Source organism: Viridibacillus soli (assembly GCF_016612995.1).
Lineage (GTDB): Bacteria > Bacillota > Bacilli > Bacillales_A > Planococcaceae > Viridibacillus > Viridibacillus soli.
The window spans coordinates 230,687-346,029 of sequence record NZ_JAEOAH010000001.1 but is presented as its reverse complement, the minus strand read 5'-3'; the positions used below and the strand labels follow the sequence as shown (position 1 = coordinate 346,029).

Annotated in this window: 105 protein-coding genes, 3 pseudogenes, 1 riboswitch and 2 other annotated features (2 of these 111 running past the window's edge); of the genes and pseudogenes, 89 read left to right on the top strand and 19 right to left on the bottom strand. The window is 36.7% G+C overall.

The window, feature by feature from the left end; all coding sequences use genetic code 11:
* From thiI to JFL43_RS01635, 8 genes are all read left to right on the top strand, one after another.
* Positions 1-653: the 3' portion of a tRNA uracil 4-sulfurtransferase ThiI gene (gene thiI / locus JFL43_RS01670; protein ID WP_100794527.1), read on the top strand. 550 nt of this gene lie to the left of the window's left edge; only the last 653 of its 1,203 coding nucleotides appear in the window; its start codon lies off the left edge, out of view; it ends in the stop codon at positions 651-653.
* Positions 654-733: 80 nt separating this feature from the next.
* Positions 734-934, top strand: a complete 201-nt coding sequence (locus tag JFL43_RS01665) for an alpha/beta-type small acid-soluble spore protein (RefSeq protein WP_200747638.1) — start codon at positions 734-736, stop codon at positions 932-934.
* 176 nt (positions 935-1,110) lie between these two features.
* On the top strand, positions 1,111-2,688 hold the full coding sequence (mbcS, locus tag JFL43_RS01660) for an acyl-CoA synthetase MbcS (RefSeq protein ID WP_200747637.1): 1,578 nt from the start codon (positions 1,111-1,113) through the stop codon (positions 2,686-2,688).
* Positions 2,689-2,817: 129 nt separating this feature from the next.
* Positions 2,818-3,714: an EamA family transporter RarD gene (gene rarD / locus JFL43_RS01655; RefSeq protein WP_200747636.1), complete on the top strand. Its 897-nt coding sequence runs from the start codon at positions 2,818-2,820 to the stop codon at positions 3,712-3,714.
* Positions 3,715-3,787: 73 nt separating this feature from the next.
* Positions 3,788-4,807, top strand: coding sequence for a signal peptide peptidase SppA (gene sppA / locus JFL43_RS01650; protein ID WP_200747635.1), 1,020 nt, complete (start codon positions 3,788-3,790; stop codon positions 4,805-4,807).
* A gap of 13 nt (positions 4,808-4,820) precedes the next feature.
* The gene (locus tag JFL43_RS01645; RefSeq protein WP_234447533.1) at positions 4,821-5,444 is read left to right on the top strand and encodes an RDD family protein; all 624 of its coding nucleotides are present in this window, start codon (positions 4,821-4,823) and stop codon (positions 5,442-5,444) included.
* Between the two features lie 28 nt (positions 5,445-5,472).
* On the top strand, positions 5,473-5,979 hold the full coding sequence (gene tpx, locus JFL43_RS01640; RefSeq protein ID WP_100794521.1) for a thiol peroxidase: 507 nt from the start codon (positions 5,473-5,475) through the stop codon (positions 5,977-5,979).
* 73 nt (positions 5,980-6,052) lie between these two features.
* Positions 6,053-6,988, top strand: coding sequence for a class I SAM-dependent methyltransferase (locus JFL43_RS01635; RefSeq protein ID WP_200747634.1), 936 nt, complete (start codon positions 6,053-6,055; stop codon positions 6,986-6,988).
* Between the two features lie 55 nt (positions 6,989-7,043).
* On the opposite strand, the gene JFL43_RS01630 is transcribed toward JFL43_RS01635, so the two are convergent.
* Positions 7,044-7,499 (bottom strand): universal stress protein, encoded by a 456-nt coding sequence (locus JFL43_RS01630; protein WP_200747633.1) that lies wholly within the window; start codon positions 7,497-7,499, stop codon positions 7,044-7,046.
* Positions 7,500-7,803: 304 nt separating this feature from the next.
* Between JFL43_RS01630 and ald the strand changes: the two genes are divergently transcribed.
* Entirely contained in the window at positions 7,804-8,919 is a 1,116-nt protein-coding gene (ald, locus tag JFL43_RS01625; RefSeq protein WP_200747632.1) for an alanine dehydrogenase, read from the top strand.
* 48 nt (positions 8,920-8,967) lie between these two features.
* Here ald and JFL43_RS01620 read toward each other — a convergent pair whose 3' ends face one another.
* Positions 8,968-10,056, bottom strand: coding sequence for a M24 family metallopeptidase (locus tag JFL43_RS01620; RefSeq protein ID WP_200747631.1), 1,089 nt, complete (start codon positions 10,054-10,056; stop codon positions 8,968-8,970).
* A 356-nt stretch (positions 10,057-10,412) separates the two neighbouring features.
* Here JFL43_RS01620 and JFL43_RS01615 point away from each other — a divergent pair, with 356 nt between their 5' ends.
* Both JFL43_RS01615 and JFL43_RS01610 read left to right on the top strand, forming a co-directional pair.
* Entirely contained in the window at positions 10,413-11,093 is a 681-nt protein-coding gene (locus JFL43_RS01615; RefSeq protein WP_200747630.1) for a metal-dependent hydrolase, read from the top strand.
* A 104-nt stretch (positions 11,094-11,197) separates the two neighbouring features.
* Positions 11,198-12,508, top strand: coding sequence for a DRTGG domain-containing protein (locus JFL43_RS01610; protein ID WP_100794515.1), 1,311 nt, complete (start codon positions 11,198-11,200; stop codon positions 12,506-12,508).
* Between the two features lie 40 nt (positions 12,509-12,548).
* Here the strand turns inward: JFL43_RS01610 and JFL43_RS01605 are convergent, their stop codons facing one another.
* Entirely contained in the window at positions 12,549-12,866 is a 318-nt protein-coding gene (locus tag JFL43_RS01605; protein WP_100794514.1) for a YtpI family protein, read from the bottom strand.
* Positions 12,867-13,065: 199 nt separating this feature from the next.
* On the opposite strand from JFL43_RS01605, the gene JFL43_RS01600 reads away from it, so the two are divergent.
* The 8 genes from JFL43_RS01600 (at position 13,066) to JFL43_RS01565 (ending at position 23,239) form a co-directional block, all read left to right on the top strand.
* Positions 13,066-14,007 carry a DHH family phosphoesterase gene (locus JFL43_RS01600; RefSeq protein ID WP_200747629.1) on the top strand — a complete coding sequence of 314 codons (942 nt, stop codon included), beginning with the start codon at positions 13,066-13,068 and terminating at the stop codon, positions 14,005-14,007.
* Positions 14,008-14,023: 16 nt separating this feature from the next.
* Positions 14,024-17,122, top strand: coding sequence for a DNA polymerase III subunit alpha (gene dnaE / locus JFL43_RS01595; RefSeq protein ID WP_234447532.1), 3,099 nt, complete (start codon positions 14,024-14,026; stop codon positions 17,120-17,122).
* Positions 17,123-17,257: 135 nt separating this feature from the next.
* Positions 17,258-17,911: a FadR/GntR family transcriptional regulator gene (locus tag JFL43_RS01590; protein ID WP_200747628.1), complete on the top strand. Its 654-nt coding sequence runs from the start codon at positions 17,258-17,260 to the stop codon at positions 17,909-17,911.
* Entirely contained in the window at positions 17,908-18,771 is an 864-nt protein-coding gene (accD, locus tag JFL43_RS01585) for an acetyl-CoA carboxylase, carboxyltransferase subunit beta (protein ID WP_100794510.1), read from the top strand. The genes JFL43_RS01590 and accD overlap by 4 nt, the downstream gene beginning before the upstream one ends.
* Positions 18,772-18,773: 2 nt before the next feature.
* Positions 18,774-19,727: an acetyl-CoA carboxylase carboxyl transferase subunit alpha gene (accA, locus tag JFL43_RS01580; RefSeq protein WP_200747627.1), complete on the top strand. Its 954-nt coding sequence runs from the start codon at positions 18,774-18,776 to the stop codon at positions 19,725-19,727.
* A gap of 143 nt (positions 19,728-19,870) precedes the next feature.
* Entirely contained in the window at positions 19,871-20,827 is a 957-nt protein-coding gene (gene pfkA / locus JFL43_RS01575; RefSeq protein WP_100794508.1) for a 6-phosphofructokinase, read from the top strand.
* A 22-nt stretch (positions 20,828-20,849) separates the two neighbouring features.
* Complete coding sequence (pyk, locus tag JFL43_RS01570; protein ID WP_200747626.1) at positions 20,850-22,610, top strand: pyruvate kinase; 1,761 nt, start codon at positions 20,850-20,852, stop codon at positions 22,608-22,610.
* Positions 22,611-22,849: 239 nt separating this feature from the next.
* The gene (locus tag JFL43_RS01565) at positions 22,850-23,239 is read left to right on the top strand and encodes an FxsA family protein (protein ID WP_200747625.1); all 390 of its coding nucleotides are present in this window, start codon (positions 22,850-22,852) and stop codon (positions 23,237-23,239) included.
* Here the strand turns inward: JFL43_RS01565 and JFL43_RS01560 are convergent.
* Complete coding sequence (locus JFL43_RS01560; RefSeq protein ID WP_100794505.1) at positions 23,220-24,194, bottom strand: AI-2E family transporter; 975 nt, start codon at positions 24,192-24,194, stop codon at positions 23,220-23,222. The two genes, JFL43_RS01565 and JFL43_RS01560, sit on opposite strands and share 20 nt — an antisense overlap.
* 248 nt (positions 24,195-24,442) lie before the next feature.
* Between JFL43_RS01560 and citZ the strand changes: the two genes are divergently transcribed.
* The 17 genes from citZ to rplT all read left to right on the top strand — a co-directional run bounded on the left by citZ (position 24,443) and on the right by rplT (position 43,713).
* Entirely contained in the window at positions 24,443-25,558 is a 1,116-nt protein-coding gene (gene citZ / locus JFL43_RS01555) for a citrate synthase (protein ID WP_100794504.1), read from the top strand.
* A gap of 81 nt (positions 25,559-25,639) precedes the next feature.
* Entirely contained in the window at positions 25,640-26,905 is a 1,266-nt protein-coding gene (gene icd / locus JFL43_RS01550; protein WP_100794503.1) for an NADP-dependent isocitrate dehydrogenase, read from the top strand.
* Between the two features lie 79 nt (positions 26,906-26,984).
* Positions 26,985-27,923 (top strand): malate dehydrogenase, encoded by a 939-nt coding sequence (mdh, locus tag JFL43_RS01545; RefSeq protein WP_100794502.1) that lies wholly within the window; start codon positions 26,985-26,987, stop codon positions 27,921-27,923.
* Positions 27,924-28,069: 146 nt separating this feature from the next.
* Positions 28,070-28,546, top strand: a complete 477-nt coding sequence (locus tag JFL43_RS01540; protein WP_100794501.1) for a MaoC/PaaZ C-terminal domain-containing protein — start codon at positions 28,070-28,072, stop codon at positions 28,544-28,546.
* 50 nt (positions 28,547-28,596) lie between these two features.
* On the top strand, positions 28,597-29,310 hold the full coding sequence (locus JFL43_RS01535) for a response regulator transcription factor (RefSeq protein WP_200747624.1): 714 nt from the start codon (positions 28,597-28,599) through the stop codon (positions 29,308-29,310).
* Positions 29,310-30,854, top strand: a complete 1,545-nt coding sequence (gene pnpS / locus JFL43_RS01530; protein WP_100798010.1) for a two-component system histidine kinase PnpS — start codon at positions 29,310-29,312, stop codon at positions 30,852-30,854. Before JFL43_RS01535 ends, pnpS begins: the two co-directional genes overlap by 1 nt.
* A 329-nt stretch (positions 30,855-31,183) precedes the next feature.
* Positions 31,184-33,811: a DNA polymerase I gene (gene polA / locus JFL43_RS01525; protein ID WP_200747623.1), complete on the top strand. Its 2,628-nt coding sequence runs from the start codon at positions 31,184-31,186 to the stop codon at positions 33,809-33,811.
* Positions 33,812-33,822: 11 nt separating this feature from the next.
* Positions 33,823-34,695 (top strand): bifunctional DNA-formamidopyrimidine glycosylase/DNA-(apurinic or apyrimidinic site) lyase, encoded by an 873-nt coding sequence (gene mutM / locus JFL43_RS01520; RefSeq protein WP_200747622.1) that lies wholly within the window; start codon positions 33,823-33,825, stop codon positions 34,693-34,695.
* 13 nt (positions 34,696-34,708) lie between these two features.
* On the top strand, positions 34,709-35,305 hold the full coding sequence (coaE, locus tag JFL43_RS01515; RefSeq protein WP_200747621.1) for a dephospho-CoA kinase: 597 nt from the start codon (positions 34,709-34,711) through the stop codon (positions 35,303-35,305).
* A gap of 133 nt (positions 35,306-35,438) precedes the next feature.
* Positions 35,439-36,461, top strand: a complete 1,023-nt coding sequence (locus tag JFL43_RS01510; RefSeq protein WP_100794496.1) for a glyceraldehyde-3-phosphate dehydrogenase — start codon at positions 35,439-35,441, stop codon at positions 36,459-36,461.
* A gap of 244 nt (positions 36,462-36,705) precedes the next feature.
* On the top strand, positions 36,706-37,173 hold the full coding sequence (gene nrdR, locus JFL43_RS01505) for a transcriptional regulator NrdR (RefSeq protein WP_100794495.1): 468 nt from the start codon (positions 36,706-36,708) through the stop codon (positions 37,171-37,173).
* A 17-nt stretch (positions 37,174-37,190) separates the two neighbouring features.
* Entirely contained in the window at positions 37,191-38,624 is a 1,434-nt protein-coding gene (locus tag JFL43_RS01500) for a replication initiation and membrane attachment family protein (RefSeq protein ID WP_234447552.1), read from the top strand.
* Positions 38,611-39,555: a primosomal protein DnaI gene (gene dnaI, locus JFL43_RS01495; RefSeq protein ID WP_200747619.1), complete on the top strand. Its 945-nt coding sequence runs from the start codon at positions 38,611-38,613 to the stop codon at positions 39,553-39,555. The genes JFL43_RS01500 and dnaI overlap by 14 nt, the downstream gene beginning before the upstream one ends.
* Positions 39,556-39,632: 77 nt before the next feature.
* Positions 39,633-39,874: a binding site (T-box leader), on the top strand.
* A gap of 401 nt (positions 39,875-40,275) precedes the next feature.
* A complete protein-coding gene (gene thrS / locus JFL43_RS01490; RefSeq protein ID WP_200747618.1) occupies positions 40,276-42,210 on the top strand; it encodes a threonine--tRNA ligase in 1,935 nt (644 codons plus the stop codon).
* Between the two features lie 345 nt (positions 42,211-42,555).
* Positions 42,556-43,062, top strand: coding sequence for a translation initiation factor IF-3 (gene infC / locus JFL43_RS01485; protein ID WP_157812836.1), 507 nt, complete (start codon positions 42,556-42,558; stop codon positions 43,060-43,062).
* Between the two features lie 37 nt (positions 43,063-43,099).
* Positions 43,100-43,300, top strand: a complete 201-nt coding sequence (rpmI, locus tag JFL43_RS01480; RefSeq protein WP_100794489.1) for a 50S ribosomal protein L35 — start codon at positions 43,100-43,102, stop codon at positions 43,298-43,300.
* 53 nt (positions 43,301-43,353) lie between these two features.
* On the top strand, positions 43,354-43,713 hold the full coding sequence (gene rplT / locus JFL43_RS01475; RefSeq protein ID WP_100794488.1) for a 50S ribosomal protein L20: 360 nt from the start codon (positions 43,354-43,356) through the stop codon (positions 43,711-43,713).
* A gap of 112 nt (positions 43,714-43,825) precedes the next feature.
* Here the strand turns inward: rplT and JFL43_RS01470 are convergent, their stop codons facing one another.
* The gene (locus tag JFL43_RS01470; RefSeq protein ID WP_100794487.1) at positions 43,826-44,269 is read right to left on the bottom strand and encodes an Rrf2 family transcriptional regulator; all 444 of its coding nucleotides are present in this window, start codon (positions 44,267-44,269) and stop codon (positions 43,826-43,828) included.
* A 177-nt stretch (positions 44,270-44,446) separates the two neighbouring features.
* Here JFL43_RS01470 and hmpA point away from each other — a divergent pair, with 177 nt between their 5' ends.
* From hmpA to JFL43_RS01445, 5 genes and pseudogenes are all read left to right on the top strand, one after another.
* Positions 44,447-45,637 (top strand): NO-inducible flavohemoprotein, encoded by a 1,191-nt coding sequence (hmpA, locus tag JFL43_RS01465; protein WP_200747617.1) that lies wholly within the window; start codon positions 44,447-44,449, stop codon positions 45,635-45,637.
* A gap of 429 nt (positions 45,638-46,066) precedes the next feature.
* A complete protein-coding gene (locus JFL43_RS01460) occupies positions 46,067-47,527 on the top strand; it encodes a DUF5776 domain-containing protein (RefSeq protein ID WP_200747616.1) in 1,461 nt (486 codons plus the stop codon).
* Positions 47,528-47,750: 223 nt separating this feature from the next.
* Complete coding sequence (locus JFL43_RS01455; protein WP_100798009.1) at positions 47,751-48,011, top strand: DUF1294 domain-containing protein; 261 nt, start codon at positions 47,751-47,753, stop codon at positions 48,009-48,011.
* Between the two features lie 166 nt (positions 48,012-48,177).
* Positions 48,178-48,499 (top strand): annotated as a pseudogene (locus JFL43_RS23285) (transposase); the annotation flags it as partial.
* 178 nt (positions 48,500-48,677) lie between these two features.
* Complete coding sequence (locus JFL43_RS01445; protein WP_200747686.1) at positions 48,678-48,965, top strand: lytic polysaccharide monooxygenase; 288 nt, start codon at positions 48,678-48,680, stop codon at positions 48,963-48,965.
* Positions 48,966-49,666: 701 nt separating this feature from the next.
* Here the strand turns inward: JFL43_RS01445 and JFL43_RS01440 are convergent.
* The 7 genes and pseudogenes from JFL43_RS01440 to JFL43_RS01410 form a co-directional block, all read right to left on the bottom strand.
* The gene (locus tag JFL43_RS01440; protein ID WP_200747614.1) at positions 49,667-50,407 is read right to left on the bottom strand and encodes a lipoprotein BA_5634 family protein; all 741 of its coding nucleotides are present in this window, start codon (positions 50,405-50,407) and stop codon (positions 49,667-49,669) included.
* Between the two features lie 77 nt (positions 50,408-50,484).
* Positions 50,485-51,468, bottom strand: a complete 984-nt coding sequence (locus JFL43_RS01435) for a DUF418 domain-containing protein (RefSeq protein WP_325166614.1) — start codon at positions 51,466-51,468, stop codon at positions 50,485-50,487.
* Positions 51,469-51,600: 132 nt separating this feature from the next.
* A complete protein-coding gene (locus JFL43_RS01430; RefSeq protein ID WP_200747613.1) occupies positions 51,601-53,571 on the bottom strand; it encodes an FtsX-like permease family protein in 1,971 nt (656 codons plus the stop codon).
* Positions 53,561-54,316 (bottom strand): ABC transporter ATP-binding protein, encoded by a 756-nt coding sequence (locus JFL43_RS01425; protein ID WP_325166613.1) that lies wholly within the window; start codon positions 54,314-54,316, stop codon positions 53,561-53,563. The genes JFL43_RS01430 and JFL43_RS01425 overlap by 11 nt, the downstream gene beginning before the upstream one ends.
* Positions 54,317-54,459: 143 nt before the next feature.
* Complete coding sequence (locus JFL43_RS01420; RefSeq protein WP_200747612.1) at positions 54,460-55,446, bottom strand: sensor histidine kinase; 987 nt, start codon at positions 55,444-55,446, stop codon at positions 54,460-54,462.
* Positions 55,447-55,448: 2 nt separating this feature from the next.
* Positions 55,449-56,150, bottom strand: coding sequence for a response regulator transcription factor (locus JFL43_RS01415; protein ID WP_200747611.1), 702 nt, complete (start codon positions 56,148-56,150; stop codon positions 55,449-55,451).
* 176 nt (positions 56,151-56,326) lie between these two features.
* A pseudogene (locus JFL43_RS01410) lies at positions 56,327-56,844 on the bottom strand (IS3 family transposase).
* 74 nt (positions 56,845-56,918) lie between these two features.
* On the opposite strand from JFL43_RS01410, the pseudogene JFL43_RS01405 reads away from it, so the two are divergent.
* A pseudogene (locus JFL43_RS01405) lies at positions 56,919-58,021 on the top strand (IS3 family transposase).
* A gap of 49 nt (positions 58,022-58,070) precedes the next feature.
* On the opposite strand, the gene JFL43_RS01400 reads toward JFL43_RS01405, so the two are convergent.
* A complete protein-coding gene (locus JFL43_RS01400; RefSeq protein ID WP_200747610.1) occupies positions 58,071-58,448 on the bottom strand; it encodes a sigma-w pathway protein ysdB in 378 nt (125 codons plus the stop codon).
* 84 nt (positions 58,449-58,532) lie between these two features.
* On the opposite strand from JFL43_RS01400, the gene JFL43_RS01395 reads away from it, so the two are divergent.
* The 11 genes from JFL43_RS01395 (at position 58,533) to JFL43_RS01345 (ending at position 70,117) form a co-directional block, all read left to right on the top strand.
* Positions 58,533-59,018, top strand: coding sequence for a dUTP diphosphatase (locus JFL43_RS01395; protein WP_100794483.1), 486 nt, complete (start codon positions 58,533-58,535; stop codon positions 59,016-59,018).
* Positions 59,019-59,089: 71 nt separating this feature from the next.
* Positions 59,090-60,178, top strand: coding sequence for a M42 family metallopeptidase (locus JFL43_RS01390; protein WP_200747609.1), 1,089 nt, complete (start codon positions 59,090-59,092; stop codon positions 60,176-60,178).
* 128 nt (positions 60,179-60,306) lie between these two features.
* Complete coding sequence (locus tag JFL43_RS01385; protein WP_200747608.1) at positions 60,307-60,594, top strand: hypothetical protein; 288 nt, start codon at positions 60,307-60,309, stop codon at positions 60,592-60,594.
* A 14-nt stretch (positions 60,595-60,608) separates the two neighbouring features.
* Complete coding sequence (locus JFL43_RS01380) at positions 60,609-60,851, top strand: hypothetical protein (protein WP_100794480.1); 243 nt, start codon at positions 60,609-60,611, stop codon at positions 60,849-60,851.
* A gap of 80 nt (positions 60,852-60,931) precedes the next feature.
* A complete protein-coding gene (gene satA, locus JFL43_RS01375) occupies positions 60,932-61,453 on the top strand; it encodes a streptothricin N-acetyltransferase SatA (RefSeq protein WP_200747607.1) in 522 nt (173 codons plus the stop codon).
* A gap of 225 nt (positions 61,454-61,678) precedes the next feature.
* Positions 61,679-62,587, top strand: coding sequence for a phosphotransferase family protein (locus JFL43_RS01370; RefSeq protein ID WP_200747606.1), 909 nt, complete (start codon positions 61,679-61,681; stop codon positions 62,585-62,587).
* 599 nt (positions 62,588-63,186) lie between these two features.
* On the top strand, positions 63,187-64,152 hold the full coding sequence (gene argF, locus JFL43_RS01365; RefSeq protein ID WP_200747605.1) for an ornithine carbamoyltransferase: 966 nt from the start codon (positions 63,187-63,189) through the stop codon (positions 64,150-64,152).
* A gap of 597 nt (positions 64,153-64,749) precedes the next feature.
* A complete protein-coding gene (locus tag JFL43_RS01360) occupies positions 64,750-65,586 on the top strand; it encodes a metallophosphoesterase (RefSeq protein WP_200747604.1) in 837 nt (278 codons plus the stop codon).
* A gap of 171 nt (positions 65,587-65,757) precedes the next feature.
* Complete coding sequence (locus JFL43_RS01355; RefSeq protein WP_200747603.1) at positions 65,758-66,405, top strand: response regulator transcription factor; 648 nt, start codon at positions 65,758-65,760, stop codon at positions 66,403-66,405.
* Positions 66,406-66,487: 82 nt separating this feature from the next.
* Entirely contained in the window at positions 66,488-67,768 is a 1,281-nt protein-coding gene (locus JFL43_RS01350) for a sensor histidine kinase (protein ID WP_200747602.1), read from the top strand.
* 36 nt (positions 67,769-67,804) lie between these two features.
* Complete coding sequence (locus JFL43_RS01345; protein ID WP_200747601.1) at positions 67,805-70,117, top strand: glycoside hydrolase; 2,313 nt, start codon at positions 67,805-67,807, stop codon at positions 70,115-70,117.
* 252 nt (positions 70,118-70,369) lie between these two features.
* Here the strand turns inward: JFL43_RS01345 and JFL43_RS01340 are convergent, their stop codons facing one another.
* Positions 70,370-71,344, bottom strand: a complete 975-nt coding sequence (locus tag JFL43_RS01340; RefSeq protein ID WP_200747600.1) for a bile acid:sodium symporter family protein — start codon at positions 71,342-71,344, stop codon at positions 70,370-70,372.
* 233 nt (positions 71,345-71,577) lie between these two features.
* Positions 71,578-72,963, bottom strand: coding sequence for an FAD-binding oxidoreductase (locus tag JFL43_RS01335; RefSeq protein WP_200747599.1), 1,386 nt, complete (start codon positions 72,961-72,963; stop codon positions 71,578-71,580).
* A gap of 525 nt (positions 72,964-73,488) precedes the next feature.
* Here JFL43_RS01335 and JFL43_RS01330 point away from each other — a divergent pair.
* The 4 genes from JFL43_RS01330 to JFL43_RS01315 all read left to right on the top strand — a co-directional run bounded on the left by JFL43_RS01330 (position 73,489) and on the right by JFL43_RS01315 (position 79,074).
* Positions 73,489-74,625, top strand: a complete 1,137-nt coding sequence (locus tag JFL43_RS01330; protein ID WP_200747598.1) for a C40 family peptidase — start codon at positions 73,489-73,491, stop codon at positions 74,623-74,625.
* 158 nt (positions 74,626-74,783) lie between these two features.
* A complete protein-coding gene (locus JFL43_RS01325; protein ID WP_200747597.1) occupies positions 74,784-75,554 on the top strand; it encodes a class I SAM-dependent DNA methyltransferase in 771 nt (256 codons plus the stop codon).
* A 953-nt stretch (positions 75,555-76,507) separates the two neighbouring features.
* Positions 76,508-77,989, top strand: coding sequence for a helix-turn-helix domain-containing protein (locus JFL43_RS01320; RefSeq protein ID WP_325166620.1), 1,482 nt, complete (start codon positions 76,508-76,510; stop codon positions 77,987-77,989).
* Between the two features lie 572 nt (positions 77,990-78,561).
* Positions 78,562-79,074, top strand: coding sequence for a hypothetical protein (locus JFL43_RS01315; RefSeq protein WP_200747595.1), 513 nt, complete (start codon positions 78,562-78,564; stop codon positions 79,072-79,074).
* 162 nt (positions 79,075-79,236) lie between these two features.
* Here the strand turns inward: JFL43_RS01315 and JFL43_RS01310 are convergent, their stop codons facing one another.
* Positions 79,237-79,668: a DUF3888 domain-containing protein gene (locus tag JFL43_RS01310; RefSeq protein ID WP_200747594.1), complete on the bottom strand. Its 432-nt coding sequence runs from the start codon at positions 79,666-79,668 to the stop codon at positions 79,237-79,239.
* Between the two features lie 671 nt (positions 79,669-80,339).
* On the opposite strand from JFL43_RS01310, the gene JFL43_RS01305 reads away from it, so the two are divergent.
* The gene (locus JFL43_RS01305; RefSeq protein WP_200747593.1) at positions 80,340-80,549 is read left to right on the top strand and encodes a helix-turn-helix transcriptional regulator; all 210 of its coding nucleotides are present in this window, start codon (positions 80,340-80,342) and stop codon (positions 80,547-80,549) included.
* Positions 80,546-81,061, top strand: a complete 516-nt coding sequence (locus JFL43_RS01300; RefSeq protein WP_100794467.1) for a hypothetical protein — start codon at positions 80,546-80,548, stop codon at positions 81,059-81,061. The genes JFL43_RS01305 and JFL43_RS01300 overlap by 4 nt, the downstream gene beginning before the upstream one ends.
* A gap of 49 nt (positions 81,062-81,110) precedes the next feature.
* On the opposite strand, the gene sspI is transcribed toward JFL43_RS01300, so the two are convergent.
* A complete protein-coding gene (sspI, locus tag JFL43_RS01295) occupies positions 81,111-81,317 on the bottom strand; it encodes a small acid-soluble spore protein SspI (protein WP_100794466.1) in 207 nt (68 codons plus the stop codon).
* 136 nt (positions 81,318-81,453) lie between these two features.
* On the opposite strand from sspI, the gene JFL43_RS01290 reads away from it, so the two are divergent.
* The 7 genes from JFL43_RS01290 (at position 81,454) to JFL43_RS01260 (ending at position 89,059) form a co-directional block, all read left to right on the top strand.
* Positions 81,454-82,431, top strand: coding sequence for a zinc-binding dehydrogenase (locus JFL43_RS01290; protein WP_200747683.1), 978 nt, complete (start codon positions 81,454-81,456; stop codon positions 82,429-82,431).
* Between the two features lie 23 nt (positions 82,432-82,454).
* Positions 82,455-83,225, top strand: a complete 771-nt coding sequence (locus tag JFL43_RS01285; protein ID WP_100794465.1) for a TrmH family RNA methyltransferase — start codon at positions 82,455-82,457, stop codon at positions 83,223-83,225.
* A gap of 53 nt (positions 83,226-83,278) precedes the next feature.
* Positions 83,279-83,509 (top strand) — a binding site (T-box leader).
* A 119-nt stretch (positions 83,510-83,628) separates the two neighbouring features.
* The gene (pheS, locus tag JFL43_RS01280; RefSeq protein WP_200747682.1) at positions 83,629-84,666 is read left to right on the top strand and encodes a phenylalanine--tRNA ligase subunit alpha; all 1,038 of its coding nucleotides are present in this window, start codon (positions 83,629-83,631) and stop codon (positions 84,664-84,666) included.
* A gap of 12 nt (positions 84,667-84,678) precedes the next feature.
* Complete coding sequence (gene pheT, locus JFL43_RS01275) at positions 84,679-87,084, top strand: phenylalanine--tRNA ligase subunit beta (protein ID WP_200747592.1); 2,406 nt, start codon at positions 84,679-84,681, stop codon at positions 87,082-87,084.
* Between the two features lie 126 nt (positions 87,085-87,210).
* Complete coding sequence (locus tag JFL43_RS01270; RefSeq protein WP_100794463.1) at positions 87,211-87,399, top strand: PLD nuclease N-terminal domain-containing protein; 189 nt, start codon at positions 87,211-87,213, stop codon at positions 87,397-87,399.
* Positions 87,396-88,280 carry an ABC transporter ATP-binding protein gene (locus tag JFL43_RS01265; RefSeq protein ID WP_200747591.1) on the top strand — a complete coding sequence of 295 codons (885 nt, stop codon included), beginning with the start codon at positions 87,396-87,398 and terminating at the stop codon, positions 88,278-88,280. The genes JFL43_RS01270 and JFL43_RS01265 overlap by 4 nt, the downstream gene beginning before the upstream one ends.
* Entirely contained in the window at positions 88,277-89,059 is a 783-nt protein-coding gene (locus JFL43_RS01260) for an ABC transporter permease (protein ID WP_200747590.1), read from the top strand. The genes JFL43_RS01265 and JFL43_RS01260 overlap by 4 nt, the downstream gene beginning before the upstream one ends.
* A gap of 49 nt (positions 89,060-89,108) precedes the next feature.
* On the opposite strand, the gene rnhC is transcribed toward JFL43_RS01260, so the two are convergent.
* Positions 89,109-90,041, bottom strand: coding sequence for a ribonuclease HIII (gene rnhC / locus JFL43_RS01255; RefSeq protein ID WP_200747589.1), 933 nt, complete (start codon positions 90,039-90,041; stop codon positions 89,109-89,111).
* Between the two features lie 86 nt (positions 90,042-90,127).
* Between rnhC and zapA the strand changes: the two genes are divergently transcribed.
* From zapA to JFL43_RS01185, 14 genes are all read left to right on the top strand, one after another.
* Positions 90,128-90,388, top strand: a complete 261-nt coding sequence (zapA, locus tag JFL43_RS01250; RefSeq protein ID WP_100794459.1) for a cell division protein ZapA — start codon at positions 90,128-90,130, stop codon at positions 90,386-90,388.
* A gap of 5 nt (positions 90,389-90,393) precedes the next feature.
* A complete protein-coding gene (locus tag JFL43_RS01245) occupies positions 90,394-90,933 on the top strand; it encodes a CvpA family protein (protein WP_100794458.1) in 540 nt (179 codons plus the stop codon).
* Positions 90,934-90,980: 47 nt separating this feature from the next.
* Entirely contained in the window at positions 90,981-92,687 is a 1,707-nt protein-coding gene (gene polX / locus JFL43_RS01240) for a DNA polymerase/3'-5' exonuclease PolX (protein WP_200747588.1), read from the top strand.
* A gap of 16 nt (positions 92,688-92,703) precedes the next feature.
* Positions 92,704-95,067 carry an endonuclease MutS2 gene (locus JFL43_RS01235; RefSeq protein ID WP_200747587.1) on the top strand — a complete coding sequence of 788 codons (2,364 nt, stop codon included), beginning with the start codon at positions 92,704-92,706 and terminating at the stop codon, positions 95,065-95,067.
* 57 nt (positions 95,068-95,124) lie between these two features.
* Entirely contained in the window at positions 95,125-95,538 is a 414-nt protein-coding gene (locus JFL43_RS01230; RefSeq protein WP_100794455.1) for a DUF350 domain-containing protein, read from the top strand.
* Between the two features lie 464 nt (positions 95,539-96,002).
* The gene (locus JFL43_RS01225; protein WP_200747586.1) at positions 96,003-98,285 is read left to right on the top strand and encodes an SH3 domain-containing protein; all 2,283 of its coding nucleotides are present in this window, start codon (positions 96,003-96,005) and stop codon (positions 98,283-98,285) included.
* A 260-nt stretch (positions 98,286-98,545) separates the two neighbouring features.
* A complete protein-coding gene (locus JFL43_RS01220; RefSeq protein ID WP_200747585.1) occupies positions 98,546-100,234 on the top strand; it encodes a long-chain-fatty-acid--CoA ligase in 1,689 nt (562 codons plus the stop codon).
* Between the two features lie 103 nt (positions 100,235-100,337).
* The gene (locus tag JFL43_RS01215) at positions 100,338-100,919 is read left to right on the top strand and encodes a TetR/AcrR family transcriptional regulator (protein ID WP_200747584.1); all 582 of its coding nucleotides are present in this window, start codon (positions 100,338-100,340) and stop codon (positions 100,917-100,919) included.
* Between the two features lie 99 nt (positions 100,920-101,018).
* Positions 101,019-101,792 carry an enoyl-CoA hydratase gene (locus JFL43_RS01210; RefSeq protein WP_200747583.1) on the top strand — a complete coding sequence of 258 codons (774 nt, stop codon included), beginning with the start codon at positions 101,019-101,021 and terminating at the stop codon, positions 101,790-101,792.
* 26 nt (positions 101,793-101,818) lie between these two features.
* On the top strand, positions 101,819-102,592 hold the full coding sequence (locus tag JFL43_RS01205; RefSeq protein ID WP_200747582.1) for an electron transfer flavoprotein subunit beta/FixA family protein: 774 nt from the start codon (positions 101,819-101,821) through the stop codon (positions 102,590-102,592).
* Positions 102,593-102,623: 31 nt separating this feature from the next.
* Positions 102,624-103,601 carry an electron transfer flavoprotein subunit alpha/FixB family protein gene (locus JFL43_RS01200; RefSeq protein ID WP_200747581.1) on the top strand — a complete coding sequence of 326 codons (978 nt, stop codon included), beginning with the start codon at positions 102,624-102,626 and terminating at the stop codon, positions 103,599-103,601.
* Positions 103,602-103,794: 193 nt separating this feature from the next.
* Positions 103,795-104,109, top strand: a complete 315-nt coding sequence (gene trxA, locus JFL43_RS01195) for a thioredoxin (RefSeq protein ID WP_100794448.1) — start codon at positions 103,795-103,797, stop codon at positions 104,107-104,109.
* Positions 104,110-104,331: 222 nt separating this feature from the next.
* Positions 104,332-106,107, top strand: coding sequence for an excinuclease ABC subunit UvrC (gene uvrC / locus JFL43_RS01190; RefSeq protein ID WP_200747580.1), 1,776 nt, complete (start codon positions 104,332-104,334; stop codon positions 106,105-106,107).
* Between the two features lie 58 nt (positions 106,108-106,165).
* Positions 106,166-106,346, top strand: a riboswitch (Lysine riboswitch).
* Between the two features lie 125 nt (positions 106,347-106,471).
* Positions 106,472-107,704 (top strand): aspartate kinase, encoded by a 1,233-nt coding sequence (locus tag JFL43_RS01185; protein WP_200747579.1) that lies wholly within the window; start codon positions 106,472-106,474, stop codon positions 107,702-107,704.
* A 61-nt stretch (positions 107,705-107,765) separates the two neighbouring features.
* On the opposite strand, the gene JFL43_RS01180 is transcribed toward JFL43_RS01185, so the two are convergent.
* The gene (locus tag JFL43_RS01180; RefSeq protein ID WP_100794445.1) at positions 107,766-108,179 is read right to left on the bottom strand and encodes a YslB family protein; all 414 of its coding nucleotides are present in this window, start codon (positions 108,177-108,179) and stop codon (positions 107,766-107,768) included.
* 272 nt (positions 108,180-108,451) lie between these two features.
* Between JFL43_RS01180 and JFL43_RS01175 the strand changes: the two genes are divergently transcribed.
* From JFL43_RS01175 to JFL43_RS01135, 9 genes are all read left to right on the top strand, one after another.
* The gene (locus tag JFL43_RS01175; protein ID WP_200747578.1) at positions 108,452-109,063 is read left to right on the top strand and encodes a succinate dehydrogenase cytochrome b558 subunit; all 612 of its coding nucleotides are present in this window, start codon (positions 108,452-108,454) and stop codon (positions 109,061-109,063) included.
* Between the two features lie 63 nt (positions 109,064-109,126).
* Complete coding sequence (gene sdhA, locus JFL43_RS01170; RefSeq protein WP_100794443.1) at positions 109,127-110,884, top strand: succinate dehydrogenase flavoprotein subunit; 1,758 nt, start codon at positions 109,127-109,129, stop codon at positions 110,882-110,884.
* Positions 110,885-110,886: 2 nt separating this feature from the next.
* On the top strand, positions 110,887-111,663 hold the full coding sequence (sdhB, locus tag JFL43_RS01165) for a succinate dehydrogenase iron-sulfur subunit (protein ID WP_200747577.1): 777 nt from the start codon (positions 110,887-110,889) through the stop codon (positions 111,661-111,663).
* Positions 111,664-111,830: 167 nt separating this feature from the next.
* Positions 111,831-112,274 carry an acyl-CoA thioesterase gene (locus JFL43_RS01160; RefSeq protein ID WP_200747576.1) on the top strand — a complete coding sequence of 148 codons (444 nt, stop codon included), beginning with the start codon at positions 111,831-111,833 and terminating at the stop codon, positions 112,272-112,274.
* A 75-nt stretch (positions 112,275-112,349) separates the two neighbouring features.
* Positions 112,350-112,571 (top strand): helix-turn-helix domain-containing protein, encoded by a 222-nt coding sequence (locus tag JFL43_RS01155; protein WP_100794441.1) that lies wholly within the window; start codon positions 112,350-112,352, stop codon positions 112,569-112,571.
* 75 nt (positions 112,572-112,646) lie between these two features.
* The gene (locus JFL43_RS01150; RefSeq protein WP_100794440.1) at positions 112,647-113,105 is read left to right on the top strand and encodes a MarR family winged helix-turn-helix transcriptional regulator; all 459 of its coding nucleotides are present in this window, start codon (positions 112,647-112,649) and stop codon (positions 113,103-113,105) included.
* A 10-nt stretch (positions 113,106-113,115) separates the two neighbouring features.
* The gene (gene racE / locus JFL43_RS01145) at positions 113,116-113,913 is read left to right on the top strand and encodes a glutamate racemase (protein WP_200747575.1); all 798 of its coding nucleotides are present in this window, start codon (positions 113,116-113,118) and stop codon (positions 113,911-113,913) included.
* Between the two features lie 94 nt (positions 113,914-114,007).
* Complete coding sequence (gene rph / locus JFL43_RS01140) at positions 114,008-114,769, top strand: ribonuclease PH (protein WP_200747574.1); 762 nt, start codon at positions 114,008-114,010, stop codon at positions 114,767-114,769.
* Positions 114,766-115,343, top strand: the 5' portion of a protein-coding gene (locus JFL43_RS01135; RefSeq protein ID WP_200747573.1) for an XTP/dITP diphosphatase. Its footprint extends 25 nt past the window's final position; 578 of the gene's 603 nt are visible here — the first part of the coding sequence; the start codon lies at positions 114,766-114,768; its stop codon lies off the right edge, out of view. Before rph ends, JFL43_RS01135 begins: the two co-directional genes overlap by 4 nt.

Below are 115,343 nucleotides of genomic sequence, written 5' to 3'. Positions count from 1 at the left end.
TATTATCTGGAGGTATCGACAGTCCAGTTGCAGGCTATTATATGATGAAACGCGGAGTGCGAATTGAAGCGATTCATTTCTTTAGTCCGCCGTTCACAAGTGATCGTTCACTTGAAAAAGTAAAAGACTTAGCTGAAAGAATGAGTCGTTTTGGTGCGAATGTGCGTCTGCATATCATACCATTCACTGAAATTCAGCAAATGATTCAACAACAAGTGCCAGAAAACGTAACAATGACTTCAACACGTCGTATGATGATGAAAATTTCAGATGCCGTGCGACAAGAAATTGGTGCAACTGCAATTGTAACTGGTGAAAACTTAGGACAAGTAGCAAGCCAAACATTAGAAAGTTTAGCTGCTATTAATGATGTTACATCAACGCCAATTTTACGACCGTTAATTACTTACGATAAATTAGAAATTATCGATGTAGCAAGAAAAATTGACACATATGATATCTCAATTCGACCGTATGAAGACTGCTGTACCGTATTTACGCCAGCAAGTCCGAAAACAAAACCGAAATTAGAGAAAGTTATGTACTATGAAAGCTTCACTGATTTTGATGAAATGATCAAAAAAGCAGTGGAAAACCGCGAAATTCATACGTTTCCTAAGAAGAAGCAAGATGAATTTGCAGATTTACTCTAAAAGATGCACAAATTTCCTGTAATTTGCCCGTATGAAATTCCTCCTTCAGCGCATTCTATATTCACAAGGAGGTGATACACATGGCAAATCAAAATTCAAACCAGCTTGAAGTAGCAGGAGCTAAACAAGCAATCGACCAAATGAAATACGAAATCGCACAAGAATTCGGCGTGCAACTTGGTCCAGATGCATCATCGCGTGCTAACGGTTCCGTTGGCGGAGAAATTACTAAGCGATTAGTGCAAATGGCTGAGCAACAATTAAAAGGTTACAACAAGTAATGAAGTAACTAAATAACAAAGGAAGAAACCGGTGGCAAATTTGTCATCGGTTTCTTTTTCTATAACTTTTAACACCTAGTGCTAAGACTAGGTGTTGTCTATTGGTTGTTAGAAGTTTGAATTTTCTGTATAATATAAAATGTTATCAATATAACCATTCTGAGGGGGAGTTTTTCATGAAACGTGAAGATTTACTTGCACCAGAAGATTACAATTTGGTTGAAGAATTTGAGAAGTATATACATGATGAGGCTAGAAAAGCCATTGTTTATGAAAACGAAAGTGGTAATACTGATGAAATCACATATGCAGGTTTGATCAAAAAAGCGAATAAAGTGGCAAACGTATTTACAAATAATGGTTTGAAAAAAGGTGATGTCGTCCTAATAATGGTGCCACGCTTAATCGATGCGTATATTACTTATATTGCTGCACTAAAAGCGGGTTTAGTTGTTATACCAAGTTCAGAAATGCTACGTGCAAAAGATATCGATTATCGTCTTGTACATAGTGAAGCAAAAGCCATCGTGTCTTATGAGCCATATATTGAACAATTTGATGAAGTGAAAAATTTAGACGGCTTAAAACTTTTTGTTATTGGTCAAGCACACAAACCTTGGATTGAAATTATTCAAGAAGCAGAAACGACTTCTGAGAAATTTGATATGGTTCAGACAAAAAATTCAGATATGGCTTTTTTATCATATACAAGTGGAACAACAGGAAATCCTAAAGGAGTCGTTCATACGCACGGATGGGCTTATGCGCATTTAAAAACAGCAGCAACTCACTGGCTTGGTATTGAAGATGGAGATCTTGTTTGGGCAACTGCAAGTCCAGGCTGGCAAAAATGGATTTGGAGTCCGTTCTTATCTGTTTTAGGGAGCGGAGCAACTGGCTTTGTTTATAATGGTAAATTTGATGCAATAAAATACCTTGAATTAATGGAACGTTATAAAGTAAATGCATTATGCTGTACGCCAACAGAATATCGTATAATGGCAAAAGTTGATTCTTTAGGAGAATATAATCTTTCTGCATTACATAGTGCAGTTTCGGCTGGCGAGCCATTAAATCGTGAAGTCATTGATGTTTTTGCAAGACATTTTGATTTAGAAGTGCGTGATGGCTATGGACAAACTGAAAATACGTTATTGGTTGGTACGATGAAAGGAATGGAGGCGCGCCCGGGTTCTATGGGTAAACCAACACCTGGTAATATTGTTGACATTGTAGATGAATTTGGCAAGCCATGTCGAGCTGGTGAAGTTGGAGATATTGCAGTTCATGTTACAACACCGGCACTTTTTAAAGAATATTTAAAAGACCCAGAAAGAACGACTATGCAATTCCGTGGTGATTATTATATTACGGGTGACCAAGCGAAAAAAGATGAGGACGGTTACTTCTGGTTTGAGGGTCGTTCAGATGACATTATTATTAGCTCTGGTTATACGATTGGACCATTCGAAGTAGAGGACGCTTTAGTAAAACATCCAGCTGTTCAGGAATGTGCCGTCATCGCAAGTCCTGATGATATTCGAGGGAATATCGTAAAAGCCTTCGTTATATTGAAAAATAGCGAAGATAGAAATTCAACTACTCTAGTACAAGAGTTGCAAGATCATGTCAAAGCGTTAACAGCACCATACAAATTTCCGAGAGCAATAGAATTTTTAGATGAATTACCGAAAACAACTTCTGGTAAAATTCGTCGTGTAGAGTTAAGAAATTTAGAATTAAATAAGGCATAGTCATAGAGAAAGAAGGTCTATTCATCAAGGTGAAATAGACCTTCTATTTGTGTTACATTTACTTTCACATACTAAAGCCATATAATTATAGCAGTCTACATATAACTGAATATAAAATGAGGTGTTGTTATGCAGGAAGAAAAGAAGGGTATACTTTCTGCTTTAGGAGCTTATATAATATGGGGTGTCTTTCCTCTTTATTGGAAGGAATTGAAGCATGTTTCAAGCGAAGAGATTTTAGCTGGGCGTGTAGTATGGTCTTTCGTTTTGACAATTTTATTTGTATTTATCGTGAAGCAAGGAAAGGTATTAACAAGTGACTTTAAAGCGCTTTGGCAACGTCCAAAATCATTTTGGTTACTCGTTTGTGCAGCGTATTTAATTTCTCTAAACTGGTTTTTATACATATGGGCCGTTAACAATAATCATATTGTCGAGTCGAGTTTAGGCTATTATATGAATCCATTAGTGTCGGTGCTGTTAGGAATTTTCTTTTTAAAAGAAACACTGACAAAAGCACAAGTGCTCTCTTTTATTATTGCGGCAATTGGTGTATTAATTTTAGTTGTTTCTTACGGCCAAATTCCATGGGTTTCAATAGGTTTGGCATTAACATTTGGTGTTTATGGGCTATTGAAAAAGAAAGTATTGGTGGATGCTACGAGAGGATTAGTAATGGAAACGTTCTTTATTTTACCAGTGGCGATAGCTTATTATGTCTACATTTATTTCCAAGGAAATATTTCATTTTTAAATATTGATATGAAAACAGATTTATTTATCATTGGAACAGGGATCGTAACTGCGGTACCACTAATATTGTTTGCGACAGGTGCACAGAAGATACCGCTCTATTTAATTGGATTTATTCAATATATATCGCCGACAATTATGCTTTTTTTAGGTGTAATTGTATACGGCGAAACGTTTAATGGCATTGATTTACTATCGTTTTCTTTCATTTGGGCGGCATTAATATTATTCTCTATTTCCAAAATTGTTGAAATGAGAAAAGCGAGATATTAGCTTTTTTAGAAAAAAATGAAACATTTAGCAATGTAAATCGTATGCAAATAGAAGGTAAAAAGGAGGAAAAATTATGAATGCAAAAAGATGGATCGCTTTAGGAGCAGCTGCATTTTTGCTCGTTGCTTCAATTGGATTAAATACTATTTTAACGATAACATCAAAAGATTTTACATCACAATTCGAAAATATGTTCGATATAAGTGGTAGTAAATACACTGAGACGCGCATTGAAACAGGCGATTTTAATAAACGTATTGCTGTATTAACAGTGAACGGTACAATTCAAGCTGGTGGGGGCTCTGGTTCTTTATTAGGTGGTGCTGCAAGCTACAACCACCAATTTTTTATGGAACAATTAGAGGCGATTTTACAAGATACTTCGATTAAAGGTGTCGTTTTAAAAGTGAACTCACCTGGTGGTACTGTAATTGAATCGAAACAAATTTACGACAAAATTAAAGAAATTAAAAAAGAACGTAAAATCCCTTTGTATGTATCAATGGGTTCAATGGCCGCTTCTGGTGGTTATTATATTTCAGCGCCTGCTGATAAAATTTTCTTAGATGAAGAAACGATAACAGGTTCAATCGGCGTAATTATGCAAGGCATGAATTATGGTAAATTAGCAGAGAAGTATGGCATTGAATTTGAAACAATTAAAACAGGTAAATACAAAGATATTATGAGCTCAACACGTGAAATGACTGCAGATGAGCGTGCGATGCTACAAGAAATGATTAACGATTCCTACGAACGATTTGTAGATGTTATTGAAGATGGTCGTGGCATGAGTGAAAAAGATGTAAAAAAAGTTGCTGATGGTCGCATATTAAATGGTAAACAGGCGATTAAAGCGGGCTTAGCAGATGAACTTGGCTATGTAGATGATACGATTGAAGCGATGAAAAAGGATCATAAATTAAAAGGTGCAGAAGTATTTGAATACAATACAACAGAAGCTTGGACTTCTTTATTTTCTGTAAAAATGAATAATTTATTTGGCGGTTCTGCTGAAACACAAGCGATTAGTAAAATTCTTTCTGACTATAATTCTGCACCGCGCATGATGTATATGTACGGTGATGAGTAAGGGGCGATGAAAATTGACGGAATTTGTTGAGGTAAACGCGATTAGTCATGAGCCAGTACAGGTTAGAAAAGTAGAACAATATAAATTGAAGCCAGCTGGGTTTTGGGTACGTTTTTGGGCATATTTATTAGATTTAGCTGTCATTGCAGCAATTTCAGGTTTAACCGTGAATCCGCTTTTTCGTATTTTCGGATGGGATTTAGCGAATACAATATGGTATGCGCCAGTGACGATTATTTCGAGTTTTATTTTCTATCTATACTTTGTCATCATGACGAAGTTTTGGAGCCAAACGGTAGGGAAGATGGTACTTGGACTTAAGGTTATATCAGCAAAAGAGGGTAAATTAACATGGGGTACGGTTCTTTTCCGAGAATGGATTGGCCGTTTCTTTTCGGCGACATTACCATTTATATACTGGGCAGTGGCCTTTACACCAAATAAAAAAGGCTTGCATGATTTTATTGCAGATACAATTGTAGTTCATGAAAATACTTATGAGAAACATGATAAGGTTGTACGAGTAGAGCGCGTTGAACCAACTGTTACTAAATCAGAGGTTGAAGAAATTCAATCAAACGAAAAAGTAACAGATGCTTCTGAGCTTTCTCAGTTGCAAGAGCCTGACAGACTCTAGTAAGATTAGATTTAAGGAGGCGTTTACAATGGTACAAGTAACATTTATTAATAACCCAGTAACTTTAGTAGGTAACGAAGTGAAAGTAGGGGACCAAGCACCTGACTTCACAGTATTAGCTCCAGACCTATCTGAAAAAACATTACATGATTTTGATGGTAAAATACGTTTAATTAGTGTAGTTCCTTCATTAGACACAGGTGTTTGTGACGCACAAACACGTCGTTTCAATGAAGCGGCTTCTGAATTAGGCAATGATGTAGTCATTTTAACAATCTCTTGTGACTTACCATTCGCTCAAAAACGCTGGTGCGGAACAAACGGTATCGAAAATATCCATACATTATCAGATCACCGCGCTACTTCATTTGGTGATGCTTATGGTGTACATATGAAAGAACTTCGCTTATTAGCACGTTCTATATTCATTGTGGATCAAGTGGGTAAAATTGCTTATGTTGAATATGTGTCTGAAGGTACAAACCATCCAGATTACGAAGGTGCATTAGCAGCTGTTAAAGAACTGACAAAATAAAAAATTTTGAATGATAACAACATGAAACCCACTCTGCCTTTTATGAGTGGGTTTCACGTTTGAAGGAGTATATATGGAAACAATTGAAAAGCTCTTTTCCTTTATTAATGAAAATGCCGTGAAGATAGAAGAGGAAAAAGAATTAACTTATTTAGATAGCGTTTTAGAAGTTTTAAATGCGTGGCTTGATGGCGATAAAATACCAACTGGTAAAGTTGCTACGAAGGAAGATATTCGTAAAGCAATTCAATTATCTATTTTAAAAGGTATGCGTGAAAATGCACAGCCTAATCATCAAATGACACCAGATGCATTAGGATTATTAGTAGGCTATTTTGTGGAACAATTTATGGATAACAAGAAAACGGAGGGCTCTAAAATTTCGATTTTAGATCCAGCTGTAGGTACCGGGAATTTATTGTTAACGGTGATGAATTTACTAGAAGACCGAGTTGAAGGAGTGGGTGTAGAAGTTGATGAGCTACTTATTCAACTAGCTGCTGCATCTGCGGATTTAACGGAGCAACCTATTGCGCTTTTCCGTCAAGATGCATTACAAAATTTAATGATTAATCCAGCTGATGCCATTGTCTGTGATTTACCTGTGGGCTATTATCCAAATGATGATGTAGCGAAGGATTTTGAGTTGAAGGCTGCTGAAGGTATGACATATGCGCATCATTTATTTATCGAGCAATCGTTAAAATACTCGAAGGATGGCGGCTATTTATTTTTCTTAGTGCCTGAAAATATTTTTGAATCAGAACAAGCGCAAGGATTGTACAAATATTTACAACAAACAGCGTGGATTCAAGCAGTAATACAATTACCAGACTCATTATTCTCAAATAAAGCGCATGCAAAAAGCTTATTTATCTTACAAAAGAAAAGTGCAGATGGGAAACCTGTGAAAGAAGTATTACTTGCAAAAGTTCCTAGCATGACAAATAAGCAGGCATTAGAAATGTTCTTTGCCAAAGTTCAAATTTGGAAAAAAGAGCAGAAGTAATTAGCCGTAAAAAAGAGAGGCTCCTATTCAATAGGGGCCTCTTCTTGTGTAGAAATTATTCAGCAGCTTGTTCTTGCGTACGTACTACAAGCACGTCACATTTAGAATGACGAACGATGTTTTCAGAAACACTACCGATTAGGAAGCGCTCAACAGCGTTTAAACCAGTTGCGCCACAGATAATTAAATCTACGTCGTATTTTTTAGAAATTTCTTTTGTAATAATTGTTTTTGGAGAACCATATTCGATCAATATATTAACATTTTCTACACCAGCTTCTTGGGCTTCTTTTTTGTAGTTACCAAGTAGTTCTTCAGCAAAACCTTGTGCACGTTCAGCAATAGAACGGTCATATGCTTCAACAGCCGCGAATGAACGAGTATCGATTACATTTACTAAATTTAATGTCGCGTTGTTACGATTAGCAATTGCGACTGATTTTTGGAAAGCCCATTTTGCCTCTTCAGAACCATCTACAGCTACAATGATATTGTTATAAGATAATGTCATATGTAATTCCTCCTTTTAATAATTACCATTATATCATTCTATTGGAACGGAAAAACAGTGGATTTACGAAAGATTTCCAATAAAAGTGTGAACAAAGATATGAAAAGGGGTTAAAATATCCATTTTTCTTGGGTTTCTATAAGACTTATATTTGCAGAATAATAAAAATAATACAATTTTCTAAATTTATACACAAATAAGTATAGAAATCTGATAAAATGAACTTGTTTTTAACTAGAGTTAATTGTGAGTTTTTTTCACATAACAAGAGTTAATATCTTTTTCACAATTAGGAGGATGGATTATGAAGATTGGTATTCCAAAAGAGATAAAGAACAATGAAAATCGCGTTGCTATGACGCCTGCTGGAGTTGTAAACTTAACGGTTTTCGGACATGTAGTATTCATCGAAACGGGAGCCGGTCTAGGATCTGGTTTTACGGATGAAGATTATACAGCTGCGGGGGCTCATATTGTTGCGACAGCTGAAGAAGCTTGGTCTCAAGAAATGGTAATGAAAGTAAAGGAACCGATTGAGTCTGAATATGGTTATTTCCATGAAGGACTTATTCTATTTACATATTTACATTTAGCACCAGAGCCAGAACTAACACAAGCATTGCTAGATAAAAAAGTTGTAGGAATCGCGTATGAAACAGTACAGCTTCCAAACAGATCCTTGCCATTACTAACACCAATGAGTGAAGTTGCTGGTCGTATGGCAACTCAAATTGGTGCGCAATATCTTGGGAAGATGGAAGGCGGTAAAGGGATTCTGCTAGGTGGTGTACCAGGTGTACCACGTGGTAAAGTCACTGTTATCGGTGGGGGAATGGCTGGTGCAAACGCAGCGCAAATTGCTATTGGTATGGGTGCTGAAGTAACGATTATCGACTTAAGCCCAGAACGATTACGCGTATTAGATGACCAATTTGGTCGCGATGTGCAAACACTAGTTTCAAACCCATTCAACATTGCTGAATCCGTGAAAAATTCAGATTTAGTAATTGGTGCCGTTTTAATTCCTGGTGCAAAAGCGCCTAAACTTGTAACAGAGGAAATGATTAAATCAATGTCACCAGGTTCTGTTGTCGTAGATATTGCAATTGACCAAGGTGGTATTTTTGAAACTTCTGATCGTATTACAACACATGATGAACCTACGTATGTTAAACACGGAGTAGTTCACTATGCTGTAGCAAACATGCCAGGAGCTGTACCACGTACTTCAACAATGGCGCTTACAAATAATACAGTTCCTTACGCTTTGCAAATTGCTAATAAAGGCTATAAACAAGCTTGCGTAGACAATGAAGCGTTGAAAAAGGGATTGAATACATTAGATGGTCATGTTACTTTTGCAGCTGTTGCAGAGGCATTAAATCACACTTATGTAGATGCAGATGCATTGTTAAAATAATTAAACAGAAAGCCACTTAGCGAATTTACTAAGTGGCTTTTTTATGTCTTAAAGAATAATTAACTCTTTAGGATATTTAGTTAAGACCTCTACGCCATCTTTTGTAACATATACGTCGTCCTCAATACGAACGCCTGTCACATCAGATTTGTAAATGCCAGGTTCGATTGTAAAGACCATACCCTCTTGAAGTGGCATTTCATTGGCACCGTGAACAGATGGATATTCGTGAACAGAGATGCCTAGGCCATGTCCTAGACGGTGTGTGAAATATTCACCGTAACCTGCATCTGTAATGACATCGCGGGAAATTTTGTCTAAGTCCATCGCGCGTACACCTGGTTTTACTGCAGCAATAGCAGATTCATTGGCATTGCAGACAGCTTCGTAAATTTCTTTTTGAGCGGAAGTAGGTTCACCAAAAGAAACAGTACGTGTAATATCTGAGCAATAGCCGTTATATACAACGCCAAGGTCAAATAAGATGAAATCGCCTTTTTCAATTTTACGTTCACCAGGATTACCATGTGGAGAAGCTGTTTTCTTACCACTTAAAACTATCGTGTCGAATGACATGTAAACGCCCTTTTTCTTCATTGCTAGTTCAATGGCAGATAAAATTTCAAGCTCCGTTTTGCCTTCAGCAATTTCACTACAACCTACTTCAATAGCATAATCTGCTAGAGCAGCTGCTTGGCGTAAATTTTCAAGTTCTTCTTCTGATTTCACTAAACGCATATTATTTATTTGGTTATCTAAGCCAACAAATTTTGTAGCTGGGAAGAAGCTGTTTAATGCTTCTAAACGTTCAACGGTTAAATGTGATTTTTCGATTGCAATATTTTGTAATGAAAGTCCACGTGCTTCTGCAGCTTGATGGAATAATGACCATGCATTATCAGTATCTTCATGACCAACTACTTCATGTGACCAGCCTGCTGCTTTGGCATCGGGTACTTCCATTTTAGGGCAAATTAAAAATGGTTTAGCATCTTGGAAAATCATTACACCAAGAAGTCTTTCGTGTGGATCACTTTTAAATCCAGAAACATAAAACACATTATCAGGTGTTGTCACAAATGCAGCATCAAGATTTTGCATTTTTAAATAGTTTGAGATAGTTTGTACTTTACTCATTATTAATCCCCCTTGAATTGTTTTAATAGGCCAGGGCCCCGAAAATGTGGGTCACGTAACCGTTGCGACAGGGCGCCACCGCATTTATTGTCCAGCTTCAGCGGCCAGACTCTCGAGGTCACCTCCACTTTCTCGGACAAAAGCTGAAGAGATGCTTTTGTTTCAGGCCCGCACGATGCGGGTCACGCAGTCGTTGCCACAGGATGTGGCGTTCTTAGACTGTGTTCCTTTATCCGGTGCTTGTCGAGTCTGAACGGGCCGCTTCAGCATTTCATTTCAATAATACCAAAAAAGAAGGAATAAACGTATTGGTAACGAATAATTTTAGTAAGCCGAAGTATTAGGGGGAAGTAGTTATGAAAATTTCATATCATGGGCATTCAATTGTGAAGATTCAAGTGAATGGATATACGATTTTAATCGATCCTTTTATTAAAGGAAATCAATTAACAGATTTAAAAGTGGAGGACCAAAAGCCAGATGTTATTTTGTTAACACATGGACATAATGATCATGTTGGAGATACGGTCGAGATTGCAATAGCGGCAGATGCTTTAGTTGTGGCGCCATATGAGCTTGCAAACTATTTATCTTGGCAAGGTGTTAAAACACACCCGATGCATATAGGTGGCTCGTACGTGTTTGATTTTGGTAAAGTGAAGTTAACGCAAGCATTTCACGGGTCTTCCTATACGACTGAGGACAATGAAATTATATATACAGGTATGCCTTCGGGTATTTTATTTTTCGCAGAAGGCAAGACGATCTTTCATGCAGGAGATACGGCGTTATTTAGTGATATGAAACTAATTGGGGAGCGGCATCCGATTGATGTGGCATTTTTACCAATTGGGGACAACTTTACGATGGGACCAGAGGATGCAGCTTGTGCGGCGGCTTTTTTGAAACCGAAAATGGTAGTGCCAGTACATTACAATACATTCCCACTAATCGTTCAGGATCCGCATAATTTCGCCGAAATAGTGTCGACTACAGAAGTAATAGTGATGAATCCGGGTGACGAATTAGAGGTTTGAACAAAAAAACAGAAAGAATATGTCTTTCTACTCTATTCGGCTAATGAAAATGACCGGAATGTGGTACACTTAAGCCACAATGATGTTGGAAAATAGGTGATTTTATGGCTACGAAACATGAAAAAATTCTTCAATATATAGAATCACTTCCTGTAGGGGATAAAATTTCTGTGCGACAGATTGCAAAAGAAATGTCCGTGAGTGAAGGAACAGCTTATCGAGCGATTAAAGAAGCAGAAACTAGAAGACTCGTGAGCACGATTGAGCGTGTCGGAACGATTCGAATTGAGAAGAAGAAAAAAGAGAATATTGAAAGACTAACGTTTGCGGAAATCGTTAATATTGTTGATGGACAAGTACTAGGTGGTAGGGGCGGATTGCATAAAACGCTTACGAAATTTGTCATTGGTGCTATGAAACTCGAAGATATGATGCGTTATACCGATGCTGGTAGTCTACTAATCGTTGGAAACCGTTCACGTACGCATGAAAATGCATTAAAAGAAGGAGCAGCGGTTTTAATAACAGGTGGCTTTGATGCAACTGATGAAACAAAAAGGTTAGCTGATCAGTTAGAACTACCGATTATTTCGACAAGCTATGATACATTTACAGTAGCAACGATGATTAACCGTGCGATTTATGACCAATTGATTAAGAAAGAAATCTTATTAATCGAAGATATTTTCGTTACAATGAAAGACACATCTTTCCTAAAATCGACAGATACTGTAAGTGAGTACCATTTGTTAAATGCTTCAACGACCCATGGTGGGTTTCCGGTAGTGGATAAGCATCATAAGATTGTTGGGATCGTGACTTCTCGTGATGTGATTGGCAAACAAGACGTGGATCCAATCGATCGGTTAATGACACGTAATCCTATCACTGTTTCGATGAAAACAAGTGTTGCAACAGCAGGACACCGTATGATTTGGGAAGGTATTGATCTATTACCAGTCGTGGATGATCACGGATTATTACAGGGTGTGATTAGCCGTCAGGATGTGCTGAAGGCGCTGCAAATGGCGCAAAGACAGCCGCAGCATGGTGAAACAATTGATGATCTTGTGAAAAATGAAATCAAGATGGCGCGTGACGAAGAGGAAATCACTGTAGAGTTTACAGTAACACCTCAAATGACGAACCAATTTGGTGCCATTTCATATGGTGCATTTACTACATTGTTAGTAGAAGCGGGAGCTAGTGCGCTAAAAAAATTCAAGCGCGGCGAAAGCGTCGTCGAAAATATGACAATCTATCATATGAAACCGGTGCAAATGGAGACATCTTTAATCGTGAAACCACGTATTTTGGATATGAGCCGTAAATTCGTGAAAATGGATTTCGAAGTATATAGTGAATCCAATTTAGTTGGTAAAGCGATGATGACATTCCAATTATTAGAGCGCTAACGTATTGAAATCGACAAAAAGTGATGCACAAAACTGTGCATCACTTTTTATTCAAATTATATTCTTCTTCAACAAATTGCCCATAGTGGCGAACTCTTTTATTATAATTTACTGCAGTAAATAAGCCGAATAGAATTAAAACTGTACTTATAACATACGTTAAAATGGTGTGGTACATAATGATTTGGTTGATGCCGAAAAAAATTAGTAAACCACCTAAAGCAACACCCGAACGACTCGCATACCAATTTTTGCGAATAGGTAATGTAGAACGGAATTGTTTTGTTTTTAGGTAAAAATAGAAAACAACTGTAATAGCAATTAATATTGCTAGAATAACATTCAAAATATTAGACATGGTGTTCCTCCTATAAAGCAAAGCTGATTATAGTTTAACGATAAATACAGGAAAAAGCGAGAAGAAAAGCTGACTACATTCGTTAAAGACGAATGTAGTCGCAATTTACGTTATCCTGTGAAACTGCAGTAATCAACAAAATGCTAGCCTCTGTGAAGACGGCGATTAAGAGTTCACTATTGTAAAAAGGAGAACGAATATGAAACGAGAAATTGTTGACACAATTAAAAAATATGACACGATTATTATTCATCGTCACGTTAGACCAGATCCTGATGCTTACGGTTCTCAAATGGGCTTACAAGCTATTTTACAAGCGACATATCCGGAAAAAACAGTATATACAACAGGTGAACATGAGGAATCTCTTGCATTTCTAGGCAAGCCAGAAATCGTTGCTGATGACATGTTTGAAAATGCACTTGTCATCGTAACAGACACTGCAAATACAGAACGCGTAGACGATCAGCGCTACAATACAGGGGAGTTTTTGATTAAGATTGATCATCATCCAAATGATGATGCATATGGAGATTTACTGTGGGTTAATACAAGTGCAAGCTCATGTAGTGAAATGATTTATGATTTATTTACTGAAGGTAAAGAAGTAGCAGACTGGAAAATGGATGAAAAGGCAGCGCGTTTCTTATTTGCCGGAATCGTAGGAGATACGGGGCGCTTCATCTATCCAAGTACGACAGAAACGACATTCAACACTGTTGGCGAATTAATTAAATATAATTTCAATCGCACAGAATTATTTGATGGCATGTACGAGTTAAGTCGTGAATTGCTGCATATGCAAGGCTATATATTCCAAAATTTTGTGATGGATGACAATGGTGCAGCTTATATTAAATTGCCAATTGATGTGTTGGAGCAATTTGGCGTTACAGCTTCGGACACTTCTTTATTAGTCGGCTCATTAGGCAATGTTAAAGGTATTAAGGCTTGGGTGATCTTTGTTGAAGAGGCAGATCAAATCCGTGTACGTTTACGTTCAAAAGGTCCGATTATTAATACATTAGCAAAACAATACAATGGTGGCGGCCATCCAATGGCATCTGGCGCAACTATTTATAATTGGGAAGAATCTAAAGTAGTTATCGCGAAATTAAAAGAACTTTGTGCACAATACTAAAAATAGAAGGGAAGAGATGAAGTTGCAAAATGTATATTCACAAATTGTGACGGCTGCTGATATGTTAAAAAGTACGATTCGCATTGACGAGCTCATTTCTTTCTTACAGCAAGAAGATGCCAAGGCAGCGGCGATCGTCAATTCCAAATTGTACGGCTTGTTGCCTTTTTGGCGCGCTTTGAAAAAGGCGAATATTCATCCAGTTGTTGGGCTAACTGTTCATGTTCAGTTTGGCACGCGGCATGTGCGTCCAGTCATTTTATATGCGGCGACACAGCAGGGCTATCAGCATTTATTGAAAATGACTTCAGCTACATCCGTTCGTGAGGGGGAGTTATTACCTTTACGCTGGCTTGAAGGTTATCAAGAGGGCTGTATATTGATGATTCCTATGACTTCACCTGAATGGGCAACGGAAGGGTCATTTGAAGATGTACAAGCACTTCAAGCTATTTTTGGTGGAGATAGATTGTATATAGGGATTGACCGCCCAGGTGGAGTGCAATGTCATATGGAACAGAGTATTATCGATTATTGCCAGGAGCAAAAGTTACCTATTTGTGCGACACAACTAAGCACCTTCATACATGAAGAGCATGCTTTTTCATTTGAAGTAGCAAAAGCTATTGAGCAAGGGATGAAAATGAATAATAGTGATCAATTGACTGCTCGTGAACGTCAGCAATTTTTACCTAATACCGCGCAGTGGCAGGAATGGTTTGCAGATCACCCTGAGTGGCTAATGACAGCTGAGAATATGTTGCTAAGCTGTCAGGTCGAATTGGCGTTTGACAAATTTTTCATGCCGAAATTTCCGACTCCAAAAGGGGAGACTGCCGCTTCTTTACTTGAAGCCAACTGTTTAATAGGGCTACAAGAGCGCGTACCAAATGCAAATGCTGCTTATTCAGAAAGATTGTACTATGAGCTAGGCGTTATTCAAAAAATGGGCTATGCCGATTATTTTTTAATTGTTTCGGATTATATTCAATACGCCAAGAGTAAACAGATTTTGACGGGGCCAGGCCGTGGTTCGTCAGCGAGTTCACTTGTTGCCTATACATTACGTATTACAGATGTGGACCCGTTACAATACGGTTTACTATTTGAGCGATTCTTAAACCCTGAGCGAATTACAATGCCAGATATCGATGTCGATTTCGCTGATCATCGACGCCAGGAAGTCATTCAGTATGTTGCCGAAAAGTATGGGAAAACATATACATCACAAATTATTACGTTTGGCACATTATCAGCTAAAGCTGTAGCGCGGGATGTTGCACGTGTATTTGGCTTCACAAGTGAAGAACTGTCGACAATATCATCGCTTATTCCAAATAAGCTTGGTATTACATTGAGGGAAGCCTTAGAGCAATCTACGGCTTTACGTGAATGGATTGCGGCCTCGGATGTACGAGGAAGATGGATAGAAGTCGCATTAAATTTAGAAGGTCTTCCGCGAAACGCTTCGACACATGCAGCGGGTGTCGTTCTTTGTCCTGAGCCATTAGTAAGTATTGTACCGATTGAGCAAGGCAATGATGGACTGTATTTAACACAATGGCCGATGCAAGAAGTCGAGTCAATTGGCTTGTTAAAAATGGATTTCCTCGGTTTACGTAACTTAACAATTTTAGAGCGAATTCGCTCGATGATTTATTATGATACACATAAGTTTCTTGATTTTGAGAAGATTTCATTGCATGACTCAAAGACTTTCCAGATACTTCAGCAAGGGGATACGACTGGCGTTTTCCAATTGGAGTCTGATGGAATGCGACAAGCATTACGTGAAATTAGACCAACTGTTTTCCAAGATATCGTGGCAGTCAACGCGCTTTATCGTCCAGGTCCGATGGATTTCATCCCTGTTTATAGTAGAAGAAAACATGGCCAAGAACCCGTGATCATGCCACATGCTGTACTTGAATCCATTTTGGGTGAAACATATGGTGTCATTGTTTATCAGGAGCAGATCATGCAAATTGCTTCAGCAATGGCAGGTTTTACGATGGGAGAAGCGGATATTTTACGCCGGGCTGTGAGTAAAAAGAAAAAAGAAATTTTAGATGCAGAACAACAACATTTTGTGGGGAATTCTGTTGCAAAAGGGTTCTCAGAGCAAGTTGCAGTGGACGTATATAATTTAATCGTGCGTTTTGCGAATTACGGTTTCCCAAAAAGTCATGCAGTGGCATATAGTGTCATTTCTTATCATATGGCGTATTTAAAAGCTAATTTCCCTGCATATTTTTATGCCGCACTTTTGACAAGTTCTATAGGGAATCAAGATCGACTTATGCGTATGCTACAAGAAGTGAAGCAAAAAGGTATAGCTTTATTACCACCATCGATTAGTCATAGCGGTCGCTCATTCCGAGTAGAAAATGGAGCTATCCGTTTTGCGCTTTCTGCTATTAAAGGTGTGCCACAATCATTTCTTACAAAGCTTCTTAGCTTACGCAAAAATGGTCATGCCAACTGGCCAGATTTATTTGATTTTGCTCTCGATATGACTGGCGTTCACTTCACGAGAAAAGCACTAGAACCTCTCATTAAGGCGGGTGCATTGGATGAGTTTGACCGTGATCGTGGGCAGCTTTTGGCGTCTATTGAAGCGGTTGTAAAGCATGCCAATCTATATCGACCAAATGATGAAGAGAGCTTATTAAGTGATGATGATTTTTTATTTGGTAAACCCAAATATGCGGATGCGAGCTTAATGCCTGAGAAATTATTGCTGCAATATGAAAAAGAGGTGCTTGGATTTTATATATCGCAGCATCCAATTTTAAAGTTGAAAAAGGAATTACAGTTACAAATGCCGGCAGCTGCAGATATACTACAAGTACAAGGTCGAAAATATGTAAAAATAGTAGGCATTGTTGCTGGAATTAAGCAAATACGGACGAAAAAAGGCGAGCAAATGGCGTTTATGGATCTTGAAGATGAATCTGGTCTGCTTTCTGTAACCATTTTCCCTAGAGAATATATACATATTCAAGAATGGTTGCAAGAAGAGAAAGTTGTCTTAGCGGAAGGATTTGTAGAACAACGTAATGGCAAGCCGCAAATGATTGTTAAGAAATTAACGACAGAGCTAAGTGGAAAATAGATTGAACGATAAAAACTGTGTGATTTTTACACAGTTTTTTTGTTTTTACTTTACTCTTCGAATTATTTTATGTATGCTATTAGAAAAAGTGGTCAGACCACTTTTCTAAACTTATTTTGTCCAAGGAGAATTTCAATGAGTATAGAAAAACCAACTTCTAAAATGTTTATACAAATTGTGAGTGAGTTACGTGCATTAATTCGTGATGAAAATATTCCGGCAGGTGGAAAGATTCCGTCAGAGCGCGTATTAGCGGAGCGATTGAATGTTGGTCGATCATCTGTACGAGAGGCGCTACGCAGTTTAGAACTACTTGGACTCATTGAAACGCGTAGAGGTGGCGGGACGTTCATAACTGATTTCCGAAATCACAAATTAGTAGAAGTATTGTCCACCTTCATATTGCATGAGGAAACAGATCTCGAGAATGTCAATGAAACGCGTAAAATTCTTGAACGAGATGCTATTCGTATTGTGTCAGCAAATGAAACATTACGTAAGTTGCCAGTATGGGATAGTTTGTGTGATAATTTGGAATTAGAAGGAATTATTGCGAGAGAGGATATCATGCGAGAAATCGTTATTGCCTCAGAAAATCGCCTAGTATTGAAAATTTGGATACTGTTAAAGCAATATGGAAAAGAAGCGTATAACGGATTTTCCACAGAGCAGGAACAGCCAATTTTGCAAGCCTTTATAAGTGAATTAATGATAGGGAACACTGCTGAAGCAATTAGCTCGTTTGAAGAGTGGACCGAATTGCTACATAAGGGGAGAGATATTTTATGAGTATAAAAGATTTGTTTAAAAAAAATAAAATAAAAAATAAAGCACGTAATACAAATAAGCATGAAGAGCATGATGTGCCAGAAGGTATTATGACGAAATGTCCAGAATGCCGGCATGTAGAATTAACAAAGGATTTAGTGAAAGATTTGAAAGTGTGCTCAAAATGCGATCACCATTATAAAATGACTGCACAAGAGCGTGTTGCTATTTTCTTTGATGAAGGTACATTCAAATCACTTGATGATCATCTACAATCGGTTAATCCATTAGAATTCCCAAGTTATATTGAAAAAGTAAAATCAGATATAAAGAAAACAGGATTAAATGAAGCAGTATTAACAGGTGTCGGAGAGTTAGAAGGCAAGCAGATTGTTGTCGCAATAATGGATTCACATTTCCGTATGGGTTCAATGGGGTCTGTTGTAGGAGAGAAAATCACACGTGCAATAGAAGATGCTACTGAGCTGGGTGCACCTTTTATTATTTTCACAGCAAGTGGTGGAGCTCGTATGCAGGAGGGGGTTTTGTCTCTTATGCAAATGGCCAAAACAAGTGTTGCCTTACAACGTCATAGCGCAGAAGGAAATTTATTTATCTCAATCATGACACATCCAACAACTGGTGGTGTATCTGCAAGCTTTGCGTCACTTGGTGATATTAATTTAGCTGAGCCAAAAGCATTGATCGGGTTCGCTGGTCGTCGTGTTATTGAGCAGACAGTACGCGAGAAGTTACCTGAGGATTTTCAAACAGCCGAATTTTTATTGGCACATGGTCAGTTAGATGCTGTTGTCAATCGTAAAGACATGCGAAAAACCGTTTCAACTATCGTCAAGCTTCATGTAAAGGAGGCTAATTAATTATGGTGAAATATTTACCGTTCGAAGCACCACTTATGCAACTTAGTGAGAAAATTAATGAGTTAAAAGATTTCACTGCCAATGCAGATGTCGATATGTCTCTAGAAATCAAACAACTTGAGGACCGCTTTAGTAAATTAGCGAAAGATATTTATGATAATATTCAACCTTGGGATCGCGTACAGATTGCTAGACACCCTGAGCGCCCAACGACAAAAGATTATATAAATGCTATTTTCGAAGATTTCATCGAACTTCATGGTGATCGTAACTTCGGTGATGATGAGGCGATTGTCGGTGGTATTGCATCTTTTGAAGGTCGACCAATAACAATTATTGGCCATCAAAGAGGGAAGGATACGAAAGAAAATATTCGTCGTAACTTCGGAATGCCACATCCTGAAGGCTATAGAAAAGCATTGCGCTTAATGAAACAAGCTGAGAAATTTTCAAGACCTATTATTTGCTTCATCGATACAAAAGGAGCTTACCCTGGGAAAGCAGCTGAAGAGCGCGGACAAAGTGAAGCAATCGCACGTAATCTATTCGAAATGGCAGGTTTAAAAGTACCGGTTATTAGCGTAGTTATTGGTGAAGGTGGTAGTGGTGGTGCGCTTGCTTTAGGTGTAGCAAACCAAATCCACATGTTAGAAAATGCAACGTATTCTGTTATTTCACCTGAAGGAGCAGCTTCGATTTTATGGAAGGATGCAACTTTAGCGCAAAAGGCGGCAGAGGCGATGCGTATTACTGCTCCGAACTTAAAAGAAATGGGCATTATTGAGGAAATAATCCCTGAAGTATTAGGTGGTGCACATAAGGATGTAGCACAGCAAGCGCTAAATCTGAAAGCTGTATTAAGCAACTCATTAGAGCAACTGCAATCTTTTACAAGCGAAGAACTTGTACAGAATCGTTATGATAAATTCAGAACAGTTGGCGTTTATGCTGAATAAGAATAACTCATTTTAAGGGAAGGCTGGTTCAGTATCGAGTAATTCGATACATGAAACGGCCTATTTCTTTCGCCACAATACTGACACAGAATGTCATTTCGTGTTAATGTTCTAGTAGTGACGCTTGTAGGAGGATGAATCATATGAAAAAGATTGGTGTTTTAACAAGTGGTGGGGATGCACCAGGCATGAACGCTGCTGTCCGTGCAGTTGTTAGGAAGGCGTTATATCATAACTTAGAAGTAGCGGGTATATATTATGGCTATCAAGGTTTGATTGAAGGTCGTATTGAAAGTTTAGACCGCGGTGCTGTGGGGGATATTATTCAACGTGGGGGTACGAAACTACATTCTGCACGTTGTCTTGAATTTAAAACAGAAGAAGGACAGCTAAAAGCAATTGAACAGATGAAAAAGCATGGTATTGAAGGATTAGTTATTATTGGAGGGGACGGTTCTTACAGAGGTGCTTTAGAGTTAACGAAGCGTGGATTTCCTTGCGTAGGAGTACCGGGAACAATTGATAATGATATTCCTGGAACGGATTATACGATTGGCTTTGATACAGCCCTAAATACAGTCATTGAATGCATTGATAAAATTCGTGATACAGCAACATCGCATGAACGTTCATTTATTATTGAAGTAATGGGCCGTGATGCGGGTGATTTAGCGTTATGGGCAGGTCTTGCTGGTGGTGCTGAAACAATTTTAATTCCTGAAGTACCGCATAATTTAGATGATCTTGTCACACGTTTAGAGCAAGGTTATGAGCGCGGGAAAAAGCACAGTATTATTATTGTTGCTGAAGGGGTTATGTCAGCGAGTGATCTAGCAAAAAAACTTTTAGAAAAAAATATTGAAACAAGAGTATCAGTTTTAGGTCATATTCAACGTGGTGGATCGCCAACAGCACGCGACCGTGTACTGGCAAGTACTTTCGCTGCGAGAGCGGTAGAACTATTAATTGAGAATCGTGGTGGCCTTGCAGTTGGCATGAGAAATCATGTGGTGGTAGACTATGACTTAGAAGAGGCATTTAAGAAAGAACGTAATACAGACTTGTCGATGTATACTTTATCAAAAGAATTATCGATTTAAATAAATTGGAGTGGTCAAGCAGATGAGAAAAACAAAAATTGTATGTACTATTGGTCCCGCTAGTGAAACACAAGAAATTTTAGTGCAGTTAATCGAAGCAGGTATGAACGTAGCTCGTTTGAATTTTTCGCATGGTAGTCATGAAGAGCACGCAGTAAGAATCGAGCAAATTCGCGAAGCAGCGAAAAAAACTGGACAAGTTGTAGCTATTTTACTTGATACAAAAGGTCCTGAAATTCGTACGCATTCAATGGAAAATGACGCTGTTGAATTAGTTACAGGTCAAACAATCGATATTTCAATGACAGAAGTGCTTGGTAACAAAGAAGTTTTCTCGATTACGTATGAAAAACTAATCGATGATGTAGAAAAAGGTTCAATCATTTTACTAGATGATGGCTTAATTGAACTACGTGTTACAGGTAAAGATGTTAAAGCTGGATTAATCCATACTGTAGTTGAAAATGCTGGTGTACTTAAAAATAAAAAAGGTGTAAATGTACCGGGAGTTTCAGTTCAACTACCAGGTATTACAGAAAAAGATGCACAAGATATTTTATTTGGTATTGAGCAAGGTGTAGATTTCATCGCTGCATCATTCGTACGTCGTGCATCTGATGTATTGGAAATTCGTGAGCTTTTAGAAAATAATAACGGTGGTCATATCCAAATTATCCCGAAAATTGAAAACCAAGAAGGCGTCGATAATATTGATGAAATCATTCAAGTTTCTGACGGTTTAATGGTTGCACGTGGTGACCTTGGCGTTGAAATTCCAGCTGAAGAAGTGCCGATCGTTCAAAAAGAACTAATCAAAAAATGTAACACAGTTGGTAAACCGGTTATTACAGCAACACAAATGCTTGATTCAATGCAGCGCAACCCTCGCCCAACTCGAGCTGAGGCTAGTGACGTAGCAAATGCAATCTTAGATGGTACAGATGCAATCATGCTTTCGGGTGAAACGGCAGCGGGACTTTATCCAGTTGAATCGGTTAAAACGATGTATAAGATTGCTAATCGTGTAGAGGATTCATTAGATCATCGTGCAATCGTTAGTAAACGTAGCCGTGAGAAAGGTGCTAGCATGACGGAGGCGATTAGCCAAGCAGTTGCCTACACTTCTCTCAACTTACAAGTTTCTGCGATTTTAGCTCCTACTGAGAGTGGTCATACAGCGCGTATGATTGCAAAATATCGTCCAGGTGTTCCGATTATTTCTGTTACATCATCAGAACAAACATGTCGTAAGTTAGCACTTGTATGGGGTGTATTCCCAATCGTTGGACCAAAAGTTAGCTCAACAGATGAAATTCTAGAGTTAACAGTTCAAGAAAGTTTGAACAAAGGATATGTACATCACGGTGATCTTGTTGTCATTACAGCAGGTGTTCCAGTAGGTGAAGCTGGTACGACAAACTTGATGAAAGTCCATGTCATCGGTGACATGCTAACAAAAGGTCAAGGTATCGGAAGATCAGCTGCGATTGGTAAAGCATTAGTTGCTAAAAACGCGAAGCAAGCATTAGCGCAAGATGCTGAAGGCAGAATAATTGTTACAATAGGTTCTGATCGAGATATGATGCCAGCGATTTCTAAATGTGCAGGTTTAATTACTGAAGAAGGTGGCTTAACAAGTCATGCTGCGGTTGTTGGATTAAGCCTAGGCATTCCAGTTATTGTCGGTGTTAAAGACGCTACTTCACTAATCAGTGATGGACAAGAGTTATCAATAGATGCAGTATCCGGCGTCGTTTATTACGGCCGTTCGAGTATTTTATAATTTGAAATGCTGAAGCGGCCCGTTAAGCCCTGACAAGCGTTGTATAGAGGAACGCAGTCTAAGAACGCCACATCCTGTGGCAACGACTGCGTGACCCGCATCGTGCGGGCCTGAAACAAAGTCTGCTTTTTAGACTTTGACCAAGAGAACGGAAACAATCTCAAGCCGTTATCGTCTAAAGTTAAACAAACAACCTCAGCATATTTAGCTGAGGTTGTTTTTAAAAAGAGGTGAATAAATTGCGGAAAATCTTATTGTTTCTTATTTTAATTCCTATTATTGAAATTGCAGTTGTGTTATTATCCGGTAAATTAATAGGTACCATACCTACGCTAATATTAATTATAGTAACTGGGGTTTTAGGGGTATATTTAGCTAAAACGCAAGGGATTAAAGCGTTTCGAGATATTCAGCAAGCATTGCAAAATGGTCAACCACCAGGTGAGGCAGTCATTAACGGTTTGCTCATATTTATTGGTGGGGTATTTTTAGTATTACCGGGTTTTGTATCTGATATTATTGGGCTTCTATTGATCATCAGTCCGACAAGAAAGCTCTTTAAACCATTGCTTTATTTTTGGATGCGTAAAAAGATGAAAAATGGTCAAGTTATTTTGATTCAAAAATAGGATGCTTTTTCATCTTTACTGCTATCAGTAATAAAAACGGGCTAATTAAAATGCCCGCAATGCCAAAAAGCAATAAGCTAATGGCGCTTATCATAAAGGCATGAACGGAGCGGATATGTAAAGTTGATGCCCACATATACGATTCAGCAAACTGTCTAGTGAGCTGGATTAATACGTATAGAATAAGTAAATATACGCAAAGTAACACATTACCTGTTGCAAAAAAGTAAACACTCATTGGAATAAGGAAGATGCCGATTCCTAAAAATGGTAGGCTGTCTGCAACAGAAATAAGCAATGCCTTTCCAACCGGAAATGAAAAACCGAGCAACATTAAGCCAACTGATAAAATGGCGAATGTCATGAGAAGTAATCGTAGTTCAACTGAAAGGAAATAACTGAATAATTGAGTAGCCTCTTCAAAAACACGTTGAATTGACTTTTTAAAGCGGGCAGGTAAATAGATGAAGAACCATAGTCTATTCCTGCTTGTTTCATATAAGGAAAAATATAGGGCGACTAAATAAAAGGTGAAATCGATTAAGTTATGAAAGGCAGATTGCACGACAGACACGATGGTTGTCATAATCATATCCAGTAGTGATATAAATTTTTCCTGCAAATTAATTAGCAATACAGATTGTACTTCAGAGAATAATTCAATCTGAGAAATAATACGCTTAATCTCCGGCAATGTCTCGATTAAAACAGATATCAAAAAGAGTATAGTTGCAATAAATATGGATAAAATAATAACTTCAGCAGTAAGTGCAGCGAGCCAACGAGGTAATTTTAATGTCGAATTTAAATACTTTAGTAATGGTTGTGCAAAGTAAGCTGTTAAAATTGCGAGAGACACAGGTAAAACTAACCAACTTAAAACTAAAAGCAGAGCAATAAGTATGTAAAGTTGGATACGGTGCATGGTAGATTTATTAATTTTTTCCTGTAACAAGCCATCATCCTTTAAAAGTTGTGATTTTCCACTCTATTTAACGTTGCTTTTTTTCTGCAAAATACGACATTCTTGTTTCAATGGTGCTTTTTCAATTGAAATGAAGGCTTTTCATTCACAAAGCCGTCAAAATTTATTATAATAGCAATGTAAGCGATTTACTTATAGGTTCATATCGAAAAAAGTAGGTTGTATTCCGGTAATATTTTGGATGCTATCTAACATATTTGAAGAAGGAGCGATATATTATGACAGCAACACGCGGATTAGAAGGTGTAGTAGCAGCAGAGACTAAAATCAGTTCTATTATTGATGATACTCTTACATATGTTGGCTACGACATTGATGACTTAGCAGACAATGCATCTTTTGAAGAGGTAGTTTACTTACTATGGCACACACGTCTTCCTAAAGCAGACGAATTAGCTGAATTGAAACAACAATTAGCTGACAACATGGAAGTGCCACAAGCGGTATTAGATCACTTTAAAACTTATGACATCAAATCTGTTCACCCAATGGCTGCATTGCGCACAGCAGTTTCTTTACTAGCTTTATATGATGAAGATGCTGAGGATATGTCTGACGAAGCAAACTATCGTAAAGCAATCAAATTGCAAGCTAGAATTTCTACAGTTGTAACTGCATTTGCTCGTGTACGTGCAGGATTAGAACCAGTAGCACCTAAAAAAGAATTAAGCTATGCTGCTAACTTCCTTTACATGTTATCTGGTAAAGAACCAGAACCAATCGCTATTGAAGCTTTCAACAAAGCATTAGTTTTACACGCTGACCACGAATTGAACGCATCTACATTCACTGCTCGTGTATGTGTAGCTACATTATCTGATGTTTATTCAGGTGTTACAGCTGCAATTGGCGCACTTAAAGGCCCGTTACACGGTGGCGCTAACGAACAAGTTATGAAAATGCTTTCTGAAATTGGTTCAGTTGACAATGTTGAAGCTTATATCAACGAAAAATTAGCTAACAAAGTTAAAATCATGGGCTTCGGACACCGCGTATACCGCAAAGGTGATCCGCGTGCACCACACTTAAAAGTTATGTCTGAAAAGTTAACTAAATTAACTGGACAACCAGAATATTATGATATGTCAGTAAAAATTCACGAAATGGTAACTGGACAGAAAAATCTGCCACCAAACGTAGATTTCTATTCAGCATCTGTATACCATTCGCTAGGTATAGAACACGATCTATTCACTCCGATTTTCGCTGTATCACGCGTATCTGGATGGGTAGCTCACATCTTTGAACAATATGCTAACAACCGTTTAATCCGTCCACGTGCAGAGTATGTTGGACCGGGAATGCAAAAATATGTACCTGTAAACGAAAGATAATTGGTATAATAAAAAAGTCGAGGGCGGTGCTGAGTTTTGGCGCCTGCCCTTTGATTATGAATATTAGGAGGCAATTAATTCATGTCTAACGGTAAAATCGTAGTTGAAAATGGCGTACTTAACGTACCAAACAATCCTGTCATTCCATTCATCGAAGGTGACGGAATCGGTCCAGATATTTGGGCAGCAGCATCACGCGTAATCGATGCAGCAGTAAAACAAGCTTACAATGGCGAAAAATCTATTGAGTGGAAAGAAGTACTTGCTGGACAAAAAGCATTCGACCAAACTGGCGAATGGTTACCACAAGCAACTCTTGACGCGATCAATGAATACTTAATCGCAATTAAAGGACCTCTTACTACACCAATCGGTGGCGGTATCCGTTCTCTAAACGTAGCATTACGTCAACAACTTGACCTTTATGTTTGTTTACGTCCTGTACGTTACTTCGAAGGCGTTCCTTCTCCAGTTAAACGTCCTGAAGACACTGATATGGTTATCTTCCGCGAAAATACAGAAGATATCTATGCTGGTATCGAATATGCTGAAGGTTCAGATGAAGTTAAAAAACTAATCAACTTCCTTCAAAATGAAATGGGTGTTAACAAAATCCGTTTCCCAGAAACTTCTGGTATCGGTATTAAACCAGTATCTAAAGAAGGTACACAACGTTTAGTTCGTGCTGCTATTAACTACGCTATTAGTGAAGGCCGCGAATCTTTAACTTTAGTACACAAAGGTAACATCATGAAATTCACTGAAGGTGGATTTAAAACTTGGGGTTACGAATTAGCTGAAACTGAATTTGCTGACAAAACGTTCACTTGGAACCAATATGATGCAATCAAAGAAGCTGAAGGCACTGAAGCTGCTGATAAAGCACAAGCAGAAGCACTTGCTGCTGGTAAAATATTAGTAAAAGATTCTATTGCTGATATCTTCTTACAACAAATCTTAACTCGTCCAAAAGAGTTTGATGTTGTAGCAACAATGAACTTAAACGGTGACTATATCTCTGACGCATTAGCTGCTCAAGTTGGTGGTATCGGTATCGCTCCAGGAGCTAACATTAACTATGTTAGTGGACATGCGATCTTCGAAGCTACTCACGGTACAGCACCAAAATATGCTGGACAAGATAAAGTAAACCCATCTTCAGTATTACTTTCTGGCGTTCTTATGCTTGAACACCTAGGCTGGAAAGAAGCTGCGGATTTAGTAACTGCATCAGTTGAAAAAACAATTGCTTCTAAAGTTGTAACTTATGACTTTGCTCGTTTAATGGACGGCGCTACAGAAGTTAAATGTTCTGCATTTGCTGATGAATTAATCAAAAACCTGTAATATGAAACTAGATGAAAGAGGGAATTGGGTTCTTTTCCCTTTTCCCTCTTTACAGTTATAATAAAAGGAGCGTATTCAAATGACTTCGAAAAGAAATAAAATTTCTGTAATCGGTGGCGGTTTCACTGGTGCTACATCTGCTTTCTTAGCTGCACAAAAAGAACTTGGTGATGTTGTATTAGTAGACATTCCACAGGCTGAAAACCCAACAAAAGGTAAAGCTCTTGACATGTTCGAAGCTTCTCCAGTACAAGGTTTTGATGCACGTGTAATGGGTACTTCTAGCTATGTTGATACAGCTGATTCTGACGTAGTAATCATCACTGCTGGTGTTGCTCGTAAACCAGGTATGAGCCGTGATGATTTAGTTCAAATCAACCAAGGCGTTATGAAAGCCGTAACAAAAGAAATCGTAAAATACTCTCCAGAAGCAATAATTATCGTTTTAACAAACCCAGTTGATGCAATGACTTACACAGTATATAAAGAGTCTGGCTTCCCTAAAAACCGCGTAATCGGTCAATCAGGTGTTCTTGATTCAGCTCGTTTCCGTGCATTCATCGCTGAAGAGTTAAACATCTCAGTTAAAGATATTACAGGCGTAGTACTTGGTGGCCACGGTGATACTATGGTGCCGCTTACTCGCTATTCATTCGCTGGTGGTATTCCACTAGAAAAACTAATCGCTCCTGAGCGTTTAGAAGAAATCGTTGATCGTACTCGTAACGGTGGTGCTGAAATCGTAAACCTTCTTGGAAACGGTTCTGCTTACTACGCTCCAGCGGCAGCATTAGTTGAAATGGCTGAAGCAGTAATTAAAGACCAACGTCGAGTATTACCATCAATCGCTTACTTAGAAGGCGAATATGGCTACAGCGATATCTACCTTGGTGTACCAACAATTCTTGGTGCTAACGGTATCGAAGAAATTATCGAATTAGACTTAACAGCTGATGAAAAAGCAGCTTTAGATAACTCTGCAGAAGCAGTTAAAAATGTTATGAAAGTTCTTGCTTAATTAGCATTCTATAGAATCGAGTAGGTGAATCCTACTCGATTTTTTTATGAGAAAATATTCATAATAGATGATGCATATAGTCATACTGTATTTTTTTATTGATTATTGGTACTATTGAATTAACAAATCGTCTAAGGGGGAATATTGTGTTACTTGGCAAGAAGAGAAAGTTAGGTAGAAAAATTGAAGAGTTATCTGTTGGTGAAACATTACAGCTAGCAGAGAAAATCGAAGATAAAGACTTACTTTTATATCTCGGCTTAACCAATGACAGTAATCCTCTGTACATACAGAATGACTATGCTTCACAGACGAGTTTTCAAAAACCTGTAGTGCCAACAATCATGTTGAATGGTGTTGTCACATCAGCTATTTCGAAATATATTCCAGGACCAGGCTCTTATATTACAGCTCAGCAATTTGATTATCCGCAGCCGTTGTATCATTATGATACGATTCATATTTTGCTTGAGGTAACTAAAGTGAATATAGAGCGCAATGAAGTGACTGTGGGGATTACAGGCTGTAATGATGTGGGTGAGTTAGTCATGCAAGGTAAAGTAATCGCAAACCCGCCGATAGGTGAACAACATAATTCTGCAAGTAAGAAAGACAAAATCTAGTAGCAGAGGTTTGAAATGGGGGTTTCAAATCAATTGCGGAGGATACAAACATGACAAATAAAATACTTGTAGTAGAAGACGAAATTTCAATTGCAACATTATTGCAATACAATTTACAACAAGCAGGGTATGAAGTAGTTATTGCAAATGATGGTAAAGATGGCTTACATAAAGCGATATTAGAAAAGCCAGATTTAATATTATTAGACTTGATGCTACCGAAAATGGACGGCATGGAAGTTTGCAAAGAACTACGCATGAAGAAAATTAATACACCCATTATTATGCTAACAGCAAAAGACGATGAGTTCGATAAAGTACTTGGTCTTGAGCTTGGAGCGGATGACTATATGACGAAGCCGTTCAGTCCACGTGAAGTAATGGCCCGAGTTAAAGCGGTATTACGCCGCTCAAAAGTATCTGAAGTAGTGAAGGAGAACGAAGAGCATGTCGAACAAACATTTAGCTTTGGACAGCTTCAAGTATTTCCTGATCGATTTGAAGCCCTCTTAGGAGAAAAAGTGTTAGAATTCACTCCTAAAGAATTCGAGTTACTTGTCTACCTATTGGAAAATAAAAACCGTGTGTTAACACGCGATCAACTACTAAGTGCTGTTTGGCATTATGATTTTGCGGGTGATACGCGAATTGTTGATGTGCATATTAGCCACTTACGCGAACAAATTGAAGAAAATAGTCGCAAGCCAAAATTTATTAAAACAATTAGAGGTTTAGGCTATAAATTTGAGGAGCCAAAGCTATGATGAAATCTCTTAGAATACGATTGCTCATTGCCTTTGGATTTTTGTACTTTGCTGTATTAGCTGGTCTTGGTTTTATACTAGGCCAGCTTTTTCCTGTATATGTAGAAGATTCGATTCATACAAATTCCCTGCATTCCCATGAAAATATTATACGAGCGATTGAAAAGGAAAATATTGATTTAACGCTAGAACAAGAACAGGCTATCTCGAATGCAATGCCACTTGATTTTGGTGGTCAGGATTTAGCGGATTCAAGAGTCTACCTATGGCTCATACTAACCGTCATTTTAATCTTAACCTTTATGCTACTAATGGCTATTACTGCGCGCCTAATTAAAAGTCTAGTCCATCCTATAGATAATGTAACAAATACTGCATTAGAGCTTGCGAAAGGTAATTACCGCGCAAGGGCATATGAAAATGTAGAATCGCCGACAATTAAGCTAAGTAATGCGGTCAATGTACTAGCGCGGAACTTGCAAGATATTATGATGATCCGTGAGATGGAACAGGAGCGACTAAAAACACTTATCGAAAATATGGGTAGTGCACTTATAATGATTGGTAGAGAAGGTCATATTTCGATTGTTAATAAATCGTTTTTGGAATTATTTGATGTGCCATTCGATGCTATCTATAAACAAATTTTCCGCGATTTAGGCTTACCAAATGAGTTAGAGCAATTCGTTGATCATGTTTTTATGACGGAAATTTCATATCGTAAACAAATGCAATTAGAAATTCAACAAGAATTTCGCCATATGGAAGTGTACGGTGCCCCTGTTATTGGTGAACATGGTCACTGGCTAGGTATCGTGATTATCATGCATGATATTACGGAACTAAAAAAATTGGAGCAAATTCGTAAAGACTTTGTAGCGAATGTATCGCATGAATTGCGTACACCTATTACGTCTATTAGAGGTTTTTCAGAAACATTATTAGATGGAGCATACAAAGACCAAGGTACGTTACTATCATTTTTGGAAATTATCAATAAGGAAAGTAATCGCCTACAAATGCTGATTTTAGATTTACTTGAGTTATCGAAAGTTGAAAAGCATGGCTTTACCGTTAATATTGAGCATACAAGTTTAAAGGATGTTATTGTACGAGCAACTGAAATGACAGTGCCGCGCCTTGAGGAGAAAAACATGTCTTTCGAAGCTGAAATAGAGCAGGATGTTATAGTGGAAGGTGACTCGAACCGACTAATTCAAGTTGTCATGAACTTAATTACGAACGCGACCACTTACTCACTTGAGAATACGAAAATTAAAGTAAAGCTATATGAACAAAATAACAATGGCGTTATTGAAATAATTGATGAGGGTATTGGTATTGAAAAAACTGAAATCCCGAGAATCTTCGAGCGTTTTTATCGCGTCGATCGTGCTCGTAGTCGTAATTCAGGTGGAACGGGTCTTGGTCTTGCTATTGTGAAGCATTTAATAGAAGCACATCATGGTAAAATTCAAGTTGATAGTGTTGTAGGGGAAGGAACGACGATGCGCGTTATTTTACCTCAAAAACAACCAAATTAACATAACATTTACAATTTGTTTATATAATCTTCATAATCCTTTGGTAATATAATGTTAGAAGCCCCCCCTTCACCAAACCTGTTTGAAAATTAGAATCTAGGATTTCCTAGATTCTTTTTTATGAATTTTTATAGAAGAATACAGCAATTTTAAAATACGAACGTTTTTTCGTATTTTTTATCAGTCGTCATTTTCCTTTCTACTTACACGCGTGGTAAGATAGAAAAGAGAGACGGCTTTTTGACGTTTAGGAAAAAAGAAATTCCGTGCATAATAACATATAAAGCAAACAGCTCTAATTAGGGAAGACGAAATAGGAGAGTGCATTCATGACAAAGGAAAAGCTACTACTTTTAGATGGCAATAGCTTAGCATATCGAGCGTTTTTTGCGTTGCCATTATTAACAAATGATAGCGGTATTCATACAAATGCCGTGTATGGCTTCACAACGATGCTCCAAAAAATACTAGAAGAAGAAAAACCGACGAAAATGCTTGTAGCATTCGATGCTGGTAAAACAACATTCCGTCATTCCACTTACGGAGAATATAAAGGAGGCCGCCAAAAAACGCCACCTGAATTATCAGAGCAATTTCCGTATTTGCGTAAATTATTAGATGCTTATCGCATTAAGCAATATGAGCTTGAAATGTACGAAGCGGATGATATTATCGGTACTTTAAGTAAAAATGCTGAAAACCAAAAGCTTAAAGTAATCGTCGTTTCTGGAGATAAAGACTTAACGCAGCTTGCTTCCGACAATACAACTGTCTACATTACGCGTAAAGGTATGACAGATATCGAAAAATACACGCCAGATCATATTCAAGAAAAATACGGTTTAATTCCTAGCCAAATTATTGATATGAAGGGGCTTATGGGAGATGCATCTGATAATATCCCAGGCGTCCCTGGTGTTGGTGAAAAAACAGCCATCAAATTATTAAAACAATATCCAACAGTAGAAGAACTATATGAAAATGTAGATCAAGTGAGCGGTGCGAAGTTAAAAGAAAAACTTGTTACGAATGAGGAGCAAGCGAAAATGAGTAAGCAGCTTGCAACTATTGATCGACAATCACCGATTACAATTACACTCGATGATTTAGTATATGAAGGGCCAAACGTAGATGAGCTATTTGCATTATGGCAAGATTTATCATTCAAATCATTAATTGAAAAAAGTAGTTATGAGTCAGAAGCGACAACGACAAAGGAATTAAATTTCGAAATTTTAGATGACGTAACTGCAGAACATCTACAAGATACAATGGCTGTTCATATTGAGTTGGCAGATGAGCATTACCATACATGTGATCAACTCGGTCTAGCATTGGTGAACGCAGATCATGCCTTTTACATTCCTTATGAAAAAGCGGTAGCTTCTTTACCATTGAAAGAATGGTTAGAGGACGTATCGAAAAAGAAATATATGGTGGATTCTAAAGCTGCACGAGCGGCATTATTACGTAATGATATTAAATTAGCAGGCGTAGAATTTGATATGCTCCTTGCGGCTTACATCGTTAACCCAGCGATTCCATCTGATGATGTGGCAACAATTTCAAGAGAATTTGGTTACACAGATGTTCTATCAAATGATAATGTTTATGGTAAAGGTGCGAAAAAAGCAGTTCCAGCAATTGAAACAGTTGCAGAACATGCTTGCCGTAAAGCAAATGCGGTATTCCTTTTACAACCTAAGCTAGAACAATTACTTCATGATAACGAACAATTTGAGCTTTATAAACAATTAGAATTACCTTTAGCGGCTATTTTGAGTGAAATGGAAAGTGAAGGAGTCACAGTTGATCGTGAACGTCTCGTTGAAATGGGGCATGACTTAACTATTAAGCTAAAAGCAATCGAAGAAGATATTTATTCAATTGCTGGACAATCTTTCAATATTAACTCACCGAAGCAATTAGGTGTTATTTTATTCGAAAAGCTTGGTCTACCTGTTATTAAGAAAACAAAAACAGGCTACTCAACTGCAGCGGATGTATTAGAAAAATTAGAGCCAGAACACGAAATTATTCGTCATATTTTACAATATCGTCAACTGGGTAAATTGCAATCGACTTATATTGAAGGATTATTAAAAGAAATTCACGAAGTAGATAGCAAAATTCATACGCGCTTCCAACAAGCGTTAACATCAACAGGTCGCTTAAGTTCAACAGATCCAAACTTGCAAAATATTCCGGTACGACTTGAAGAAGGGCGTAAAATTCGTCAAGCATTTGTTCCGTCAAACCCAGAATGGTTACTTTTCGCAGCCGATTATTCGCAAATTGAACTTCGTGTATTAGCACATATGTGTGGGGACGAAAACTTAATAAGTGCCTTCCAAAATGGCATGGATATTCATACGAAAACAGCGATGAACGTATTCCATGTAGAAGAAGCGGATGTAACATCGGACATGCGCCGCGCAGCAAAAGCGGTCAACTTTGGTATTGTCTATGGCATTAGTGACTACGGACTATCTCAAAACTTGGACATCACACGTAAAGAAGCAGCGGATTTCATCGAACGTTATTTCGAAAGCTTCCCAGGTGTACAAGGATATATGACGGATATCGTGGAAGAAGCGAAGAAAAAAGGCTATGTGACTACAATTTTAAATCGTCGACGTTATTTACCGGACCTGAAAAGCTCGAACTTTAATTTACGTAGCTTTGCAGAGCGTACGGCGATGAATACACCAATTCAAGGTAGTGCAGCAGATATTATAAAAAAAGCAATGATGGATATGGCCGCAGCCTTAAAAGAACAAAATTTACAAGCGAAAATGCTATTACAAGTACATGATGAATTAATTTTCGAAGCGCCAAAAGAGGAAATTCCAATTCTTGAAAAACTAGTACCAGAAGTGATGGGGAAAGCATTTGATCTGAATGTACCACTTAGAGCAGATTTTGCATTTGGCCCTACTTGGTATGATACAAAATAAGGAGCGATCGCATGCCAGAATTACCAGAAGTAGAAGGTCTTGTGCGTTCATTACAACCGGTTATAACAGGTAAAAAGATTCGTCATGTGACGATTTCAAATATCATTAAGCAATCGAAAGAACAAGGGAAAGAGTGTATTATTAAAGTGGTTGAACCTGATTTCTTTCAACAAGTGATTGAAGGAATGTCGATTAAAAGCATTGAACGTCGCTCGAAGTATATCTTTTTCCATTTGGAAAAGGGTGGTGTACCATATTTGCTCGTCAACCATTTAGGTATGACGGGCGCGTGGTTCCACGTTTCGCAACTCAGTGATATTACGGAGGAGAAATTCTTGAAGCATGCGCATGTTTTAATCCAATTTGACGATCATGATTGGCTTGTCTATTCAGACATTCGTCGTTTTGGAGAAATGCGCTTTTTGCATGAACTTGCGGAGCATCCTCCATTACTTGAAATGGCACCCGAGCCTTTTTCTGATGATGCTCTCCCGTATTTTTTAGAAAAAGCCAAGCTTCCGAAGTATGCAAATAAGTCTGTTAAGGAAGTTATTATGGATGGACATGTTATTGCAGGTTGCGGGAATATTTATGCAACGGAAGCTCTTTTCAAAATGAAAATGCATCCAGCACGTAAATTGTCACGCATTAGTATGCAACGTAAAATTGAGCTTTTTGAAATGATTGTGCATATATTGCAAGAAAGCATTGATGTTGGAGGTTCGACCATTTCGGATTATCGAAATATTAACGGTGAAGCTGGCAGTATGCAACATCGCTTGAAAATGTATGGTAAAAAGAATTGCCCAAATTGCAATGAGGAAACGAAACAAAAGATAATAGGGGGCAGAAACTCTGTTTATTGCCCAAATTGTCAACATTAAAGGTGTGATATAGATGATTATTGGATTAACTGGAAGTATTGCAAGTGGTAAAAGTACAGTGGCTGCTATGCTCAACGAATTACAATTGCCCATTATAGATGCGGATTTAGTGGCGCGTGTCGTAGTTGAACCTGGTACAGAAACACTACAGCAAATTGTAGAAGCATTTGGAGAAGAAGTGTTGTTAGAAGAGGGTACGTTAAATCGTCCGAAGTTAGGGGATATTATTTTTCATGAACCTGCAAAGCGTAAAACGTTAAATGACATTATACATCCAGCCATTCGTCGCGAAATGCTTCGCCAACGTGATGAACTACTAGAAAATGGTGCGCGCCATATTATAATGGATATTCCGTTGCTATTTGAAAGTCGCCTACAGCATTTTGTTGATAATATTTTAGTTGTATCTGTCAAAGAAGAAACACAATTAAGGCGTCTAATGGAGCGTAATAATTTATCTGAATCAGAAGCTAAGGCGAGAATTAGTTCGCAATTACCTCTATTTGAAAAAGAAAAAGGCGCTGATGCGGTTATATATAATAATCAATCACTTGAATCGACACGCGAGCAATTGCATAAGATTTTACGAATATGGCAAGTAGTTAACTAACGTGTTTTTGAAATGTCAGAATTGAATAACTTTTAAATGTTCATCATAATAGGTTTTACTTTGTTGAAAATGTGTTATACTATTTATCGAATAAATAAAATAAGTATAACGCAGTTACAGGAGGATATTATTCATGACAGTTTCTATTGCTATTAACGGATTTGGCCGCATTGGTCGTATGGTGTTCCGTCAAGCGATACTTCAAGATGATCTAAATATTGTTGCAATTAATGCGAGCTACCCGGCTGAAACGTTAGCACATTTGATTAAGTATGACACAAATCACGGAAAATTCGACGGGGATGTTCAGGCTGAAGAAAAAGCCCTAATCGTAAACGGTAAACGTGTTGAACTTATTAGCGAACGTGATCCATTGAACTTACCTTGGAAAGAAATGAACGTAGATATCGTAATTGAAGCAACAGGTAAATTCAATGCACGTGAAAAAGCAGCATTACATCTAGAAGCAGGAGCTAAAAAAGTTATTTTAACTGCACCTGGGAAAAATGAAGATGTAACAATTGTAATGGGTGTTAATGATGACAAATTAGACCTTGCAAAACATGATGTTATTTCAAATGCAAGTTGTACAACAAACTGTCTTGCTCCAGTTGCGAAAGTATTAAATGATACTTTTGGAATTGACAACGGTTTAATGACAACAGTGCATGCTTATACAAATGATCAAAAAAATATTGATAATCCACATAAAGACTTGCGTCGTGCTCGTGCATGTGCAACGTCAATTATTCCAACTTCTACAGGTGCAGCAAAAGCTTTAACTCTAGTGTTACCTGAATTAGAAGGTAAACTACACGGTATGTCACTTCGTGTTCCAACACCAAACGTATCATTAGTAGACTTAGTAGTAGATTTAAACAGAGATGTTACGGTTGAAGAAGTGAATGCAGCTTTCAAAGCAGCATCAGCTAGTTCGTTAAAAGGAATTTTAGATTTCACAATGGAACCATTAGTATCTGTTGACTTTAATACAAACCCAGCATCAGCTACGGTTGATGGTTTAACTACAATGGTTATGGGGACTCGTAAAGTGAAAGTACTTGCTTGGTACGATAACGAGTGGGGCTACTCAACTCGTGTAGTAGATTTAACTAAAAAAGTTGCAGCTGGTCTTAATGCGGCTGTAAACGCTTAACTTATACACAAAATCACCCTTTCTAGTTGCGATGCTGGAAAGGGTTTTTTATACTTTATCAACAAATAATAGCGATATATGATGAAAATATATCTATTTTTTATGTTGTTAGAACCCTTAAATTGACCGAATACAGTAAATTTATCACGCAGTGGAGAAATTCCACTGCATTTTTTCGATTTTTTAAGGCATTATTTGATATAATAGATAAACTAATATGTTTTGCAATCAGGAGAGAAAAAATATGAGATGTCCAGCATGTCAATTTAATGGAACCAAAGTTATTGACTCAAGACCGGTGGATGACAATAAGGCAATCCGTAGGCGCCGAGAGTGTGAGTCATGTGCATATCGTTTTACTACATTTGAAAAAGTAGAAGAAATGCCGTTGATCGTCGTGAAAAAAGGTGGCTCACGTGAAGAATTTAGCCGTGAGAAGGTTTTGCGAGGTCTTATTCGAGCGTGTGAAAAACGCCCAGTAGCACTAAATCAGTTAGAGGAACTAGTATTTGCAATTGAACAAGATTTACGTAGAATCGGAAATTCAGAAGTGAAAACAGAAGATGTTGGTGAAATGATTATGGACCGATTGGCGAAAATTGACGAAGTATCGTATGTAAGATTCGCCTCTGTATACCGTCAATTCAAAGACATCAATGTTTTTATTGAGGAGTTAAAGGAATTAATAGAAAGACAATCTGATGAAAAATAAATGCGATATGGAGGATGATGAGCGTGGTGCATCTATATAAAGAATTACAGCCCGTTGATCGACTATCCATTCGAATGCCATTTCCTGTATCGAGCTATGATCGCCAGCTCATTACTTTACTATACCAACCTTTAATAGGAGCAGAGCCCATTAGCTTGTACTTCATGTTATGGGCTGAAGGGGAAAGTACGATTGAAGCTGAAATGTCACACTATCATTTGATGAATTCACTTGATATGCCAATTGCTAAAATTTTTGAATCGCGCATTGCATTAGAAGCGATTGGTTTAATGCGTACTTGGCGGAAGGATTCTGATGAGGTGCGTTCGTTTATGTACGACGTCATGCCACCTTTAGAAGCAACAGCTTTTTTCAATGATCCTTTATTATCGATGTTTTTATTTAGTAAAATTGGTGAGCAATCCTATAGGCAGTTACGCCAACGCTTCATTCAAAAGGGGCCATCAAATGATGACTATCAGGAAGTGTCACGAACATTTACAGATGTTTATCGCCCTGTGCAGCATCATTTACCATCCTTTGCAAATGAGCAATTAGGTGAAGAAAAAGAGAAACCAAAGGAACTGCCATTTAACTATGAGGAATTTGATTTTTCTTTACTTAGAGCGGGTTTATCAGAGCAACTTGTCCCATCTTCTGCGCTTACTGCTGAAGCCAACGCGACGATTGCGAAGCTCGCTTTCTTATATCATTTAACACCACTTGATATGCAAAAGGTTGTCATGCTCTCTTTAGATGATCATATGACATTATCAGAGTCAAGATTAAAAAAATCAGCTGCTGATTATTATAAATTAACTGTTTCTACAGAGCCGCCTGCGATGCAGCAAGCATTCCAATCGGCTGTGCATGTTTCAGAGGAAAAGCAAACGAAGGAAAAAGCGGTACAGACGAAAGAAGAGCAATTGATTCATTATCTCGATACGACAGCTCCTATCGATGTCTTACGTGATATTGCTAATGGGAGGGAACCAATCCCTGCGGATATTCAGCTGGCTCAAAATCTTGTCATGCAATATCAAATGCCGATTGGCGTTGTGAATGCTCTACTTCAGTATGTTCTTTTACGTACAGATATGAAGCTATCCAAAAGTTATGTCGAAAAGATTGCTTCGCACTGGATTCGAAAAGGTGTGAAAACAACGAAAGAAGCGATAGATTTAGCACGTAAAGAGCATAAGCAATATATGGAATGGAAAACAGCAGAGCAAAAACCTGCAGCGAAAAAACGCTACAGTGGTGGTAGGGAAGAAAAAGTGCCAGACTGGTTTAACAAAAATAAAGAAAAGAAACAGCAGACAGAAATGCCTAAAAAAGAAGTATCAAAAGAAGTCTCTAAGAGTGATACTGATTTCGAAGAGGAAAGACGTAAAATTCTCCAAAAACTAGGGATAGAAGAAGGGCAGGTGGATTCACATGGAACCGATTAATAATCAGTTAAGAAAAGTGATGGATTCACAAACTTTTCAAGAACGCTACGATCAAATGAAGCGAGAAATTCTTGAAAACAAAGGTGTCCAGCAATTTCTAGCTGACAATGATCAAGAAGTAAACAAAGATATGGTAGACCGAGGTCTCGTTAAACTTTATGAATATACTGGTCAGCAACATGATTGTGATGCTTGCCAATCTGTTGTAAAATGCCAAAATGCATTAAAAGGCTTTGTTCCGAAATTGTCTATTATTCGAGATTCAATAGATGTCGAATATACGCCTTGCCAGCAAAAACGTATGGAAGACGAGCGCCGTAAAGCTGCTTCAATGATTGAGAGTATGCATATGCCGAAGGAAGTATTAAAGGCGACGATCAAAGATTTAATGATTGATGACCATTCACGTGTGAATATTGCAAATAAAGCAGCCGATTTTGTTCGTGAATTTAAAGAAACGGGCGAACTTCCGCATAAAGGCTTTTATTTATATGGTGAATTTGGTGTCGGTAAATCCTTTGTTTTAGGCGCTATTGCCAATGAATTGGCGACATTACAAATCAAATCAGTCGTAGTATTTGTACCTGAATTTTTACGTGAAATGAAAAGCTCAATTCAAGATCAATCGTTACAAGAGAAAATTGATTTTGTAAAAAAGGCACCTGTTTTAATGTTAGATGATCTAGGAGCAGAAACATTATCAAGCTGGACACGTGATGAAATTTTAGGGACAATCATGCATTATCGTATGGCGGAACAGCTACCAACATTTATTACCTCAAATCTTGGTTATGAAGAATTAGAGGACCATTTAGCGTATAACCAAAAAGGTGATCGAGATATGCTAAAAGCTTCTCGAATTATGGAACGAGTTAAAGCATTGACTATGCCTATTCGGATGAGTGGCCAAAATCGCAGAGAATCGAAATAGTCTCGCAAATTAGATACTTTCATTTCCTACTTGATTTTCAACTTAATCGGGGGTATACTTTCAGTCATAATATAATTAAAAATGCTTGGATAAGGACAACAATTTTTTGTACGACTTGTAGAGAGAGAAGCCATGGCTGGAAGCTTCTTAGTACGGCAAATTATTTACCCCCTTGGAGCAGCGACAGTGAACTTCTTAGTAATTGTCGACGGTAGCGGCCCGTTAGCCGATCGAGAGCTTCATCTATACCTACATTATTTTTTGTGTTGGCTTAGAAGGAAGAAGGGTGGAACCACGAGAATACAGCCTCGTCCCTTTTGGGATGGGGCTTTTTTATGTCTAAATGCTGATTTAATGCTGAAGCGGTCCTTTAGCCCCGACAAGCATTGTATAAGGAACACAGTCTAAGAACGCCACATCCTGTAGCAACGACTGCGTGACCCGCATCGTGCGGGCCCGAAACAAAAGCGTCACTTTGGCTTTTGTCCGAGAAGACGGAAACGACCTCGAGCCGTTAGCGCCTGAAGCTGGAACACATTCTAAACGAGCATAGAACCTTGAAATTCGAGCATAGCAGTGTATCTTGTTAGGCGAATTTATCCATTGTAAAGGTAACCTAGGTTCGCGGCGTCCTGCTGCAACGGTTACGTGACCCACATCCTGCGGGCCCCCAAAACTCTCGAATCGACAAAATAAATAATATTTGAAGGAGAATGCAAAATGGCAGACATGATTAAATTAAAATTTCCCGACGGCGCAGTAAAGGAATTCGCTAAAGGAACAACAACTGAAGACATCGCACAATCAATTAGTCCGGGACTTCGTAAAAAAGCAATCGTTGGTAAATTCAACGGGCAATTAGTAGACTTAACAGCACCACTTGAAGAAGATGGTGACATTGCAATCGTAACACCTACAGATGCAGAAGCATTAGAAGTAATGCGTCATTCAACAGCTCACCTTCTAGCGCAAGCGGTTAAACGTATGTTCCCTGGTGTAAAACTTGGTGTTGGTCCAGTAATCGAAGGTGGTTTTTACTACGATATTGACTCAGCAGAGCCGATCACAGCTGAAGACCTTCTGAAAATCGAAAAAGAAATGAAAAAAATCATTGCTGAAAACATTGTCATCACTCGTCAAGATGTATCACGTGATGAAGCAATCAAACGTTTCACAGCAATTGATGACGAATATAAATTAGAACTAATCGAAGCTATTCCAGCAGATGAACAAGTGTCAATCTACGAACAAGGCGATTTCTTCGACCTTTGTCGCGGTGTACACGTTCCATCTACAGGGAAAATTAAAGAATTTAAATTATTATCAATCGCTGGTGCATACTGGAGAGGTAACTCAGATAACAAAATGCTACAACGGATTTATGGAACAGCATTCTTCACAAAAGACGATTTAAAAGCACATCTTCAAATGTTAGAAGAAGCAAAAGAACGTGATCACCGTAAAATTGGTAAAGAACTTGAACTATTCACTACATCTCAAAAAGTAGGTCAAGGTCTGCCATTATGGTTACCAAACGGTGCAACAATCCGTCGTACAATTGAACGTTATATCGTAGATAAAGAATTATCTCTTGGCTACAAACATGTTTATACTCCAGTGTTAGGTTCTAAAGAGCTATATGAAACTTCAGGACACTGGGCACACTATCAAGATGACATGTTCCCTCCAATGGAAGTGGATAACGAAACATTTGTATTACGTCCAATGAACTGTCCACACCATATGATGGTTTACAAATCGTCAATGCACTCATACCGTAACCTGCCATTACGTATCGCTGAACTTGGTACAATGCACCGTTACGAAATGTCAGGTGCTGTATCAGGACTTCAACGTGTACGTGGTATGACTTTAAATGATGCTCATATTTTTGTTCGTCCAGACCAAATTAAAGAAGAATTTAAACGCGTAGTAGAATTAGTGCTTGGCGTCTACAAAGATTTCGACCTAAATGATTACTCGTTCCGTCTATCTTACCGTGATCCAGCAGATACTGAAAAATACTTCGATGACGATGCAATGTGGGAAAAAGCACAAAACATGTTAAAAGAAGCTATGGATGAGCTAGGTTTAGATTACTTCGAAGCTGAAGGCGAAGCGGCATTCTATGGACCAAAACTTGATGTACAAGTAAAAACTGCAATCGGTAAAGAAGAAACATTATCTACAGTTCAACTCGACTTCTTATTACCAGAACGCTTTGACCTATCTTATGTTGGTGAAGATGGTAAGCCACATCGTCCAGTTGTTATTCACCGTGGTGTTGTATCAACAATGGAACGTTTTGTAGCCTTCTTAATCGAAGAATACAAAGGTGCATTCCCAACTTGGTTAGCGCCAGTACAAGTGGAAATCATCCCTGTATCAAATGAAGTTCACTTCGACTATGCAAAACAAGTAGAAGAAAAACTTCAAGCAGCAGGTTTCCGTGTTGAAATGGACGATCGTGAAGAAAAACTTGGCTATAAAATCCGTGAAGCACAAATGAAGAAAATTCCTTACATGCTTGTACTAGGTGATAAAGAATTAGAAGCAGGTAGCGTAAATGTACGTCGCTACGGTTCTCAGGATTCTGAAAGCATTGCGATTGAAGATTTCTTAGCGAATTTAAAAGCTGACGTTTCTTTCGATTAATATAGATAGAAGAAGCCACCCATAATAGGGTGGCTTCGTTTTTATTTAACTGTTGACAAATATCTCTCTGCATGATAAATTAATAAAGGTTAATGAATACAAAGTTTGTGGTTGAAGTAGAGGCTGCCCGCTTCTCACCTGTTGGACTCAGCATTTGATGTTTACAGGTTACATGATAGAACGGATCACGCAATTAGGCGTGTACATATATCGGCGGGCGGACATTTCGACTATGTCCGCTCGTTTTTTTTGTGGACATCGAAATATTCGTACCGATCTTCGGGCAACTAGCCCAAACCATGTATTCGCGACACTATTTGGAGGTGGATTGTTATTAGCAAAGACATGTATGTAAACGAAGGTATTCGCGCACGTGAACTTCGTGTTATCGATCATAACGGTGATCAGCTAGGAGTTAAGACACGTAACGAAGCTTTGGAGATTGCCGAACGCGCCAATCTGGATCTTGTCCTTGTGGCTCCTCAGGCCAAACCGCCCGTCGCTCGTATTATGGACCATGGTAAATTTAAATTCGAGCAACAAAAGAAAGATCGCGAAGTACGTAAAAATCAAAAAGTTATCGTGATGAAAGAGGTTCGTTTGAGCCCGTCTATCGATGAACACGATTTCCAAACGAAATTACGTAACGGGATTAAATTCCTTGAAAAAGGAGACAAAGTTAAAGCTTCTATTCGCTTTAAAGGTCGTGCAATTACGCACAAAGAAATTGGCCAACGCGTATTAGATCGCTTTGCTCAAGCTTGTGCTGAAGTATCTACGATTGAATCTAAACCGAAGATGGAAGGCCGTAGCATGTTCTTAGTTTTACAACCAAAGAACGAAAAAGAGTAATTTTATAGTTACACGAACAGTTTAGGAGGAATTCGACATGCCAAAAATGAAAACTCACCGTGGCGCAGCGAAACGTTTCAAAAAAACGGGTACTGGTAAATTAGTACATGACCGTGCATTTGGTAGCCACTTATTCGCAAATAAATCTACTAAAGCAAAACGTCACCTACGCAAAGGTAAAGTAGTATCTTCAGGAGACTACAAACGCATCAAATCTTTACTTTCATACATGAAATAATTAGATTCTAAAACATAAAATTCATATTATATGAATAGCAGGAGGTAATCACTATGCCACGCGTAAAAGGCGGTACAGTAACGCGCAAGCGTCGTAAAAAGGTTTTAAAATTAGCTAAAGGTTATTATGGTTCTAAACATACTCTATATAAAGTAGCTAACCAAGCAGTAATGAAGTCAGGTCAATATGCATATCGTGACCGTCGTCAAAAGAAACGTGATTTCCGTAAATTATGGATCACTCGTATCAACGCAGCAGCGCGTATTAATGGTCTTTCATACAGCCGTTTAATGCACGGTTTAAAACTTGCTGAAATCGAAGTTAACCGTAAAATGTTAGCTGATCTTGCAGTAACTGATGCACAAGCATTCGCTCAATTAGCAGATGCTGCTAAACAAGCAATCGCAAAATAATTCATGCCTCGTAGCATGATCTCAAAACTCATGGATCACTTGATTCATGAGTTTTTTTATGCAAAAAAGAGATAATCTCTAATCGCTTGTCGATTATGAAGATTATCTCTTTTTATTTTTGCTCAGGAAATAATAATGCAGCTAGTTCCTCTTTGGAATGTAGAAAATCATTTAATGTATATTCATCAAGAACTGCTATATATGCATGTAATGCACGATTTAGGGCACCCTTTAAACTACAAACAGGGGAAATAATACAGCCAACAGATTCCGGATTAAAGCAGTCAACAAGATAGAAGTCCTCTTCTGTTTGGCGGACGAGTTTTCCAATCACAATATCCTCTGGCTTCATAGCTAAACGAATACCGCCACCTCTGCCACGAACTGTTTCAATATACCCGAGTTTTCCAAGTTCATGCGTTACTTTCATCAAATGGTTTTTAGAAATACCATAAGCCTCAGAAATTTCTTTAATTGTCGACAGATCTTCAATGTTCCTCGCGCCAACATACAGTAGGACGCGTAGAGAATAATCAGTATACAAAGTTAAACGCATTTGATTCACCACCATTTCTTTCTTTATTATACCATGAGGGTGAAAAACGTAGAAATGTGTCTAAAATATAAAAGATGTATTTTAAATGTGTCTTTTGTGTTAAAGATGTATTTTATATATTGCTTTAATCGAAGAATAAGCGTAAGTTATAGATATAAAGAAAAAGGAGTGATTAATATGTTATCTGCATCAACAATCAAAATTGTAAAATCAACAGCACCAGTATTAGAAGTACATGGCAATGCCATTACAAAGGTGTTTTATCATAATCTATTCGAAGCACATCCTGAATTATTAAATATCTTTAATCATGCAAACCAATCTAAAGGGCGTCAACAAGCGGCTTTAGCAAACACTGTATATGCGGCAGCGGTTCATATTGAAAACTTATCGGCCATTATTCCAGTAGTTCAACAAATCGCTCAAAAACACCGCAGTTTAGGTATTAAAGCAGAGCATTATCCGATTGTTGGTGAATTTTTACTAAAAGCTATTAAAGAAGTACTTGGCGATGCGGCTACAGATGAAATTATCCAAGCTTGGGGAGAAGCATACGGCGTTATTGCAGATGTATTTATCCAGACAGAGGAAGCATTATATAAAGAAGCTGAAACACAAGAAGGTGGCTGGCGCTATTTTAAAGAATTTATTGTTACTAAGAAAGTACAGGAAAACGACAAGATCGTTTCATTTTATTTAAAAGCAGCGGATGATAAAAAATTGCCTGCATACAAACCAGGTCAATATATTACAGTCCAAGTAACAATTCCAGGTGAAAAATACTTGCATAATCGTCAATATAGCTTATCTCAAGCTGCTGGTGAAGATGCATATCGTATTTCAGTAAAACGCGAAGATGAAGGAAACCCGAGTGGTATTGTATCTGTTTACTTACATGAACAGTTGCAAGAAGGGGACACATTAAAAGTAAGTGCTCCGGCTGGCGAATTCCATTTAGATACAACTTCAAAAGCACCAGTAGCATTCATAAGTGGTGGCGTGGGTATTACACCATTAATGAGCATGTTTGAGACAATCGCAACTACAGATGCTGAGCGAAAAACCGCATTTATCCACTGCGCGCGTTCTGAAAACCTACATGCATTTGATACAGAGATCCAAGAAAGATTAGAGAAAATGCCAAATGCAGCTTATATTAAATTGAACTCTAATGAACCAGAGGGCATTATCAATCGTGGATTCATAAAACAAAATATAGCTTTAGAGAGCAAGGTTTATGTATGTGGACCAGTTGGATTTATGGAAGCTGTCATCAATGATTTATATGCATTAGGCTTCAAAGAATCACAAGTACATTTTGAATTTTTCGGCCCAGCAATGCAATTACAAGTAAAAGTACAAGCATAAGAACATGAAACACCGTTAGTAGTGGAGCTACTAACGGTGTTTTTAGTGTTTTTTTGATGCAGAAATGTTATAAACTAAACTAACAAAAGTGTCATTTGCTTTATTGGTTAATTCAGATTATAGAATTGAATAAAATAATGAAAATAACTGTAATTGGAAAAAGCTATGCATAGGTTTTTATCTCTATCAAATGTATTAATAAGTATAATCAATCTTTATATGTATATTGTTATCTGATTTAGTTGAAATATAACATTTTAAGGCTATCATGATATGTAACTGTTAAAGGAATGTAAGATTCGTAAAGGAATTGATGTGAAGTTGTGTTCATTTTGTTATAGAGTCTTTGTTATGCTTGAGGAGGCTATTTACTAGGTTGTTACAAAACTTATCGAAATGGCTCGAAAATACATAAGGAGCTATACAATAATGAAAAAACTACGTTATTTAACAACATTGTTATGCCTAGTTGCCGTCTTCTTAGTGGCAGCCCAAACTATTTCGGCAGATGAACTAGGACCTGCTAATCCAGATAGTAAAACGAAATGGGAAACAGAATCTGAAGTTAAGGATAAGTTCAATTTGAAAGTAAAATCTGCTGAGCCTGTTATTGCAGATATTTCAAAATGGCAAGGTACAATCGATTGGGCAACAGCAAGTAAGGTACTAGATTTAGTGATTATTCGTACCCAGTATGGTTCAATCTTAGAAGATACGAAACATAAAGAATATGAAGCGGGTGCTCTTAAGTATGGCGTACCTTTTGGTGTTTATTCATATAGTCTAGCTGAATCTACTGCAGATGCGAAAGCAGAGGCTAACACCTTTTATAACCGTGCTAGTAAAGACGCAAATTTCTATGTCTTAGATGTAGAAGAATTTACGAGTACTTCTGGTGAAAGTATGAGAGAAATCATCAATGCGTATGTGAAACAACTACGTACGAAAACAGACAAAAAAATTGGCGTTTACATCGCTCACCATCTATACAATCAATTAAATATTGACACATCAAAATTTGATTTTGTTTGGATTCCAAGATACAACAATACAAACACGGTACCTGATTTTAAGTATAATTTATGGCAATATACTGATAAGGGAATCGTCCCTGGTATTTCGACTTATGTCGATTTAAATCGTTTAAATCCAAACACACCACTGAATTACTTTACAGATGCTGCGGATGTAGAAACAGCAAATAAGGCGACATATTATACAACTAACCCTAAAAAGATTGTCGTAAAGAAAAAAGTCTATCAATACAGCTCAACAAGCTTAACAGCTGAATATAGAGGAGCAGCATTGAGTAAAAATACAGTTGTAAATGTATCGGGGATTGAGAAAACTTCAAAAGGTACACCACGTTTAAAACTAACAAACGGAAAATATATTACTGCAAATAAAGAGTTTGTTTTGAAATTAACTTCAAGTATTGATCAATATTACACAACAGTTCCTAAAAAGGTCCTTATAAAAAAAGGGTTAAATGCTTACAGCAGTACAAATTTAACAACTTCAAATAAATTAACTGGTGTGAAGAAGAATTCTGTTTTAACAATTAATGATATTGCATATTCTACAGGCGGTACACCTAGATTAAAAACAATTTCGGGCTCTTACATTACCGCGAAAAAAAATTATGTCCTACCTTTAACATCATCTATTGAAAACTATATATATACCAATCCAGGTAGTATAAAAACAAAATCAACAGTTTACCAATATCGCAGTACAAATTTCACTACAAGCAATAAAGGTAAAGCTATTACAAAAGGTAGTACAGTAAAAGTAAGTAGTATTGTATTCACTTCGAAAGGAACACCACGTTTAAAGCTGTCTAATGGTATGTACATTACAGCAAACAAATCATATGTTGTTGCAAAATAATAGAGTAGAACAAGAATATAATAAGTACTTTTAACTTAAATAGTCAAGAGGATACTGGCGATTGTTGCCGAGTTTCTTCTTGTCTTTTTATATTGATAAGTTTTTTATAAGTCAAGCTCTAAAAGAAATATCATTCATGGCTGTTTCTATTTTTTTGTATAAAATAGCGGCAATAAGCTATAGTTATAATAAAGAAGTATATTCGCTAAAAAAGGAGACTACAATGGAAACAATGATTTTATATTGGATTGCATTAATGTCAATCATCGGTTTTATCCTAATGGGCTTTGACAAACAAAGAGCTATTCATAAGGAGTGGCGTATACGAGAGCGAACTTTATGGCTTGTTGCGCTATTTGGCGGTGGCATCGGATCGTACATAGGTATGCGTATTTTCCGCCATAAAACGAAGCATACGTCCTTTGTATTTGGCTTACCAGCAATTGCAATTGTATATGCCTGCATCTCGTTAGTTATTTATTAATGAAAAAGCGTACTATCTCAAGTTGACAGTACGCTCAGACTGTAAACAAACTCCATTTTCAGCGAGTGTGCCTACGGTCTTTTTTGTTTTGAAATATATGTAAGGGAATTATAGAGGTTATGGCGATGCTACGAAGTATACTTCAATTCAGCGAGATTAAATTGAAATGATTGTTTTAGATTAACTGGTATTCGCGAATCATTTAGTTCGAAAAATTGAGGAAATAATAGATTTTTCTTTTATTTATGACTTGGTGAAAAATGAAGTAGATCACCTAAGTATTATTCAATATACATTTGGTATTCTATCGATGTGTAAAACAATTGAAGAAATTGAAACGAATATGGTCTATCGTTGGTTTTTAGGCTAGGGCTTTCATGATAAAGTACCTTGTTTCTCGACTTTTTGAAAAAAATACGGGCGTCGCTTCAAGGACACAACGTTTTGAACAGACATTTTATCGTATTAAAAATACGGCAGCTGAAAAGAAATAGATTAGTGCAGAATACGTTTTTGTCTATTCAACTCATGTGAAAGCGGGTACGAATAAACATAAAGAAAATCCGTTCCATCTGTTTTTGTATCATAAAACGACGAACCTTAAAAAATCGTAAAAAAACGAATAAAAATAGGTGTTTTCATTCGTTTTTTCAAAAATAATTAAAAATAGAAACATCAAAACCACTTACAAGAGATCAATTGGAATTGGTCCCATTTTATGAAAAGAATGATAATGGTGCAAGACCGTCCAATAAAGTAAGCCATCAAGTCGTCGTGCCTCAGCGAACTGGATATCATGTCATCTTCGCTGTATGGGGTGTCGCGGATACAGTCAATGCCTTCTACAATGCGATAGATGTTCAGTTTAGTGGAGCCAATGCAGGCGGAACGTCCATTTCGGCCACGAATTATCACTCGTCCATCCCAACCTTTAGTCTAGTAGAAAAACAGTAGGTATGGATTCTTGCAGTTTTGAATGATATCTCTTGAAATGAAGAATAAAGACTTCGAGATAAAGGCTGCAACGTGCAGCCTTTTTATCGTTTCGAGAATTGGAGCTAAGAATCAAACTAAAAGTGCGGAGGGGAAGTGGTGTTACCCCCATCCCCGAAATATCCAATTGAACAATCTTCTTATTCTATGATAAGCAGTCGTTCATTTCCTTAAAAAATCGGGATTTTTACTATTAAATCCTTCCCAAGCTTGCCGGGTTCCCTGTTCAAACTCATCCCTGATTGCACGGAGGCGTTTCTCTGACCCACCGTACCCTATTTCCTCTTTGCCATTCCCAATTTCTTTAGAGACGGCATCGGCAAATTCATTTCAAAGGAACACCGAAAGTATGAAGGCTTACACGGCCAAGATCGGTATTGACTGCAGGTGGAAAGAACTCGATGACGTTTACGTTTTACCTGATGGGGGTCACCATATCATTTCGGGAAAACTGTACGTTTAGACACAGAAGAACAAGGGTGTAAATTTAGATGATGGTTATAATTTCAAAAGGGGATCTAATTTTTTTATTATTACTAAAAAATTAGATCCCCTTATTTGTGTCCTTAAAAATAATCATCTTTGAAAGAACCAATATGAACTTTCATTCATCGTTTAATATGCTCTTACCTTTTTCTATTCTATATAGAAGTATTTGTTTACTATTCAGTAATATTTACAAAATCGACGGATCTCTTTTCCTCACTGCCCAAAACCGCTAGCACTTTATCTACTTCCTTTGTTAATTCTGGTGCTTTCCCCTGAGAGGCTAAATTAAGATTCCCAAAAGATTTATTAAAAGATAGAAATTGTCTTGTTTTTTCTTTCCCATTTATTTCTTCAAATAATGTATCATCTACAATTAATAGGATTACATTGGATCCACCACGATATGGAGATAGCCATACATCCCCTTTATATTGAACATTCATTTTTTTCTCATCAAATGTTATTTCTTTCAAGTCTTTATATTCTTTATTTGCAAATAAGATAGTTTCATCTTTTTTTATTTTTGGTAACGAATCAATAGGGACTGAAGATGTGAGCCCCCCATTATTATCTCTTTCACGTATAAGTCCCTTTTTGTCCATTTTTTCAGCAGTTGTTCTGCTTATAAATAGTAAATTACTAGGAGTATCCGCCCTAGCATCCCCAAACTCTGTCGGGAGCTTTATGTTGAGCTTGTTATTATCTATGGTCCCTTCTTTCATTTTAAATAGGTCTTGTGATATTGTTATATCTTTGTATATGTCTATTATAGAATTTCTTGTTTGTTCGTTTATCGCTCCTACCTCTATTGCAAGTCCATTTGCTGGAGAGTTTTTTGTACCAAATAATGAATATGCTCCTAACATGGTAATCGAAATACCAGCTACTATTAATAATCCAAGTCTTTTTTTCATCCTATATTCTCCTTCTTTTTATTATTTTTGAATTGAAATATGCTTCTTGTACAGCAACATAATCCCAAATTTAATATTTATTCCTGAATATTCTTCATCTTCTTGCCGTATGTTCCTAAGCGCCATATCCACTCCAGAGGTCCCATTTTAAAAGATTTCAACCATATATTGCTATAAAAAATTTGTAGAACAATAATGATAAAACTAATCAACAATAAGGTTAGGGATGAAAGTTGTTCGTTTTTATAGCCATTCAAATAGAAATAAATAAACGATGTGTGTATAACAAAGTTTGACATGGACATTCGACCATAAGCTGTTAAAAATGAAAGAGTATTTCTTATAGTGCTACTCATACTTAAAATTGTGAAACAAATTATGAAAAATAGACTCATTACTAAGCTTTCTAAATCATTTCTAGATTCATAGTACTGATATGTTAAAAAACCAAAAATCATTAAACATGTAATAAGCATTCCCTTAAATCGTTTAATATTGTAAAAAAAGGATATTTGTCCTAAAAACATCCCTAAAATAACCATTGAAAACATGCTCAATAAATTCACTAGAGATACAATATGAATAGTGATTGGATCTTCTGCAATCATATATATTCCACGTGTGAACCAGGTCAATATTGAAATGCTACTAAAAACTAAGATATTAATAATCGGTGGCATGTACTGAAATAAAAATCCTATCAACCCTAAAACGGCGTACATCATAAATAGTCCACCTGAAGTTACCCCAATACATGTTAATAGACCTCCGAGTAAAAAAAGTACAACCAAACGACGGATATAAATTAAATTTACCTTTTCGCCTTTTGTCTTCAAACCTGACATAAACAGTGTGGAAGATAAACCAAATAAAAACAGAAACATATAAATAAATTTTGTTTCCATTACATTCCTGATGAAGTCATGAATGTAATGGTATAAATCTGTGCTAATCGGTGTGACATTTTGAAATACATTTACAAAGGTAATACCTAGTAACGCAAATCCGCGTAGGTAATCCACTATTTCAATACGTTCCATTTTCAGTATAATTTTTCTCACCTTCTCTTATTTTTTATTGATATGAGCTTTAAAAGACATCAATAGCATTTTTTATTAGAATAAACCTGAGTATTTTTTGTTTAATATTGAGATTTTCACACCTATATTCTCTTTCTATTTCTCATCTTTAAATTAAAATATTGTTTTATACATTTTTTTTAAGTACTGAGCACGAACAAAGTAAAAGTATATAATTTGCATAACTAAGAAACAAATCAATACCATTACGGAACTACCCAAGACTGAAAAATCAGCTAACTTTTGTAAGGCCATAAAAGCAACCGTACTATGTGTAATCGCTATTGCAATTGGTAAAAAGAATAACAATGCAAGTTGACGTGACACAATTTTCTTTAATTCCGGTTTGCTTAAACCAACTTTTGCTATCATTTTATATTGCTGCTGATTTCGTTCTAAGTCTGTGTATAATCGGAAATATAAAAAGCTTGCAGCAAACGTAAAGAAAACAATGCCTATTAATACACTCATGATAGATGCAAGTCCAAAACCTTGCTTCATCGCTATCCATTTTAAAATTAAAGACGAAAATGTATATTGTTCGTTGTATACTGTAGGCTCATTTATACCTTCATTATCTGTCTGAAAAGCAGCCACGATTTTTTCAGCAACTTTTTTTGTTTTCTCCCAATCTTTCACAATAAAACCATTGATAGTGGGTTGACCATAGTGATCCTCTGGATCCACAATCATTTGATTATATACAGCGTCTGGTACAATAATTATTGTTTGGTTTGTATCTTGTAGTTCTTCGGGTTTTAGTATTTTATTTACATGCATATCTTTTTTTATATTTCCATGCAAAAATTGAAACTTAGTAGGGTTTGATTTTGTATTAGCAATTTGCCTCGAAGGTATGACAAAACTACTATTTTCACCTTTTAAATTTTCTTCTTCAAAACCAAATGCCTCAGCTAGTTTATTATAATCACTTAATTTTATAACGTTTGATAAGAACATACTGTTATAGAGGGTATCTCGAATTTGTTTTATTGAATAAGTAACCCGTTTGAAATGAAACTCGCCATCATTGAGCTCGCTTTCTATTTGTTTTAGATGCTCTTTTTCTAAACGGTTATTATTATAAGACTTATAAGAAAATGCAAAAGGACTATCCGATTCAGCCATGGACGAATTTCCTAATCCCATACAAGTCCCCACTGCAGTGAAGGCAACGGCAGAAATAATAGTTACCATAAAAAACATTTTTGCATTATCTTTTAATTGGTACACTAAATCTGAGATGGTGAGTATATTTGTTTTCTTAAAGAAAATATTTTCTCTTTTCTTTAATGCACGTAGCACATACACACTGAGCTGTGTAAATAAGAAGTACGTTCCAAGTACAACAAAGCTCACCCCTGTCGCCATCATGACTAATACATAATTAATATCCTTGTAATGAATTGCTTTAACACTATGGAACACAGCTGTATATCCTAATCCGATGCAACTAAGTGCGAATAGAGATAACCAAAGCGATGCTTTTGGTTCAGGCTTTGGTTTTTCTTCTGATTTTATAAGTTCTACAAGTTGATTCACTTTTACCATTCGGGAGGTGAAAAGTGAAATTAACAAAAATAGAAAGAAGAAAGCTCCAAATGTTATTCCAATTGCTTTAAAGGGTACGTAAAATGGGAGTCCTTTATCAATAAGTAACAGACTGTTACTCATAATTAAGATAAACTTAGAGAACGCCATCCCAATTGTAATACCTGTTAAAATAGAGACGATGCCAATTATTATATTTTCAATAAATACTAATTTATTCAACTGTGAACGTGACATCCCATGTAGCATTAAAATTCCAAAATCTTTTTTTCTTGTCTTTAAAAATGCACTTACAGAATATAGGATAAAGAAGAATGAAAAGAAAAATATTAATCCCTGCGATATCTGTAATCCTGATTTTGCAAATGTATTGATTGTTACACTGGTAGCAAGATCACCTTGTAAATTAGGATGAAATGCAAGTAATGCATAAGTAAAGAAAATCATAATAGCAAACGTACTACTTAAAAAATGGGCCAAATATGTTCGTTTACTTCGAATGATGTTATTAATCGCGAACTGTCTAAAAGTCATATGCATTCCCTCCTAATAATGCTAAAACCTCTAGAATTTTTTGATAGAATACTTTGCGATTATCACCATAATAAATCTCATTGTATAACTGTCCATCTTTGATAAACACGATTCGATCACAATAACTCGCAGCCATTGCGTCATGTGTCACTAACATCATCGTTGTGTCATTTTCTTTATTAAGCCTTGTCAATAGTTCCATCACATCACAAGCAGATTTTGAATCCAGATTTCCTGTGGGCTCATCCGCAAGTAATAATTTCGGATTATGAATAGTAGCACGTGCGATTGCTGTTCTTTGTGCTTGTCCACCAGAAATTTCATATGTACGTTTATCTAATATTTCAGTTATCCCCAGTTTTTCAGCAATAGCTTCTACTTTCCCTTTCATTACACTAGGGCTTAAACCATCAAGCGTAAGTGGAAGAACAATATTTTCTTTCACTGTTAATGTATTAAGGAGATTAAATGATTGAAAAACAAACCCTAATTCACGTCTTCGAAATAAAGACAACTGATTTGGAGACAACAGATATGGGTTTTCTCCATGAATTAATACTTCTCCTGATGTTGGAGCATCAATGGTGGACACCATATTTAATAACGTTGTTTTACCACTCCCGGATGGTCCCATAATTCCTACAAATTCACCTTTGTTTATTTTTAAATCAATATGAGATAGTGCGGTATATGAAATTTCTCCATTATAAATTTTCCCTAAATTCGAAACATTTAGTATCTCCACAAATATTCCACCTTCCATTTCTCTATTTGATACATAAAGTATAAACAATATATATTTTGTCTCATATCGATTTCCCTAACATTTATCCATTAAGTTTGTAAGATTCAAAAGAAAAAACCGATGAATAATCTTCCTTTCATCGGTTAACGAGATGCATACGGGAATACTATTCTAACTTTTGTTCCCTTACTTAACTCAGATTCTAGCTCAATCTTATGATTTAATTTTCCACATACTTCTTTAACAAGATATAATCCCATTCCTGTAGACTCTTTAAATTTCCTACCGTTTTCTCCAGTATAAAATGGATGAAAAACACGTGGTAAATCAGCTGTAGGGATACCAACCCCATAATCTCTTACTTCTAAAATAACTGCACGTCCCTTTGAATACGCTGATATTATTACTTTCTTTTTTTTACTTGATGAATATTTAATTGCGTTCGACAGCACTTGATTGAGTATAAATCGAAACCATTTCTTATCTGTTTCTACAGTAAGGTTAGGATCTACTTTTACTTCTGGATACACATAATTACGTATAAACAGACGTTTATTTTCATGAATAACGGAATCAATCATTTCTAATAATTGCACTCTGTCTACATGAAAATCCTGTTCAAATGTTTCTAATCGAGCAACATATAACACCATCTCTAATCCTTTTTGGATTCGTTCCGTTTCTTCATTAATACTGTCAAATCGAAAGTCATCTGCATCTTGTATAATTAATTCGATAACAGAAAGAGGTGTTTTCATTTGATGAACCCATTGATTCATAAAAGTCATTTGTTCTTGTTGTTTTCGTTCCCATTTTTTTAACTGGTTTTGATAATATTGATATTGGGTTTGTAGTAATTTATCTAGGGCCATTGATAATGGAGTCAAATCACTATCTTGTATTGACTCATTTAACGTTTTTATTGGTGTTGATAAACGCTTGTAGAATGAACGATGACTATAATAACGATATATTAGATAACCTATTAATAAAAAAATACCCAAAAACACAGAATATAATGCAGTCAAAATATGTGGATAACCATCAAACCAATAAATAAAAAGGATGATAAGCAATTGGCCAATTGTATAACAAATAAGCGGAATATGTTCTTGTAAAAATAATTTCATTATTACTTTCCTTCCTTCTCCCAAGTAGCATGCAAGCGATATCCAGCGCCACGAACTGTTTCGAGCGTATTCTCGATACCCAATTCTTTTAATTTTTTTCTAATCCTACCTATATTCACACTTAATGTATTCTCATCTATATACGTACTATCCCATAATTGTTCTAAAATTACTTCACGTTTTACAAGAAGTGGAGATTTTGTTATCAATATTTCTAATAAAGCTGTTTCTTTATTGGTAAGTAAAACGGTCTTATCATCTAGTTGAAGTTCCATTCTTTCTGGGAACAGGAATAACCCTGATTGCTCAACTATTCGTTCTTTTACTTTTGGAGCATATTCACCGTATGCTCTTCTGAGTTGACTACGGATTTTAGACATTACAACCTCATAATAAAAAGGTTTCGTAATGTAGTCATCACCACCATTTTCTAAAGCCAAAACCTGATCCATCTCCCCACTCCTGGCAGATAGAAATATAATTGGACAAGTAGAAATAGCTCGTATTTGGCGGCACCAATAATAGCCGTCAAAATTAGGCAGATTTACATCTAATAGCACTAAATCTGGTTTAATCTTTTGAAATGTATCTAAGATATTTTCAAAATCCTCTATAATAATACTTTGATATCCGTATTTTTTAATATGAGTTCCCAGTAATTCAGCAATTTTTATATCATCTTCTACAATCATGATTGTATTCATATCGTACTCTCCTCTATTTTAAGTGTGATTTTTTTAAGTTCGTTTGGCTTTTTATATTTAATTTTTAAGTTATTTTATTTAAAAGAGATGATATCTTACATACACCCTTAAATGCAATTAATATCAAATAAAGCGTATATCTGTTGTTTTTTATTAATTGGTATGTCAACACTAAATCAAACAACTTTTTTAAGGGCTAAGTTTTTATAAGTGACCGGACTTAGATAGCATAGTTTGCTGTGCGACCGAATATTATTGTACCAATTGACATAATCGAAAAGTTCAAGAGACAGCTGTTCAAGGGTAGGGTAGTGCGATCCGTTGATGAGTTCTGTTTTTAAAACCTTAAACGTCGCCTCTGCCACCGCATTATCATAAGGGTTCCCTTTTTGGCTCAGAGATCGTTTAATCTTGAACTTACTTCCATGATCAGCGCGGCTTGCTTTAAAATGTCGACTTCCATTTCGAGTTGTTTATTTCTCTTACGCAAGTCAATCAGTTCTTGCTCTACCGAAGGTCGGTTGTCTTTCTCTTTAAAGGAGCCTGACTGTTTGAATTGCGTAATCCATCTGTCTAAAGCAGACGCGGTTAATTCATATTCTTGGGCAATATCTTGACGGCTTTTTCCATTTTCATATAGGGCCACCACTTGTTTTTTAAACTCTGTTGAAAACGTTCTTCTTTTACTGGACATAGTAGATTCTCCTTCTTGTTATCTATTATTCTACTTGCCCTTAATTTTACTGTCGAACTAAGTGTAGACTAAAAATGAAAGCGAGTGAGATGAGATTAGCCGGTAAACCAATGAAATACGTTTTAAATGAATTAAATATACGCCATAAAACACAAGTGGAAACGTGGATGTGTTGGTATAAAAACGGAGAAATACATCGGTTTGAACAACCTGTAGGTAAACAATATTCCTTTCGTAAAGGTCTTAAATATGAGAATAAACAAGAAGTGGAAAATCGTTATTTAAAGCAACAGATTGAGGTCCTAAAAAAGTACGCAGAGTTGGAGAGGGAGTGGTTGGAGAAGTAGCTGTACAGCTAGTGGAGGCAATAAAAGAAATGATGAGTGCGAAGGATGTATGTGCACTAGAGATTGCCAGATCTACCTACTATCGTTGGAAACAGGTATCTACTGAAGTAAGGTCTCGTCAGGCAATTGAGCGACGTATTGATGAACTCTGTCGTGAACATAATTTCCGGTATGGTTATCGAAAAATTACCGCACTCTTACGGCAAGAAATAAGAATGAATCACAAAGTCGTGCAGCGTGTGATGCAAAATATAGTTGGAAATGTCGAGTGAAAGTGAAGAAACGTAAACAAACTGGACAACCTTACTACATTGCAGATAATTTATTGAAACGTAATTTCGAGGCAACAACGCCTTTGCGGAAGCTCGTAACCGATATTACTTACTTGCCATTTGGTCAGAAACCATTGTATCTTTCAAGTATGCAAGATCTATTTAACGGCGAGATTATTGCGTATTCAATTGGAGATTTCCAGGATATTGATTCCGTGTTGGATACCGTATCTCAGCTTGGTTCTTTGCCAGAAGAATGTACGCTACATAGCGACCAAGGTTCTGTATACACGTCTTATCGATATCAACAAGCTAGCAAAGGAAAAGACATTAGCATGTCCCGTAAAGGTACACCCGCTGATAATGCCCCCATCGGATCGTTGCATTCCGCATTAAAGTCTGAAACGTTCTACTTAGACAGCTTAAGAAGTACTATGACTGCAATCGTAGAACAAACCGTCAAAGACTATATAACTTATTATTTCCGAATTCAAACAAAACTAAACAACCAGTCCGCCGGTGCAATACCGACAACTGGCTGGATACATGCTTTTATGATCCCTGTCTTACTTACAGGAGTCAGTCTCAAGTAGACGTTCCGCTTTTTTTACTTCATCAGTTGTTCAATTGGATTTTTCCAGCTAATTGTTGCAGTCGGATAATGGCGATGGATTTCACTTTCTAAAAAAAGGAAATCATCTCTCTTTAGGCCTTGTAGTTCCATAATATTTTTAGTATCAATGAAAATGGAGACAACATCTAATGTGTCATTTACCGTACCTAAATATTTTTCGCCTTCAAACATAGCCCCTTTATATGAAATAAAAAAGTTTTTCCGTGCATTTTTAAAATCATCATAGAAATAATAGCTTCTACGTTGCACCGCATCATCGAATTTTCGTTTTGGATTAAAAAAGTAACGAATGACTTTATACATAACATATAAAATGAGCGCAACTAATAACACACGAATGAGAACAATCATCTACAGTTCCCCCTTGTACAAACATTATCCTTTCCTATACGATAGAGAAGGTTGAAAAGTTTCAAAAATGTTAGGGGAATTAAAATGAATTTACAAAAACTTTTTACAATGCAGCAGCAACTTGATGCATTTATTGAAGAAACACAGCATATTACAAAGGATGTATTCCGTGAAAAAGGTTTAGCATTGCTCGTTGAATTAGGAGAGCTTGCGAATGAAACGAGATGCTTTAAATTTTGGAGTACAAAGGGGCCTTCTGAGCGTTCGATCATCTTAGAGGAATTCGTGGATTCGATTCACTTTTTATTATCATTAGGTATTAAAAAAGGCTTTGATGATTTAGAAGAGTGGCCAACTGCTAAACGCGAAGGTGATATGACAGATCTATTCATTCAAACAGAAGCGGCTGTTTTAAACTTCATTCAGAAACCTGAGAGAGCGCAATATGAAGAGGCTTGGATTTTATACGGGGCACTTGCGGAGGCACTTGATTTTACCGCGCAGGATATCGTGGGAGCTTATATCGCGAAAAACGAAAAAAACTATGAGCGTCAACGTAATGGCTACTAATATATTTTTTGAAAATATTATATTTTTAGATTATAATAGTCTTTGAATCGAATATTTAGGAGGTCGAAGTAATGCAACAATTGGATGAAACGTTAAAGATGTTAAAAATATTAACTGATGCTCGTGCTGTTTCAGGTAATGAACGTGAAGCACGTGAGGTTATGAAAAAATACATCGAGCCTTTCGCTGACAGAATGGATAGTGACAATTTAGGTAGTGTTATCGCTGAAAAAGTCGGTGATGCGAATGGTCCAAAAATCATGGTAGCAGGCCACTTAGATGAAATTGGCTTCATGGTTACTCAAATCGACGACAAAGGCTTCTTAAAATTCCAAACAATCGGTGGTTGGTGGTCACAAGTAATGCTAGCGCAACGTGTGCAAGTCATTACACGTAACGGCGAAACAATTATCGGTGTAATCGGCTCTAAACCACCGCATATTTTACCAGCAGAAGTACGTAACAAAGCTTTCCAAATCAAAGATATGTTCATCGACGTCGGCGCTGCTTCAAAAGAAGAAGCTGAAGGTTGGGGAATCTTACCGGGTGATATGGTCGTACCGTATTTCGAATTTACAGTGATGAAAAATGAAAAGCATTTACTAGCAAAAGCATGGGATAACCGTATTGGCTGTGCCATAGCTATTGAAGTATTAAAAGGGCTAAAAGACGAAAAACATCCGAATATTGTGTATGGATGTGGGGTTGTACAAGAAGAGGTTGGTTTACGCGGGGCTAAAACAGCAACTCATAAAATTCAACCTGACATTGGTTTTGCTGTGGATGTAGGTATCGCTGGAGACACACCAGGAATTACATCAAAAGAATCTACAAGTAAAATGGGTGCTGGCCCGCAAATTATTATTTATGATGCTTCAATGATTTCACATAAAGGTTTACGTGACCTTGTTGTGGATACTGCAAACGAAAGTGGCATTCCATTCCAATATGAAGCAATTCCTGGAGGCGGAACAGATGCAGGTTCCATTCATTTAACTGCTAATGGCGTACCAGCATTATCAATTGGAATTGCGACACGTTACATTCATTCAAATGCAGGGATATTGCATCGTGATGACTTTGAAAACACAGTCAAATTAATCATTGAAGTGATTAAAAAATTAGACCGTGAAACAGTGAATAAAATCATCTTTGAATAAAAGGGTAATAGAACAACGTATGAAGGGGAAAGAACAGATGGAAAACCATTTGTTTTTTTCACTTTCATAAATTCTATTAAAACTTAGATACTAACTACCTTCTAACACTTACATTAGGGGGTATTTTTTTGTCAAGAAAATTAGGGATATTTAACGTAAAGGTAAATAATGCGCTTGTACAATTGTCAAGTTCAAGAGGACAACCATTACCTAAAATAAAATCAAAACCAATTACACCTTATCCTCAACAACAACAAAAACAAAAACAAAACATCAATGCTATTACGATTGATAGTGCTTTGAAAGTTGTTAATAAAATGGAGTTAAGTGAATTAAGATCACGTACAATCGGCGAATACAATTATGAAAAACAATTTAACTTAGTTAATATTAGATGGAAATATTATTTTGAATAAATAGAGGTGATAAAATGTTATTCTTATGGCAACTTTCATTATTTGTTTCAATTGTTGCTTTAATAGTAGGTAGTGTAAAAAAATCTTGGGTATTCTTATTAATTAGCACAATTACATTCATACCGATAGCATATTATTTTTCAGGGGCGAATAATGCTTGGAAATATGTTGGTTTGACTCCAATCATACTACTTGTTCTAACGATATTAACTTGGTTCATAAGTAAGAAAAAATTGAAGGAAATATTTAAAGCGTAATCGGAAGCGATTATTAAATGGGAAAATAAGGATGTAATATGAACTGCATTACATATAATTTCGTTTAGAAGGAGATTGAGATGATAATTAAAATGACACAATTTAATATGAAGGATTTTAATAAATCAAACGAAGGTTTCATTGTTTCGGGGAGAATTATACCTACATATGAAAACAATGTTTGGAAATATACAGAGGAGGTATTTTCTGAACCTTATTTCAAGAAATATGAAGATGATGAAATTGATATCAGTTATATTGAAGAAGAGGGGAAAGTTGTATTTTTTTATTACGTTGAAAACAACTGCATAGGTCAGATTAAGATTCGTTCTAATTGGAATGGAGATGCACTTATTGAGGACATTGCTGTTGCAAAAGATTATAGGGAAAATGGTGTTGGAACAGAATTACTAAATAAAGCTATTGAGTGGGCAAAGGAGAATAACTTTGGTGGTCTTATGCTTGAAACACAAGATGTTAATGTCTCAGCTTGCCGTTTCTATGCTAGAAGCAATTTTGTAATCGGTTCAGTTGATACTATGCTATATTCGAACTTTCCGACAGCTAATGAAATAGCAATTTTTTGGTATTACAAATTTTAGTTTCATAGTGGAGGAAATTAGGATAAAGAAGGACTATTTAACGGATAATAAGCTAATGAGTGATGGAAACTCGAAATGTCGCAAACGGATACTTTAGTGGAAGATTGTTGAGCTGTTCGGACGGCTCTTTTTTCTTATTCAATTAACAGGGAAGTTTACTAAATAAGAATGTTATGGTAATAGATGAAATATTGATTACTGTCTGACTAAAAAGGGGTTTGGTCTATGAGATTAACAAATAAAAAAATCGAAACGTTAAGAGTCAGCATTGCTAATGTTTTAAACAACGTTCTGGAATGGCAGATTGAAGAAATCAAATTTATAAGTAATGGAGTTAATAACGCTGTTTTTTTGATTAGAGAAAAAAACTTAGGAATGCTTGCTATTAGAACTCCTTGGAGAACAGAAGGAAACTTGAATGATATAAATTTAAGTGGCATGATATCATTGAAAAAAGAAGCAACTATCTGCGAACATTGTCACAAATATATCCTAGTACCAAAAGTTCATAAGCTTTATTTAGGTGAAGAAATTAACTTTTTAGTATCTGATTTTGTATCGGGAGATGCCAAAGAGATACCTTCCTATGATGTTGGAAAACTCACATCTAAAATACATAAAATACCGTTGGATGATTTATCAATTATTGACCAGAAAGAACGAACATTAACGAATATTATTTCACACAGAATAACAGAACGTGTTCATTCACTAAGTAAACTGATAAATAATAGTATCATTATTCCTAGTTCAGAGGAAATGGAAGCAATTCTGAACTCATCACAAACAGAGAACTCCTTACTCCACCTTGATGTTAGACCACCAAATTTAATAAGGGAAAATGGGATTATTAAAGGGATTATAGATTGGGATAATGCATACATTGGTAACCCAATTATGGAGTTAATGAGAATTTCTGAATCGAAAGAGTTAATCGAGGAAGAATTTCTAAAAGGTTACGACGATGTAGACATTATTGAAAATACTGATGAAGTAATACAATCAATTTATCGACTTGATACTGCTTTAATGTTATCGATATTATTCACTTCGTACATAAATGATTCTGTTAAAAGGGATTACTATTTCAAGCGGGTTCGTTTTCTAAGTCAAGAAATAAACAATACCTTATAGTCAAATTATTATTGAACTAACAGGGGCGTTAGTTCAATAATAATTTAAATGCAGAACTAAAGTGTTATTAATATAAGTAATATTCACTAATACTGAATTTGTTAATCAATTTTTAGTGTGTATTCTAAGTTTCTTTTATTCATTTATAAAGAGAAATATAATAATACAAAGTTAAATAAAAGGGTTCATCACCGTAACTTGGGGTTGAATTTCTAAGTATTCAATAACTTTACATTTAACTATAGAAATGTTTGAAGTAATAAGATAGTTAATAACTAAGTTCTGAATTTGTTCTATGACTCTAATACAGTCAAACCCTTCATTTATACAGTGTAAATAAATATTTCTGTGAATGTAATGCAGGGATATTGCATCGTGATGACTTTGAAAACACAGTCAAATTAATCATTGAAGTGATTAAGAAATTAGACCGTGAAACAGTGAATAAAATTATTTTTGAATAACGATTAATCGAAGCTCCTTTGCTCATACGAGTAAAGGAGTTTGTTTTTTTGGAAAAAACATAAAAATACAATTGATTTAATATTTATGCATATGTATAATGGGCATTAACAATAAAAAGTATTGGGAGAGATCATATGAAACTTTTAGAATTAGTACAATTAAAGTTAGTGGATAGTTTGAAAGACAAAGATTTAATTTCTCTTATAGATTATACAAGTGAGGAAATTCAAGGTTTATTAGATCTTGCGATTCAGTTGAAAATCATTACAAAAGAAGGTAAATGTCCACCATTATTAGAAGGTAAAACGCTGGGCATGATTTTCGAGAAGCATTCAACACGTACTCGTATTTCATTTGAAGTCGGTATGAACCAACTAGGTGGTAAAGGGATGTTCATGCATGCACGTGACTTACAAATCGGACGTGGTGAATCTGTCCATGATACTGCACATGTATTATCAGGTTATTTAGATGGTATTATGATTCGTGCTAATTCACATGAGATGGTGAAAGAATTAGCAGAGCATGCATCGATTCCGGTTATAAACGGCTTAACGGACCTTGCACACCCATGTCAAGCATTGGCTGACCTAGAAACAGTTGCGGAAGAAAAAGGCCTTGTCAAGGGCTTGAAACTTGCGTATGTCGGTGATGGCAATAACGTGGCACATTCGTTAGTAGTAGCGGCTGCACATGTTGGGATGGATGTTGTTGTTGCAGCACCTAAAGGGTATGAACCAAGTGAAGCAGTGATGAAAAAAGCAGCTGGAATTGCAGCGGTTAATGGTAGTACTGTATCGTTTACATACGATCCAACAGAAGCAGCAAAAAATGCGGATGTTATCTATACCGATGTATGGACTTCAATGGGTCAAGAAGAAGAATCTGCGAAACGTTTAGCAGATTTTAAAGATTATCAAATTAATGATGCATTAGTAGCGAACGCTAAAGCGGACTATATGTTCCTACACTGCTTGCCGGCACACCGCGAAGAAGAGGTAGCAACATCTGTAATCGATGGACCAAATTCATTTATCTTTGAGCAAGCGGAAAATCGTCTACACGCTCAAAAAGCTGTGTTAGCTTCAATTTTAGGATAAGTATTCATTATGCACATGATATGAGACAAAAGAGAAGGATAGATAAATGAGGAAACTTATTCTCTATCTACCTTTTTGTAATAACGGATGCGATACTTCTCTAAGAAGTATCGCTTTTTTTATTTCATTCACCAACGAAATTGACGAAAGTGATTTAGAGAACATAGGAAGCTTTTTTGTATTAGAAAAATTAAGAAGTAAGGAACTAAGATGGGGGCTTAACTATTGCCTAGCGTAATTTGGATAATAGGTTTGAATAAAAAAACAATAGCTTAGAGTTTCTTTGTAACATTCACGTAACACATCTGGTTTAGTCTAATTCATGAGGTTATTGGGATTCAAGAACTGTTAAATTTGAAAGTGGGACAGACCTTGCGTCTGCTGATGAAAATCATAATGACTTTGTCTATGTAAATAAGTCCACTGAAAACAGGATAGTAAAAAGCTTGGTACTGCAATGCAACTGAAAGAATTCTATATTCATGAAAACCTGCTCTGGCTGCTTTGTGCGGCTTGTGACACAAATGACTATGAAATATTTTATGTAATAGACCTTAGATAGATGTTAATAATTTACGTTAGAATGGTAGTGGGAAAATGAAGAGATTAATTTTTAGAATTATTAAAAGCCTGATTGTCTTAAACATAGCAGTAGCGGGAATAGTTACTTATTCATTTAAAATAGAGCCGAACCGTCTTATTACAAAGGAATATGATCTTGAGCTTATAGTGGGAGGAGAGGATACTATAAGGGTAGTACAATTTTCAGATGTCCATTTAGGTCCAAATTATTCACTAGAGCAGCTGGGGAAACTTGTAGACAGAATCAATGGACTTGAACCTGATGTAATAGCTTTTACGGGAGATCTTATGGATGTACCATCGCAGTTCGAGGATAGGTCGAAAATTAGTGAGATATTGGGTAAACTAAGTAGTAGATATGGAAATTATGCAGTTTGGGGAAATCATGACCGCGGAGGCGGTGGAGTAAGGTTTTATGAAGATATTATGAGAGAATCAAAATTTAAGCTACTTACAAACGATAGCAGCAAAATAGAGCTTGAAAATGGAAAAGTAGTAAATATTATAGGGTTGGATGACGCGATGCTCGGAAATCCAGACGTTCAAAAAGCGTATTCAGGTGTTGATAGTCAAGGAACTAATCTTCTTATATTACACCAGCCGGACCTTGTGGAAGAAGTAGGGTATGACAATATTGATTTGGCGCTTGCTGGGCATAGTCATGGAGGGCAGGTCGATGTACCATTCATTGGCCCTCTAATTACGCCTCCACTAGCAAAGAAATACACCAAAGGACTATATCAGCTTGGCATACACAAGTATCTTTACGTAAATAGCGGAATAGGTACTACGAGGATACCTATTCGGTTTTTGAACCCTTCAGAAATATCGGTGTTTAATATAACTCTATGATTACCCAAAATAAGATGCGTTTGTAGTAAAAATGACTTTTAAAAGGTAAGCGTCAAATAATGCCCAACTATTCGCGGGGGTATCATTTGGCGCTTATCTATATATCTAAAAATTCTCCGGAAACTAAGGATTCTGCTCAGCAAGTATATTAATCGGAAGGGAGAACAGGAAATGAATATTCTAATCGCAGATGATGAACCACACATGGTTAAAATACTTTCAGTCTATTTAAAAGAGGAAGGCTTTCATATTCTAGAGGCTAAAGATGGACAGGAAGCATTGAGTATATTTGAAACAACTAAGATTGAATTAGCAATTTTAGATTGGATGATGCCAAAAGTTGATGGAATAGAAGTATGTAAATATATAAAAGAAAACAGTCAAACCAAAGTTCTAATATTAACAGCAAAAGGTCAAAATGAAGATGAAATAAAGGCCTTACATAATGGAGCAGATGAATATATAAAGAAGCCATTTGATCCAAGGGTATTAATCCTAAGAGTTAAAAAGCTAATGAATTTAAGTGAAGAAATTAAGGTGAGAGATATTATGATTAAAGAGAATGAAAAAAAAGCATATAAGCACAAAGAACCGATACAACTTACAAAGATAGAATATGAATTGCTGCTTTTCTTCATTAAAAATAGAGGTGTTATTTTATCGAGGGATAAGCTTATTAATTTAGTTTGGGGCATGGATTATGAAGGGGATCATAGAACTGTAGATACTCACATCCGAAGATTAAGAACCAAAATTGGTGATGATATGATAAAAACCTATAGAGGCATTGGGTATTGCCTGGAGGTGGAGGAAGATTAAAATCAGGAGTAAGTTTTCAATTGGCATATCATCCGTTGTCATTTGTATTTTTATCTTCTCAATAATTGTGAATATCTTCTTAGTGGACAGATATTACATTTATGAGCAAAGAAAGATTTTAGATAAAGTAGCTAGCGATATACTCAGCGTACCTAAAAAGAATCTTTTAAGCGATTTGAAAGAGATAGAAGAGAAATACGCCGTAACGATTGTGTATTCAGACACAAGTGGAAATTTGAATCAAATTAACGAAAGAATAATATCCGAATTTGACAGAAAAAAAATAAAGCTAAACAAATTTTGGATTACTGAGAATTCGTTAAATACGTTGCAGGAGAGAAGCGTTAATAAGATATACGACCAAGGGGTAAGTAAATATAAAGTTTTGACTAAATTTATAAAAATAGATAATAATATTATTGCCATAGGTTTGCCATTACCACATATGGAAGAAGCGATCGTCATAATGAATAGATTTAATATACTTTTGATGACCATTTCAGTCATTTTAATTGTTTTTTTAGTGGTGGTTATATCGAAAAAAATTACAAGACCATTAGAATCTTTGAAAACTTTGTCTCAAGATATAGCTAATTTAAATTTTAGGAAAGAAGAGATTAAAACCAATGATGAGGTAGGGGAGCTTGCCAAGAGCATAAACATTATGAGTGAAAACCTAGAAAAAGCACATGATGAAATCAATAGTCAAAATAAACGTTTGAAAGATTTAATGTCAGATATCTCCCATGAGTTAAAAACGCCATTATCATTAGTGAAAATATATGAACAAGGAATATCGGACGGCTTAGATGATGGCACATATAGATATACAATTGAAGAACAGATTGAAAAAATGAACGCATTAATAGAGAAGCTTTTGTTTTGGACACAATTAGAAAGCAACTCTTTAAACAAATCCACTTTTGATTTAGGCAAAAGGCTTGCTGATATTACAGGGAAATACACGCTAATATTGCAGGAAAACCATGTTAATTTATTATTGAATTTTGATGCGGGTAAGGAATATATTATTCATGCAGAAAAAGATGGAATAGATGTTGTACTCGATAATCTAATTACCAATGCCATTAAGTATACCAATGACAAAAATATAGATATTGCTTTAACGAAAAAAAATAATATTGTAAAGCTTACCGTTGCTAACGGGGTTGGTGAAATTGAAGAAAGTGATTTAGAAAATATATGGAGACCTTTTTATGTATTAGAAAAATCAAGAAGTAAGGAGCTTTCTGGAACAGGTTTGGGCTTACCTATTATCAAGACTATTTTGGAAAATCATCATTTGGATTTTGGGTTTGAATTAAAAAATAATAGGTTAGAGTTTTTTGTCACATTCGCGTAACACACCCGAGTTAGTCTAGTTATGGAGGTGTGATACATGAAAAAAATAATATCAATCGTGTTAATTGCAACAATTGTAACTAGTGTTCTTACGGGATGTGTGAACGACAAAAACAATCCAAACAAAGAGGTCGATTCAAAAATAGATAATTTAGATTTTAAATTTAGTGTGGATCCAGAAACATTAGCGCTTAAGGTGGAGTCTAATGGAATTACTGAAAGAGCATCGGAACCACTGGAGAAAATGGAAGTTTCAAATTTAAAAGACAGTGGAGATAACATTAGCTGGACCTATTTAGAGAAAGAAATCGATGTGGATATCGAAAAAACAGATAAGTATGTAGATGTAACCATTAAATCCAACAAAGATAACGAAAATATGTTTTCATGGCCGAACGTGAAGGGCGATGGATATATGCTCCCATTAAATCAAGGGAAGTATATTCCAAGTGATGATTCTATCTGGAAAGATTATTTAAGCGAAGAAAAAATGAAGGTGATTGAGGCTTTCTCCATGCAGTTTTTTGCAGTTGATAAAAGTGAGTATTCGTTAGTATATATTATTAAAAATCCTTATAATAATGAAATTGCTTTCAATACAAAAAAAGATATTGAGTTTACTTTTAATCATGAGTTTCCATCTATTAATAAACAGAAGGAATATGGCTTTAGAATATATTTAACAAAAAAAAATTCAGTACATGTTGCAAAAACTTATAAAAATTATTTGGTTGAACAAGGTGACTTCAAATCCATGAAGGAGAAGGCTGAAGAAAATAGTAATATCGAAAAACTTTACGGTGCACCTCATGCTTATTTTTGGGACAGAACTGTGATTTCAGAGGAAAATATAAAATGGGCAAAACTGAGAGGCAGTTTCCCTGAAAAACTGCAATTATGGATCCAAGAGTTATTAATAACTAAAATTGAAGATGGATCAGAACTTGCATCCGTCTATGATGATTTAAATACCTTTGATTATGTAGATAAATATAATAAAAATAGATTAGTAAAAAGCTTAAGTGCCGTAATGCAGCTAAAAGAATTCTATAATCCAAAAATATTTACTGAACCAGATAAAGCAACTCAAAAGATATTAAGTAAGGGAGTAGACAATTTAAACCCTGTGGAATTGATTGACCTAAATAAGAGGTTATTAAAAAGCATACTTGGTAATGTAGTTGACCCAATAGAGCGGTGGGCAGACGCAAATACTGTAGATGTGATAATGGATATGAAGCAATCGGGGTTAGAAAATATGTGGATTGGTTTGGATGACTGGCAAGAAGGATTCATTAAACCAGAGTTAGTAAAAGAAGCAGAAAATCTGGGATATCTAATAGGTACCTATGATTCGTATCATTCAATACATGAACCAGGTAAAGAGCAGTGGGAAACAGCTAAGTTTAAGGATACTTCACTTTTTGAGCATGCAACTGTAACTAATAAAGATGGAAGTAAAATCGAAGGATTCCAAGGTTTAGGTAGAAAGTTAAATCCGACGCTAGCTATGCCTAGTGTAAAAGAAAGAGTAACTTCGATTTTAAATACTGGTGTAACATTTAACTCATGGTTTTTAGATACAGATGGCACTGGGGAAATCTTTGATGACTATTCACCAGAACATGTTACTACTGAAGAGGAAGATACCTTAGCTAGAATTAAAAGAATGGAGTATCTGCAAAAAGAATGGGGTATGGTAGTTGGAACTGAAGGCGGAAATGATTTTGCTAACAAAACGATTGCTTTTGCACATGGAATAGAAACGCCATCGTTTTCCTGGATGGATGAGGATATGGGCAAAAATAAAGAGAGTAATTATTATGTAGGAAGATACTATTCGAGTACTGGCGGAGTTCCCGAGCTGTTTTCTAAACAAATCCCTGTAAAGGATAAGTACAAGAAGCTATTTTTAGATTCAAACTACACCATCCCATTGTATAAACTGGTTTACAATGATTCAGTAATCACGACTTATTGGTGGGGATGGGGAACTCTGAAAATAGAAGATGAAATAACAAATAGAATGTTGTATGAAATACTTTACAATGTACCGCCTTTATATCATATAGATAAACACGAGTGGGAAAAGCACAAAGAAACAATAATAAACCATTCTAAGGTATGGTCAAATTTTAGCAAAAAAGCTATAAAGGAAGAAATGACAGATTTTAAAATTTTATCAGATGATAGACTAATTCAAATGACTAATTATGGTGAAACATTGAGTGTAATAGCAAATTTTTCAGAAGATGAATTTATCGTTCAAGGCGAGACAATACCAGAGAAATCATTGTTAATTATTGATGGAAATAGTAAAACCATCTATACACCAAAAAGGCAATTGTAACAGTCACCACATTGTAACCAATCATATTCTATTAAACAATTTACTTGAATAGTAAAGACCTTAGTTGGCTACTCAACAATAACTTGTCGTGTCTTAAAAAAGATACCTAAAACATACTAAATCCCCATCTGTACATTCAGATGGGGATTTAGTATGTTTATTTTAGAAATAAGCCATGAGTCAATCAATCTCAAGTATAATTACTTGTCTTTAATAATACAGAGTAGGTTTATGCTTTTTCTTCAATTGTAATTACGCCTTTTGTGCCACTTTGGAAGTGACCTTTTCAACAGTCACCTCGTTGACTGGACGTCTTGACCAATATGTCGCAAGGATTGGTCCCGAAATATTATGCCACACAGCACCAAACGTACTTGGTAGGGCAGCTAATGGACCAAAGTGAGCAGCAGCAAGTGCTACACCTAAACCTGAGTTTTGCATTCCTACTTCTATAGAGATGGCACGTTGATCTTGTAAAGAAAGACCGCATAATTTTCCTGCGTAGTAACCTAGTAGTAATCCAGCCCCGTTGTGTAAAAATACAGCTAAGAATACAAGTAAACCAGCAGAAGCAATTTTTCCTTGGTTACCAGAAACAACTGCTGCCACAATAATGATGATAGCTACAACTGAGATTAATGGCACAATTGAAATGCTTTTATCAACAACAGTCGGCAGAAATTTACGAATAAGTATACCTAAAGCAATTGGTACAATAATGACTTGGATAATTGACATAAACATCGATTTTGCATCTACAGGCATCCATTGACCAGCTAACAGTAATAATAATAACGGTGTCAAAATGGGTGCGAGTAATGTAGAAACAGAAGTCATTGTAATTGATAATGGAACGTTCCCTTTTGCCAAATATACCATTACATTAGAAGAAGTGCCTCCAGGAACTGATCCTAATAATACAAGACCAGCAGCTAATTCAGCAGGTAATTGTAAAATGTAAGCGATGGCCAAAGCTGTAAGAGGCATAATCGTAAATTGTGCTATGATCCCTATAAGGACAGACAAGGGTCTTGTAAGAACTAATTTGAAGTCACTTGCCTTTAGTGTAAGTCCCATACCAAACATAACAATACCAAGTAATAGTGTGATATAACTGCCAAGACCTAAAAAGGGCGTTGGGAATAAATAGGCGGATACTGCAATAAGCATTACCCACACAGCAAAATATTTGCCAACAAAAGAGCTGATAGTTTCGAGCGTTTTCATATGAATATACATCCTTTCTGAATCTTTCTTGTAATAATTAAAATAGGGTAGAGTCTAAGCATTATGAAAGAAATATGTATCTTAAAACAGTTTTAAATTAATTAAAAATTAATATTATTCTGATAATTTATTTTATTATAATGCTTATTATATATTTTACAAGAGAATTATTGAAAAAATAGAAAATCCCGTTCTTCATAATTAGAAGAAACGGGGATGGGCATTACTACTACTTATTCTCCCATACGAACAATCTTACCCGGATTCAAGATATTCTTTGGATCTAGTGCGATTTTAATCGTTTCCATGACATGAAAAGCTTCACCGTGTTCTTTTGCTTGGTATTTTTGTTTGCCGACACCAACACCATGTTCGCCAGTACAAGTACCGTTACGATCTAATGCAAATTGTACGATTGATTCATTGAAGTCATCTGCTCTTTTTACTTCTTCGACATTTTTCATATCAATCATGACAAGTGCGTGGAAGTTACCGTCACCAACATGCCCTAATATACCACCTGGTAGATTCGCCGAATTGAGCTGTTCTCGTGCAAAACGAACAGCATCTGCTAAATCGGAAATGGCTACGCAGACGTCTGTTACCATTTGTTTTTTCCCAGGGTGACCATGTGTGTAAGCATATGCTAGGTTGTGTCGAGCTTCCCAAAGCTTGTGACGAGCGGCATTATCCGTTTCGAACTGTACTTCCACGCAGCCATTATCCTCCATAATCTCACGAGTAAAGGCAACATCTTGTATCAAGCCCGCTTCATTACCATGGAACTCGATAAATAGGGTTGGTTTTTCAGCATAATCCATATCACTATAATGATTTACTTGGCGAATCGATTCTTCATCAACTAATTCAACACGGGCAATTGGAATGCCGACTTGTAATATAGAAGTAACGGCAGCAATCGCATTTTCAACAGTTGGGAAAACAGCGCGGGCAGCAATTTCAAATTCAGGGATACCATAAACTTTTAATGTTAGTTCTGTAAAGCAGCCAAGCGTACCTTCAGAGCCGACAAACAAGCCGTTTAGATGGTAACCTGATGAAGATTTCGCAGCTAAATTACCGGTATTAATGATCCTACCATCGGCTAAAACAACCTCTAAGTCACGTACTTGATCACGCATTACGCCGTATCGTACAGCGGTAGTTCCACTGGCATTCGTCGCAGCCATACCACCTAAGGAGGCATCTGCACCTGGATCAACGGAGAAAAACAAGCCGTATTTTTTTAGTTCTTTATTTAATTGCATTCTTGTAACGCCGGGTTGTACTTTTACAAGCAAATCTTCTTCACGAATTTCTAAAATTTTATCCATTAAAGAAAAGTCGATTGTAATACCATTTTTATAAGGGATAACATGTCCCTCTAAGCTAGAACCGCGGCCGAAAGGTACAACTGGCACAACCAGCGTATTGGCAAGCTTCATAATATTGCATACTTGTTCTTTCGTTTTAGGAAATACAACGATATCTGGAAGACAAGCCTCATGATATGATTCATCTTGTCCGTGAAGTTCTCTAATGGTCTCATTGGTAGATATTTGATCTCCGTCAAGGAATTGTTTTAATGATTCTACAATGGTATTGACTGCTACGGTCATTTCAATTCGCCTCACTTAATGTTTTATAAGAATCCTTAATTTTTATTATTCTCTGACTATTCTAACTGTAATAGAATTTATTATAATATGGCCAAAATATTAAGCAAGAAAAAAATTGGATAATAACATTTCAAGGGAATATATATTAGAAACTAATCTATTAAAAAGGTGTGTTGATAAGTTGAATATTAGGTTGTTATTTGCCGTTAAAATGTTTTTTTATGTTCAATATTAACGTATGTTACTACATGTTTTAGTTGATTGTAGCGGAGGGTGCTTGCCCTAGGAAAGGGAGCATCCCGTAGAGGAAATCAATCTACCACTTTAATAGTAATGGTTAAAATTGGTTAATCGACGCGCCTGCTATTAAAATAGACAAATACCTCGTTTAATACATTACATTTATATTACAGTATACTAAGAGATATTGTTTTTTGAATTACAAAAGGATAAACTAAAGTTTAGCCAACTGGGAAAAACATAGCATTATATCCATATATTACATAGAAAAGTAGATGATATTTAATGAAGAAGATATTTAGAAACGTATTGGCACTAACGATATTATCGGTTGCATTATTACAAACTAGCCCTTCCTTCGCTAGTCCTTCAACTCAAACAAAAGCTGAACATAAAGCCGCAAAGCTTGAACAAAAAATCCAAAAACTTGATAACAATATTATCGAAGCAATGGATAATGTGGACCAACTAACTAAAAAAATTAAAAGATCAAACGAAAAAATTGACCAAACGAAAAAAGAAATTAAACAAACGCAAACAGAACATGATTTGCGTAAAGCATTATATGAGGAACGTTTAAGAGCTATTCAAGGCGAAAACAAAAGCACAATTATGTTATATGCAGATATCGTCCTTTCATCTGATGGGATATCCGACTTCATCGATCGTACGACAGCTGTTTCTCAAATTTTAAATAGTGATGAGTCATTAATGACAGAACTAAATGAAAAAGAAGACAAGTTAATCGAGTCAAAGACATCATTAACAAAAGTAAATGAAGAGCTGATAGAGGATAAAAAAGATTTAGCTAAAGAAATGAAACAAATTAAAAAAGATAAAAAGAAGATTGAGAAAAAATTAGAAGCTACGAAAAAAACAATTAAAGAAGAAAAAGCAGCTAAGAGAGCAGCAAAAGCCGCTCAAAAACGTGCCGAAAAAGCTGTTATAGAAGCCGAAAAGGCAGCAGCAAGTGAGGCTACAAAGCCAGTGCAATTAGCTGCGGTAGCACCTAATATTACAAAAACATCAAACCAAAAAGATGTTCTAAACTTAACGAACCAAAAACCAACAGGCGGCGATGCATCAGGTGTCATTAGTTATGCGAAAAACTTCCTTGGCGTGCCATATGTATGGGGGGGGACTTCACCATCAGGATTTGACTGCTCAGGTTTGATGCAATATGTGTACAGTTCTGTAGGCATTAGCCTTCCAAGAACGTCTAGTCAACAACAAAACACAGGTACTCGTGTTTCACCAAATGATGTACAAGCAGGCGACTTAGTGTTTTTCGGTAGCCCAGCTTACCACGTTGGTATGTATATCGGGAATGGTCAATGGTTACATGCACCACAAACAGGTGATGTCGTTAAAATTGCATCTTACAATCCATCTATGTTCTCAAGTGCAGCGCGCGTACAATAATTTACAAAAAGGTAATCGTTAATAGTAAAGTTTATAAAACAGCTTGTTAGATTCTAAAAATTTAACAAGCTGTTTTTGTCTGGAAAATACTAGTGCGAAATGAGTTGGGAGACTATTTCTATTCAACTAAAGATTTTTTGAAAAGAGGAGAAGTTTATATGTCTTTAAATATTTTTGAAGGTAATTTAGAAAAATACACTGATCCAAAAAAATATGATGAACAGTATAGTCATTATCAGCAAGATTTGAAATTAATTTTAGAGTATGCTGCACATATGAATGAACCAATTATCGATCTAGCATGTGGTACAGGACGTTTGACAATTCCGATGGCAAAACTAGGATTTGAAATGTATGGTGTAGATATTCATAATGGCATGTTAAATCATGCTAAAAAGAAGGCTGAAACAGAAAATTTATATATTCAATTTTTACAACAGGATTGTACAAAGTTAAGTTTACCCATCAAATCACCGTTTATATTTATGACAGGTAATTCTTTTCAACACTTTTTGACAAATGAAAGTCAAGATGATTTGTTTACATCTGTAAAGGAACACTTACAACCAAAAGGAACTTTTATATTTGATACACGTAATCCTATTTTGCATGAACTGGCTGTTGTCGATGAAACGGAAGAGAAATTTATAAATAAATATAATCAGCTCGTTATAGAAAAACATCATGAAGAATACGACCATCACACACAAGTTTTACATTGTACTACTACAAGTGAAATTATTAAAAATGAAAAGTTAATCGATTCAAAAAAAGATTCCATTTCGTTACGCTATACATTTCCATTAGAATTAGAAAGACTGCTAAATTCACATGATTTCGAATTAGTCGAGATATTTGGTTCGTGGAATAAAACGAAATTTGATAGAGACAGTACTTCAATGGTCGTGCATTGTTGTCTTAGAGATTAAATGTATAGAGACAATGGTATTCATTAGACAGTAAGGATTTGTAATAAATACTTCGCATATCTATAAAACAGTTGATAGTTTTCTTGTAACAACTACCACTAAGCGATATAATTTCTAAAGATTTTAAATTCGGAAAAGAAGGCTTCCAGAAGTAATTATTGGATGCCTTCTTTTTATGTCTATAATGAGTGGATGATCAACATTAGTTTTTCGCCAAGTTCATGAATTAATGAATTAGGTACATAAACAAATGCAGATAAAAAAAGATCGAGCAAAATTTCAGACATTATTTGGAAATAATAATTTTTATTTAGGGATTCAGCTATTCAATAATGAAATTTATATACTTTTAAAAAACTATAATCTAAAAAAAGAGGAGATTATACAGGGAAAAAGCAATAGAAAACTACTGGGTAGCAAAAGGCGAACAATTATTTGTGGAAAGGAGTAATTCATAAGAAACGACCATTTACCTTAATTTCACCTTCTACATAAATGTAAGTCGTTACATAATAGTGACCTTTTCTTTGAAATAGACAGACTAATTAATTGAAAAGTATGATAAATGGTATTCGTGGATCGTACAAATAAAATCTTAGATAGAAAATAAATCGAAACAATGAACCAAAGTTATAGTACTATTATTCTAATTGATAAAATCTATTCAAAAATGACGATATACTCACATGTTAAAAATATTGCAACAAATGGATTAAATATTTCATTTATGGCACGCAAATTTTCTTTTTTGGTATTAGAAAATAAAAAAATATTTTTATATACCAATAATCTTGGGATATGAGGATATTTTTGGATAGTTCTGCCTTTAAAATTGCACTCTAAATTTTTGAAGAATCAACGGAAGTTATTGAAGTTAGGGCATATTTTTAACATAAGTCAAGACGTGGGGAAATTTAATAAAAATAATGTTTTTAACTTAGAGGTGAGAAAGGATTAAATTATATGATCGTTTTTCAGAATTAATTTACTATTTATATAGTGAGGATAAATGGTTTAGTTTAATGGATTTGTCGCAAAAAACAGGGTATTCAAGAAGTACACTTTCTAGAGATATTGTGTTTTTAGAAACCAAATTACCAGAGGGCTGGATGATTGAAAAGAGTGATAGTAAGGGCATTAAATTAACAAAACCTGAAAATGGGGCACTTAAAACACTATTATCACATTTTAATGAGCAAAACACTTATTATAAGACGCTAAAATTATTGTTTTATAATGACGGCGTAACAATAAATGATATAACAACGATAATACATTTAAGTAGATCAACAGCTTACAGGCATATAAAAGATATTAAACAAATGCTTCAGAATACTGGAGTTACTCTATCGTCTAGTCCTTATAAACTAATCGGAGATGAAATCAAAATAAGAGGTTTGATGATAGAATATCTAGAAATAATGGGAAATGCTCATAGTAACGGAAATAATAAAAGTTTTAATATTGAAGAATTTAAAACTAAAATAATAGAACTCACAAATAGCTTTTCTATTTTTTTACACACTGGAGCCTATCAAAGGTTGGCATTAACTTTACAAATTTCTAATATACGTATCAAACAAGGCTATAATATGAATTTTGATAAAATAATATCCAATGATATATATAAGACCAAATACTTTGAAATGGGCAAATTATTAACATATAAGCATTTGGCTAAATGTTCAAATAGAAATAATCAGCTTCAAGAAATTGTTTATTTTGCTATATGTATCATGAGTGAGGAAAAACCACCTAATCGTTCTGTAGAGATTAACTATATACGAACTAAATGGATGAAAGAAAAAGATCAATTATTTGATTTTTTAAAGGACATTTCTTCTCATTTTAAGTTTGAATTTTCTGAAGATGATACATTGATATACCAGTTGTACCAGATCGCTAAAAGAATTTCTATTGATTCTCAACTAGGTGCTGCCATTAAGGGGAATTCATTAATAAACTTTTTACCCTACTTTGAGTCAAACCCTCTATTCAAAATGATTGAGGATGTTATTTCAAAATTGAAACTAAGTCCCTCAATAACAATAGGAAGATTAGAGATGTTAGAAATCTTCTTATTATTAAATGCGGCTATATTAAGGAAATTAATGCACACAAAAATAAAAGTGGCATTAATATGTCAATCTTATAGTGAACAAGATTATATTAAAGAATTGCTGAATTTCAACTTTAAAAAGCAATTAGAAATCACAAATCTAGATTATATGGGTTTAGAGCATCTAATTACAAATAATGAGTTTGACTTAATAATAAATACTGATATAAATTCAATTGGAGAGTTTCAAATCCCTCTAATTCAACTTTCTTCTTGTCCTTCTCCATCAGAACTACAGGAGATAGAACACTTTATCAAAACTTTCGTTTTGGAGAAACTAGGCGTGGAAAATGAAATGATATACCCCTATCAGTAATGATCATTCCATTAATTCTAAATTTTTAGAGTTGCAATCGCGAATTCAAAAAAAACATCGAACATATAAATAAGGAAAATGCACGCTATCCAGTTCAAGTGATGTGTCGTGTATTAAAGTTGACCAAAAGTACGTATAAACCAGTTGTACAAAAAAGCCCTCGAGATACCGACTGAAAATGAACTGCTTTCAGAGAGTATCTGTGAAATTCATCAAGCGAGTGACGATTGTTATGGAGTGCCTAAAAGTCATTACCTACTATTATATAGATGGTTTTCAAGTGAGCATTAAGGGTGTGCATTTAATGAAACAGGCCAGGGTACAGACTACCAATGTGCACAGATTTGGGCAGGAAATTTACAATTAGAGAAAGAGTAAGAATATACATATAAATAATTGCATAACCATCTTTAAAAAGAACATACACTATACTGGGTTAGATAGTATCTGAGAAAAATCTGTATCTACTAAGTAAGCATAAAATACTACGGCAACTTCCTATTAATAAGATTAGTCTAGTACTTATTGATAGATTAGTTAATTCTGATACTAATTATTAAGGAGTAGTTAAAATGGATGAGAAATTACAGTTAGTTTTACATGAAGCTCATCGGCAATTTAAAAGTGAAAGCGTATTTTTTCGTGTAGCGGGACTTACGCCTAAGACATGGTGGAAATACAAAGCAGGAGAAACGGCTTTTAGTAATATCAAAACATCAACATACTTATCTATTACCGAGAATTTATTTACGCCTTACGAAACAATGTTGATAGATGAGGCTGTTAGAGCAACTAAGTACCATTGCTATTCAGATGTGATTGAGGCATTTCATGAAATTAAGCTGCAACATGTTAAAAATATGTTGGAACTTAGAGCAAGTATAGAAGTGATCATTCCCCAAAAAGAAGAAGGTCGACCGATTAGGAAAACTTCTTCACGTATCCGAATTATACAAGAAATTGGAAATGTCTATTCTAATATAATAACATTTGAAATTAATATTCCGCCATACGATGTACCTTCTGGACATAAAAATAGACTTAATTGGTTTAATGACAATTATAAAGAATGTCTTGTCAGATGAATAAATAATGTAATTCATAATTATGGTATTGTAGAACATCATGTAGTACAAAATAAGTCAAGATGGGTTGCAAATCACTTTAAACGGGTACTTCTAATAATAAAGAAGCCCCAAAAACGTGGGGCTAAATCAATACGATTCAATACCTTAAATAATTGTTTATTATTTCTTTTTAATATGCTGCCAATTCGGAGGAAGTTCATATGTTTCTATATGCTTAAATTTCGTTAGCTTTACATTACCTGGAGATATATTAAATGTTAATTGGTCTTTACCAACTTCGATATGTGGACCAACTACTGGAGTAACCTCAAGGGTAATCAAAAATTCAAAGGAACGATATTCCCCGATTCTTTCCATATTTATTATATTTATTTGATAAGGATACACCCCAGGCCTTTCAGTAAGTAAATCAGAATAATAATTAGCAACAGCCATGTCAATATTAGGCGAAAGTACTGATAGAAATAAGTCCATCATTAGTTCTTCTTTGGATTTTTCAGCAGGTAAATAATAATGTTTTTCGGCATTAGTTGGAATTGATGTCATTAAACAAAATGTCAAAAAAGAGGAAATAATAATACCTTTTTTCATATTTCACGCCACCTTTTAATATGTATTATGTTCAGAAAAAGATAGCTTATGTTAGCCCGAAATTTTTTGAAAACTAGGTTAAGGTTATTCTTTTCGTAAGCGGTTTTGCTGGAGTTTAGTGTCTAAAGGTACTAATTAGAAGTCGAGTTTATTAATGGTAATTGAAAATGGTAATAAAGAAGTACTTTTTGGAATTTCAGATGGTATGAATAATCTTATCCAATAATTGAGACTTTCTTTGAATATTTGAATGACGAAATAGCTCTATCAACATTAAAATTTAACAGAACTAAAAAGAAAAAAATGCTCAAGCGTATTTGTAATCGCTTGGGCATTTTTTTTTGTTTCATTACTTTGGCATAGAGTTTTGTTGGGATTGCTAGTCTGCATTTGTCCACCGGGCTTCTAAAAAGATTTATTATATACATTTCAACTTCGAAAAAATCAGATGAACTTTAGGGTATTTTGGTAGATGTAATTACTATTGCAACTATTCTTTATAAATGTAGTTTTTCTTTTTGAGCTAACCTGTTTATACAAAAAAGTGATTTTAAAAGTATTACCCAATTTGTTTAAATGCCTCTCAGAGAAAAAATGTTATTAATTATTGACATAATGTTAATTAAACATTACATTATGTATAGTGTACTTAACTTAAAGAAGGTGATGAAATGCTCCATAATCGGGTGAAGGAGCTTCGAGCAAGATATAGCTTTTCGCAATCTGAATTAGGAAATCGTGTCGGTGTGACGCGGCAAACGATTGGGTTTATAGAAAAAGGGGAGTTCTCACCGTCTATCACATTAGCTTTAAAACTTGCAACAGAGTTACAAATTAAAGTAGATGAACTATTTTGGTTAGAAGGGGAGGAAGAGGAATGAAAAAGGATTTACGTGTACAGAGCCCGTTATGGAATATTTTAGGTATTGTTATTTTAGTTATAGCGGCATATGGTGTTACACATTCTTTCCCTATTGAGTGGAGCAAAGGGAAAGACGGGGCGATTGAAATTTATATAACAAGCCATATTAATTGGCAACTAATTTCCGCTATGTTGCTCAGTCTAATTTATTTGCCTGCTTATGCTTATAAATTTAGGCAACATAACAAATTGAATCCACAACATAAAGTATCTATGTTTAGTATCCAGCCGCCTGAGTACTTAGAAGAGGATGAAATGATGCGTACTGTTACGCAGCGTGCAACGCAAAAGGTGTATACTTTCATTTCTTTTGCATTACCGTTAGCTACTGCGCTGTTCTTCATTCCAATGAATCGCTTTTGGTATATTGTCATCATTTTATTGATCGCTATTATACAAAACCTCATGTATTATTTTGAAATCCGTAAATATGTAAAAGAAGATAAAGAGGAAGTATCTGAATTTTCTTGAAAACAAAAAACTGTCCGAGCGCATTTGAATCCGCTTGGACAGTTTTTTATTACGCCATTGCTTTGGCTAAATCTTGCATAAAGTTTTGTTGTTTTTGCTGGTCTGCATTTGTCCACCAGGCTTCTAAAAAGACACCGAGACCAGGGAGTAAATGTTCCTCACCGCGATCAATTGCATCTACCAAAATACCCTTCAGTTCATCTGCACTTTGACCGTGAACGTTTGCTTTAATTGCCTCACGTATTTGAAAATTCATGCTTCATCCCTCCTATAATCATTTTTGCCGATAGGCTCGATTGTTATACATGCATTTGTTAAAATTAGAATGGTCAATATTATTTAATATTGCCAATTTTACGAAAAAATATTACATAACTAGGGGTTGTTTCATGATGAAAGCATTCGTTTATGAAAAAGGTTCTTTAAAAGTAACGGAATTACCGAATCCGCAAGCAGGGGCAGGGGAAGCGGTTGTAGCGATAAAGGCTGCAGGTTTGAACCGTCGTGATTTGTATACACCAGGACGTTTAGGAGATGATAGTGAGGCACTAATTTTAGGCTCGGATGCTGCAGGTATTATTGAAGCAATCGGTGAAGGTGTGACAGATTGGCAAGTAGGCGATGAAGTAATTATTAATCCTTCATTGCGATGGTATGAACAGTCTGATACCCCACCTGTTGACTTTGACATTTTAAGCTTTCCTGATCACGGTACATTTGCAGAGAAGATTGCGATTTCAGCGGAACAACTAGAGCACAAGCCGGCTCATCTTACTTTTGAAGAGGCTTCTGTTATTGGTATTTCGCCATTAACTGGTTATCGTGCATTATTTACAAAAGGGCAAGTAGTAGCGGGACAAACGATCTTTATCCCAGGAGCAGGTAGTGGTGTTGCGACATTTTTAATCCAAATGGCTAAAAACGTTGGGGCAAGAGTGATTGTCACATCTCGTAGCGAAGAAAAACGTCAGGCGGCGCTTGAAATCGGTGCTGATGTTGCGATTGATACGAATGAAGATTGGCTAGAACTGTTAAAAGATGAGCAAATTGATGTTGTCATTGAGAGTGTTGGACGCGCAACTTTTAACCGCTCTTTGGATGTTTTGAAAAAGGGTGGTAAAATAGTATTGTTCGGTGCAACGACTGAGGACGTTGTCGATTTTGACTTACGAAAATTTTTCTATGGACAATATACTTTGTATGGGACTACAATGGGAAGTCGCGATGAGTTTCGTGCATGCCTTGCGCATTTAGCGGAATTTAACACGCATCCTGTGATTGACCGTACATTCTCATTAAACGAGGCAGAAACAGCGCTTCAATATTTAAAAGAAAATCACCAGTTTGGCAAAATAACCTTAACGATTTAAAAAATAAAGGCGGTATACATTTTATGAAAAGAATTGAATCTACGCAAAACTCACTAGTGAAGTATTGGAAAAAGCTAGTGACAACTAGAAAAGAACGTGAACGTTCGGGAGAATTTCTTGTTGAAGGTTTCCACTTAGTTGAAGAAGCGATTAAAAACAACGGTGAAGTGCTAACAATTATTGTTCGTGAAGGTGTAGATATTCCGCATACTTGGAATTTTGATGATATCCATGTAGTTGAAGTTACACAAGCTATCGCCAAAGAATTGTCTGAAACAGAACATCCTCAAGGAATCTTCGCGCAATGTAAACAACGTGTTGTAACAGAGGAAGAACAAGCAAGCTGGACTAAAGTTTTATTAATTGATGCAGTGCAAGATCCAGGTAATGTCGGTACGATGATTCGTACAGCAGATGCAGCTGGTATCGATGCGGTTATTCTTGGTAAAGGCTCAGCAGATGCTTTCAATCCAAAAACAGTACGCTCAGCTCAAGGTTCGCATTTCCATATTCCAGTTGTGAAAGGTGAATTGGAAGATTGGATTGACCGTCTTCAAGATCGCTTAGTACCAGTTATTGGGACAGCACTGGATAACGCCGTTGTGTATTCGGAAGTAAAAAAAGGCGACAAGTTCGCACTTATTATGGGCAATGAAGGCAATGGTATTCACCCAGACTTACTAGCAAAAACAGATGCTAATGTGATTATCCCAATTTTAGGGAAAGCTGAATCTTTAAATGTAGCAGTAGCTTCTGGTATTTTGTTATATAACTTCGCAGTTTCAGCAAAGTGAACTTGAAGAAAATCTTTCAGTTGCGTATAATGTTATAATAATGAATATATAATCCAAATGCATCGATCGGAAAAAGTACATGTATCTACACTTTTTAGGGAGTACACGCCAAAGACTGCAAGCGTGCATAAAGTTGTGTTACATAGAAGTTCACTCCGTTAGCAGCCACCGGGACCAGCAATTGCTGTAAAGGTAGGCCGGTTTAGAGCCGTTATTTCAATGAAGTGATTGTGTTTAGGCACAATAACTAGGGTGGTACCGCGAAATATGTCCTCGTCCCTTTTTAGGGGGCGAGTTTTTTTGTGCAGATTTTTACACAATCTACATAAAAAGATGGTTTACATGTTGAGTAAAAACAATTTGTTTTTGCTTTTCTATATTGGAAGGAGGAATTTAAATGGCAATGGAAGAACAATTGAATCTGCTAAAGGAAGAAGCTTTAGCTAAAATTGCAGCAGCAGCTAACTCTAAAGAGTTAAACGATGTCCGCGTTGCTTATTTAGGTAAAAAAGGTCCGATTACGGATTTATTAAAAGGGATGGGTAAACTTCCTGCAGAGGAACGTCCTAAAATGGGTGCGCTAGTAAACGTCGTACGTCAAGAAGTAACTGAGGTGCTTGAAGCACGCGCACAATTACTAGAAGAGAAAGCAATCCAAGAACAACTTGAAAAAGAGTCAATCGATGTCACTTTACCAGGAAGACCTTTAAAAGTGGGTAGTAAACATCCGCTGACAAAGGTTGTTGAAGAAATCGAAGACCTATTTATCAGCATGGGTTATGAAATTGCGGAAGGTCCAGAAGTTGAAAAAGATTACTACAACTTCGAAGCATTGAACTTACCAAAAGGTCACCCAGCTCGTGATATGCAAGATACATTCTATATTTCTGAAGAGATTTTACTGCGTACACAGACATCTCCAGTACAAGCTCGTACAATGGAGAAAAAACAAGGTGCAGCAGTGAAAATCATTTGTCCAGGTAAAGTATTCCGCCGTGATAATGATGATGCTACTCACTCGCATCAATTCAATCAGATTGAAGGACTTGTAATAAGCGAGAACATTACAATGAGCGACTTAAAAGGTACTTTAGATCTTTTCGCTAAAAAAATGTTTGGTCAAGAACGTGAAATTCGCTTACGCCCAAGTTTCTTCCCATTCACTGAGCCTTCAGTAGAAATGGATATCTCATGCTTTAAATGTGGTGGAGATGGCTGTAGTTTATGTAAAAAAACAGGTTGGATTGAAATTTTAGGTGCTGGTATGGTGCATCCAAACGTCCTTGAAATGGCAGGTTATGATCCTAAAAAAGTTTCAGGCTTTGCATTTGGTATGGGACAAGAACGTATCGCAATGTTGAAACATGGGGTGGATGATATCCGTCATTTCTACACAAATGATGTCCGATTCTTATCACAATTCCACCGCACAGAACAGTAAGGAGGGGTAAACATGCTAGTATCATTAAAATGGTTAGAACAATATGTTGATTTACAAGGCCTTGAGCCAGCAGTTTTAGCAGAAAAAATTACACGCGCTGGTATTGAAGTGGACGGCGTAGCAGACTTAGCAGAAGGTATGAAAAAGCTAATGGTCGGCGAAGTGAAAGAAAAAGTAAAACATCCAGAAGCTGATAAATTAAATATTTGCCAAGTTGATTTTGGTGAAGAAGAATTATCACAAATCGTATGTGGCGCTCCAAACGTAGCAGTTGGCCAAAAAGTCATCGTTGCTCGTCCAGGCGCACATTTACCAGGTGGCAAAATTAAAAAAGCAAAACTTCGCGGTGAAGTATCAAACGGTATGATTTGTTCGTTACAAGAGCTTGGTATCGAAGGCAAATTAGTACCGAAAGAATACAGCGAAGGTATTTTCGTATTACCTGCAGAAACACCTGTTGGAGCGGACCCACTTGAAGTACTTGGCCTATACGACACAGTGCTTGAGCTTGGTTTAACACCAAACCGCTCGGATGCAATGAGCATGTTAGGTGTTGCTTATGAAGTAGGCGCAATCCTTTCTGAGGATATTAAATTACCGGAGCTAGATTATAAAGAATCAGCTGAAAAAGCTTCTGATTATTTAAAACTTCGTGTAGATGCATCAGTAGAAAACCCTATGTATGTAGCAAAAGTTGTGAAAAACGTCAAAGTTGCTGAGTCTCCATTATGGTTACAACAACGTTTAATGGCTGCAGGCGTTCGTCCACATAACAATGTAGTAGACGTAACAAACTATATTTTAATGGAATATGGTCAACCGCTTCATGCATTTGATTACGACCGTTTAGGTACAGGTGAAATTGTTGTCCGTCTTGCAAATGAAGGCGAAAAAATTACGACTCTTGATGATAAAGAACGTACTTTAAATACTAAAAACCTTGTTATTACAAATGGAAAAGAGCCTGTTGCAGTAGCTGGTGTTATGGGTGGATTAAACTCAGAAGTACATGATGGAACAACAACAGTTGTCATTGAATCTGCGTACTTTGAAGGTTTATCTGTCCGCTACACATCAAAAGATTTAGGCTTACGTAGCGATGCGAGTGCCCGCTTTGAAAAAGGTCTTGATCCAAACCGCGTTATTCCTGCAGCAGAACGTGCAGCTAAATTATTAGCAGAACTAGCTGGTGGTGAAGTATTAGCAGGATCAGTTGTTTTTGATGAATTAGATAAAACACCTTCAAAAGTAATCGTTTCACCGGACTTTATTAATGCTCGTCTTGGTATGAAGATTTCTTTAGATGATATGGTATCAATTTTAAAACGTTTAAAATTTGATGTTGAAACTGCGAATGGCATGCTTTATGTAGATGCACCAACTCGCCGTCAAGATATTAAAATTGAAGAAGATATCGTGGAAGAAATCGCACGTCTTTACGGCTATGATGAAATTCTAACGACAATGCCTATTGGCGAATCGACACCAGGTGGTTTAACAGCTTACCAAGCAAAACGTCGTATCGTGCGTTCGTACTTAGAAGGTGTAGGTCTTTACCAAGCACTGACTTATTCATTAACATCTGATGCACTTTCACAAAAATATGCATTAGAAACAGCTTCAGTTACAAAATTGTTAATGCCAATGAGTGAAGAGCGTAGCACATTACGTCAAAGCTTAATCCCACATTTAGTGGAAGCAGCTTCTTACAATGTCGCGCGTCAAGCGGATACTGTAGCACTTTATGAAGTGGATTCTGTATTCTTAGGTTTAACTGAGGAAGGGCTGCCGCTTGAAGAAGAGCATGTAGCAGCAGTAATCACAGGTAATTGGTTAGATCACGCTTGGCAAGGTGAACAGAAGAAAGTGGATTTCTTCGTATTAAAAGGAATCATCGAAGGATTATTTGATCGTCTTGGTTTAGCGGATGCAGTAGCATTTGAACGTGCAACAGTTGCTGGTTTACATCCAGGTCGTACAGCTAGCGTATTATTAAATGGCAAGCGTATCGGTTTAATCGGTCAATTGCATCCAACTGAACAAAAAGCAAATGGTTTAAAAGAAACATACGTAATGGAAATGAACTTAGCAGCTATATTAGAAGTATCTACTGAAGCGCTAGTTTACGTTCCAGTTCCACGTTTCCCATCGATGTCACGTGATATTGCGCTAGTTGTTGATAGAAGCACAGCTGCAGCGGATCTTGAAGCAATCATCCGTCAAGCAGGTGGCACATTATTGAAAGATGTTCGTGTCTTCGATTTATATGAAGGAGACAAAATGGAAGAAGGTAAGAAATCAGTAGCCTTCTCATTACAATACTTTGAACCTGAGCGTACTTTAACGGATGAAGAAGTAGTAGCGGCACATGACGAAGTGTTAAAAGCATTAGCAGAAGCGAATGCACAAATTCGTTAATAAATAAATTTGTATACTAAATACCTGCTCAGACGAACTGTCTTTGTCAGGTATTTTTTTTATTATCCTTTTCATGGAATTTATTATCTGTTATATTAAGTGTATAACAAAAGAGAGGTGAGCAAGATGAGTTCATTATTAATGATGCTTTTACCGATTATAATTATTCAGTTTATTTTGATGATTGTTGCTTTAATTGATCTAGTGAAAATCCCGCAAACAAATGGTCCAAAATGGCTGTGGGCTATTGTTATTGTCTGTGGAAATATTATTGGTTCGATTATTTACTTTATCTTCGGGAGGAAACAAGTATGAGCCAGTTATTACAAGTTTCAGCGTTGCAAAAGAATTATGGACAGCATGAAGTGATAAAAAATATATCGTTTGAACTAAAAAAAGGTACAGCTACTGCGCTAATTGGAACGAATGGAGCAGGGAAAACGACGATATTATCGATGCTTGCTGGATTATTAAAACCGACAAGTGGGCAAATACAGCATGAGGGGATAGTGGGAGATCCACGAGCAGCAATTGGATTTTTGCCACAATATCCGCAGTTTAATACATGGTTAACTGCTAGTGAGTTTTTAATCATGGCTGCACAGTTAAATGGATTACCGGCAAAAGTTGCGAAAGATGAGTCAGAGAAATTGCTACAATTCGTTGGTTTGAAAGATGCTGCAAATAAGAAAATAGGCACGTTTTCAGGTGGTATGAAGCAAAGACTGGGCTTAGCACAGGCAATTATACATAAACCCAAATTGCTTCTCTTAGATGAACCAGTATCAGCGCTAGATCCAGCAGGTCGCTTAGATATGATGCATTTGATGAAATCATTACAAAAAGAGATGACGATTTTATATTCAACACATATTCTGAATGACGCTGAACAAATGACAGACCAATTATTGTTCTTAAAAGATGGTCATTTAGTTGAACAAGGCTCATTACAAGATGTGAAAGCAAAGTATGAACATCACCAAATTGTAGTGGAGTTTAAAGAGAAAGTAGAGGCTGCGAGATTTGTAGAGAGTAGTACCCTCAGCGCCGAGCAACAAGGAGCCGTTGTGACATTGCAAATAGCTACAATGCAGCAAGTTATACAGGAGCTAGCTAAGGGGGACTTTGCAATCAGAAAAGTCGAGCAGCAATCCGCAAGCTTGGAAGAAATCTTCATGAAGGTGGCGAATGGATGATGCAATGGCGAGTATTGTTACAAAAAGAATGGCGTGATCATGTACGTAATTTGAAGATTTTATGGATTCCAATTGTTTTTGTGCTATATGGCATAATGCAGCCTGTCATGTTTTATTATATGGAAGATATTATGAAGGCTGTTGGTAATATGCCTGAGGGCGTTGATATGGGTATTACGGATATGACATCGGCTGATGTGATGGCTTCGACAGTCGGTCAGTTTCATCTTATTGTTGCTTTAATTGTCATATTAAGCTTCATGGGAGTCATTAGTAAGGAGCGCAAAAATCGTACAGCAGCTTTATTGTATGTACGTCCGATTTCTTTTAGCGCTTATTATTTAAGTAAATTATCAGGGGCAACGATTGTTGCGCTATTAAGTACTGTTTTAGGTTTACTTGCAAGTTTTTATTACACGATGATTTTATATGATGAGATGGATGTTTGGAAATGTGCAGCACTTATTGGTACATATAGTTTATGGGTGTTGTTCGTTGTGACAGTGACGCTTACTGCAAGCGCAGTATTTTCAACGGGTGTTGCTGGAACACTTGCATTTTTATTGACGTATTTTATGCAGTTAATTGATAGTATTATCGGTCAGTTTTGGACGGTATCACCTTGGAAGCTAGGCACGTATGCCATTACTTGGTTAGTTGCAGAACCTGATAGTAGTGACTTCTGGTTGTCTGTAGTAGTAACAGTTATTGCAATATTACTGTTGGTCATTATCGGTATTTGGGGTACAAGAAAAAACGTGGAGAATATTAAAATTTAAAGAAAAAGCTATTCCTACTCATTATTAAACGAGAGGAATAGCTTCTTTTTTATGAACGTTTTTTTGCAGCAATTGCTTGTGCTTTTTGGGTATTTGCAAAATGCCATTTCGTCATCGATTTTAATGTCGCCTCACCTTTTGATAATAAGATGCGAGCAGCCATCTCATCGACTTTCTTACTAGCCCCTTTTTGTAAGTCAAAGCCTATTAGATCGCCAAGGCGGTCCATTTCTTTTAAGAAGGCATATCGTGCTAAAATGGAAGCAGCCGCTACAGAGACATGTAATTGTTCTGCTTTTGTAGCAAATAATACATTTTCTTTGACGATCGTCTTTTCATTTTTAAGATGGTTATAGTAAATGCCACGTTCAGCGAATTGGTCGATTAGGACATGCGCTGGCTTTTCTGGGGCAATCTTTCCAAGTACGTTATGGAGTGCTTGGTTGTGCATGAGCGCTTTAATTTTCCCTTGAGACCAACCTCTTGCTTGGATGGTGTTATATTTTTCGTTACGTACGGTTAGAATGCTATGAGGCAGTGCTTGCATTAGGTCAGGTGCAATTTGACGCATAAAGTCATCCGTTAGCATTTTCGAATCTTTGACACCGAGTTCACGAACGAGAGCGATTTTATCAGCTGGCACGTAGACAGCTGCAACAGTTACCGGGCCAAAATAATCACCCGTTCCTGTTTCATCAGAGCCCATAACAGAAAGCTGTTCGAAGTTTGGGGGCAACTTATCACCCTTTGATGACGTCGTTTTAGTAGTAGCCGCATTTGGTTTACCCCATTTACTAGACTCTCGTTCTGCGCCATTTCCTTGGAACATAGCTTTGCCAGATTTATAAGAAGTGATAGAAGTATCGCTTAGCTTAGCTGCAAATATGACTCCTGGCGCATTGCGTTCTACTCTAGATGAGGCATAATAAGAAGCAAGTTCTGCTTGCTTTTCAGTTGTTAGTATAATGACAATATTAGACATTTAATAGTCCTTTCTACTCTCGATATTCACATCATAAAGCGTTTCATGGTATGATTAGAATTAGGATTTTTAAGGAGGGGGCAGCTGTGTCAGAGCAACAAAAAAATCGAATTTCAGTTGATATATATGGTCAAACATATACTATGGTTGGAACAGAGTCAACAACACATATGCGCTTAGTCGCTTCGACAGTTGACGATACTATGCGTGAGATTAAACAGGCAAACCCGAGCCTTGACAGCGCTAAGCTGGCCGTCCTAACAGCATTAAATGCAGTAAATGACCGATTGAAATTAAAAGAGCAACTTGAATTGTTGGAAGAAGAACTGAAAAAACTAAAGGATTGAAGTAAATGATCGATATACTCATAATTATTTTATTAATCGCCGGCATCATCACTGGAGGAAGAAGAGGTTTAGTCGTCCAGTTGATACATATCATTGGATTTTTAATCGCGATGATCGTCGCTTATATTTATTATAAACCTTTAGCTGAGAAATTTGTGCTATGGATTCCATTTCCAGCAGTGGACAGCAATACAACGTTAACATTTGCAATGGAACAATTGGACCTTAGTCAAACTTTTTATCAGCTACTAGCGTTTGCACTTATTTTCTTTGTTGTGAAATTTGCGATGCAAATTGTCGCGTCAATATTTGACTTCCTGAAATATGTGCCGATTATAGGTCCATTCAACCGTTTCTTCGGTGGGATTTTAGGATTTATAGAAGCTTATATATTAGTATTTATTTTATTATATATTTTAGCTTTATTACCACTAGATAGTATTCAAAAATATGTAGATAGCTCAATATTAACGAAATTAATGCTTGAATATACGCCGATTATTTCGAACGTATTCCAAAAAATGTGGTTTGTATATATGAAGTAACTGCTCTCAGCTGAGAGCAGTTTTTTCACGAAAAAGGAGGTCATTTTTTGAATAAGAAAACTATCATTCGTACATTTGAAAAAATAGCCTTGTATTTAGAACTGCAAGGTGTTAACCCTTTTAAAATTTCGGCATTCCGTAAAGCCGCAGCAGCATTAGAGGCAGATACGAGAAGCTTAAGTGAAATTGATGATATTACAGCCATTAAAGGCATTGGTAAAGGAACAGCAGCTGTTATAGAAGATTTACTAGAAACAGGCGAATCCTCTGTATTAAAAGAGCTTGAAGAGCAAGTACCAAAAGGATTACCGCCCTTATTGAAGTTACCAGGTTTAGGTGGTAAGAAAATTGCAAAGTTATATCAAGAGCTTGGGGTCGATTCTGCGGAAGCCTTAAAAGCAGCTTGTGAAGAAGGTAAAGTGTCACAGCTAGCGGGATTTGGCAAGAAGACAGAAGAGAAAATTTTAAAAGAGCTTGAAGCATTTGGCTCACGCTCAGAACGACTGCCTATTTGGCAATTGGATACGGTTGTGCAAGAAATCGAGAATATACTAAGTGGAATCGCTGAAGTGCAGCAGTTTTCAGTTGCAGGTAGTTTCCGACGTGTGAAGGAATCGAGTAAGGATGTCGATTTCATCATTGCAACAGCAAACCGCGGGGCAGTGAAGGAGCAGCTTTTAAGCGAGCTTGTCATCTCTGAAACCATTGCTGCAGGGGATACGAAAATTTCAGTAACATTAGATGCGGCAGAACCATTTAGCGTCGATTTCCGTCTCGTGTCACAAGATGAATATGCCACAGCACTTCATCACTTTACAGGTTCAAAGGAACATAATGTAAGAATGCGCCAGTTGGCAAAGGACTTAGGAAAGAAAATTAGTGAATATGGTGTAGAACAAGCAGATGGAACGGTTACAACATTTACATCTGAAACTGACTTTTTTGCTCATTTTGACTTACCTTTTATCCCGCCAAGCATACGTGTTGGTAATAAAGAATTCGACCGCATAGATGAAATTAAAGAACTCGTTCAATTAGAAGATATTCGTTCTGATTTGCATCTGCATACAACATGGTCTGATGGCGCTTACGCTGTACATGAGATGGGCGAGGCACTCATTGCAAAAGGCTATGAATATGCTGTCATTACAGATCACTCGCAATATTTGAAAGTAGCAAATGGTTTAACACCTGAACGTTTAGTAGAACAGCGGAAAGAAATTTGGGCATTCAACGAAAAACATCCAGATTTCCGTTTACTTGCAGGGTCAGAGATGGATATCTTACCCGATGGCTCACTTGATTTTGAAGATGAAGTACTAAAGGGGTTAGATTTTGTCATTGCATCGATTCACTCTAGCTTTTCACAGCCTCAGGAGAAAATTATGGCAAGATTACATAATGCCCTGCAAAATCCATATGTCCATATGATTGCTCATCCAACGGGCCGTATTATTGGTGATCGCGAAGGTTATAATCCAGATGTACCACAATTGATTGAATGGGCGAAAGAATATGGTAAAATTTTAGAGTTGAATGCAAATCCATATCGTCTTGATTTATGTGAAGAGCATTTAGAAATGGCCTCCGCTGCAGGAGTACCAATTGCTATTAACACAGATGCCCATGCCATTGACCAGCTGCGTTTTATGGAAGTTGGTACGAAATACGCGCAAAAAGCTTGGTTAAAGAAAAGCAACATCGTGAATACATGGACATTAGAAGAATTTATCCGCTTTATACAGAAGAAATGAATGGGAGGTGTTTTGGATGATCGCAGAACGCGCGTTGAAAACACTAGAATTTGATAAAGTACGTGCTCAAGTAGCAGCATATTGTACATGCTCTTTAGGAAAAGCAGTCATAGACAAGCTTGTTCCTGAAACAGATCTTGTAAAAGTAACGCAGCTTTTAGATGAAATGGATGAAGGTTTAGCTATTTTACGCGTTAAAGGAAACGTGCCAATGGGTGGTATTTTCGATGTACGCCCACATGCAAGACGTGCGCAAATTGGTGGTATGCTAAGCCCTGTTGAATTGATGGAGATTTCAAGTACAATCCGTGCTAGCCGTATTCTTCGTCAATTTATTGAAGGTATTGAAACGGAAGAGGATATTAAAATCCCTTATTTTATCCAGAAGAAAGAAGAATTCCCGACATTAACAGGCTTACAGCATGAAATTAATGCATGTGTTGATGATAATGGTGGTATTTTGGATTCAGCTAGTTCTGAGCTACGTTCAATTCGTCAGCAATTACGAGCGCAAGAAGGCCGTGTTCGTGAAAAATTAGCGAGCTTAACACGCGGTACAAATGCGACGAAAATGTTGTCGGATGCAATTGTAACGATTCGTAATGACCGTTTTGTTATTCCTGTTAAATCGGAATACCGTAGTCATTACGGTGGCGTCGTTCATGACCAATCTTCATCTGGTCAAACGCTGTATATTGAACCAGATGCTGTAGTTCAAGCAAATAATGAAATCCATCGTCTGAAATCGAAGGAACAAGTTGAAATTGAGCGCATTTTATTAATGCTTTCTGCAAAAGTACAAGAGGTTGCACATGAAATTTTCATCTCTGTGCAATTACTTGGTGAAATTGACGTTATTTTGGCTAAAGCAAAATACGGACAAGCTAATAAATGCTCAAAACCAATTATGAATGACAATGGTTATATTAAATTAGGTAAAGCCCGCCATCCGTTATTACCAATGGACGTCGCAGTAGCTAATGATATTGAATTCGGAAAAGATATTACTTCAATCGTTATTACAGGACCTAACACGGGTGGTAAAACGGTTACGTTAAAAACAGTTGGTCTTTGTACAATAATGGCGCAGTCTGGTATTCCAGTGCCAGCGCTTGACGGTTCACATCTTGCCGTATTTGATCAGTTATTTGCTGATATCGGGGATGAACAATCGATTGAGCAAAGCTTAAGTACATTCTCTTCACATATGGTCAATATTGTGGATATTTTAAATCAATTCAATGACCGTTCACTGATTCTTTTTGATGAACTTGGAGCAGGGACTGACCCGCAAGAAGGGGCGGCACTTGCCATCTCGATTTTAGATGAAGTACATGGTCGCGGAGCTCGTGTTATGGCAACAACTCACTATCCAGAATTGAAAGCATATGGCTATAACCGTCCAGGTGTTGCGAATGCTAGTGTGGAATTTGATGTAGAAACATTAAGCCCAACTTATCGTTTACTAATCGGTGTTCCGGGACGCAGTAATGCATTTGAAATTTCAACACGTCTTGGCTTACCAGATGCGATTATAGATCGTGCAAAAACATTCACAGGAACAGACCGTCATGAAGTCGAATCGATGATTGCGTCTCTAGAGGAAAGCCGCCGTCAATCAGAGGAAGATGCCGAACGTTCAAAAGAATTACGCCAGCAAGCAGAAGTACTCCAGATGGAACTAGATGAAAAAGTAAAAGCGTATGACGATAAAAAAGAAGCATTAGAGCAAAAAGCGAAAGATAAAGCACGTAAAATCGTTGATGAAGCGAAAAAAGAAGCAGAAGAAGTCATTACAGAGCTTCACAAAATGCGTTTAAATGCACATACAATTGTTAAAGAACATGAAATTATTGATGCCCGTAAGCGTTTAGAAAAAGCGGCACCAGAGAATCGTGTACTGAAAAAGCAACAACAATTAAAAATGCGTACCCAAGAATTGAAAAAGGGTGACGAAGTAAAAGCGTTGAGTTACGGTCAAAAAGGTGTGTTACTTGAAAAAGTATCAAAATCTGAATGGGTCGTACAAATAGGTATACTGAAGATGAAGTTAGCTGAATCAGACTTAGAATATGTGAAAGCTGAGAAAGAAAAAGAGACAGTTAATGTTTCGAGTGTTAGAAATCGAGATTCTAATGTTAAACTAGAATTAGATCTTCGAGGAGAACGTTTTGAAGACGCTATTGCACGTACGGAAAAATATATCGATGATGCGTTATTATCAAACTATCACCGTGTTTCGATTATACATGGTAAAGGAACCGGGGCGTTGCGCCAAGGGATTCAAGCTTTGCTAAAAAAACATTCACGCGTAAAATCCTATCGTTTTGGTGAAGCAGGAGAAGGCGGCTACGGTGTCACAATAGCCGAACTAAAATAAAACCTTTTCTAGTAATCAAAATTAGAAAAAAAAATTGTGATTGAAAAGGGGATATTTATGTTACTAAATGGATTTTGGCAATATCCTGTTGTCGAGACGGCTGGTTACTTTAGTGTAGTTGTTCTATGCTTAGTTCTTTCAATGGTGATTTTTGAAATTGTGACGAAATACAAAAATTGGGTGGAAATAAAAAATGGCAATGTAGCGGTTGCGCTTGCAACTGGTGGGAAAATATTAGGGGTATGTAATATTTTTCGTTATTCTATTGAACGCCATAATTCGCTTATAGAGATGATTGGCTGGGGCGTATTCGGATTTACTTTGCTAATTTTTGCCTATGTTTTATTTGAATTTATGACACCGAGATTTAAGGTGGACGATGAAATTGAGAAGGATAATCGGTCAGTTGGATTTATCTCATTTACGATTTCGGTAGGTCTGTCCTTTGTTATCGGTGCGAGTATTTCTTAGGAGAGAGTATATGGAAACTTTATCGAAAATACTAATCGGCGTATGTATTATGTTTGTTTTAGTAGGAATTGTTTATTTAATGATGAATTAAAAAAGCTAAATTTCAAAGTAGATATTTACTTAAAAGGTAATTGGGCCATAACGTGGTTTAATTGCCTTTTTTTATTTTAGATATCGAATATAAAAATGTTGAAGCACTAGCTAACTGTATTACTGCGTTAAAGATATGATGAAACAAGGAGCATTATAGATAATGATTTTTTCTAATGAAGAAATTATTAAGTCTTAACAAAATGAAAGAGTTTACCTATACAAAAAATATGAATAAAAGACTTGTGAAATAGTCTATACATAATGATTCCATTTTAATAGTAATTGAGGTAAAATATTATTAATTTAGAAAAAACTAGGTAACCATTTGTTTTTGATGAATTAATTATTCGAAAATATGGGAGGCGTTCAAAATGAGTATATATAACAAAAAAACATTCATATATCTAACAAATTGTGCATTTGTATCAGTAGGAATTCTTTTAGCATCAAGTGTGATTCCGTTTGAAACAACTATATCACCAAAAAAAGTTGAAGCAGCTACCGTAAAAACATATACAGCAACTGCAAAGCTTAGTTTACGATCTAAAGCCTCAACAAAAGGGGAAATTCTCTTAACAATACCAAAAGGAAAATCTGTTTCATACATCTCTAAAACCGGCAGTTGGTACAAAGTGAAATATGGCACGAAAACTGGTTATGTTACTACCAGCTATATTAAAGTGACAACTAAGACGATGGCAGTTTCTACTTTCACTGCAACAAATTATCAAACAATAGCGAAGGTTAATCTACGGTCTAGCAGCTCAACAAAAGGGAGAACTCTATTATCGATTCCAAAGGGAAAGACGGTGAAAGCCACCGCGAAATCTGGTGTATGGTATAAAGTGACATACGGGGGTAAAACTGGTTGGGTAAGCAGTTCATATGTTAAAGAGTATGATGCCTATAAAAAGACTGCAACCACTAATTACCTAACAGAGAAAACAGCTTCACTTCGTATAACACCTAGCACCAAGAAAGCACAAGTATACTCAATTCCAGCAAATAATACCTTCACGTCAACGCAATCAGTTGTAAATAGTAAGGGAGAGACTTGGTATCGTGTATCCTATAAAGACAAGACTTATTTTGTGCAATCTACTGTAGTTAGTAAAGTAACACCTACTCAAGTGACGAGTACGGAATATAAAGCTAATTCAGCAACATCTTTATATGCAGGAGCAGGAGTCTCACATACTAAACTAACTAGCATTCCTAAAGGTGCAAAATTGACATCGACTGATCGAATTGGTAATTGGTATAAAGTATCTTACAAAGGTAAAACGGGTTATATAGACAGTACTAAATTTAGTGTCTATACGGCAAGTGCCGATACGACAGCTGATGATACAGACAACAGTACCCCTACATTACCAAGTGGTTCATCAATTAGTCAGAAAACCATTTATAACATTGATGATTTGCAACTACATCAATCAAATTCTACATCATCGGATTTGTTAAAGGTGATTCCTGCAAATACGAAGTTGAAAACAACGTATAAAGCAAAAAATGGTTGGTATCAAGTGAGCCACGAAGGTATTACAGGCTTTGTATCAGGTTCGTATTTAATAGATGAAACAACGAAGTCAAGAATCGCCAGTCTAGGATCCAATCAGAATAGCTATCTATTTATGGATCTTCGTACCAATTCATCTGTAACAGCAGATCAAATCGATAAGTATGTTGCTAGCAAGACTGTTGGAAAAACAAACGTTTTAGTAGGACAAGGACAAACGATTATTAAGGCTGCCAATAAGTATGGAGTAAACGCCTTATATTTAGCAGCGCATGCAATTCATGAGAGTGGATTTGGAACTTCCGACATTTCAGTTGCAAGGAATAACGTATTTGGCTTTGGAGCGTATGATATTACCCCATTCATAGGTGCTGTTAAGTTTGATTCCATCGGCAACAATTTGGAGTTTATTGCTCAATCGATTAAAGCGACCTATTTAAATCCTCTAAATTGGAAATATAATGATGGTGCCTATTTAGGATATACTGTTAAAGACATTAATGGCGTTCGTATTGATACCTTAAGTAAAGGTATGAATTTCTATTATGCAAGTGATTCTAATTGGGGGAATGCAATCGCTAATCACATGAACGCGATACTTGCATATGATAAAGAAGGAGCAGTTTCAAAAATACCTAATACAGATGTTCCTTCTGAACCAAATTATCCTGATCTTAAAGATGTGTTCCCAAATGGAACGGTAGCAATTGCAAATAGTGATTTGAATTTATATAGCAAAAAAGGCAGTACAGAAAGTGTTTCAGCAACTATTGCAAAAGGCGAAACATTCAACTTGCTAGAGAAGTACAATGATTACTGGCTAACGGTATCTTATAAAGGTAAAACGTATTATATTAATGTTAAAAAGTTCAGCACTTACAATAAATTTTTTACTGTGAAGAACTTAGCACGTGTTAATACTTCTTTAGCTAATGGGATCGCATTAAATGTTCGCTCTGAAGGAAACTCGTCTAGTTCTAAAATGGGTGAATTATTAAATTATCAATTTGTTGAACTTGTAATAGATAAAAATAATAAGCCAATTATGAGTGGAACTTGGTTTAAAGTAAAATTACAGAATGGAAAGCAAGGCTATGCATCCGGTATCTATTTAATTCGCGAGCTAGATAAATAAGTATATGTATCTCAAAATACAAAAACATGACTTCGATAATAAATTGGAGTCATTTTTTTGTACGATTGGGGAAAACTTTATTGTTTTTGTATGTTTAGATTATTTGACCTAAACATAATCGGTAAGGTTTTTATTATTCTAAATGTCAGAAAAAAGATTATTCCTAATAAAAAGAGGGAAAATTTGAAAGCGTTACCAGTTTTATTTATACTTAACTGTAGAAGTATTCTTATAATTTCATAACAAAGGGGGAATGGAGCATGACTGAAAAGATATGGTTGTCGAATTACCCGGATAATATTCCTACGTCTTTGGAATATGAAGAAATTCCACTACAGCAGTATTTAACGAGAGCGAGTAACAAGGCGCCTTCCAAAATTGCGATTCATTTTATGGGGAAGGATATCACGTACAAGGAATTATATGAAGAATCATTGAAATTTGCCAATTACTTAGTATCAATTGGCATCGAGAAAGGTGATCGCGTAGCAATTATGCTACCAAACTGTCCGCAAGCTGTTATAGGTTATTTTGGGGTGCTATATGCTGGAGGAATTGTCGTCCAAACGAATCCACTTTATACAGAGCGTGAAATTGAATATCAATTAAAGGATTCTGGAGCGAAAGTGATTTTATCATTGGATATTTTATATCCGCGAATTGCTAAGGTCATGAAGGATACACACTTAGAACATATTATAATTACAGCGATTAAGGACTACTTACCTTTCCCGAAAAGTCTAGTGTATCCATTTATTCAAAAGAAGCAATATGGATTCAAAGTGACTGTTGAGCATAGTGGTAGCAATCATTTATTTACGGAAGTCATAAAAGTAAGTGCAGCAGAACCTATTGTACAAAAATTTAACATTGAAGAGGATATTGCATTGTTGCAATATACAGGTGGTACGACAGGCTATCCAAAAGGTGTTATGTTAACGCATAAAAATTTAGTAACAAACGTACAAATGTGTAGTGCATGGATGCCTGAATGTATACTAGGTGAAGAAGTGATTATGGGGGTATTGCCATTTTTCCACGTCTATGGCATGACGACGGTATTATTATTATCTGTTATGCGGGGTGATAAAATGGTGCTAGTACCGAAATTTGATGTTGAAACAACGCTAAAAACAATTCAAAAACAAAAAACAACTTTATTCCCTGGAGCTCCAACGCTCTATATTGGTTTATTGAATCATCCAGATGTTGGTGAATACGACTTATCTTCTATTAAAGCGTGTTTAAGTGGTTCCGCACCGTTACCAATCGAAGTGCAAGAGAAATTTGAGGAAATTACAGGTGGTAAGCTTGTAGAAGGTTACGGCTTAACGGAAACGTCACCAGTATCACATGCGAATTTCATTTGGCATGGTGAGCGGATAAGAGGCTCCGTTGGTGTTCCTTGGCCAGATACAGATTCAGCGATTTTCAAAATGGATTCAACAGAATCATTACCGATTGGAGAAATTGGTGAAATTGCGATAAAAGGACCCCAAGTGATGAAAGGCTACTGGAATCGTCCTGAAGAAACAGAAATGACAATGCGGGATGGCTGGTTTTTAACGGGAGATCTTGGATATATGGATGACAAAGGTTACTTTTATGTCGTCGATCGTAAAAAGGATATTATTATTGCAGGAGGCTTTAATATTTATCCGAGGGAAATTGAGGAAGTATTGTATGAACATGAAGCCGTGCAGGAATGTGTAGTAGTTGGCGTACCCGATCCATATCGAGGTGAAACGGTGAAAGCTTTTATCGTTTTAAAAGAGGGGATGTCAGTAACAGAAGAGGGGTTCAACAAATATTGTCGTGAAAATTTAGCTGCTTTTAAAGTGCCACGTATATATGAATTCCGTGAAGAATTACCAAAAACAGCTGTCGGCAAAATATTGCGCCGTACATTACAAGATGAAGATAAGGCAAAGACACTGAAAATTATGTGAAAATAATGACAAGTTTGCTTGACAAGTGTAGAATGAAATTATAAGATGAAATTATGAATGAATAGTCATTCATAATTTCATTTTTTATATGGTGGTGATCGTATTGAAGAAAGATAAACCAAAGTATAGACAAATTATCGATGCGGCCGTTATTGTAATTGCGGAAAATGGTTATCACCATGCACAAGTTTCCAAAATTGCTAAACAGGCAGGCGTCGCTGATGGCACGATCTATTTATACTTTAAAAACAAGGAAGATATATTAATTTCCGTCTTTAAGGAAAAAATGGCTGTATTTGTAGGTAATTTACAAGATATAATTAGAGATGGAACTTCATCGTCTGAAAAGTTGAAGGCGATGATAGAGAATCATTTCCAGGTACTAGCTAATGATCATCATTTGGCAACAGTCACACAGTTAGAGCTTCGTCAGTCCAATAAAGAGGTGCGGCTTAAAATCAATATGATTTTAAGAGAATATTTGATATTACTTGACGACATATTGATCGAAGGTATGGAGACGAAAGAATTCAATCCAGAAATGGATATTCGACTTGCTCGTCAGCTCATTTTTGGAACGGTCGATGAAGTGACAACATCGTGGGTCATGAATGATCATAAATACGACTTAGTAGAGCTAGCACCGAAAGTACAACATTTGATACTTAGTGGTATAAAAGCATAGGCAATTGTAAAATAGAAAGTTGAATTTTTAGTACTTTTTACTAGAATTAAACGAATAAACTAATTTACATAGCCAAAATGCAAAGGAGGAATTGGGAGTATGGAATTTTTACGTTGGACGGTTGAAGAAGGGGTAGCAATAGCAACAATTCAACGCCCACCTGCTAATGCTTTATCACGTGGGCTAATTTTAGAAGTAAACGAACTTTTAAATGCGGTTGAACATGACGATACAGTTCGAGTCATTGTTTTACATGGAGATGGACGATTCTTCTCAGCCGGAGCAGACATTAAAGAATTTACAGATGTTTCATCAGGCGCTGAATTTACGAAATTATCCGCAAATGGACAAGATGTTTTTGAACGTTTAGAGAAATTTCCGAAGCCGGTTATTGCCGGCATTCATGGAGCAGCTTTAGGTGGGGGTCTTGAGTTAGCGATGAGTTGTCATTTCCGCTATGTGAGTGAAAAAGCGAAATTGGGATTGCCTGAACTACAATTAGGGTTAATTCCTGGCTTTGGTGGAACACAGCGCTTACCTCGTTATGTTGGGGTGGCAAAAGCTGCAGAAATGATGTTCACAAGTGATCCGATTACCGGCACTGAAGCTGTGAAGTGGGGGTTAGCAAACGCTGCCTTTTCTGATGAGGAATTACTACCTCAGACGATTGCGACAGCGAAGCGCATAGCGAAGAAAAGTCCAGTTACTCTAAAAGCCGCAATTGATATGTTGCAATTTGCAAAGCATACTTCATTTTATGAAGGCGTTGAAGCTGAGGCGCAAGCTTTTGGTACCGTTTTCATGTCTGCAGATGCTAAAGAAGGTATTCAAGCATTCATTGAAAAGCGTGAACCAACTTTCACAGGAAAATAATAAAATAGTATTAGGAGGTTTGTTGAATGAACATTTATGTATTAGTGAAACGTACGTTTGACACGGAAGAAAAGATTGTTGTAACTGGTGGCGTGATCCAAGAAGATGGAGCAGAATTCATCATCAACCCATACGATGAATACGCAATCGAAGAAGCTATTCAAGTTCGTGACGCACAGGGCGGAGAAGTAACAGTTGTTACAATCGGCGGTGAAGATGCAGAAAAACAACTCCGTACAGCTTTAGCTATGGGTGCTGATAAAGCAGTTTTAATCAACACAGAAGATGATTTAGACGAACTTGATCAATTCTCAGCAGCATATATTTTAGCTGAATACTTAAAAGACAAAGATGCAGACCTGATTTTAGGTGGTAACGTTGCTATTGATGGTGGTTCAGGTCAAGTTGGCCCACGAGTTGCTGAATTATTAGGCATGAACTATGTAACAACGATTACAAAACTTGAAATCGATGGAAAAACAGCGAAAATCGTTCGTGACGTAGAAGGAGATTCAGAAGTTCTTGAAGCTGAATTACCTCTACTAGTAACAGCACAACAAGGCTTAAACGAGCCTCGCTATCCATCATTACCTGGTATTATGAAAGCAAAGAAAAAGCCGCTTGAAACGCTTGAATTAGATGATTTAGATATCGATGAAGATGATGTTGAAGTAAAAACAACGACAGTGGAAATTTACTTACCACCTCAAAAAGCAGCTGGACGTGTATTAGAAGGCGATTTATCGGACCAAGTGAAAGAACTTGTTAATCTATTACATTCAGAAGCAAAAGTAGTTTAACTGATTTTAAATTGTATGGGAGGGACATAACATGTCTAAAAAAGTATTAGTATTAGGTGAAGTACGCGAAGGAAGCTTAAGAAATGTATCATTCGAAGCTATTGCAGCAGCGAAAAAAGTATCTGGTAATGGTGAAGTTGTTGGCGTTCTAATCGGAGACGCTGTAGCGAATCTTGCTGGGGAACTTATTAAATATGGTGCAGACCGTGTAGTGACTGTTGAACACCCACATTTAAAGCAGTATACTTCTGATGGATTTAGTCAAGCATTCATGGCAGTTGCTGATCAAGAACAACCAGAAGCCATCGTTTTCGGACATACTGCATTAGGGAAAGACCTTTCTCCTAAACTAGCTAGTAAATTACAAAGCGGTTTAGTATCAGATGTAACAGATATCGAAGGCGCGGACGCTTCAGCATTGTTCATCCGTCCGATTTACTCAGGTAAAGCATTTGAGAAGGTGCAAGTGAAAGAAGGTCTTGTTTTTGTGACAGTTCGTCCAAACAACATCGCACCTCTTGCAAAAGATGAATCTCGCACAGGCGATATCTCATCAATCTCAGTAGATATTACGAATCTACGTACGATCATTAAAGAAGTTGTTCGTAAATCAACTGAAGGTGTTGATCTGTCAGAAGCAAAAGTAGTTGTTGCTGGTGGACGTGGAGTGAAGAGTGAAGAAGGCTTCGAGCCGTTAAAAGAGCTTGCTAACGTTCTAGGTGGTGCAATTGGTGCTTCGCGTGGTGCTTGTGACGCAGATTATTGCGATTACTCATTACAAATTGGGCAAACAGGTAAAGTTGTTACACCAGACCTTTATATCGCAGCAGGTATTTCAGGCGCAATCCAACATTTAGCTGGAATGTCCAATTCAAAAGTAATCGTTGCCATCAACAAAGACCCGGAAGCGAGCATTTTCAAAGTAGCTGACTACGGTATCGTCGGTGACCTTTTCGAAGTGATCCCAATGCTTACTGAAGAGTTCAAAAAATTATTAGTAAACGCATAATAGCTGTTCTAAAACCCTGTAAATGGTATAACCATTTACGGGGTTTTCTTCGCCAAAACATACAAACAAAGGTGGAAAGTACGGTTTTTGCTATCGTTATTGCAAAATAATGCTGTTGTAAGCATAACAGTCGCTCATGCTTTTTATCCATGCTATACTACCGTTATACGTAAGTTGAAGGAGGATATTTAATATGGCTATTGTACACGCAACAGATGCAAGCTTTTCAAATGATATCGAAGAAGGTTTAGTACTAGTTGACTTTTGGGCAACTTGGTGCGGACCTTGTAAAATGATTGCTCCAGTTTTAGAAGAACTAGATGGTGAACTAAACGGTTCAGCTAAAATCGTTAAAGTTGATGTAGACCAAAACCAAGAAACAGCAAGTAAATTTGGTATTATGTCAATCCCAACTTTAGTGTTATTCAAAGATGGTCAACCAGTTGATAAAGCAGTTGGTTTCCAACCGAAAGAAGCGCTAGCTGAATTCATTCAAAAACACGCATAATCTTTGAAAAAACGAATATAAAACCGGGTTCCTTCAAAGGTGCCCGGTTTTTTTTAGAAATAATAAAGTATAAAACTATTCTGTACATGATCTAGTTCCAGCGCCGCCCTAGAGGTCATAACCCAAATCGACATGGAGGTTAAAGAGCAACCTCCATGCCAATTCGTCTTATGCTTGTCGGGGCTGAACAAGGCGCTTGCACTTTTCTAAGAAGGTGATAAGATGAACGAATTAATAAAGCAAAAATTAGCGATTTTACCAGACAATCCAGGTTGTTATTTGATGAAGGATCGTCAAGGAACTATTATTTATGTCGGGAAAGCGAAAGTGCTGAAAAACCGCGTACGCTCTTATTTCACAGGCAGTCATGATGGCAAAACACAGCGTCTTGTTAGCGAAATAGAAGATTTTGAATATATCGTGACATCGTCGGATTTAGAGGCATTTATATTAGAGTTAAATCTCATTAAAACCCATGATCCGAAATATAATATTATGCTGAAGGATGATAAGACGTACCCTTATATTAAAATTACGAATGAGAAGCACCCGCGTCTTCTCATCGTTCGCAAAGTGAAAAAGGACAATGGTAAATACTTTGGCCCTTATCCAAATAGCTTTGCAGCAAATGAAACGAAGAAGCTTTTAGACCGCCTATATCCTCTCCGGAAATGTACGAATATACCGAATCGTGTTTGTTTATATTATCACTTAGGACAATGTCTAGCGCCTTGTGTGAAAGAGATTGAAAAGGATCAATATCATGACATTATTCAAGATATTACGAGTTTCCTAAATGGCGGGTACGGGGCAGTTAAGGAAGAATTGAACAAGAAAATGCTTGATGCAGCCGAAAAATTAGATTTCGAACGTGCGAAAGAATATCGCGATCAAATTACCCATATTGAAACCGTTATGGAACGCCAGAAAATTACACTTAAAGATTTAACGAATCGAGATGTTTTTGGTTATGCGGTTGATAAAGGATGGATGTGTATCCAAGTATTCTTCGTCCGCCAAGGGAAGCTGATAGAAAGGGATGTTTCGCTATTCCCGATTTATCGTGATCCAGAGGAAGAATTCTTAACATTTGTCGGGCGCTTTTATGAAAAGGCGGAGCATATTAAGCCGAAGGAAATCTTCATTCCGACTAATATTGAAGATGAGCTCTTAGCGACTGTGCTTGAGCTAAAGGTGACGGCTCCTCAAAGAGGGAAGAAAAAGGAGCTTGTTGATTTAGCTAGCAAAAATGCTCAAATCGCCATTTCTGAAAAGTTTCAGTTGCTTGAGCGTCAAGAACAACGAACGATCGGTGCATGCGAAGATTTAGGTAAAGCTATGAATATAGCGACACCACTACGTATTGAATCATTTGATAACTCGCATATTTTTGGAGCCGACGCCGTTTCAGCAATGGTTGTTTTTGTCGATGGTAAGTCGAGTAAAAAGGATTATCGTAAATATAAAATTCAAGCAGCTGCTAAACACGATGATTACGGTGCAATGCGAGAAGTCATTCGCCGTAGATATACCCGCGTTTTAAAAGATGGCTTGCCATTACCCGATTTAATCGTTATTGATGGAGGTAAAGGGCAAATGGCAGTAGCAAGAGAAATATTAGAAGATGAGCTAGGGTTAGATATACCAATTGCGGGTTTAGCGAAGGATGATAAGCACCAAACATCTCAACTTCTTTACGGTTCTCCACCGGAAATTATTCCGTTAAAAAGAACAAGTGAGGCGTTTTATTTATTGCAACGTATTCAAGATGAGGTTCACCGTTTTGCCATCACCTTTCATCGGCAGTTGCATGAGAAGAATGCCATTACATCTGTACTTGATGAGATTGAAGGCATCGGTCCGAAACGTAAACAACAGCTATTGAAGCAATTTGGTTCTGTGAAGAAAATTCGTGAGGCAACTTATGAAGAACTACTAGCTGCAAATGTACCAAAAAACCTAGCTAATACCATAATTATCTATTTTTCTAAAAAGTAATTGTATTAGTCAGAAAATTATGTTAAGGTATTATAACTATTAAAGATAATCACTATTAAGTGATGATAGAGGTGCGGAATTCAAGAGTAATCAGCAGGAGGATGTATAGATCCTACGACTGTTGATGAAAGGGGAGGCCGCCGAAGTGGCAAATTGACTATTCCAATTTGTTACTGGTTCTACATTGAACAAGTGTAGAATTGTCAGATCCGTTTCGGTTCTGGAGGGCTATCTCACATGAATGTTCTTTTGAACGTGCATGATACGGAGGCGGCTTTTCACATGGAAATGTGTGGAATGCTGCTTTTTTCATTAGAAATCATTGTGAATACGGCCGTCATAATATGTAAGGGAGGGGCTATGAATGAGTTGTTTAGTTGTTAAATTTGGTGGTACATCAGTCGCAACAATTGAGCGTGTCATGCATGTAGCAAGACGCATTCAAAAAGAGAAAGAAAAGGGCTATGACATTATCGTCGTTGTTTCAGCAATGGGTAAAGCGACGGATATGTTAGTGGATATGGCACATGAAATTATGCCGAATCCATCAAAGCGAGAAATGGATACGCTCTTAACAACAGGCGAGCAGGTGACTAGCTCATTATTATCGATTGCTTTGCAAAGCTTAGGTTTAAGAGCGCAATCATTTACGGGCTGGCAAGCAGGTGTCCTAACAGAAGCAGTTCCAGCTGATGCACGTATTCTGGATATTCAGCCCGAAAATGTACGAGATGCATTGGGTAGAGGCCGCATTGCAGTTGTGGCAGGTTTCCAAGGAGTCGATGATAAGAACAATATTACAACTCTAGGCCGCGGAGGATCAGATACGACAGCAGTTGCTTTAGCAGTAGCGTTAGGTGCTAAGCGCTGTGATATTTTTACAGATGTTGATGGTGTGTATACTTCAGATCCTAGGTATGTTCCAAAAGCTCGTAAACTACAGGAACTGTCATATGATGAAATGTTAGAGTTAGCAAATTTAGGAGCAGGTGTTTTACATCCGCGAGCAGTTGAATATGCGAAAAACTACAATATTCCATTAGCAGTTCGCTCAAGTTATGTAGCTGATGAAGGAACAATTATGAGGGAGGAAGTTGAAGTGGAAAAAGGTTTAGTTGTACGTGGGATTGCATTTAAGTCAGATATTATTCGTTTAACAGTAAGCTATGATGCTAATTACAATGGGTCATTAGCAAATATTTTCACGATTCTAGCTGATAGTCATATCAATGTTGATTTAATTGTTCAAACAATTATTGAAGGAGTAGAGCCTTCAGTGTCTTTCTCTATCATTAAAGAGAACCTTGCAGATACGATCCGTGTATTAGAAGAAAATAAATCAAAACTTGGTTATAGCCATGTGCATATTGAAGAAAACTTAGCAAAAGTATCGATTGTTGGTTCTGGCATTGTATCGAATCCAGGTGTTGCGGCAAAAATGTTCGATCGGTTACATAGGGAAAACATTCTAGTGAAAATGGTTAGTACTTCAGAGATTAAAATTTCAGTAGTTATTCCTCAAGAAGCAATGTTACATGCCGCAAATGCATTGCATGATGAATTTGAATTAGCGGCAAGTCTTGCTATCCAGGCTTAATCAAATAATAAAAGAAGCTGACTTGGCATCGTTATTTTGATGCTTAGCCAGCTTTTTCTTATTATTGATGGTCTTTTAAATCCCACTTAACCTGGAAACTTACAACATCGCGCTTCGATTTCTTTTCATCGTAGCATTCTGTTAAGTAACCACTGATTTTTTGCTGTTGTTGAGCTAGAAACCCACTTTCAAGACGAAAACAGCGCTTTTCAAATTGCATAATTTCAGGGTCACCTGTTAAGGCATAAAAAGTCTCATCCTTAGATTGCTTCACAATCGTAAGGTCTCCCCATCCTGCTTCATGGAAAAATGAAATGGCCTCTTCCATACTATATAGTGGAAACTTGCGTGCCAACTCTTTGCCACACCAATATAAAATATCTTCCTCGTTTTTTCCGAGAACGGATGAGAGAACATGATCCCGTATTAATTCGTAACCAAATAATGGAAAGCTCTGAGTTTTAGTAGATGACATGATTTGCCTTCTTTCATATAATTTTGTCTGATTTTTGTCAGAGTTAGAAAATAGCGCTTTCTAGTAGAAAATCTATGTATTTAAGAGAAAAAAGCATACATTAGTAGTAGCTAGAAATAGTGCTAGTCACCTTGACGCTCTGCCATGATGAGAGTACAATGAACTTGTCATAATATTGTACCATGATGAAATATGCAGTCAATGGATACCTCGTTGTATGACGTCGGTAGTTGTTCGTCTGCCTATTTTCAGTATTAAGGGGGGTAACAGTTTTGTCGAAAGATCAAGAGTTTTATTGGCGTCGTCTGCATTCTCTTCTTGGAATTATTCCAGTTGGACTGTTCTTGACGCAGCACTTGTTTATTAACTTCACAGCAACAAATGGTGCAGAATCATTTAACTCAGTAAGTGAGTTTATGGGGAACCTACCATTTTTATGGGCCCTAGAATGGATTATTATTTACATCCCATTAATGTTCCATGCATTTTATGGTGTGTACATTGCGTTTACGGCACAACCAAACACTAAACGTTTTAGTACATTCCGTAACTGGCTGTTCGTTTTACAACGTTTCACTGGAGTATTCCTAGTAGTATTCATCGCTTGGCATATCTTCCAAACACGTATTCAAAAAGCACTTGGAACTGAAGTAGACTACAACATGATGGCAGAGGTTCTATCTAATCCATGGATGGTAGCATTCTACATCGCTGGTGTGATTTCAGCAACATTCCACTTAGCAAACGGTGTTTGGGCATTCTTAGTAAGCTGGGGTATTACACAATCTCCAAAATCTCAAAAAATTGCAACTTACATTACTGTTTTAATTTTCTTAGTGTTATCTGTAGTCGGCGTAAGTGCTATTCTTGCATTCGTTGTTTAAAGGAATGCATCTAACATCATGTAAGCGCTTGATTACTAATTGAAAGAGGAGTGAGAAACAAACATGGCTAAAAGTAAATTGATAGTCGTTGGCGGCGGTCTTGCTGGTTTAATGGCTGCTATGAAAGCAGCCGAAATGGGCACAGAAGTTGAATTATTCTCATTGGTACCAGTAAAACGCTCACACTCTGTATGTGCACAGGGCGGAATTAACGGCGCCGTTAATACAAAAGGTGAAGGGGATTCTCCATGGATCCACTTTGACGATACAGTATATGGTGGGGACTTCTTAGCGAACCAACCACCAGTAAAAGCTATGGCTGACGCAGCACCTGGTATCATTCATTTATTTGACCGTATGGGTGTTATGTTCAACCGTACGCCAGAAGGTTTATTAGACTTCAGACGTTTCGGTGGCACATTAATGCACCGTACAGCATTCGCTGGTGCGACAACAGGTCAACAACTTCTATATGCTCTAGACGAACAAGTTCGTAAATGGGAAGTAGAAGGCTTAGTAACAAAATACGAAGGTTGGGAATTTTTAGGACTAGTTCTTGATGATTCGGGCGTATGTAAAGGGATTAAAGCACAAAATCTTACTACTCACGAAATCAAAGCATTCCGTTCTGACGCAGTGATCATGGCAAGTGGTGGTCCTGGTATTATCTTCGGTAAATCGACTAACTCAATGATCAACACTGGTTCTGCAGCATCTATCGTTTATCAACAAGGTGCTAAATATGCGAACGGTGAGTTCATTCAAATTCACCCAACAGCAATTCCTGGTGACGATAAACTTCGTCTAATGTCAGAATCTGCTCGTGGTGAAGGTGGCCGTATTTGGACTTATAAAGACGGTAAACCATGGTACTTCTTAGAAGAAAAATATCCTGCATATGGTAACTTAGTACCTCGTGATATTGCAACTCGTGAAATCTTCGATGTATGTATTAACCAAAAACTTGGCGTTAACGGGGAAAATGTTGTTTATCTAGATCTTTCACACAAAGATCCGCATGAACTAGACATTAAACTTGGTGGTATTATTGAAATCTACCAAAAATTCGTTGGCGATGATCCACATAAAGTACCAATGAAAATCTTCCCGGCTGTTCACTATTCTATGGGTGGTCTATGGGTAGATTACGATCAACATACAACTATTCCTGGTTTATTTGCTGCTGGTGAATGTGATTACTCTCAACATGGTGGTAACCGTCTAGGAGCTAACTCATTACTTTCAGCTATCTACGGTGGTAGTATTGCAGGTCCAAACGCTGTAAATTACATCAAAGGACTTGAAAAACATGTTGAAGATCTTCCTTCTTCAATTTACGATTCTGCTATTGCTGAAGAACAGCAAAAATGGGATGATACATTGAGCTTAAACGGTAACGAAAATGCTTACCTACTTCACAAAGAACTTGGTGAATGGATGACAGCTAACGCTACTGTTGTACGTTACAACGATAAATTAAGAGCAACAGATGATAAAATTATGGAATTACAAGAACGTTATAACAACATCAACATTAACGATACAGCTAAATGGAGTAACCAAGGTGTACAATTCACTCGTCAGTTGAAAAACATGATGGCTCTTGCTCGTGTTATTACTTTAGGTGCGTTAAATCGTGATGAAAGTCGTGGGGCACACTATAAACCGGACTTCCCAGAACGTGATGATGAAAACTTCTTGAAAACAACTATTGCAGAATTCACTCCTTCTACAGAGCCTAAATTAAGCTATGAAGAAGTAGATGTTTCGTTAATTACACCACGTAAACGTGACTATTCTTCATCGAAAGGGGATAAATAATCATGGGACAAGCAGTTGAAACGAAATATATTGATGTAGAAATCGAACGCCAAAATTCTACGGATTCACAACCGTATTGGGAAAAATTCCAAGTACCTTACCGACATGGTATGAACGTAATTTCTATATTAATGGAAATTCAACGTAACCCAGTAACTGTTGATGGTAAAGAAACATCTCCTGTTTCATGGGATATGAGCTGTCTTGAAGAAGTTTGTGGTGCATGTTCAATGGTTATTAATGGTCGTCCTCGTCAATCATGTTCAGCATTAGTTGACCAATTAACACAACCTATTAAATTACAACCAATGAGTACTTTCCCAGTTGTTCGTGATTTACAAATTGATCGTAGCCGTATGTTTGATTCGCTTAAAAAAGTGAAAGCATGGGTTCCTATCGATGGTTCTTACGATCTTGGTGAAGGTCCACGTATGCCAGAGCGTAAACGTGAATGGGCTTACGAATTATCTAAGTGTATGACTTGTGGTGTTTGTCTTGAAGCATGTCCAAACGTGAATACTCACTCTGATTTCATGGGACCAGCTCCACTTTCACAAGTACGTTTATTTAATGCTCACCCAACAGGTGCAATGAACAAAGATGAACGTCTAGAAGCTATTATGGGCGAAGGCGGTCTTGCTAACTGTGGTAACTCTCAAAACTGTGTAGTGGCATGTCCAAAAGGTATTCCTTTGACTACTTCTATCGCATCTTTGAACCGTGCTACTACAGTACAAATGTTCAAAAAATTCTTTGGTTCTGACCGTATGGTTGACTAATCTAATACTGTATAGTGATAGATTAGCAACTTTTAGAACAGCCTTACACTTCGGTGTGAGGCTGTTTTTTTGTTTAAACTATGATTTATGTAAAGTGGTGGATTTAATCTTTTTTCTGTTATAATAAAATGAATCGTTATTCATTTTACTGTAAAGGGGAAAATATCATGCAATCAGCATATATAATCAATATGGAAGAATGGAAAAAGGGGTTCTCATTTTCAGTCCCAGTTAAAGTTAGGTTTTCTGAAACGGATATGTTTGGACATATGAATAATACAGTGCCATTAACTTATTTTGAATATGCACGTATTGAATTTTTTAATCATCTTGGTTTTATGGAAACGTGGCTGAGTGAGGACGGAGAAGGTATTCCTGTCGTTGCAGATATTCAATGTGATTATGTAAAACAAGTGTATTTTGAAGAACAATTGAACATTTTCGTGAAAATAGAGCGTATCGGAAACTCATCTGTAGACCTGCATTATTTAGCGATGAATAATAAGGAAGAGATCTGTTTTACTGGTCGTGGAACAATTGTGCAAATGGATCGTCAGACGGGCAAGTCTGTGCGTTGGAACGAATCACAATTAGCACAAGTTCAAGTATAAAATTCGAATAGCCGTCACCGCATTCCTCCTTTCGACATACGTTACAAGGAAGAGGGGATTGGAGGGCCGCGTGTGATGAGTCATTCACATCATCGTTCACTATTAACTAAACGTGAACGAGAAATTTTTCAATTACTTGTACAGGATTTTTCGACAAAGGAAATTGCGACAAAACTTGAGATAAGTGAAAAAACTGTCCGCAATCATATTTCCAATACGATCCAGAAACTCGGTGTGTCAGGCCGTGCACAAGCGATGATAGAGCTTCTTCGGCTAGGAGAATTGTCATTAGGATGAATGTGCCCTTGCCATTTTCGCCAAAACACTTCACAATATAAGGATAAGTAATCCTTTTGAGGAGTGAAAGTTCACATGACAAACCAAGATTCGCAATCCGGACATGACGCTGAACAAGTTGCATTTTTAGAAAAAGAGCTTCGACATATTTCGGCACTAATTAAGCAGAAGGGTCGCGAAATATTAAGTAACTATACAATTACACCTCCGCAATTCATCGCCTTACAATGGCTTCATGAGTTAGGTGACATGACAATTGGAGATCTTTCGAATAAAATGTATTTAGCATTTAGTACTACGACAGATCTTGTTGATCGAATGGAGAAAAACGAACTTGTTAAACGCATTCGTGATAATGAAGATCGTCGAGTCGTTCGAATCCATCTGTTAGAAGAAGGAGAGCGTATAATTGCAGAAGTAATTGTAAAACGACAAAAATATTTAGACGATATCGTAACAGATTTTAGCCAAACAGAAGTACTAGAATTATCAAGATTATTACACAAATTATTTAACGAAATGAATCAGGATTGAGGCGGTTAACGTGAATGCTCCCATCGGAGTGATTGATTCAGGTGTCGGTGGATTAACCGTTGTAAAAGAAATTCTGCGATTACTACCGAACGAATCCATATACTATATTGGTGATACTGCAAGATGCCCATATGGACCACGTTCACAAGAACAAGTGAGAACTTTTACATGGCAAATGGCGGACGCATTGTCGAAAATGAATATTAAAATGCTTGTCATTGCTTGCAACACTGCAACAGCCGTTGCGTTAGAAAGCTTGCAAAGGAAATGTCCGTTCCCTGTTATCGGAGTTATTAATGCTGGTGCAAGAGCAGCGATAAAAGCGACAAAAAGCCATGACATTGTTGTCCTCGGTACAGAGGGCACTGTGAAGAGTGGAGCTTATGAACAAGCGCTTTATTCACTTTCTTCATCTAGTAAGGTAACATCATTCGCTTGCCCCGCTTTTGTTCCATTAGTGGAAAGTGGCGAATATACGGGAGAATTTGCAGACCAATTAGTACAAAGAACATTACAACCATTACAACAAACAAGTTTTGATACGGTTATTTTAGGCTGTACACATTATCCGCTTATTCAAGGTAATATTGAACATATAGTAGGTGAGAACGTTCATGTCGTCTCTTCAGCAGAGGAAACAGCAAAGGACGTGCAAGATTTACTGAGTTATCATCATACTACAAGACAGGAGCAGTCCGCACCAGAGCATCGTTTCTTTGCAACGGGTTCTGTACCGATGTTCCAATCAATTGCGAGCAATTGGTTACCACTTCATGATGTGCAAGTGAGAAGAATTACTTTAAAATAAGTGATATCAATGCCAATAACCTAGTGAAAAGCCCGAAATGATGAACATTTCGGGGTTTTCCTATGAATAAAAACAAGCTAATAGGAGGTACATCATGACAAGAAATGATGGACGTAACAGAGACGAACTAAGACCAATTCGAATGGACAAGGATTATTTAATGCACCCAGAAGGTTCAGTATTAATTACTGTAGGGAATACAAAAGTTATTTGTAATGCAACAATTGAAGAAAAAGTACCACCATTTATGCGCGGTGAAGGCAAAGGCTGGGTCACAGCTGAATATTCAATGTTACCAAGAGCAACTGCATCACGTACACGTCGTGAAGCATCTGCAGGTAAAATCGGTGGCCGTACAATGGAAATCCAACGTTTAATTGGACGAGCATTACGCGCAGTAGTAGACCTTGAAAAGCTCGGTGAAAGAACGATTTGGATCGACTGTGACGTTATTCAAGCAGATGGCGGCACACGTACAGCTTCCATCACAGGTGCTTTCGTAGCAATGGCTGATGCAGTAGCAAAACTACAAGATGCTGGGAAAATCACGCACTACCCGTTAAAAGACTTCCTAGCAGCAACAAGTGTAGGAATTGCAGCTGAAGAAGGCGCGATCTTGGATTTAAACTATATTGAAGACTCTGCAGCAGATGTCGATATGAATATCGTTCAAACAGGTAAAGGCCAATTTGTTGAGTTACAAGGTACAGGAGAAGAATCTACATTTTCACGTGAACAGCTAAATGAGCTTTTAGCATTAGGTGAATTAGGTGTTCAACAACTGATTAATGCTCAAAAAGAAGTATTAGGTGAAATAGCACTTCGTATTGAACGTAATATGGAGGAACAAAAATGAAACAAGTAGTAATCGCAACGAAAAATAAAGGGAAAGCAAAGGATTTCGAAGCCATCTTCGGTCCTTTAGGCTTTGAAGTAGTGACACTTTTTGATGTAGCACCAGATTTAGATATCGAAGAAACAGGCACAACTTTCGAAGAAAACGCCATCTTAAAAGCTGAAACAGTTGCTAAATTGCTCGGTAAAATTGTCATTGCAGATGACAGCGGCCTACAAATTGACGCACTAAATGGCGAACCAGGCGTTTACTCAGCACGCTATGCAGGCGATCATGATGACGAAGCAAATATGCAAAAAGTATTAAAAAACCTAGAAGGCGTAAAAGTAGAAGAGCGTACAGCACGCTTTTACTGCGCATTAGCCATCGCAGGACCAAACCAAGTAACAACAACTGTATTTGGTACTTGTGAAGGTGTCATTTTAACTGAAAAACGCGGCACAAACGGCTTTGGCTATGACCCAATTTTCTTCGTCCCACAACTTAACAAAGCTATGGCAGAGTTAACGCCTGCTGAAAAAGGAGCCATTTCCCATCGCGGTAATGCCATTCGCTTATTAGCGGATCAGCTACC

What these genes read in the sequence shown, in the direction of transcription:
- JFL43_RS01665 (WP_200747638.1), top strand. Translation starts at nt 734, where the DNA reads ATGGCAAATCAAAATTCAAACCAGCTTGAAGTAGCAGGAGCTAAACAA.
- mbcS (WP_200747637.1), top strand. Translation starts at nt 1,111, where the DNA reads ATGAAACGTGAAGATTTACTTGCACCAGAAGATTACAATTTGGTTGAA.
- rarD (WP_200747636.1), top strand. Translation starts at nt 2,818, where the DNA reads ATGCAGGAAGAAAAGAAGGGTATACTTTCTGCTTTAGGAGCTTATATA.
- sppA (WP_200747635.1), top strand. Translation starts at nt 3,788, where the DNA reads ATGAATGCAAAAAGATGGATCGCTTTAGGAGCAGCTGCATTTTTGCTC.
- tpx (WP_100794521.1), top strand. Translation starts at nt 5,473, where the DNA reads ATGGTACAAGTAACATTTATTAATAACCCAGTAACTTTAGTAGGTAAC.
- JFL43_RS01635 (WP_200747634.1), top strand. Translation starts at nt 6,053, where the DNA reads ATGGAAACAATTGAAAAGCTCTTTTCCTTTATTAATGAAAATGCCGTG.
- JFL43_RS01630 (WP_200747633.1), bottom strand. Translation starts at nt 7,499, where the DNA reads ATGACATTATCTTATAACAATATCATTGTAGCTGTAGATGGTTCTGAA.
- ald (WP_200747632.1), top strand. Translation starts at nt 7,804, where the DNA reads ATGAAGATTGGTATTCCAAAAGAGATAAAGAACAATGAAAATCGCGTT.
- JFL43_RS01620 (WP_200747631.1), bottom strand. Translation starts at nt 10,056, where the DNA reads ATGAGTAAAGTACAAACTATCTCAAACTATTTAAAAATGCAAAATCTT.
- JFL43_RS01615 (WP_200747630.1), top strand. Translation starts at nt 10,413, where the DNA reads ATGAAAATTTCATATCATGGGCATTCAATTGTGAAGATTCAAGTGAAT.
- JFL43_RS01610 (WP_100794515.1), top strand. Translation starts at nt 11,198, where the DNA reads ATGGCTACGAAACATGAAAAAATTCTTCAATATATAGAATCACTTCCT.
- JFL43_RS01605 (WP_100794514.1), bottom strand. Translation starts at nt 12,866, where the DNA reads ATGTCTAATATTTTGAATGTTATTCTAGCAATATTAATTGCTATTACA.
- JFL43_RS01600 (WP_200747629.1), top strand. Translation starts at nt 13,066, where the DNA reads ATGAAACGAGAAATTGTTGACACAATTAAAAAATATGACACGATTATT.
- dnaE (WP_234447532.1), top strand. Translation starts at nt 14,024, where the DNA reads ATGAAGTTGCAAAATGTATATTCACAAATTGTGACGGCTGCTGATATG.
- JFL43_RS01590 (WP_200747628.1), top strand. Translation starts at nt 17,258, where the DNA reads ATGAGTATAGAAAAACCAACTTCTAAAATGTTTATACAAATTGTGAGT.
- accD (WP_100794510.1), top strand. Translation starts at nt 17,908, where the DNA reads ATGAGTATAAAAGATTTGTTTAAAAAAAATAAAATAAAAAATAAAGCA.
- accA (WP_200747627.1), top strand. Translation starts at nt 18,774, where the DNA reads ATGGTGAAATATTTACCGTTCGAAGCACCACTTATGCAACTTAGTGAG.
- pfkA (WP_100794508.1), top strand. Translation starts at nt 19,871, where the DNA reads ATGAAAAAGATTGGTGTTTTAACAAGTGGTGGGGATGCACCAGGCATG.
- pyk (WP_200747626.1), top strand. Translation starts at nt 20,850, where the DNA reads ATGAGAAAAACAAAAATTGTATGTACTATTGGTCCCGCTAGTGAAACA.
- citZ (WP_100794504.1), top strand. Translation starts at nt 24,443, where the DNA reads ATGACAGCAACACGCGGATTAGAAGGTGTAGTAGCAGCAGAGACTAAA.
- icd (WP_100794503.1), top strand. Translation starts at nt 25,640, where the DNA reads ATGTCTAACGGTAAAATCGTAGTTGAAAATGGCGTACTTAACGTACCA.
- mdh (WP_100794502.1), top strand. Translation starts at nt 26,985, where the DNA reads ATGACTTCGAAAAGAAATAAAATTTCTGTAATCGGTGGCGGTTTCACT.
- JFL43_RS01535 (WP_200747624.1), top strand. Translation starts at nt 28,597, where the DNA reads ATGACAAATAAAATACTTGTAGTAGAAGACGAAATTTCAATTGCAACA.
- pnpS (WP_100798010.1), top strand. Translation starts at nt 29,310, where the DNA reads ATGAAATCTCTTAGAATACGATTGCTCATTGCCTTTGGATTTTTGTAC.
- polA (WP_200747623.1), top strand. Translation starts at nt 31,184, where the DNA reads ATGACAAAGGAAAAGCTACTACTTTTAGATGGCAATAGCTTAGCATAT.
- mutM (WP_200747622.1), top strand. Translation starts at nt 33,823, where the DNA reads ATGCCAGAATTACCAGAAGTAGAAGGTCTTGTGCGTTCATTACAACCG.
- coaE (WP_200747621.1), top strand. Translation starts at nt 34,709, where the DNA reads ATGATTATTGGATTAACTGGAAGTATTGCAAGTGGTAAAAGTACAGTG.
- JFL43_RS01510 (WP_100794496.1), top strand. Translation starts at nt 35,439, where the DNA reads ATGACAGTTTCTATTGCTATTAACGGATTTGGCCGCATTGGTCGTATG.
- nrdR (WP_100794495.1), top strand. Translation starts at nt 36,706, where the DNA reads ATGAGATGTCCAGCATGTCAATTTAATGGAACCAAAGTTATTGACTCA.
- JFL43_RS01500 (WP_234447552.1), top strand. Translation starts at nt 37,191, where the DNA reads ATGAGCGTGGTGCATCTATATAAAGAATTACAGCCCGTTGATCGACTA.
- dnaI (WP_200747619.1), top strand. Translation starts at nt 38,611, where the DNA reads ATGGAACCGATTAATAATCAGTTAAGAAAAGTGATGGATTCACAAACT.
- thrS (WP_200747618.1), top strand. Translation starts at nt 40,276, where the DNA reads ATGGCAGACATGATTAAATTAAAATTTCCCGACGGCGCAGTAAAGGAA.
- infC (WP_157812836.1), top strand. Translation starts at nt 42,556, where the DNA reads ATGTATGTAAACGAAGGTATTCGCGCACGTGAACTTCGTGTTATCGAT.
- rpmI (WP_100794489.1), top strand. Translation starts at nt 43,100, where the DNA reads ATGCCAAAAATGAAAACTCACCGTGGCGCAGCGAAACGTTTCAAAAAA.
- rplT (WP_100794488.1), top strand. Translation starts at nt 43,354, where the DNA reads ATGCCACGCGTAAAAGGCGGTACAGTAACGCGCAAGCGTCGTAAAAAG.
- JFL43_RS01470 (WP_100794487.1), bottom strand. Translation starts at nt 44,269, where the DNA reads ATGCGTTTAACTTTGTATACTGATTATTCTCTACGCGTCCTACTGTAT.
- hmpA (WP_200747617.1), top strand. Translation starts at nt 44,447, where the DNA reads ATGTTATCTGCATCAACAATCAAAATTGTAAAATCAACAGCACCAGTA.
- JFL43_RS01460 (WP_200747616.1), top strand. Translation starts at nt 46,067, where the DNA reads ATGAAAAAACTACGTTATTTAACAACATTGTTATGCCTAGTTGCCGTC.
- JFL43_RS01455 (WP_100798009.1), top strand. Translation starts at nt 47,751, where the DNA reads ATGGAAACAATGATTTTATATTGGATTGCATTAATGTCAATCATCGGT.
- JFL43_RS01440 (WP_200747614.1), bottom strand. Translation starts at nt 50,407, where the DNA reads ATGAAAAAAAGACTTGGATTATTAATAGTAGCTGGTATTTCGATTACC.
- JFL43_RS01430 (WP_200747613.1), bottom strand. Translation starts at nt 53,571, where the DNA reads ATGACTTTTAGACAGTTCGCGATTAATAACATCATTCGAAGTAAACGA.
- JFL43_RS01420 (WP_200747612.1), bottom strand. Translation starts at nt 55,446, where the DNA reads ATGAAATTATTTTTACAAGAACATATTCCGCTTATTTGTTATACAATT.
- JFL43_RS01415 (WP_200747611.1), bottom strand. Translation starts at nt 56,150, where the DNA reads ATGAATACAATCATGATTGTAGAAGATGATATAAAAATTGCTGAATTA.
- JFL43_RS01400 (WP_200747610.1), bottom strand. Translation starts at nt 58,448, where the DNA reads ATGATTGTTCTCATTCGTGTGTTATTAGTTGCGCTCATTTTATATGTT.
- JFL43_RS01395 (WP_100794483.1), top strand. Translation starts at nt 58,533, where the DNA reads ATGAATTTACAAAAACTTTTTACAATGCAGCAGCAACTTGATGCATTT.
- JFL43_RS01390 (WP_200747609.1), top strand. Translation starts at nt 59,090, where the DNA reads ATGCAACAATTGGATGAAACGTTAAAGATGTTAAAAATATTAACTGAT.
- JFL43_RS01380 (WP_100794480.1), top strand. Translation starts at nt 60,609, where the DNA reads ATGTTATTCTTATGGCAACTTTCATTATTTGTTTCAATTGTTGCTTTA.
- satA (WP_200747607.1), top strand. Translation starts at nt 60,932, where the DNA reads ATGATAATTAAAATGACACAATTTAATATGAAGGATTTTAATAAATCA.
- JFL43_RS01370 (WP_200747606.1), top strand. Translation starts at nt 61,679, where the DNA reads ATGAGATTAACAAATAAAAAAATCGAAACGTTAAGAGTCAGCATTGCT.
- argF (WP_200747605.1), top strand. Translation starts at nt 63,187, where the DNA reads ATGAAACTTTTAGAATTAGTACAATTAAAGTTAGTGGATAGTTTGAAA.
- JFL43_RS01360 (WP_200747604.1), top strand. Translation starts at nt 64,750, where the DNA reads ATGAAGAGATTAATTTTTAGAATTATTAAAAGCCTGATTGTCTTAAAC.
- JFL43_RS01355 (WP_200747603.1), top strand. Translation starts at nt 65,758, where the DNA reads ATGAATATTCTAATCGCAGATGATGAACCACACATGGTTAAAATACTT.
- JFL43_RS01345 (WP_200747601.1), top strand. Translation starts at nt 67,805, where the DNA reads ATGAAAAAAATAATATCAATCGTGTTAATTGCAACAATTGTAACTAGT.
- JFL43_RS01340 (WP_200747600.1), bottom strand. Translation starts at nt 71,344, where the DNA reads ATGAAAACGCTCGAAACTATCAGCTCTTTTGTTGGCAAATATTTTGCT.
- JFL43_RS01335 (WP_200747599.1), bottom strand. Translation starts at nt 72,963, where the DNA reads ATGACCGTAGCAGTCAATACCATTGTAGAATCATTAAAACAATTCCTT.
- JFL43_RS01330 (WP_200747598.1), top strand. Translation starts at nt 73,489, where the DNA reads ATGAAGAAGATATTTAGAAACGTATTGGCACTAACGATATTATCGGTT.
- JFL43_RS01325 (WP_200747597.1), top strand. Translation starts at nt 74,784, where the DNA reads ATGTCTTTAAATATTTTTGAAGGTAATTTAGAAAAATACACTGATCCA.
- JFL43_RS01315 (WP_200747595.1), top strand. Translation starts at nt 78,562, where the DNA reads ATGGATGAGAAATTACAGTTAGTTTTACATGAAGCTCATCGGCAATTT.
- JFL43_RS01310 (WP_200747594.1), bottom strand. Translation starts at nt 79,668, where the DNA reads ATGAAAAAAGGTATTATTATTTCCTCTTTTTTGACATTTTGTTTAATG.
- JFL43_RS01305 (WP_200747593.1), top strand. Translation starts at nt 80,340, where the DNA reads ATGCTCCATAATCGGGTGAAGGAGCTTCGAGCAAGATATAGCTTTTCG.
- JFL43_RS01300 (WP_100794467.1), top strand. Translation starts at nt 80,546, where the DNA reads ATGAAAAAGGATTTACGTGTACAGAGCCCGTTATGGAATATTTTAGGT.
- sspI (WP_100794466.1), bottom strand. Translation starts at nt 81,317, where the DNA reads ATGAATTTTCAAATACGTGAGGCAATTAAAGCAAACGTTCACGGTCAA.
- JFL43_RS01290 (WP_200747683.1), top strand. Translation starts at nt 81,454, where the DNA reads ATGAAAGCATTCGTTTATGAAAAAGGTTCTTTAAAAGTAACGGAATTA.
- JFL43_RS01285 (WP_100794465.1), top strand. Translation starts at nt 82,455, where the DNA reads ATGAAAAGAATTGAATCTACGCAAAACTCACTAGTGAAGTATTGGAAA.
- pheS (WP_200747682.1), top strand. Translation starts at nt 83,629, where the DNA reads ATGGAAGAACAATTGAATCTGCTAAAGGAAGAAGCTTTAGCTAAAATT.
- pheT (WP_200747592.1), top strand. Translation starts at nt 84,679, where the DNA reads ATGCTAGTATCATTAAAATGGTTAGAACAATATGTTGATTTACAAGGC.
- JFL43_RS01270 (WP_100794463.1), top strand. Translation starts at nt 87,211, where the DNA reads ATGAGTTCATTATTAATGATGCTTTTACCGATTATAATTATTCAGTTT.
- JFL43_RS01265 (WP_200747591.1), top strand. Translation starts at nt 87,396, where the DNA reads ATGAGCCAGTTATTACAAGTTTCAGCGTTGCAAAAGAATTATGGACAG.
- JFL43_RS01260 (WP_200747590.1), top strand. Translation starts at nt 88,277, where the DNA reads ATGATGCAATGGCGAGTATTGTTACAAAAAGAATGGCGTGATCATGTA.
- rnhC (WP_200747589.1), bottom strand. Translation starts at nt 90,041, where the DNA reads ATGTCTAATATTGTCATTATACTAACAACTGAAAAGCAAGCAGAACTT.
- JFL43_RS01245 (WP_100794458.1), top strand. Translation starts at nt 90,394, where the DNA reads ATGATCGATATACTCATAATTATTTTATTAATCGCCGGCATCATCACT.
- JFL43_RS01235 (WP_200747587.1), top strand. Translation starts at nt 92,704, where the DNA reads ATGATCGCAGAACGCGCGTTGAAAACACTAGAATTTGATAAAGTACGT.
- JFL43_RS01230 (WP_100794455.1), top strand. Translation starts at nt 95,125, where the DNA reads ATGTTACTAAATGGATTTTGGCAATATCCTGTTGTCGAGACGGCTGGT.
- JFL43_RS01225 (WP_200747586.1), top strand. Translation starts at nt 96,003, where the DNA reads ATGAGTATATATAACAAAAAAACATTCATATATCTAACAAATTGTGCA.
- JFL43_RS01220 (WP_200747585.1), top strand. Translation starts at nt 98,546, where the DNA reads ATGACTGAAAAGATATGGTTGTCGAATTACCCGGATAATATTCCTACG.
- JFL43_RS01210 (WP_200747583.1), top strand. Translation starts at nt 101,019, where the DNA reads ATGGAATTTTTACGTTGGACGGTTGAAGAAGGGGTAGCAATAGCAACA.
- JFL43_RS01205 (WP_200747582.1), top strand. Translation starts at nt 101,819, where the DNA reads ATGAACATTTATGTATTAGTGAAACGTACGTTTGACACGGAAGAAAAG.
- JFL43_RS01200 (WP_200747581.1), top strand. Translation starts at nt 102,624, where the DNA reads ATGTCTAAAAAAGTATTAGTATTAGGTGAAGTACGCGAAGGAAGCTTA.
- trxA (WP_100794448.1), top strand. Translation starts at nt 103,795, where the DNA reads ATGGCTATTGTACACGCAACAGATGCAAGCTTTTCAAATGATATCGAA.
- uvrC (WP_200747580.1), top strand. Translation starts at nt 104,332, where the DNA reads ATGAACGAATTAATAAAGCAAAAATTAGCGATTTTACCAGACAATCCA.
- JFL43_RS01185 (WP_200747579.1), top strand. Translation starts at nt 106,472, where the DNA reads ATGAGTTGTTTAGTTGTTAAATTTGGTGGTACATCAGTCGCAACAATT.
- JFL43_RS01180 (WP_100794445.1), bottom strand. Translation starts at nt 108,179, where the DNA reads ATGTCATCTACTAAAACTCAGAGCTTTCCATTATTTGGTTACGAATTA.
- sdhA (WP_100794443.1), top strand. Translation starts at nt 109,127, where the DNA reads ATGGCTAAAAGTAAATTGATAGTCGTTGGCGGCGGTCTTGCTGGTTTA.
- sdhB (WP_200747577.1), top strand. Translation starts at nt 110,887, where the DNA reads ATGGGACAAGCAGTTGAAACGAAATATATTGATGTAGAAATCGAACGC.
- JFL43_RS01160 (WP_200747576.1), top strand. Translation starts at nt 111,831, where the DNA reads ATGCAATCAGCATATATAATCAATATGGAAGAATGGAAAAAGGGGTTC.
- JFL43_RS01155 (WP_100794441.1), top strand. Translation starts at nt 112,350, where the DNA reads ATGAGTCATTCACATCATCGTTCACTATTAACTAAACGTGAACGAGAA.
- JFL43_RS01150 (WP_100794440.1), top strand. Translation starts at nt 112,647, where the DNA reads ATGACAAACCAAGATTCGCAATCCGGACATGACGCTGAACAAGTTGCA.
- rph (WP_200747574.1), top strand. Translation starts at nt 114,008, where the DNA reads ATGACAAGAAATGATGGACGTAACAGAGACGAACTAAGACCAATTCGA.